We start from the raw sequence: 90,994 nt of genomic DNA on the forward strand, positions 1-90,994 counted from the left end.
GTCATCGTCAAATCCATCGCCCCTGGGCGGATTAGAACTCCAATTGCTGGAGGCGACAACTATTTTGACAGAGGGGGAGGTCCCGCCAGTTATCTTTTCCGTAGACATAGTTTCGCCGTAACTCTAAGGCATTGAGATAGTCGAGGGTGGCCGCCGCGCATTCGAGGCGACCGACTGGCGTCGCTTCGTAGTATGTCCACACGCCCGAGCGGTCAGCTTGGGCTAGCCATGTAAGCGACTCAAAAACCACGAAGATAGGTTGCGGCCATCCGAAAGTCGGATGCCCCTTATCGAAGCCGCTCCATCCCATTGCTATCCCCTGAAGGTCTACCAGCGCTGCATAGTCTTGCTGGTCAAGGAGCTGGGAAAGAAATTGTGTGCTGTATCGTGCCATCTAAAAATAACCCTGCGCATATTTGAACGCCTGCTGCTGGCCGGCTTCAGCAGCTTGGCTCGCTGGAATTCGAGTCACGCGTAGTTCCAACTATCCTTTTCCAAGAATTCTGCCCACGGGTCTTCTCCAGTGAAGCTTCCTACGTACAAAACTTTGTTATCCCGAATCACCCACTCCATCCCATGTTCGACTTCCCAGTCGCAATTCAGCTCCATGTGGATGACCGGTTTATCAAGGTCTTCGAGATTTGGAACAATCAGGACGCTTGGAGAGACAGAGTTCAATATGGTACGCGGCGATTTGAAGGTTCTTGGGCCTTCGCCCACCTCCTCGAGAAAGCCGTTGCAATAACGAATACAGGCTTCGCAGAGAGCGTCGATAAGGCTGTCTTCCATTGAGTTAAAGTATTCTGCACAACGAACAACATACTCAACTGTGGCCGTGTCCTCGACAACGAATCCGACGTATCTATCGAATAGCTCGAGATAGACCTCGCCTTCTAATGCGAACTGTTTTCCCTTAGAGACGTTTCTAATGAGTTCATGCATACTCAACGATAACCTTTTTTGAATGTCTGCAAGTGGCCGTTTTCGGCTGAGCGCTGTTAAGAGTCTACCTGTAGTAAATCATGACGGACCGCGAAATCCTGACTCAACTCCGCCAGGCTGTCGGGGTCTGCCCAAAATTGTTTGTCTAATTCATTAAGGCGCCGTTGGTGGGACTCATCTTCCATAGGGGTTAGCATGCTCCTTCGCACGCCGGTATCTTCAGGGACAGCTTGGAATCCAAAAACGACTTGCTTTGCTTTTTGCAGCAAAATTAAGCTGGCCTGTGCTCCCATTGCTTCCAATCCTTTCAGGGCGTCGTTGTAGGTGGAGCCTGAGCTATTGTGAAAATATTGCTCGAATCCACCGTTATACACCTCGCCTGACAGGCAACCAACGGCCCAGTATTGCCGCTCAACTTCAGACAAAGAGATTAGACCGTCTGGTGCCTTAAAAACCATATCAACCAGCTTGCGCCAATAGATGCGAGTGGGATCAGTAGCGTCCAATTCACGCTCCCGCTTTGCGGCAGCCTTTGATGCTTCGATTCGTGACCGCGTGCCTGATCGGCAAGGCAAACAGAGTCCACCGTTTCGGTCGGCAGTTTCCTGCAAAATGAGAACTCCGCAATCGGAGCATGGAACCTTCATCTACAAAGCCGTCCAATAATTAAATTACCTGCCGCAGCATGTGGCAGTCCGGTTTTGGCCGATGTCGGCCGCTATCACTTGAGCTTGCATATTTCCACATTTAGCAACTCAGCATCAAGCACTATCGAATCAAGCTGAGACAGTGAGTAGTATCGTTCGTCTTGGGCGGCGGGAGGATAACCCAAAACATGTACGACACTTTGTTCGTGGACAAGAAATCCCCAGCGTCCATGCGCGAATCGATTCCGGACTTCCCGCATCGAATCCGCAGCCATGTACCATGCAATTAGCTCGCAATATTGCCCGTCATGCTCACCTTGCTGAACGGTGGCAGCTTCAACGAAGCGCTCTAGCTTGTCTTGAAACTTCCCTGTACCTCCGACACGCAGGGACAAGTTGAGCTCAATGCTAGCGAACGCGACAAAAAAACGGCCCAATGAGCGATGCAAAAAGTCCTGCATTTCGTGACAATCCAATTGCATACTTAGTGACGTCAAATAACCTACCTTCAATTGAATTTTTTTAACGTAAAATCCGCTGCCGGCCGGTCGCGGCCAGTACATACATTCAACGAAAAGATTATTTTACTGCACTGGACGACAATTGCTGAACTTCAGCAGCGACATTTCCATGCGTAGACAGAACTCCCGAATTTCCACAATTGTCAATGAAGAAGTCGTCCCTATCCGGTTTCAAAAAAAGAATGTACTCTACCTTTGCACCCAACGGGAAGCGAGAAGACGTATTTTCTGAACGGACGTTCACAACATTCTTCGCTGTCCCTTTCAGGTAGCTGACCACTTTGATCGTGTAAAGGACCGTCGTCACGCCATCTGGGTCGACGTTGTCTTCAGACAGAATACGTTCCTGCTCCAAAATTCCAGTGATGACGGCGGCGCTGCTCTTGGCCTCTTCCTGTACAGAAAGAGCACGACCATCCAAACAGAGCGCATTTGCACTGCCATAAAGAAATACCAGGCCCAGAAAGTAGAAGCAGAACTTAGGACTTCGCATTTTTGCATCGTTTCGCACAGTGGCTGCTATTAGCCGAAAACAGCCTTAATTGCGGTACTAATTGATGGAAGACGCATACTTGAATTTGTAACCCGAGTGCACGCAAAAATAGAGCATTTTCTCTACAGGAACAATCACGTTGAGCCCATGGTCTCCCTTGAACTCTGGTCCCAACTTCCCCAATTCATCGACACTGTCTGAGTCAGGGAACCCTACAAGTACCGTATCCCCGTTTCGAGGATAAACAGCAGTCCAATATTTTTTATGACGCATTAACGCAATATTCGTGTAAACGCACATCATCCACCGGGAAGCTTCAGCACTTCGGGTTGCAAACCCTGGCATTTCAAGACTTGATGTTAAATCTGTGCTCGACAGTTCTTTGGCCGAATATTCTAAATTTGGAAATCCAGTTTCTTTTGGAAGAAACTGTATTTCTCCGGCAGAGGATACTGTTGAAATCGCTAACAACGCTAGAGTAAGAATAGACTTTATTTGCATACAGTATTTCGCCAAGTGAAAAATGCGGGTTTCTGATAGGGTGCACCAAGCAGTCTGAGTAGAACTTATACCTCCGCGCGAATGGCAGCTTTCGCCGTTTTCAGTCAAGTATTAACACGCCTAACGATTGCGAAGACGTTTAGCAGATATTATTTCAAATACCGCCCCGACAAGGAAGAGGACACCCGCTCCGAATTTAAGCCCAAGGTAGTACGCTACAAGTGTTGCAATAATTAATCCGGCGGTAATTAGGTGACGCATAAAAAACTCCTATTTTCAGTAAAAGCTCATCGACAAAGCGGCTAGGCCCGGCCCATTCGAGCCTGCAAGCCGAAATCAAGAACTTAATTTTCCAATAAACCGTTTCAAGTGTGGTTCAGCACGTTCGAACGGCACCTCATCGAAGCGAAACCACCGTATCGACAGAAATTCTTCTTCATCAAATTGCATCAATGCCGTCCTATCCGCACGTACCACGTACCAGAGCGAGACGTCAGTATGGCCAGCCGTAAGTCCCACCGTCGTCGTCACGGTCAGCATAAGCGGCGCGGCTATGGGATGGGTTGCCACGATCCCCAATTCCTCCTGCAACTCGCGCAATACCGTAGCGCGCGGATGCTCGCTCTCCTCCACATGCCCGCCAGGCAGTAGCCAGCGCTGGGCATTCCTGTGGTCTACGAGCAGGACATGGTCATCATCGACAACGACGAAATAAGACACCAGATGTCGAGGTGGCGTTGCCGGTTTAGCCAGGCGGCACAGTTCCACCCCGGAATCAATCCAGGCAAGGGCATCGGCAATCTGACTTCGTTCCAGCGCATCGAGCGGCACAATCGACGACAGTTCATCCCGGATAGCTTGGCGCACGTGGTTCTAAATTTACGGTATGGGCAAATGCCCGAGATATGCAGCATACCATCTTGCTAATTTGCAAAATGCGCACATTCTCACCTGGGCTGCGCCCCGGCCATGCCCGGCCGGATGGCGCTATCGAAAAGCGAACCCGGCGCCAATCCCGCCCGGCCAATGGCTAACTTCAAATTCCTTGCCGTAGGTTAAGGAATTGCCAGATAGATAGGGAGCACAATTCAGTCGCATCGTAGACAGGAGCGCCAAGAAAAATGAACAAAGTCAGCCAATTTCTCGAACACGATCATGCCCGCTGCGACAGCCTGTATGTCGACGTCGTCAACTGCGTGGCTGCGCGCGACTGGGCGCAGGCCGCGCTGCGGTTCCCTGAGTTTGCTGAAGCAATGCAATTGCACATCGACATGGAGGAATCCGTCGTCTACCCCGCCTTCGAACAGGCACTGGGCAACGACAGCGGCCCCACAAGGATCATGCGGGCCGAACATCAGCTGCTGCGCGAAATCCTCCATCGCATGATGGCCGCCATCATTCACCGCGACCTGATCGAGTTTTCCGACCATGCCGACACCTTCCGCCTGACCACCCAGCAACACAACCTGAAGGAAGAAGGCATGCTGTTCCCCTTGGTCGACAAGATGCTGCACCACCGCTACGACGAACTGGTGCAGGCGATGACCGGCCTGTGCCGCTCTGCATCCGGCCAGGCGGCCTGGACGCCGGCAGCGTCAGCCACCTGAATGGGCGGAGCAGGCGTCGCGCGCGACCTTGGCCGGGCCGCACGTCAAGCCAGCATGGCTTCCATGCGCGGCCAGTCGAGCACGGTGATGCGGCGATTGTTGACCTGGATGATGCCGTCCTTGCTGAAATCGCGGAACACGCGCGACAGCGTCTCCGGCGTCAGGCTCAGGCGCGCGGCGATCACGCCCTTGTTCGCCACCAGCGCGATTTCGGCATTGGGCACCCGTTCGCCGCCCTGGCGCAGCAGATAGTCGGCCAGCCGTTGATGGGCGTTGAGCGCGTAGCTGCCGATATCGCGCACCAGGCCGCAGAACTGGCGGCCCAGGCAGGTCATCACTTCGCGCGCAAAGGCGGGATTTTCATCGGCGATGTCAAGAATGACCTCGCGTTCGGTATGGAGCAGCATGGTGTCGGCCGTGGTCGTGACACAGGTCTGGTGCGGCTGGTTCATCACCATTTCGCCCAGGCCGAAGCATTTGTTGGCACCGAGGATGGCCAGCATCTTCACCCCGCCCTGCTTGCTGTTCACGGCAATATGCACCTGCCCATACACGATCCAATATGTGCCCAGCGCCGGATCGCCCTGCTGGATCACCGTCACGTTGGGCACCGCGCGCAGCGGACTGGTGTGCTCGGCGATGCGTTCGATCTGGCGCGGCGTCAGCATGCGATACAGCGACGAGTTGGCAATGATACGTTCTATTTTTGCAGCGTCGTCACGCATGATGCTTACCTGCTTTGTTGGAGATCAAGGCATCCATGGTAACGATGTGCTAGCGATGTTTTATTGATGTGAATCAATCCGTTGCCAAATGCACGATGATACGGCGTGGCGTTTTCGTCCGCGCACGCCTGTACCATCCGGCGCCGGTCACTCAGGCGCGCGGTTCATTGTCCAGACGACACTGACGATTTTCCATCCCCCTTCCGGCACTTTCATCATCTGCCAGGTCTCGACCCCGTAATTCTGCGCCTTGCCGTTGATCAAAAATTCGTAATCAAACATCACCCAGGCCACGCTATTGTCTTGCGTAATCTTAACGTTATAGAATTTTTCCTCGATCTCGTTCTTTGTCGTGCCGAGGAAAGTGGCGAAATCGCGATAGCCACTGGAGCGTATGCCATTGAACGTCACATCGGACGTTTCCCGCACTTTGGCGATGGCATCCGGCGGCGCCGGCGTATCAAATAGGATCGCGGAATTGAGGACGAGCGTGGACAGTAGCTTCGGATTTCTCGTCTTGATGGCCAATCTAAAGTCTTCAACCACCTTTTCAATCGCCCGGGTGTCGTCCGAAGAACTTCCATGACGACCGATATAAGACGGCATCCCGTCGGCCTGTGCCACGCCGCACAGAGAGGTCAGCAAGAGCATGCTCGCAAGTAACGCGGCACGAATGCCGGGCAGGTTGCTGACGGGTGAACTGGTCATCGCTTTTCCTTAAAAAAGGAGCAAGCATAGCAGTTCGTCACATTTTTACCAGACCGGCCATGGGACGGTGCGATCCGAATCTCAGGCGCCCATCTCCTTGAGGAACTTGGCCCGATCCTGCTCATTCGGCAACTGCTCCGCCAGCATGCGATGAAATTCCGCCACATCGCCCGTCACCTTGGCATAACGCTTGACCAGTACCTTGGCGATGGGGCCGATGTAGGGCGTCAGTTTCTGCTCCGCTGCCGCCATGACTTCGGCACTGAGCTGCAGCGCCGTCCCGCCGCTGGCGATCCTGCTCAGCTGCGACGGCGACAGACCGGCACTGCTTTGCCCCAACGCCGTCCCGCTGGCCGTATTCAGTCCCAGCTTCTGTTTGATCGCCTTGACGCTGGCCAGGAAGGCCAGGCGCCCCGGTTCGGTCGTGATATGGGTGAGCAGGCGCCGGCACAGCGCATCGAGGTCGGGCGCATCGTGCGACTCCTTCTTGAGCAGCAGCTTGGCCATCGGCCCGACCTGCATCGACAATGCCAGTTGCAGTTCCGGCGCCACCGCCACCAGCCACTGCGGCGCCGATGCCGACAGTGAGGCCGTATGTCCGACGCTGGCGCCCGCGCCACTGCCGGAGGCGGCAGAGCTGTGCTGCGGCGCCCCAGTGCCGTGCTGGGGAGCGGCCGGACGTGGCGCAGGGCGGCTGAACGCCAGCACGGTGCGCTCGTTGTCCTCCTCGCCCAGGGGCACGCCGCCCGTCTGCTGCAGATGGGCTTCGGTGAGCGCCGTGAGGAAGGCGCGCGCCGTCGGCAGACGGTCCTCCACCCGCTTGGCCAGGGCCCGCATCAGCACCGCGTCAAACGCCGGATTCAGGCCGGGTTGCAGCTCGCTGGGCGGGGTGGGCATGGTATGCAGGATCTGGTGCATTACCACCGACGGCGCGCCCGTGAACGGACGCACCCCGGTCAGCATCTGGTACAGCAGGACGCCGGCGGCGAAAATGTCGGAGCGGCCATCTACCCGCTCGCCGCGAAACTGCTCGGGCGACATGTAGCTGGGCGTGCCGATCACATCGCCCACCTGGGTCAGCGTGGACGACTCGATCTTGGCCACGCCGAAATCGGTCACCTTGATCTGGGCGGCGGCCGTGACGAGTATGTTGGCCGGCTTGATATCGCGGTGCACCACCCCGCGCGCATGCGCGTAGTCGAGCGCGCCCAGGAGCTGCGTCATGCAGGAAATGCACGCGCTTAAATCCATCGGCGCATCGGCCACCAGGAAGTCGTTGAGCGGCCGGCCCTCCACGTACTCCATGGCGATGTAGGTCACGCCATCGCTTTCGCCGTAGTCGTACACCGCCACGATATTGGGATGGACCAGCCGGCCGGACGCCTGCGCCTCGTTGCGAAAGCGCGCCACCAGCTCTTCCCCGGAGCGGCCGTCCAGCAACTCCTTGCGTATGGTCTTGAGCGCCACCACGCGGGCGATATTGTCGTCATACGCCCGATACACCACGCCCATGGCACCCTTGCCCAGCGTGCCGTCGATACGATACTTGCCTATCTTGTCAATCATCGGATACCTGGCTGCTTATTCATCGAGCATTTTCAAGGCGCTGGCCAGGCTGGTGCGCATGCGCGTGAACGACTGCGCCAGCGCGCTCAGTTCATCGCCGCCCTTCACGTCGAACTCCTCGGCCTCGAACTTGCCCAGGCTGACCTGGTCGGCCACCTGCGCCAGGTGGGTGATGCGCCGCGTGACGAGCAGATGGACCATCACGTTCAGCGCAATCAGCACCACCACGAACACGCCCAGCAGCGACAGCATGAAGGTGCGGAAGATGGCACTGGCCCGCTGCAGCGGCACGGCCATCGGGACCGAAATGACCTGGGCGCCGACGATTTCGTTGAGTTGCCACGCAAAGCCGTTGTTCGGCCCGTAGATATCGACCATGGTCTTGGGCGCGTTGGCGGCCGTGCTGTGACATTGGAGGCAAGCCTCGCCCTTGATCTGCAGCGGCCGCGCAATATACAGGTTGCGGCCGGTGGCCGTCTCGCGTTCGCCCGAGTACTCCTTCAGGTCCGGCGACTTGCGCAGCTTCTGTACGATGTCCACTTCCCAGTCGGTGGCCTTGTCGCGCAGATTGGTCGGGTTCAGCGTCGCCTCCTTGTAGGAGAAATCGGGATAGGCCTTGAGGATCACGTTCATGTTCTCCACCGCGGAATACGAGGGCACCGACTGCGGATGGAACTCGTATTTCATCTGGTTGGCCAGCAGCGGCGCGATCTGGCCGGCCGTGTAGCCGCGCACGCTCTTGGCCGCCTCAAGCAGCAAGCGGGCGTTCTGCAGCGTCTCCTCGCGCGCGCTCTGCTTGAGCAGTCCGTCGGCGATGAAACCGGCGGCCACGAAGCCGACGGCGAAGATAGTCACGAACACCAGATTGAACTTGCTTGCGATGGACAATTTCATGTGTGCTCCTGGGAGAAGGGGAATGAACGGTGTGGCGCCGGCGCTACGGTGAAGGCACGCGCTTGACCACAGGGTGCAGCACCGGTTGCCATTCGCTGCCATGGCCCAGTGCCTGATCGAGCTGGCGGCGGAACTGCGGATCCTGCAGCCGCTCGCGGAAGCGGGCGACAAAGCGCTTGCGCACGCCCAGGCCGCAGCGCAGCCACGCTTCGACGTCGGCGAAATCGACGGCACGCTGGCGCTGCGCGGCCGGCTTGACCGGCTTGGCCGGCTGCGGCACCGGGGCCAGGCGGTCGCGGAATGGGGGTGGCATATCGTGCAGGAACCGCGGATCGGCCCGGGGCAGCATGAGCAGGGGCTTGCCGGCATCGGCCTGCACATAGCTTTCGGCGGCCACCTTCTGCATGGCGCCGGCCTTGCCCTGCCCTGTCACGGCGGCGGCCAGCTGTTCGCCGGAGTCGGCAAACAGGGCGTCGCGTCCCGGCCGGCTGAACACGACGGCGGCACCGCCGCCCACGCTGGCCTGCAACGCTTCACCGGCGACGGTGGCGCGGCTGGCGGCCGTCTGCACCTTGACCCAGCCCTGCAGCAACGCCAGCTCGAAGGTGCCTTTGGATGCGGCTCCCAGCGTGGTCAGGTAAAGCTTTGTTTGCGGACCGAGTGCGACGATGGCACCGCCGTCCAGTTCGATCTGCGCCCCGCCGGCGCCTGTTTCGACGATGTCGTCCTGCTGCAGCGGGGTGCCGTTGACGGCCTGGTACACATCGGCCGCGCGGATCACGCGTACGGGCTGCTCGGCCAGCGCCAGGCTGGCGGCCGGGGCGGCCCAGGCCGCGCAGCTGCCCGTCAGCAGCCAGGCCAGCGCCGCCAAAGTAGAAAGGAAGGAAGGATGGTTCGCCATGACGGTGTTTCGGTCCGGTCCCGTGGTCTCGCCATGAGAATAACATGGGTTTTTGACATCGCCGCCGTATTTTTTGCGACGAGTGCAACGGGGGCAGCGCCAACATTCCGACACGAGCTTAGCCTTAAAGTTGTACTGCGGCAGAGCCTGTGTCGGAATGTTGGCACTCCCCACTGGCCCCATTGCCCGACGGGCGTGCTAGACTGAAATGACAATTGAGCAATATTCGAAAAAGGGGTACGTCCCCATTTCCCGTAAGGGAGGAGAAAAAGGGAGAAAAAGGGGTACGTCCCCATTTTCTCCCCATTTTCCGTCACGACTTTCGAAATTTGGCATTTTCCCCCGATATTCGTTGCCGCGGATTGCGTATTACCGCTCTCGGTTACCCGGCACCGACATGTGGCCCACTTCGTAACGCTGCTCGTGCGATTGCGGCGTGTCTTCGACGCCATTGCGCCACAGCGAGAACTGCACCAGCGACCAGCTGCCTGGTTCAAACCCGACCACCACCGCCAGCGCGCCGCGCTGGCGCAGTGCCTGGGCTGCCGCCTCTTCCTGTTCCCTTAATGCCGCCAGCACCGTATATGGCGCGATCGGCTTGACGATCCGGCGCGCGTGCCGCGCCTGCGCCACATCGTCCGCCAGCCAGCTGTGCCACACCGTCCACGTCTTGATCGATGGCCAGCCGAAGGCCTGTGCCACGCCGGCGAAACCGGGGCCGTTGACGAAGGCATGCATCGCCTCGGGCTCGCGCCACAAATAGAACGGCGCATACAGGTTCTCGGCCGTCGCGCCGCCATTGCGGTCGGCGCTGAGATAGGCCTTGAACGTCAGCCCCGGAAACTCGTCCAGCATGTGGCCCTTGCTGGCGATGCGCTGGCGGATGATTTCCATGTCGTAGTCGGCCGGCAGCACGAAGCTGTATTGCATCGCCATCATGGCTGGGCCTCCGCCATCGCGTTCTGCCATGCCGCGCCGGGCGCGTACAGCTCGCCGCCGGCGAACGACCAGTCGTCGGCCTGGGTGGTGCTGATGACCACCATGACATCCTGCGGCCGCACGCCCGGCGACTCGGCCAGCAGGCTGACCAGCCGCTGATAGAACGCCTGCTTGACGGCGCCGCTGCGGGCGCGGCCCGCCGTCACGCAGATCAGCATGTAGTCGTCCGACCGGGGACCGCCCATGTAGTGGCGATCAAAGCTCATTTCATATGGTTCGTGCTGGTGGATGACCTGGAAACGGTCGTCCGCCGGTACGCCGAACGTGTCCACCAGCGCCTGATGCAGGCTGTCCGAAACGGCCCGCAGGTATTCCGGCGATTTACCCTTCAATAGCGATATGCGGCTCATAGGCATGATGTGCTCCCTCAGTTAATTTGCTTCAGCAGGTTGATGGCCGATGCTGCCGTCGGCCAGCCGGAATAAAACGCCAGATGGGTGATCAGTTCCACCAGCTCGTCGTGCGTCACGCCATTTTCCAATGCCCGCTTCAGGTGAAACGGGATCTGTTCGATGCGGTACATGGCCACCAGCGCCGCCACCGTCACCATGCTGCGGTCGCGTGGCGACAGGCCGGGACGCTGCCAGACGTCGTCGAACAGCACCCTGTCGGTCAGTTCGGCCAGCTTGGGGGCGATGGCGCCCATGCTTTGTTTTCCTGCAGTAGACCCCGTCGTCATCTTCCTGGCTCCCATAAAATGCATTGACAGGGACAAGATACGCCACTATCTTGGTTCAGAAAATCAGGAATATTTAAACCGACAATCCCACAAATCGGGACGATCATGCGTAGAATCACCTTCGACCTCGACATATTGCGCAGCTTTGTCACCGGCGTAGACCTGGGCAGCTTTGCCAAGGCCGCCGACCGGCTGGGCCGCTCCACCTCGGCCGTCAGCGCCCAGCTCAAGAAACTGGAGGAGCAGCTGGGCACTCCCGTGCTGCGCAAGGCGGGACGCGGCATGGCGACGACGGCGGCCGGCGAATCATTGCTCGGCTATGCGCGCCGCCTGCTGGAGTTGAACGACGAGGCGGCAACGGCCGTGCGCGGGGTGGACCTGGCCGGCAGCATCCGGCTGGGCATGCAGGAGGATTTTGGCGAGCACATACTGACCGAGGTGCTGGGCCGCTTCGCCCGCGCCCACCCCAAGCTGAGGATAGAGGCGCGCGTGGCGCGCAACGCGGAGCTGGTGGACCAGGTGACGGCCGGCCGGCTCGATCTGGCGCTGGCCTGGAACGCGGGCGCGGCCCGGCCCCACGCGGAAATCGTGGGCGAGACGGCCATGCGCTGGATTGGGGCGCAAGACAGCGATCCGCTTTCGCTTATCGCAGGCCCGGAGCCGGTGCCGCTGGTGCTGTTCGATGCGCCCTGCATGATGCGCACGGCAGCCACCAATGCGCTGGACCGGGCCGGCATCGCATGGCGCGTCGCCTTCACCAGCCCCAGTCTGGGCGGCGTATGGGCGGCGGTTGCGGCTGGATTGGGCGTGACCGTACGCACGGAAGTGGGCTTGCCCAGCCGGCTGCGGACGCTGGATGAAGCCGCCCTGCCCGCCCTGCCCAAGGTGGGACTGGACCTCTTGTTCAGCGAGGCCGATCCCAGCCCCGTCATCCTCCGGCTGCGCGATGCGGTGCTGGAAGCCGTAGAACAGTACGCGCCAGCAGCCTGAATGGCCGTTGCGCTACGCGGCCTGCGCACGCGCTGACGTACGCGTGCGATACACCTGCGCGGCGTTTGCGTGCGCTACACCTGCGCAGCGTGTGCGTGCGCTACGCAGGGACTGGCTATCAGGCGGATGGCGCGCCAACGGGGCTGGATTCCACCGTCATCAGCAACTGGCGCGCCCTGACCTGCTGCCCGACCTGGCAGGCCAGCGCATTGACCACGCCGTCCGTCTGGCTGGTCACGGAAAACTCCATCTTCATCGCCTCCAGCACGGCCAGCGGCTGGCCCTTGGCCACGGCGCTTCCCGCCTCCACCAGCACGGATATGATCTTGCCATCCATCGGCGCCAACACGCGGCCATCGCTGGCGGCGTCTTTGCGGGCAGCTGGCGCCAGCGTCACGTCTTCGTACGCCAGCGTCGCGCCACGGCAGCTGAGCCATAACGTGGCGCCGGCCCTGGCCACGTCCGCAGACTGCGCCACGCCGTCGTGGACATAGCGCACCTCCGGAGCCAGGCTTTCCAGCTCCAGCATGACTGCGCCATCCGGCAACCGCACCTCGTAATGCCCTCCACCGCAGGGCCGCACGCTGCTTGCGATGACCTCGTCGCCGCACTTGAGCCGTACCGTCGCCGTTGCGGGGGCGGAACTTTGCCACTCCAACAGCTCCGTATCCAGTCCCGCGCTGTGGGCCAGCGCATCGGCATCCTGCCGGTAGAACAGCAACGCGGCCAGGGCGCGATGCATGCTGTCGCCAGCCAGCGCAGCGGCCAGCGGGCCAGCCGGGAAATGCTCGCCAATGAAACCTGTCGAGAACCGGCCGGACGCGAATGCCGGATGGGCCACCACCTGGCGCAGGAAATCGCGATTGCTCGCCACACCCAGCAGCACCGTCCCGTCCAGCATCTGCAGCAGCGTGCGGCGCGCCTGTTCCCGGTCGGAGCCGCTCGCGATCAGCTTGGCCTGCATGGAATCGTAGTTCGGCGCGATAACGCCGCCCTCGCGCAAGCCATGGTCGACGCGCATCCGCGGCCCGGACGGCGGACGCCACGCCAGCAAAGGCCCCGTCTGAGGCAGAAAGCCGCGCGCCGGATCTTCCGTGCACAAACGTACCTCGATGGCCCAACCGCTGCGCCGCGCCAGTATCATGTCCTGCGCCAGCGGCAAAGCTTCTCCCTGCGCCACACGCAGCTGCCACTCGACCAGGTCCAGGTCATAGACGATCTCGGTGACGGGATGCTCTACCTGCAGCCGCGTATTCATCTCCAGGAAATAGAACTGCCCATCCTCGGCCAGCATGAATTCCACCGTGCCCGCGCCGACGTAGCGCACCGCGCGGGCGGCGGCGATGGCGGCGGCGCCCATGCGCATGCGCAGCACGTCATCCACGGCCGGGCTGGGGCATTCCTCCACCACCTTCTGATGCCGCCGCTGTACCGAACAATCGCGCTCGCCGATGTGGACGATATTACCGTGCCGGTCGCCGAACACCTGTATCTCAACGTGGCGCGCATTGAGCACGGCCTTTTCGATCAGCAGTTGGCCATCGCCAAAGGCATTGGCCGCTTCGCTGCGTGCCGATGCGATGGCGGCGGCCAGTTGCGCCTCCTCATGCACCAGTCGCATGCCGCGTCCGCCGCCACCGGCCGCCGCCTTGACCATCACCGGCAGGCCAATCTTCAGCGCCTGGGCGGCCAGGTGCGCGTCGCCCTGATCGCTGCCCTGGTAGCCGGGCACGCACGGTACGCCCGCTTCCAGCATCAATGCCTTGGCGTTGCTCTTGTTGCCCATTGCGGAAATGGCTTCCGGATCGGGGCCGATAAACACCAGCCCCGCTTCCTGCACGGCGCGCGCGAACGCGGCGCTCTCGGACAGGAAGCCATAGCCGGGGTGGATGGCGCCGCAACCGGTATCCAACGCCGCCCGTACCAGCTTGTCGATCGCCAGATAGGACTGCGCGGCAGGCGCCGGGCCTATCGCCACCGCTTCATCGGCCTGCGCGACGTGCAAGGCATCGCGATCCGCCTCGGAATAGACGGCTACGGTCGCATAGCCAAGCTTCTTGCAGGCGCGGATCACGCGCAGGGCGATCTCGCCGCGGTTGGCAATGAGGACTTTATCGAACATGTGTTTTACCAGTCTCTTCGTTATTGTCGATGCCGGCCAATGCCCACTGGGGCAATCGCTTTTCCATGAACGCCTGCGTCCCCTCGGCCGCTTCCGGTCCGCACAAGGCTGCCGAGAACAGCGTGGCCGCCCGGTCCAGCACTTGTCCCAGCGGTTCGCCGCCGACGGCCAACATGATCTGCTTGGTGACGGCGTTCGCGCCTGGCGCACAGCGCATCACCTGCGCCAGCACTTCCGTCACGCGGGCATCAAGCGCCGCCTCGCTATCCTCGACGTAGTGCGCCAGCCCCAGACGACAAGCCTCCGCACCATCGAAGCGCCCGCCGCACACGCCCAGCCGGCGCGCCTGCGACAGGCCGATACGCTGCACGACAAACGGCGCGATCTGCGCCGGAATCACGCCCAGGCTCGTTTCCGGCATGCCGAAACTGGCGTCGTTGCGGGCGATCGTCACATCGGCCACGCAGGCCAGGCCGAAGCCACCACCCAGCACCGCACCCTCGGCGGCGACAATGACGGCCTGCGGCACGCCATTCGCCAGCTCCAGCAGCGTGCCAAAACGGCGGTTGAAGGCGGCCACCGGATCCGTTCCCGGAGGTGCTTCCTGTCGGCGGATGCGGGCGAAATCCTTCACGTCGCCGCCGGCGCAGAAATTGCCGCCGCTCCCGCGCAGCACCACGGCCCGCACCTCGCCGCAGGCGGCAACGGCCTCAAAGGCGGCAATCAGTTCTTCCAGCAATCGCGCGTTCATGGCATTACGCGCCTCCGGACGGTTGATCGTCAGGTGCAGCACAGCCCCTTCGCGGCGAACCAGCAGCACGGGCATATCTTGATTTTGCACGGATTGCTCCTAGAAACGGGCCACGCCAAAACTGCTGGCCTGCAGCGGACGCTGCTCAGCCTCGCGGCAGATGGAGAGCGTGTAGGCGAGCACCCGGCGCGTGTCGCGCGGATCGATCAAGCCATCGTCGTACAGCCGCGCCGTGCCGGCCAGGCTGTGCGACTCGGCCTCGAACTGGCGCACCACGCCCATCTCCATCTTGGCCAGCTGCGCCTCCTCGGCCTCCGATACTGCCCGCCCTTCCTTCAGCCACTTATCGCGGGTGACGATGGACAGCACCTTGGCAGCCTGCTCGCCGCCCATGACGGCCGTGCGCGCGTTGGGCCAGGCGAAAATGAAGTCGGGATCGAAGCCGCGCCCGGACATGCCGTAATTGCCCGCGCCGAACGAAGCACCTATCACCACCGTAATGCGCGGCACGCGGATATTGGCCACCGCCTGTATCATCTTCGAGCCGTGTTTGACGATGCCACCCTGCTCGCTTTCGCTGCCGACCATGAAGCCGGTCGTATTCATCAGGAACACCAGTGGCATGCCCGCCTGGTCGCACAGCTGCATGAACTGGCCAGCCTTGGCCGCGCCATGCGCCGTGATGGGACCGTTGTTGCCGATGATGCCGACCGCCATGCCATGGATGGTGGCGCGCCCGCACACGGTGTGGGTGTCGTATTCGTTCTTGAAGTCGAGGAAGTCACTGCCGTCCACCAGCCGCGCGATCACCTCGCGGCAATCGTAGGGCTTGCGGTAATCGACAGGCACCAGCCCGCACAGTTCTTCCGTATCGTACAGAGGTGGGCGCACTTCCGACGCCGGCACGACGGGCCGCCCCTTGTTCCAGTCCAGGCTGCGCACGATGTCGCGCGCGATGCGGATCGCGTCCGCGTCGTCCTCGGCCAGGAATTCGCTGGTGCCGGCCACCTGGCAGTGCATTTCGGCGCCGCCCAAATCCTCGTCCTTGGCCACTTCGCCCGTTGCGGCCAGCAGCAGCGGCGGCCCGGCCAGGAACACCTTGGCGCGCTTGCGCACCATGACCACATAGTCCGACAGGCCCGGCATGTAGGCGCCGCCAGCCGTACTGGAACCGTGCACCACCGTGATCTGCGGAATGCCGGCCGCCGACATGCGGGCCATGTTGGCGAAAATGCGCCCGCCGTCCGTGAATATCTCAGCCTGGTACATCAGGTTGGCGCCACCCGATTCGATCATCGAAACCAGCGGCAGCTTCTGCTCCAGCGCGATCTCCTGCATCCGCAGCGTCTTGCGCATGCCCCACGGCGTCACGGTGCCGCCTTTGATGGCGCTGTTCGATGCCGACAGCATCACCCGCGCCCCGCCCACATAACCGATGCCGCAGATGGTATTGCCGCCGGCAAGCGAGCCGTCCTTGTCGTCGTGCTGGCGGAAGCCCGCCAGCGAGGCGATTTCCAGGAAGGGCGAACCGCGGTCGAGCATCAGGTTGATGCGCTCGCGCGGCGTCAGCTGGCCGCGCTGGTGGAACTGCGGCTGGCGCGCCGCCTCGGTGGCGCGTACCATGTCCTCCACGGCGCGTACTTCGGCCAGCGCCGCCAGCATGTCCTCGCGCTGGCGCGCGTAGCTCTCCGACTGCGTGTCGAGCTGCGATTCGATGATGGCCATGTCAGGCTCCGCGCTTGCCCGGCAAGGTGCCCATCAGCTTGGCGATAATGCCCAGCATGACTTCGTCCGCGCCGCCGCCGATGGAGGTCAGGCGATAATCGCGGTACAGGCGCGCCGGCAGCGATTCCCACGTATAGCCCATGCCGCCCCAGTACTGCAGGCAGGCATCCGTCACTTCGCGCGACAGGCGGCCGGCCTTCAGCTTGCACATGGAAGCCAGCTTGACCACTTCCAGGCTGTCCGGGTTGGCGTGGTACAGCGTGCCGGTGCGGTAGATCAGGGCCCGCAACGCCTCGATCTCCGTTTGCAGCTCGCCCAGGCGGAAGTGGATCACCTGGTTGTCGAGCAGCGCGGCGCCGAAGGCCTTGCGCTCGCGGGTGTATTCGATGGTGGTCTGCACCAGCTTTTCCAGGCCCTTGACGCACATGGCGGCGCCGAACATGCGCTCTTCCTGGAACTGCTGCATCTGCATCTGGAAACCGGCGCCTTCCTGGCCGATCAGGTAGCGCTGCGGCACGCGCACCTCGTCGAAAAACAGCTGCGCCGTGTCGGACGACCACATGCCCAGCTTGTCGATCTTCTTGGCCCGCTGCACGCCCGGCGTGTTCATGGGCACCACGATCAGCGACTTGTTCTTGTGCGGCGCGCCGTCCGACGTATTGGCCAGCAGGCAGATCCAGTCCGACTGCATGCCATTGGTGATCCACATCTTGGTGCCGTTGATGATGTAGTCGCCGCCATCCTTGCGGGCCGTCGTCTTCACGCCCGACACGTCCGAACCGGCGCCCGGTTCGCTCACGCCGATGGACGCCACCAGCTCACCCGCGATGGACGGCGCCAGGAACTCGCGCCGCAGCTCGTCCGAGCCAAAGCGGGCCAGGGCCGGCGTGGCCATGTCGGTCTGCACGCCGATCGCCATCGGCACACCGCCGCAGTCGATGCGGCCCAGTTCCTCGGCAAAGGCGATGGCATAGCTGTAGTCCAGCCCCATGCCGCCAAATTCCACCGGCTTGGTGATGCCCAGCAGGCCCAGGGCGCCCAGCTTCCTGAACAGTTCACGGGCGGGGAATATCTTGGCCGCTTCCCACTCGCTGACGTGGGAGTTGATTTCCTGGTCGACGAACTTGGCGACGCTCTGGCGCAAGTCGGCGTGTTCTCTGCTATCAAACATGGGACGGCTCCTCGGATTTGAAAATGAGTGGAATAGTGGCGATACGGTCAGACCAGGATGCCGGCCGGCGGCGTCCAGTCCTCGGGCACGAACAGGTCGGCCTGCAGGCTGTCGCTGCCCTCCATCGCGCGGTAGGGGCGCAGGTCCGTCACGCCATGGGCGATCAGCACTTCGTCGTCCATGAAGTGCCGGCCCGTGACGCTGCGCGCCGGCTGGGTCAGGATGTGCCAGGCCGCGTCGGCCATGATCTCGGGCTTGCGGCTGCGCGCCGCGCCGGAAGGCGACAGCAGGTTGCGCACCGCCGCCGTAAAGATCATGGTGCGCGGCCACAGCGTATTGAAGGCGATGCCGTCCTCGCGGAACTCCTCGGCCATCGCCATCGCGTACATGCTCATCGCGTACTTGGCCATGGCGTAGGCGGGAAACGGGGCGAACCAGGCGGGCACCAGGTTGAGCGGGGGCGACATGTTGAGCACATGGGGATTGTCCGACTCGCGCAAAAAGGGCACGCACGCGCGGCTGACCATGTAGGTGCCGCGCGCATTGATGTCATGCATCAAATCATAGCGCTTGGGGTCAAGCGCCAGCGTACGCGCCAGGCTGATGGCCGACGCGTTATTCACACAGATATCGATACCGCCGAAGCGGTCCACCGTCTGTTCTACGGCGGTGGCTATCTGTTCTTCGTCGCGGATATCGCACGCAATGGCCAGCGCGCGTCCGCCTGCTTGTTCGATTTCCTCGGCTGCCGTGTAGATCGTACCGGGCAGCGTGGGATGGGGTTCCGTGGTCTTGGCCACCACCGCCACGTTGGCGCCATCGCGCGCGGCGCGCAGCGCCAGCGCCAGGCCGATGCCGCGCGAGGCGCCGGTGATGAACAGGGTCTTTCCTTTCAGGCTCATGACGATTCCTCGTGTAGGGACGTGGGATTAGTGGGCGGCCAGCATGGCGCGCGCTTCGGCCGGGGTGGCAATTTCGCGGCCCACGGCGCGCGCCGTGGCCACCAGCGCTTCGATCAGCTGGCCGTTGCCGCCAGCCTTGGCGCCGTCGGGCAGGTAAAACGTGTCTTCAAGGCCGGTGCGTAAATGCCCGCCCAATTCGGCGATGCGGCGGTGCAGCGGCCACACTTCCTCGCGTCCGATGACGATGCCCTGCCACTGCGCGCCGCTCGGGATGTACTTCATCAGCACTTGCAGCAGGTCGGCGTCGGCCGGCATGCCGGAAGCCACGCCCATCACCAGCGACACGTGCAGCGGATCGCGCAGCAAGCCGGCCGCGCGCAGCATGGAAATGGAGCGCAGGATGCCCACGTCGAAGCATTCGCATTCCGGCACCACGCCGTTCGCGTGCATCACGTCCAGGAAGGCGGCGATTTTTTCGACCGGGTTATCGAACAACATGGGCGGCCAGGCCCAGGCGCCGGCCGAGGTGGTTTTCAGATAATTGAGGCTGCCCGCGTTCATGGCGGCCATCTCGGGCTTGCAGCGCTCCAGGCAGGCCACGGGGCCGGCGATGTCGCGCCCCACCACGCCGGTGGAGAAATTGAGGATCACGCCGGGGCAGGCCTCGCGGATGGCCTGCGCGATGTGCTCGACCACGTCCGGGTCCCAGGTGGGCAGATGGCCCTTGCCCGGCTGCTGGTTACGGAAGTGGACATGCATGATGGAGGCGCCGGCGTTGTAGGCGTCGCGTGCGGAACGCGCCATTTCGTCGGCCGTTACGGGCACGGGGTGCTGCTTGGGATCGGTCAGCACGCCGGTCAGGCTGCAGGTCACGATAGCTTTGTTCATTGACAGGGCACTCCTCGCAAAGGCAGTTGCGGCGCCATGCGGCACCATCTGCGAACGATAGTACACACGATTAGACAGTGTGTCTAGATTTGTCGTCCACCATCAAAAGGATTGATGCGAAAACAACACGGGGCCGCGCAAAGGCGGCCCCGCAAGGGTGTCGGCAGGCCCGTGACGGGGCCGCGGATCGAGCGTTAGCGGCTGTAGAAGGTACGTCCGCTGTCGGCCATCGTCTTCAGCAGCGCCGGCGGCTGGAAGCGCTCGCCGTATTGCTGCGCCAGCGCCTCGCACTGGCCGATGAAGGTCGCGATGCCGGTACTTTGGATATGGCCGATGGTGCCGCCCCGGAACGGCGGGAAGCCCCAGCCCAGGATGGCGCCGATGTCGGCGTCGCGCGCCGTCGTCAGCACGCCCTCCTCCATGCAGCGCACCGTCTCCACCGACTGCACGGCAATCAGGCGCTGCACCAGCACGTTCACGTCAGGTTGCTGCGCGGCCGGCGGGAACAGCTCCGCCAGTCCCTGCCACAAGGCCTTCTTGCCGCCTTCCGGATAGTCGTAGAAGCCCTGGCCCGCCTTCTTGCCGATGCGGCCCAGCGCGACGATGCGCTGCGCCACCTCCAGGCCGGGACGGGGGCGGTAGGCGTCGCCCAGGTCGGACGCGGTCTGTTTTTCGATCTTGACCAGCAGTTCGGCCGACACTTCGTCCGTCAGCGCCAGCGGGCCGACGGGCATGCCCGCCTGCAGGCCGGCGTTCTCGATCAGGGCCGGGCGCACGCCCTCCTTCAGCATCTGCAGGCCTTCCATCACGTAGGTCGAGAACACGCGGCTGGTGTAGAAACCGCGCGCATCGTTGACCACAATGGGCGTCATGCCGACGGCGGCGATGTAGTCCAGCGAGCGGGCCAGCGTGGCGTCGCTCGTTTCCTTGCCGAGGATGACTTCCACCAGCGGCATCTTGTCCACCGGCGAGAAGAAATGCAGGCCGATGAAGTTGGCCGGACGGGCGCTCGCTTCGGCCAGGCCGGTGATCGGCAGGGTCGACGTGTTGGAGGCGAAGATGGCGTCCGGCGCCAGCACGGCCTCGCTCTTGCGGGTCACATCGGCCTTGATGCCGCGGTCCTCAAATACGGCTTCGATCACCATCTCGGCGCCGTCCAGCGCCGCGTAATCGGTGGTGGGCACGATGCGTTCCAGCAGCGCCGCCGCCTTTTCCGGTGTGATCTGGCCGCGCGCGGCCTGCTTCTCCAGCAGCTTGCGGCTGTAGTCCTTGCCCCGCTCCGCCGCTTCCTGCGTGGTGTCGAGCAGGATGGCGGTGATGCCCGCCTTGGCCGTCACGTAGGCGATGCCGGCGCCCATCATGCCCGCGCCCAGGATGCCCACGCGGCTGTAGCGCTGCTTGGGCACATCGGCCGGACGGGCGGCCAGCTTGTTGGCCTCGTTCATGCCGAAGAACAGACTGCGTATCATGTTCTTGGCCTGCGGGCTCAGGACGGCATGCACGAAGTAGCGCGCCTCCGTCTTCAGGCCCGTATCGAGGTCGGTGATCAAGCCTTCGTAGACGCAGGACAGGATGTGCTCCGGCGCCGGATAGTTACCGTAGGTCTTGGCGCGCAACATGGCGTTGGCGGCCATGATGAGCTGTTGCACGGCCGGGCTGCCGATGGCGCCGCCGGGGATCTTGTAGCCTTTCACGTCCCATGGCTGCTGCACGGGACCGGTCTGCGCCAGCAGCCAGTCGCGGGCCGCCTGCACTTCCGTCCCTGCCGCCACCACGGCGTTCAGGATGCCCAGCTTGAGGGCGTCGGCCGCCTTCAGCCGCTTCCCTTCCAGCAGCAGGGGCAGCGCGTTCTGCACGCCGATCAGGCGCGGCAGGCGCTGGGTGCCGCCGCCGCCCGGCAGCAGGCCCAGCGTCACTTCCGGCAGGCCGAAACGGGCCGACGGCTTGTCGGCCGCCACGCGGTAGTGGCCGCACAGGGCCACTTCCAGCCCGCCGCCCAGCGTGGTGCCGGGCAGCGCCATGGCCACCGGCTTGCCGCAGCTCTCCAGCCGGCGCAGCGCCTTGTGCAGGGCCGTGGTGCGGGCAAACAGTTCGGCGGCCGAATCGGCCGACTGCAGCCATTCCAGGTCGCCGCCGGCGATGAAATCGGCTTTGGCCGACGTCATCAGGATGGCCTTGACGGCCGGATCGCTCACCGCCCGTTCGATGGCGGCAAACAGCGCCTCGCAGCTTTCGCCGTTGATGACGTTCTGGCTGCGGCCTGGCATGTTCCAGCTCAGCGTCGCGATGCCTTGGGCGTCGAGTTCAAAATCAATCATGCCGCTCTCCTTAAATCCGTTCAATGATGGTGGCGATGCCCATGCCCGCGCCCACGCACAGGGTCGCCAGGCCGGTGTTGAGGTCGCGCCGTTCCAGCTCGTCGAGCAAGATCCCCAGGATCATGGCGCCCGTCGCGCCCAGCGGATGGCCCATGGCGATGGCGCCGCCGTTGACGTTGATGCGGTCGTGCGGCACGTTCAGCACCTGCATGAAACGCAGCACCACGGCGGCAAACGCCTCATTGAGCTCGAACAGGTCGATGTCGGAGGCCTGCATGCCGGCGCGCTTGAGCGCCTTTTCAGCCGCGTAGCTCGGGCCGGTCAGCATGATGGACGGCTCGGAGCCGATGGTGGCGAACGAGCGGATGCGGGCGCGCGGCTTGAGGCCGGAACGGGCGCCCGCTTCGGCGCTGCCGAACAGCACGGCGGCGGCGCCGTCCACGATGCCCGAGCTGTTGCCGGCGTGGTGGATGTGGTTGATGCGGTCCATTTCAGGATAGCGCTGGCGGATCACGGAGTCGAAGCCGAACTTCTCGCCCATGTCGGCGAACGAGGGCTTGAGCGCGGCCAGCGATTCGATGCTGGTCTGGGGACGGATGGTCTCGTCGCGGTCCAGCACCAGCAGGCCGTTGATGTCGCGCACGGGCGCGATGGAGCCGGCGAACCAGCCCGCGTCCACGGCGCGCTGGGCGCGGCGGTGGCTTTCCACGGCGTAGGCGTCGACATCGGTGCGGGAATAGCCCCACAGCGTGGCGATCACGTCGGCCGAAATGCCTTGCGGGACAAAGTAGCCGGGCATGGCGCAGCGCGGATCCACGGCCCAGGCGCCGCCGTCGGCGCCCATCGGCACGCGCGACATGGCCTCCACGCCGCCGCCGACCGCCATGTCGGCCTGGCCGGACATGACCAGCGCGGCCGCCATATTGCACGCCTCCAGGCCGGAGGCGCAGAAGCGGTTGACCTGCACGCCCGACACGCTCTGGTCGTAACCGGCGGCCAGCGTGGCCACGCGGCCGATGCAGGCGCCCTGCTCGCCCACCGGGGTGACGCAACCCAGGATCACGTCGTCCACCTTGGCCGTGTCGAGCTCATTGCGGTCGCGCAGCGCGCGCAGCGCCGTTGCCGCCAGTTCCACCGGCGTGGTGCCGTGCAGCGAGCCGTCCTTCTTGCCCTTGCCGCGCGGCGTGCGCACGGCGTCGTAGATGTATGCTTCCATGTCGTCGTTCCTTGCGGTTAGATGGTGCGGCTGATCAATTCTTTCATGATCTCGTTGGTGCCGCCGTAGATGCGCTGCACGCGCGCGTCGGCCCAGGCGCGGGCGATCGGGTATTCATGCATGTAGCCGTAGCCGCCGAACAGCTGCACGCAGCGGTCCATCACGCTGAACTGCAGGTCGGAGATGTTGTACTTGGCCATGGAAGCCGTTTCCGCGTCCAGTTTGCCGGCCGCCATCAGCTCCAGGCAACGGTCCACGAACACCTGGCCGACGGCGATTTCCGTCTTCATCTCGGCCAGCTTGTGGGCCACGGTCTGGAAGTCGCCGATGCTCTTGCCGAAGGCCTTGCGCTCCTTGGTGTAGGCGATGGTCCAGTCCAGCGCGGCCTGGGCGGCGGCGATGCCGGTGACGGCGATCTGCAGGCGTTCCCACGGCAGTTCCTTCATCAGGTAGTAGAAGCCGCGGCCTTCCTCGCCCAGCAGGTTGCGGGCCGGGACGCGCACGTTGTCGAAGAACAGCTCGGAGGTATCCTGCGCGCTCATGCCCATCTTGTGCAGGCGCTTGCCCTTGCTGAAGCCGGGCATGGTGGTATCGACCACGAACAGGCTGATGCCCTTGGAGCCGGCCGCCGGATCGGTCTTGGCCACCACGATCACCAGGTCGCTCAGCCAGCCGTTGGTGATGAAGGTCTTGGAGCCGTTGATGACGTAGTCGTCGCCGTCGCGCACGGCCGTGGTCTTGATGCCCTGCAGGTCGGAGCCGGCGCCCGGCTCCGTCATGGCAATCGCGCCCACCATCTCGCCGGTGGCCATCTTGGGCAGGTAGGTCGATTTCAGGTAGTCGCTGCCGTGGTGCAGGATGTAAGGCGCCACGATTTCCGAGTGCAGGAAGAAGCCCACGCCGGTGGCACCCACGCGCGCCTGCTCTTCCATGTAGACGGCGCTGTAGAGGATGTCCACGCCCGCGCCGCCGTACTGCTCGGGCATGCTGGTGCACAGCAGGCCCGATTCGCCGGCCTTGTTCCACACTTCGCGGTCCACGTGGCCCTGCTCTTCCCAGCGGGCGTGGTGCGGCACGATCTCGCCTTCGATGAAGCGGCGGGCGGCGTCGCGGAACATTTCGTGCTCTTGGTTGTACAGGGTGCGTGGGATCATGGGACAGGGGCTCCAGATTAGTTGAGTATGCAACTATTGTAGGCAAGGCATGGCCGCGCCCACATCGTCGGAAGCGACGAATTGCGCTCGCGCCCCGTAAAACGGTAAGATTGCGGCTCCCGCAACCGGCTCCGGCCCGCCCCGTCCCTATGAACCAGTCGTCCAGCGTCGCGCCCAACCGGCTCGCCGCCAAGCTCAATCCGCCCTCCGCCCCGGCCGCGCAAGTGATGCGCAAGGCCGTGCGCGACGCCGTCTGCGCGGCCCAGTCGGTGCGGCTGGTGCTGGTGCGGGCGCCGGCCGGATTCGGCAAGACTACCACCATGCTGCAGTGCCGGGCGCAATTCGAGGCCGACGGCATCGAAACCATCTGGCTCACGCTGGATCGCAGCGACAACGACCCGGCCCGCTTCCTGGCCTGCCTGGGCGCGGCCGTCGCCCAGCTGCACGGCGAACAGGCCGGCGCCGGCGACGGCGCGCTCGACATCATGGAACGGCTGGCGGCCCATCCCAGCCCGTTCGCCCTGTTCTTCGACGATTTCGAGCACGTGACCGACCCCACCGTGCTGGACCTGGTGCGCGAACTGGTCGCCAACCTGCCGCGCCGCGGCCAGCTCGTGATCGGCGCCCGCAGCCGGCCCGACCTGGGCCTGGGCCGCCTGCGCGCGCGGGGCCAGCTGCTGGAAATCGACACCACCCAGCTGCGCTTCTCGGCCGACGAAGCGACCGAATTCATCACCGGCCAGCGCCACATCGCGCTGGGCGAGGCGGAACTGGCCACGCTGTACCGCAAGACGGAAGGCTGGGCCGCCGCCCTGTGGCTGGCCTCGATGGCGCTGGAGCGGCAGGAAGGCCGGGCCGACTTCATCGCCCGCTTTTCCGGCTCCAACGACGCCGTGGCCGACTACCTGGCCGACGACGTGCTGGCCCGCCAGAGCGAGGCGGTGCGCGACTTCCTGCTGCGCACCTCCATCCTGCGCCACCTGAACGCCTCGCTGTGCGACGCCCTGCTGGGCCGGGACGACAGCGCCCAGCTGCTGGCCGCGCTGGAGCGGGCCAACCTGTTCATCCAGCCCATCGAGGGCGAGCCGGGCACCTACCGCTATCACAGCCTGTTCGCCGGCTTCCTGCGCCAGCAGCTGCGCCTGACCATGCCGGGCGAGGAGCAGCGCCTGCACCGCGCCGCGTCCGACTGGTACCAGGCCCAGGGCAGCACCGTGCCGGCCATCGACCACGCGCTCGACGGCGGCAACCTGGAACCAGCGCTGCGGCTGCTGCAGCTGCACGCCGAGGCGCTGCTGGAAGAAGGCCGCATGCATCTGCTCACGCGCTGGTTCGGCGCCATCCCCGCCGCCGCGCTGGCCCAGGCGCCCATGCTGGAAGTGGTCAAGACGTGGGCGCTGGCCCTGAGCCGCGGCCCGCGTGAAGCGATGGCCGTGCTGGAAGCGTCGGGCTGCATCGATTCGTCCGATCCCGACGTGCGGGCCCACCTGCTGGCCCTGCGCCCGTCGCTGCTGACCATGATGGACCGCATCGAGGAAGCCTGCGCGGCCGGCATGGACGCGCTGGCCCAGCTCCCGCTCAGCAAGCCGTTCGCGGAAAGTATGCTCATCAACGGCATGGCGCTGATCCTCTGCTCGCTGGGCCAGTACCAGCAGTCGCACCAGATGCTGGACGCGGCCCGCCGCAAGCAGGGCGACGGCGCCGGCATCTTCAACCGCATGTATTCGGAGTCGATCGAAGGCATCCTGGACCTGGAAGGGGGCCGTTTGCGCCAGGCCAGTGCCCGCTTCCGCCTGGCCGTCAATACCACCCACGCGCCGTCCTACACCCATACCCACGGCAACGCCTTCGCCGGCGTGCTGTACGCGGACGTGCTGTACGAGGCCAACGATCTGCAGGCGGCCGGCCACCTGTTCAACGTCTACGTGCCGCTGGCCAAGGACGTGGCCCTGGCCGACCATATGATCATCGGTTACACCCGGCTGGCGCGCATCGCCTTTACCCGCGGCGACATCGACATGATGCTGCAGTATCTGAGCGAACTGGAATACACGGGCTACCAGCGCCAGTTGCCGCGCGTGGTGGCCAGCGCCAAGCTGGAACGGGCGCGCATGCTGCTATTCCAGGGCAACCGCAACGCGGCCCGCGAGGAACTGGAACGGGCCAACGACAAGGCCGTGTGGACCCGCGTGCGGGCGCTGCGCCTGCTGGCGCACGACGTCGAACACTTCGACCTGGGGCGGCTGCGGTGGGAAGCCCACTTCGGCCCATCCGGCCCGGCACTGGAACAGATTGAGGCGGCGCTGGCGGAAGCGGAGGCCGAAGGCCGCGTGCGGCGCCAGCTCAAGCTGCAGGTCTTGCGCGCCATCGCCCTGCACCATGCGGGCCAGGCCCGCGCGGCGCAGGCGGCCATGCAGCAGGCGCTGCGCGAAGCCAGCGGCGAAGGTTTTTTGCGCCTGATCGTGGACGAAGGCCCGGTGGCGGGCCTGCTGGCGCGCCGCCTGCAGGACGCGTTGCGCAGCGACGCGGCGGCCCGGCCCGATCCCCTGTTCAGCGACTACCTGCTGCGGCTGACCCAGGCTTTCCCGCCGGCCGAAGCGGAAACGGCGCCGGAAGCGGCCGCCGGCGCGGCCCTGGCCGAACCGCTGACGCAGAAGGAAACCCGCATCCTGGCCCTGCTGGCGGACGGCTATTCGAACAGCGCGCTGGCCGAAAAACTGTTCGTGTCCGACAGCACCGTGCGCACCCACCTGCGCAACATCAACGCCAAGCTGCAGGCCCAGAGCCGCACGCAGGCCGTGGCCATCGCGCGCAAGCTGGGCATCATTCCCTGAACGGGGCCAGCTTCAAGCCACCGGCGCGCGGCTGGCGAAGATAAACGGCAGCACCTCGCCGGCCGGCAGCGGACGGGCGTAGTGATAGCCCTGCGCCTCGTCGCAGCCCAGTTTGCGCAGCAGTTCCAGCACGGCGGGGTTTTCCACGCCCTCGGCGATGGTCTTCAAACCCAGGCTGTGGGCCATCTGGACGATGGCGCGCACGATGGCCGTGTCGTCCGGCTGGGCATCGATGGCGCGCACGAAGGACTGGTCGATCTTGAGCTTGTCGACGGCGAACTGCTTGAGGTAGGCCAGGCTGGAATAGCCGGTACCGAAATCGTCCACCGACAGGCTCACGCCCAGCTTGCGCAGGCGCTGCACCACGGCCAGCACCTGCTCGGGATTGTGCAGCAGGATCGATTCCGTCAGTTCCAGTTCCAGCCAGGCGGCCGGCAGCGAGGCCTGCTCCAGCGCGTCGCGCACGGCCTGTTCCAGGTCGCCTCGCCCGAACTGCAGCGCCGACAGGTTGACGGCCACCACCAGATCCTGCGCCCCGGCCTCGCGCCACCTGGCCATCTGGCGGCACGCCGTACGCAGCACCCAGGCCCCGATCGGCACGATCAGGCCGCACTCCTCGGCCACCGGGATGAAGCGGGCCGGCGACACCAGGCCGTGACCGGGCCGCTGCCAGCGTATCAACGCTTCCAGTCCGATCATGCGGCCGCTGGCCAGGTCGAACTGGGGCTGGTAGTACAGCTGCAGCTCATCGCGTTGCAGCGCCTGCGCCAGGCCGTTGCGGATATCGAGCCGCTCGGCCGCGTCCGACAGCATCTCGGGCGCGAAACAGCACCAGGTATTGCGGCCCTGGTGCTTGGCGTGGTACATGGCCGTATCGGCTTTTTGCAGCAGCACGTCGAAGTCGGCGCCGTCGTCGGGCGACAGCGCGATCCCGGCCGAGACGGTGGTGGCCATCTCCTGCCCGGCCAGCAGCATCGGCTGCTGCAGCCGCTCCAGCAGCTGTTCCAGCACGGGCGCCAGCGCGGCGGCGTCGCGCGGACCGTCCCACACCAGCAGGAACTCGTCGCCGCCCTGGCGGCTGACGATGGCGCCAGGCGGCGCCAGCGCGCGCAGGCGCGACGCCATTTCCTGCAGCACCAGGTCGCCCTGCAGGTGGCCCAGGCTGTCGTTGATCTGCTTGAAGTTATCGAGGTCGATGAACACCAGCGCCACCCGCCCGCCCCCCTGGCGGGCCACCGCGTCGCGGAAGCTGGTGCGCGCCATGAGCCGGTTGGGCAGCTCCGTCAGCGGGTCGTGATAGGCCAGGAACTGCAGCCTGTCCTCGGCCACGCGCTGCTGGCGCAAGGCTGCCGACAGGCGCAGGAACGGTTCGCGCACGCTCGACACGAATACGGCCTGGTAGATGTAGCCATACGCGATCACCTTGTACAGGTGGCCCAGCAGGCTGTAGACGTCGTTGACGTTGGCGTACAAGGTGAAGCACAACTCGCTGAGGATGGTGATGGCCGTGGCGCGCAGCAGCGGCCCGGCCTCCGGCGCGGGCGCGCGCCAGAACAGCGCCAGCGGCACCAGCAGCAACGCCACGATGCCGTATTCGGCGGCCAGCTTGACCGCAGTCAGTCCTTGGCCGGGCACGAACATCACGGGCCACAGCTGCGGCGCGTACAGCTGCAGTCCATAGACGGCGGCCGTCAGCAGCAAGGCGCCGGCCAGCATCAGGTAACGGATCGCGTCGCCGCGCAGCCGGGTCCACGGCCGCAGCGCCACCGCCAGCAGCGTGAGCGCCGCCGCATAGCGCGCGCACAGCCAGAAAGCGATGCTTTTTTGCTGCGACGCCGGCGTGACGAAATCGGGCATGCCCTTGTACGACAGCAGGTGGCCCAGGTCGATCAGGCCCACGGCCAGGAAGCCGCAGGCCAGGATCATGATATTGCCGGGCCGCTCGCGCTGATAGGCGTTCCACGACACGGCAAAAATGAGGATCGCCACCACCACGGCGAACAGTTCGGAAATGGTATGGCTGGCGACGGAGAACAGCAATTCGCTTTGCTTGAGCGGTTCCGTCCATGGACTGAGCCAGACCAGCACCAGCAGCAGCGCCAGCCCGCCGAACAAGGTAGCACCGGCCGCTGCAAGCGGGCGCGGCGCGAGGCCCGGCGCAGAGGTCAATTCGGCTTGCTCGATTATCACGGTTCTGGGCATGCGGTCGACAAGGCTGCGCGCTTCGGCCCACATCCCGCCAGACCGCGAAGTGCTTGTTTTGTGTGAAATAACTGACTTGCATCATAGACGAAAAGCATGCCGTCCCGGACAAAAGTTCCGCCGGTCTTGCTCTATGGCAGGCTTTAACTGTGCGAATGTGACAACAATATAGCTAAAACGCAACACAAATCGTCCCGTCCGCCGCCCGGCGCCGCGACGCCCTGACGCCCCGCAAGCGCCCTGCGCGTGACTCGCCGCGCCATGCGTTTGGCTCGCCGGGACTAGGCAAAGTGACCTGCCGCGCCATCGATTCGCATTAAGATCGGAACCGGAGTCTATTGCAGTATTGATACGTTTTCTCCGGGCAAGCGCGCGGGCCGGCCACCGCCTTCCGCGCGGCGCAGCAAACTTCTCACAAAGAATGTGGAGCAAACCTCGACGGCGCGGCAAGCCGTAACAACAACTACACGGCTGCGAGCAGATCCCGGCCGTATCGATCGATGGTTGCAGACAGAGAAAGACTGAGAAGCCTATGAACAGTGTTTTGAACGCCGGCCCCGCCCTCGGAGTCGGGCCGGCGCTGGCCGGCAAGCGGGTTTTCATTACGGGTACCACCGGTTTTCTGGCCAAGGTGGTGCTGGAAAAACTGATACGCGCCGTGCCCGACGTGGCCGGCGTGATCCTGCTGATACGGGGCGGGCGCAACGGCATGACGGCGCGCACCCGCTTCGAGCGCGAGATCGCCGCCTCCTCCGTGTTCGACAAGCTGCGCGCCGAACGCCCCGAGTATCTGGCGCGCTTCCTGGCCGAGAAGGTCGAATGCGTGACGGGCGAAGTGACCGAGCCCAGCTTTGGCCTCGATCCGGGCCAGTTCTACGCCCTCACCCGCCGCGTCGACCTGGTGATCAACGCCGCCGCCAGCGTCAACTTCCGCGAAGCGCTGGACCAGGCGCTGGCCATCAACGCCCTCTCCATCGCCAACCTGGCCACGCTGGCGCGCGCCGCCAACGCCCCACTGATCCAGGTATCGACCTGCTACGTGAACGGCTACCAGCGCGGCGCCATGCAGGAAGAGATCGTGCGGCCGGCCCGCGCCAGCATCGCCCGCCACGCGGACGGCTATTACGAGCTGTCCAACCTGCTCGAGTACCTGCAGCACCGCATCGACCAGGTCAAGGGCGAAGTGGACGACCCGGACCAGCTGGCCGTGCGGCTGACGGAACTGGGCATCGCGGAGGCCAACTACCACGGCTGGAACGACACCTACACCTTCACCAAGTGGATGGGTGAACAGCTGGCCATGCGCGCCATGCAGGGCCGCGCGCTGACCATTGTGCGCCCTTCCATCATCGAGAGCACCTTGCAGGAACCGGTGCCGGGCTGGATCGAAGGGGTCAAGGTGGCCGACGCCATCATCCTGGCCTACGCGCGCGGCAAGACCAGCTTCTTCCCGGCCCGCCCGGACGAGGTGATCGACATCGTGCCGGCCGACCTGGTGGCCAACAGCATCCTGCTGGCCAGCGCCGAAGCGTTGACCGAAGCGCCGGCGCGCCGCATCTACCAGGCCTGCACCGGTTCGGGCAACCCGATCAAGCTGGGCAAGGTGATCGACCTGTTCCAGACCGAGGCCAAGCGCAACTGGCGCCAGTACGAGCGCCTGTTCTACCATGCGCCCAAAAGCGACTTCCGCGTCGTGAGCCGCCCCGTGTTCCTGCTGATGCTGCGCGCCATGCGCGCCGGTACGGGCGCGTGGAACGGCGTGCGCCGCCTGCTGGGGGCGGGCGAATCGCCGGCGCTGGAAGCGCTGCGCACCACCCAGACCCTGGCCGTGACGTTCTCGTTCTACACGGCGCCGCGCTACCGCTTCCACAACAACCGGCTGATGGCCTTGGCGCGCCGCTTCAGCGCCGAGGATGCGGCCCGCTTCCCGGTCGACCCGGCCCAGATCGACTGGCCCGACTACCTGTGCCGCGTCCACATGGGCGGCTTGAACCGCTACGCGCTGCGGCCCCGGGGCGTATCCAAGGCGGCGGCAGCGGCGGCAGCGCCGGCCCCCGCCGCGTCGGGCATGTCGATCGCGACGCCGGCCGCCACACGCCAGGAGGCCAGCGTCGGCAGCTAGCAAGGGTCGCCAGCACTGCAATGCATCGATAACAGGCCGACGCCACTACAACTACAACGGCGCGGCAAGAGGAGACAGCAGCACATGAACCACACTTCCGCATCGCGCGCGCAAGCGCCACAGGAGCCGGAGCAGGCGCAGCAGCCGAGCGCCGAACCGGCCCGTCCGGCCGGCGCGCCGCGCTCGCGCATGACCCGGCGCGACTACGCCTGGCATCGCATGGACACCAACCAGAACCTGATGGTCATCAACAGCATACTGCTGTTCGAGGGCGAGGTGGACATGGAACGGCTGGTCTCGACCATCGCCCACCGCCTGCCCAACTACCCGCGCTTCACGCAGAAGGTGGTCAGCCGCTGGGGCCGTGCGCACTGGGTGGAGGACGAGGAATTCAACATCCTCGACCACATCAAGCACGAGCGCATGGTGGAGGAAGTGAGCCGCGCCGAACTGCAAGGCCACCTGACCCGCATCGCCCACCTGCCGCTGCAGACGGACCGGCCCATGTGGCATATGACGGTGCTGGACCGCGTCAACGGCGGGCACGCCATCGTGTTCCGGGTCCACCACTGCATCACGGACGGCCTGGGGCTGGTCCATGTGCTCAACCACCTGACGGATGACAACGGCCTGCACGGCCGCACGCCCTCGCCCGTGGGCCATCCGCACCGCGCCTCGGTGGCCGGCAACGCCGTCTGCTTCAACCTGGCACGCGCCCTGTCGTGGCTCAAGATTGCCGGCCACGTCACGCGCCTGTCGATGCTATGGCCGGACGCCCGCACCCGCCTGAAGGCCCCCATGCACGGCGAAAAGCAGCTGGTCTGGCTGCCGCCGCTGGAGCTGGACCGGGTGCGCACGCTGTCCAAGCGCATGGGCGTGACCCTCAACGATGTGTGGGTGGCCGCCGTTTCGGGCGCCCTGCGCGCCTACCTGTCGTCCAACGGCGAGCAGGTGGATGGCCGTTCGCTGCGGGCCGCCGTCACCTTCAACCTGCGGGAAAAGGCCAACGCCTTCCAGCTGGGGAACGAGTTCGGGCTGGTGGCGGTGGAGCTGCCCACCAACGTGGACGACCCGTGCCAGCGGCTGCGCCAGTCCAGCGCCCGCATGACAGCCATCAAGCGCTCGCACCAGCCGCGCGCCACAATGACCTTCTTGTCGATTGCCGGCTGCCTGCCGACGGCGCTCCAGCATTTCGCGCTGAACCTGTTCACCTCCAAGGGTTCGGTGGTGCTGACCAATATCGAAGGCCCGGGCAGCCGGCGCTACCTGGCCGGCTCGCGCATGACGGACCTGATCTGCTGGGTGCCGCAGGCGGGCAAGCTGGGCGTGGGCCTGGCCTTCATCTCGTACGCGGGCCAGATCCAGCTGGCCCTGTTCGTCGACACCGACCAGGTGCCCGACCCGGACCGTCTGATGGCGCTGACGGTGGAAGCGTTCGCGGAACTGGAAACGGCGACCCGGGCGGCGATGGAAACGGCGGCCCCGGCCGAACCTGCCTCTCCCGCTGGATCGGCCAGCGGCGCACAGCTGGCCCCCGTTAATTAGCCCCAGGAGCCAAACCCGTTTCGGTTATCCTTTTTTATCAGGCATGGCCATGCTGCACGCATGCGCCATGCTCGAAGTGCTATCCTACGGCCAGCTCTCATGGCCGGAGTAAATCATGGAAAAGCCACAAACATGCGATATCCCGGACGGACTCAGCCGTTGGGACGCGGCAGACCATCTTAAGACTGAACAAGACATAGCACTGTATTTCGAGGCATGCCTGGAGGACGACCCCGGCGACGGCAGTCTGGTTCGCGCCGCGCTGAGTGACATCGCGCGCGCGCGTGGCGTGAGCCAGCTCGCACGGTCCATGGACCTGACACCAGAAGGACTGAACCAGGTGCTGTCAGCCAAGGGCAAACCCGAGTTCTCCACGGTCATGAAGGTCATCAAGGCATTGGGACTAAAACTCCAGGCGAAACCGCTTCACGCCTGATTTCTCCAGAACTGTGCCGGTTCCGCGCCCCGGGGTCCGCGTCCTGGTAGCGCGCAAACAGCTGCACCATTAAAAAAGGGGTACGTCCCCATTTTCGCCATTTTCGATAGAGGCACCACCGCCATCGCGCTCGATGCCGGCGGCACCGTCGGCGCCGGCATGAACCAGAACGGTGTCATGGCAGGACTACGCCACACATTCTGATTCCCGACCGCCGCTGGTCCAGTCAGGTGGCGCGGTACGGCCGGCTGTGCGCCGCAGCGCCGTCCCAAGCTGGGCTACTATGCGACCGCCCGCTCGTGCAGCTCGTCCTCGATATAGGCGCTGATCAGCGCCTCGATATCGCGATCCGCCTCCAGCCCCAGCGCCAGCGCGCGGGTGCTGTCCCACGCGGCCGGCCAGCTGCGTACGATCTTTTCCACCGCCGGATCGGGCGCGAAACTGACCCGTGCCGCCACTTCCGCGCCGGCCACCGTGGCCAGCGCGGCCACCATCTGGCCCACGGTGACCGCCAACCCCGGCAAATTGACGGTACGGCTGCGGCCCAGCATGGCCGCCGGCAGTTCGCAGCCGGCCAGCAGCGCCGCCACCGCCCGCCGCGGCGACAAAAGCCACAAAGGCAGATCGGGCGCCACCGGACACACGGACGGTGAACCGTTCAGCGGTTCGCGAATGATCCCGCTGGCGAACGAGGAGGCGGCACGGTTCGGCTGCCCTGGCCGCACGCTGATGGTCGGCAGCCGCAACACGCGGCCATCGACATAGCCGCGCCGGCTGTAGTCGTTGAGCAGCAGCTCGCCGATCGCCTTCTGGGCGCCGTACGACGACTGCGGATTGAGCGCCGTATCCTCCAGCACCAGCGCGGGCAGCTGGCCGCCGTACACGGCCACCGAACTGGTGAACACCACGGTCGGCACGTGGCCGCATTCCCGGCACACCTCCAGCAACAGGCGCGAGGCATCGAGATTGATGCGCATGCCCAGCTCGAAATCGGCTTCGGCCTGCCCGCTGACGATGGCCGCCAGGTGGAACACGACCTCGATATCCGGTCCCAGCACGCGCCGCATCAGGGCGCCGTCCGCAATATCGCCCGTCACCACACGCACGCGCGGGTCGCCAAAGTCGTGGGCCGGCACCACGTCCACCAGCACCAGTTGCGCGATGTCGTGCCGCGCGCCGCCCGAGGCCAGCTGACCGCGCTCAAGCAGCGCGCGCGCCAGCCGCTGTCCCAGGAAGCCGGCGCCGCCGGTAATCAGGATCTTCATGCTGGCTCTCCTTCCAGGCTGGCCTGGCGCGCCGCCCTCAGCCATCCCAGGCCATCCTCGGTGCGGCCACGCGGCCGGTATTCGCAACCGACCCACCCCGTATATCCCAGCAAGTCGAGCAGCTGGAACAGGTAGCCGAAATTGACCTCGCCCTGATCCGGCTCGTGCCGGTCCGGCACGCCGGCCACCTGCACGTGACCAATGCCGGCCAGGTGGCGGCGCAAGGTCGTGGCCAGGTCGCCCTCGACGATCTGCGCATGGTAGAAGTCCATCTGCACTTTCACGTTCGGTTCGCCCGCCGTTTCGCGCAGGGCGTGAGCCCGGGCCTGGGTCTGCAGGAAGTAGCCCGGCATGTCACGCCCGTTGATCGGTTCGATCAGCAGTTCAATTCCGTGCGGCGCCAGCGCGCGCGCCGCGTAGCGCATATTCTCCAGGTAGCACGCTTCCATGGCCCGCAGGTCGGCGCCGGCGGGGATCAAGCCGGCCATCATGTGCAGGCGCGGCGTTCCCATCGCCAGCGCGTAGTCCAGCGCGCGCTCGACGCCGGCACGGAACTCGGCCTCGCGGCCCGGCAGCGCGGCGATGCCGCGTTCGCCGGCCGCCCAGTCGCCCGGCGGCAGGTTGAACAACACGTTACGCAGCCGGCTTTCGCGCAGCCAGCCGGCCACCTGGTCCGGCGTGTAATCGTAGGGGAACAGGAATTCGACGGCGTCGAAGCCAGCCCTGGCGGCGGCGGCAAAGCGCTGCGGGAAGGCCACTTCGTTGAACATCATGGTGAGGTTGGCGGCAAAGCGCGGCATGGTACGGCTCCAGTAGTCGTTAATAATCGAGCCCGAAGGCGGATTTCAGTTCGTCGATCTGCGCCGCGTCCAGCGGCCGGGTCGGCACGCCGCGCAGCAGCAGGAACAGTTTGGCGGTTTCTTCCAGTTCTTCGGCGGCGTAGACGGCCGCTTCCAGCGAGGCGGCCGACACCACCGGGCCATGATTGGCCAGCAGCACGGCCGAATGGCGCCGTCCCAAATCGCCGATCACGGCAGCCAGGTCCGGGTCGCCCGGCCGGTGATACGGCGCCAGCGGCAGGCGGCCTATCTTCATCACGAAATACGGCGTCAGCGGCGGCAGGCAGTCGGCGTGATTCAAGCCGCACATGCACGACACGGCCGCCGCATGGGTCGAATGCAGGTGCACGATGGCGCGCGCGGCGGGCCGGGCGCGGTACATCGCCAGGTGCAGCATGGCTTCCTTGGTCGGCGCCGCGCCGCTGCGCAGATTGCCGTCGCGGTCCAGGCGCGACAGCGTGGCCGGATCGAGCCGCCCCAGGCTGGCGTTGGTGGGTGTCAGCAGCCAGCCGTCGTCCAGCCGCACGCTCAGGTTGCCGCTGCTGCCGGCCGTCAGGCCGCGCTCGAACAGCGAGCGGCCATATTCGGCCATCTGTTCGCGCTGGCGGCTCTGCTCCGTATCGGTGTGCAGGGCGGCGCTCATGCCAGCTTCCCCCACGCGTCCAGGAAGAAATCGGGGCCACCGAAATTGCCGGACTTGAGCGCCAGCGCCAGCGGTGGTGCGCCGGGCTCGCGCAGCGCCATGGTCCACGGCACGCCGGGCGCGATTTCCGGCCCGATGCGCAGGCCATGCACGTCCAGCGCCTTGACCACGGCGCCGGAAGTCTCGCCGCCGGCCACGATCATGCGGCCCACGCCCAGGTCCACCAGACCGGCCGCGATGGCGGCCAGCGCCTCTTCCACCAGCGCGCCGGCGCGGGCCACGCCCAGTTGCGCCTGGATCGTGCGCACCGTTTCCGGGGTGCTGGTAGCGTAGACCAGCAAGGGGCTGTCGCCGACATGGGCGGCGGCCCAGTCCAGCGCCTCGCGCACCAGGTCGGCGCCGGCGGCCAGCCGCAGGGGATCGATACGGAACGACGGCGCCTGCGCCCGCATGCGCTCGACCTGCAGTTGCGTGGCCACCGAGCAGCTGCCGGCGATCACCGCGCGCGCGCCGGCGCTGGCTGGCAGCGCGGCCGGCGCCGCATGCTGCGCCAGCAGGCCGTGCCGGCGGAAGTTATCCGGCAGGCCCAGCGCCAGGCCGGAACCGCCCGTCAGCAAGGGCATGCCGTCGCAGGCGGCGCCGATCTCCATCAGATCCTGGTTGCTCAGGGCGTCCACCACGGCGTAGCGGCAGCCCTGTTCGCGCAGTTCCGCAAAGCGCGCCGCGATGGCGGCGGCGCCCTGCCCCACCGCCTCCATCGACGCCAGGCCCACCTTGCCGCCGGCCTGGCGCTGCAGCACGCGTACCAGGTTGGCGTCGGTCATCGGCGTCAGCGGATGGTCGCGCATGCCCGATTCGTTCAGCAGCACATCGCCCACGAACAGGTTGCCCTTGTAGATGGTGCGGCCGTTGGCCGGGAAAGCGGGACAGGCGATGGTGAATCCCGTATCGAGCGCCTGCATCAGCGCATCCGTCACCGGGCCGATATTGCCGGCCGGGGTGGAATCGAAGGTCGAGCAGTACTTGAAATAGAACTGGCGGCAGCCGGCTTTTTCCAGCCACGCCAGCGCGGCCAGCGATTCGGCCACCGCCTCGGGCGCCGGATTGGTGCGCGACTTGAGCGCGATCACCACCGCGTCGACGTCGTCCGGCGGCGGGCCGTCCGGTACGCCGATCAGCTGCACGGTGCGCATGCCGGCCTTGACCAGCATGCCGGCCAGGTCGGTGCCGCCGGTGAAATCGTCGGCGATGCATCCTAACAGTATCGTCATGATGCGCTCCTCACGCCGCCTTGGCCGGCAGCGTAATGCCGGGGAAGATCTTGACCACGGCCGAGTCGTCCTCGCCGCCATGGCCGGCGGCCGAGGCTTGCATGAACATCTGGTGCGCGGCGGCCGACAGCGGCAGCGGGAATACGCTCTTCTTCGCATAATCGAGCACGATGCCCAGGTCCTTGACGAAGATGTTCACCGCCGACAGCGGCGTGTAGTCGCCCTTGAGGATATGCGGCACGCGGTTCTGGAACATCCAGGAGCTGCCGGCGCTGTTGGAGATCACCTCGTACAGCGCGTCCGGATTGCAGCCGGCCCGCAAGCCCAGCGCCATCGCCTCGGCGGCGGCGGCGATATGCACCCCGGCCAGCAGCTGGTTGATCATCTTGACCTTGGAACCCTGGCCCGGCTGGTCGCCCAGCCGGTACAGCCGGCCGCTGATGGCGCTGAAGATGTCGGCGCAGGGCGCGAACGCATCGTCGGCGCCGGACGCCATCACCGACATCTCGCCGGCCGCCGCCTTGGCCGCGCCGCCGGAAATGGGCGCGTCGATGCAGCGCAGGCCCATGCCGGCCAGGCGCGCTCCCAGCGCTTCGGCAAACTCGGGCGCCACCGTGGCGCAGGCGATCACCACCGAACCGGGCGCCAGCGCCGCGGCCGCGCCGCCTTCGCCGAACAGCACCTGCTCGGTCTGGGCCGCGTTGACCACCACGATCAGCAGTGCGTCGACGCGGGACGCCAGTTCGGCCGGGGTGGCCGCCCCGTGGGCGCCCGCCGCGGCCAGCCGCTGCACCGGTTCGGCCCGCACGTCGCACACATGCACTTCCAGCCCCGCGCGCAACAGCGACTGCGCGATGCCGATGCCCATTGCGCCCAGGCCGACGACCCCGACGCGCTTGATTTGTTCTGCCATGATGAATGCTCCAGATGATTGAGAAGTGCGATCGGCCGCCATCAGCGGTTGACCAGCCGCGCCGGTACGCTCAGTACCACGGCGGCGCCGGCCACCAGCACGCCGGCCAGCACGTACAGGGCGACGTCGGTGCTCTGCGTCATATCCTTGATGGCGCCGATCAGATAGGGGCTGGCGAAACCGGCCAGGTTGCCCACGGAATTGATGGCCGCGATGCCGGCCGCCGCCGCCACGCCATGCAGGAAGGCGGTCGGCAGGCTCCAGAACAGGGGTGCCGAGGCCAGCACGCCGGCCGCCGCCAGCGACAGGAAGGCGATCGCGATACCGGTATGGTCGGCGCCGGCCAGCGCGCTGCCCACCAGGCCCACGGCGCCCAGCAGCATCGGCGTCACCAGGTGCCAGCGGCGCTCGCGGCGCTGGTCCGAGCTGCGGCCCAGCAGCAGCATGGCCACCACGGCCGCCGCGTAAGGAATCGCCGTGAACAGGCCCACGTTCAGCACGCCCTTGACGCCGGCCGCCTTGATCAGGGTCGGCATCCAGAACGTCAGGCCGTACTGGCCCATCACGCAGCAGAAATAGATCAGCGCCATCAGCCACACGCGGCCATCGGCGAACACGGCCCGCAGCGACGGATGCTGTGCCTTGCCGGCCGCGTCATGCTCGATGCCCTGTTCCAGCAGGCGTTTTTCATCCTCGTTCAGCCATTTGGCGGAGCGGATGCCGTCGTCCAGGTACAGCAGCACGGCCAGCCCCAGCGCGACGGCGGGCACCGCCTCCAGGATGAACATCCACTGCCAGCCGGTCCAGCCATGCACGCCGCCGAACGATTCCATGATCCAGCCCGACAGCGGGCCGCCGATCACGCCCGACAGCGGGATCGCCGTCATGAAGGTGCTGATGATGCGCGAACGGCGGGCGGCGGGGAACCAGTAGGTCAGGTACAGGATGATGCCGGGGAAGAAGCCCGCTTCGGCCAGGCCGAGCAGGAAGCGCATCGTATAGAACGCCAGCGGCGTGCTGACGAACATGAAGCAGGCGGAAATGACGGCCCAGGTCAGCATGATGCGGGCGATCCACACCCGTGCCCCGACCTTGTGCAGGATGACGTTGCTGGGCACTTCGAACAGGAAGTAACCGATGAAGAACATGCCGGCGCCCAGCCCGAAGATGGTGTCGCTGAACTGCAGGTCGTGCAGCATCTGCAGCTTGGCGAAGCCCACGTTGACCCGGTCCAGATAGGCCACCACGTAGCACAGCATGAGGAAAGGCACGATGCGCCAGGTGACCTTGCGGTACACGGCCGCCTGCGGCCCTTCCGCGCTGGCGGCTTGCAGGCCGCCCAGCACCGGGGATTGGGTTCCGGAAATGCTCATGTTTGTCTCCTGATATTGTTGTCGAAGTATCCAGATATTCGCTTTTGTATGACGCCTGGCGTCGATAAGCTGTATAAAATCTGTATGGCTGTATGTTATGTATTTGAAGCCCGCCCTGTCAAGCTGTATATTTGTATAATCGCGAAATGGAACACGTACCCAACTTCACCCTGCCGCCGGCCGAAGTGCGCAAGCCCGGCTTTGCCGCCGGCACGCTGGCCGCGCGCGTGGCCGACCGCCTGCTGCAGCAGATCCGCCAGGATGCCCTGGCGCCCGGCACCCGCCTGCCCTCGGAACAGGCGATGGCCCAGCATTTCGGCGTCAGCCGCACCGTGCTGCGCGAAGCGATCGCGCTGCTCAAGGCCGATGGTGTGCTCAGCACCCGCAAAGGCAGCGGCGCCTTCGTCTGCCAGACCGACGGCGCGCCGCTGGCCGAGCACGACGCGCACACGGCGCAGTCGGTGCAGTCGTTGTTGAACCTGATCGAAGTGCGGCGCGGGCTGGAATCGGAGACGGCGGCCCTGGCCGCGCTGCGCCGCAGTCCCGGCCAGCTGGCCGACATCGAACACGCGCTGCGGCGCATCGACCAGGCGGTGGCGGCAGGCAGCAGCGGCGTGGAGGAAGATGTGCTCTTCCACCTCAGTATCGCGGAGGCGACCGGCAATCCGTACTGGGTCAAGTTCGTCGAGATGTTTGCGCAGCCGATACGCGCAGCCGTCAAGGTCACGCGCGCCAACGAGGCGCGGCGCCAGGACTTTTACCATCAGGTGCGCGAGGAACATGAAAAGATCGTGGCCGCCATCGCCGCCGGCGACCCCGAACGGGCCCGCCAGGCCGCCTGCGACCATATGAGCAAGGCCGCCGAACGGGTACGCCTGGCCGACCGCGAGTTCTGGCGGGGCGACGGCGGCGAACTGGCGCGCGACCTGGAGCAGGATGGACTGATAGGCCGCTAGCGGCCGGCCTGCCGCGCAGGATAGACCTGCTCAGGGTTTGCGGCCAAGCCGCCTTTCACCGCCCACGCTGCGGCGATGATCCCTACCCCTGCGCCGGCTGCGGCCCCTGCCCGTCCTCCGGCTGTGGTCCTTGTTCCAGCGCCGGCTGCGGCCCGTGCTCCGGCTGTGCTCCTTGTCCCGGTGCCGGATGCGGCCCCGGCCCGTGCTCTGGCTGCGGCTCCGGCTGCGGCGCCACGGCCACGTGCTTCCCGGCCAGGAACATATACATGGCCGGCACCACGAACAGCGTGAACAGGGTGCCGATGGCCAGCCCCGTAAAGATCACCAACCCCATGGCATGGCGCCCCGCCGCGCCGGCGCCGGACGCGATCACCAGCGGGACCACGCCAAACACCATGGCCGCCGTCGTCATCAGGATGGGGCGCAGGCGCGTGCCGGCCGCTTCCTCGATGGCGCCGCGCTTGTCCTTGCCGGCCGCGCGCAAATGGTTGGCCACTTCCACGATCAGGATGCCGTGCTTGGAAATGAGGCCCATCAGCGTCACCAGCCCCACCTCGGTGTAGATGTTGATCGAGGCGAAGCCAAGGAAGATGAAAATCATCGCCCCGAACAGCGCCAGCGGCACCGACACCAGTATCACGACCGGATCGCGGAAGCTCTCGAACTGCGCCGCCAGCGTCAGGAACACGATGATGACGGCAAAACCCATCGTCACCAGGAAGCCGCCCGACTCCTGCACGTACTGGCGCGACTGCCCTGAATAATCGACCGTATAGCCGGTCGGCGCCACCTGCTTCAGCGTGTCGCGCATGAACTGCAGGATCTCGCCCTGCGATTCGCCCGTCACACCGGCAAAGGTCACTGCATTCAGCTGCTGGAAGCGGGTGATCGATTCCGGCACCACGCTGTATTTGAGGCTGGCCACGGTACTGGCCGGGATCATGCCCCCGCCCGGCGTCTTGATCTGGAAGTCCAGCACGTTGGCCGGATTGAGCCGGTCCACCTGCCGTACCTGCGGGATCACCTTGTAGGAGCGGCCCGCGATGGAGAAGTAGTTGACGTAGCCGCCGCCCAGCGCGGCGCCCAGTGCGTTGCCGAAGTCCTGCTGGGTCAGGCCCAGCGTGGAGAGCTGGTCGCGGTCCACCACCACCGTCGCCTGGGGCGAATCGACCTTCAGGTCCACGTCGACGAAATAGAACTTGTTGGCCGCCCTGACCTTTTCCAGCATCTGCTCGGCCACCGTATTGAGGTTCTCGAACGGCTCCGTGGTGGTGACGACAAACTGCACCGGCAGGCCGGAACTGCCCGGCAGGGCGGGAAACTGGAAGGCCGCCACGCGCGCGCCCGCGATCGTGTTCCACTTCTGCTGCAACTCCTGCTGGATCTCGTGGGCCGAGCGGGTACGCCGGTCCCACGGCTTGAACAGCACGCCGCCGAAGCCGGAATTGACGGTCGGCACGCCCGTGATCTGGAACATCTGCTCGTATTCCGGGATCGATTTGCCGATGGCGAAAATCTGCGCCGCATAAGTCTGCATCTGGTCCGAGGTGGCCGTAGGCGCGCCCACCACCTGCGACAGCACGATGCCCTGGTCCTCCTCCGGCGCCAGTTCCGACTGCGACATCTTGAACATCAGCGCCAGCAGCACGCTTAATATCACGCCCATCACGATCAGCACGGCCCAGGTATCGAGCAGGCCATGCAGGATGCGCAGGTAGCGCCCATGCACCCGCTCGAACACGCGGTCGATGGCCTTGACGAAGCGCCCCTCGTCCTGGCTGGCCCGGAAGAAGCGGCCGCACATCATGGGCGACAGCGTCAGCGCCACCACGCCCGACACCGCCACGGCGCCGGCCAGCGTAAAGGCGAATTCCGTGAACAGCGCGCCCGTCAGCCCACCCTGGAAGCCGATCGGTACATAGACGGCGATCAGCACCACCGTCATGGCCACGATGGGGCTGCCCAGCTCGCGCGCCGCCACCAGGGCCGCGTCGAACGGCGCCATGCCCTGCTTCATGTGGCGGTCCACGTTCTCGACGACGATGATGGCGTCGTCCACCACCAGGCCGATGGCCAGCACGATGGCCAGCAGCGTGAGCAGGTTGATCGAGTAGCCCAGTACCAGCATGACGAAGAAGGTGCCGATCAGTGACAGCGGCATGGCGATCACCGGCACCACCACGGCTCGCAGGCTGCCCAGGAACAGGTAGATGACGATGGTGACGATGATGAGCGCCTCCACCAGCGTCTTGACCACCTCGTGGATGGAGGTGTTGATGAATTCCGTGGAGTCGTAGACGATTTCCCCCGTCAGCCCGTTGGGCAGCTGCTCGCGGATGGGCGGGAACGCCACGCGCACGCGCTGGGCCACGTCCAGGATATTGGCCTCGGGTGCCACCTTGATGCCGATGAAGACCGAGCGCACCCCGCTGAAGGCCACGTTGAAGTCATAATTTTCCGACCCCAGGGTAACGTTGGCCACATCCTCCAGGTGCACGATGGCGCCGCCGCTCTGGCGTATGGCCAGCTGCTTGAATTCCTCCACCGTGTGCAGGTCGGTGCCGGCCGTCAGCGGCACGCTCACCATCTGGCCTTTCGAGCTGCCCAACCCCGTCAGGAAGTTGTTGGACGCCAGCGCGGCGCTGACGTCGGCCGCCGTCACGCCGTGGGCCGCCATGCGGTCCGCATCGAGCCAGGCGCGCAGGGCGAACTGGCGCGCGCCCAGCAGTTCGGCCGTCTGCACCCCTTCGATGGCGTCGAGCTTGGGCTTGACCACCCGCGCCAGGAAGTCCGTCACATTATTGGTGGGCAGCGTGTTGCTGTAGAAGCCCATGTACATGGCATCCGTCGTCTGGCCCGTCTGCACCGTCAGCACGGGGCTCTGTGCCTGCGCCGGCAGCTGGTTCTTGACCGAGTTGACCTGGGTGGTGATCTCGGTCAGCGCCCGGTTGGCATCGTAATTGAGCCGCAGCGTGGCCGTGATGACCGACACCCCGCTGTTGCTCGACGAAGACAGGTAGTCGATGCCCTGGGCCTGCGCCACGGCCGATTCCAGCGGCTGGGTGATGAAGCCGGCCACGGTCTGCGCGTCCGCCCCGTAGTAGGTGGTGGAGATGGTGACGACCGCGTTCTGGGTGCGCGGATACTGGTTGATGGGCAGGCTGTACAGGGAGCGCAAGCCCAGCACCACGATCAGCAGGCTGATCACGCTGGCCAGCACGGGCCGCCGGATGAAGAGGTCAGTGAATTTCATGGCGGCGCCCTCAGTGTTCCTGCGGCGTGGGCGTGGCGCTGTTGGCCGGCTGTACCTTGTTGTCGATCACGACCGGGGTGCCGTTCTTCAGTTTCAGCTGACCGCTGGTGACGACGGTCTGGCCTTCCTTGAGGCCCGTCAGCACTGCCACCTGGTCGCCGCGCGTGGCGCCGGTGGTCACGAACACCTGCTGCGCCACCAGCAGGGGCTGGCCCTTGTCGTCCTTGGGCGCGTCCTTGCCCTGCCCCGGCGCCAGCACGAACACGGTCGAGCCATACGGATTGTAGGTGATGGCCGTCTGCGGCAAGGTCAGGCGGCGCTGCCGTTCGCCCTGCTCCAGGCTGACGTTGGCGAACATGCCCGGCAACAGCTGGCGCTTGCCGTTGGCCACGGTCGCCTCCACCAGCACGTTGCGGGTGACCGGGTCCACCTTGGGGCTGATGGCCGTCAGCCGCGCGGGGAAGGCGGCGCCGGGCCAGGCGTCGCTGCCCAGGCTCAGTTTCTGGCCCACGGCCAGGCCGGCCAGCTGCTTTTGCGGCACGTAGAAGTCCACGTAGATCGGGTCCACCGTCTGCAGGGTCACCAGCTTGTCGCCGGGGTTGACAAACTGGCCGGGGTTGACGGCCGTGATCCCCAGCTTGCCCGGGAACGGGGCCCGTATCGTCTTCTTGTCCACCAGCGCCTGCTGCTGGGCCGCCAGCGCGCGGCGGCTTTTCAGCTCGGCCCTGTCGTTGTCGAGCTGGGCCTGGCTGATGGCCTGGGCCGCGAACTGGGCCTCGTCGCGCGCCAGCACCGTCGCCGCCAGGTCGGCGGACGCCTGCAAGGCATGGAGCTGGGCCAGGTCGGCATCGGCGTTCAGGGCAAACAGCACCTGGCCGGACTTGACCTCGTCGCCGGAGCGGAAGCGCACGTCGCGCACCATGCCGGCGATCTCGCTGCTGACGTCAACGCCGCGTACGGCCACCAGCGTGCCCACGGAACTGAGCTGCGGCTGCCATTCCAGCGCCTGTACCTTGATGGCCGTTACCGTCTGCGGTCCGGGCCGGGGTGAACTGGCCATCATCTGCCGGATCTGCAGGAACTTGCCCAGTGCGAGCGCCGCGACCAATAACACGATGCCGCCGGCCATGATGAACATACGCTTGGTCATGTCACCCTCTGCTTCACGATTGATCGAAGGACTACGGCGCCGACGCCGTCACGCCGTCTGGCGGCCGGTTCCACCAGCCCCCGCCCAGCGACTGGAACAGCGCGGCCGTGTCGGCGTAGCGGGCCGCCTGCGCTTGCACCAGCGCGATGTGGGATTGCTGGTAGCTGCGCTGGGCATCGAGCAGGGCCAGGTAGCTGATGGCACCGAGCTCGAACTGGCGTTTGGCCAGCGCCAGCGTTTCCGCCGCCAGCGACTCCGCCTCGGCCTGCGCCTGCAAGGTGCTGGCGTCGGACTCCAGCGCGCGCAGGCTGTCGGCCACGTTCTGGAACGCGGCCAGCACGGTGGCGCGGTACTGGGCCGCCGCCGCGTCGTAGGCTGCTTCCGCCGCGCGGCGCCTGGCCGTCAGGGCGCCGCCGTTGAACAGGGGCTGGGCCAGCCCGGCCGCCAGGTTCCAGAACACGTTCCCGGCCTGGAACACCTCGTGCGGACTGGCGCCGGCCGCGCCGTAGCTGGCGTTGAGCGTCAATTGCGGGTACAGGTTAGCGGTGGCCACGCCCACCTGGGCGCTGGCCTGGTGCAGCAGCGCTTCGCTGGCGCGGATGTCGGGCCGCTGCCGCGCCAGCGCGGACGGCAGCGACACCGGCAACTGCTCCGGCAAGGCCAGCGCGGCCAGTTCGAATTGCGGCAACTCGGGCGTGCTGGGCAGCTGGCCGACCAGCACGGACAAGGCATGACGGCTCAGCGCCAATGCCTTTTCCAGCGGCGGCACGGTGGCCGCCGTCTGCGCCACCTGGCTGCGCTGGCTCAGCAGCACGGCGCGGGCCACGGCGCCGGCCTGCAACTGCTTATCGATCACGCCCAGCTGCTGGCGTTGCGCCGCCAGCACTTCCATCGTCGCCTGCAACTGGGCCCGCAGCGACGCTACGCGGATGGCCGCCGTCACCACGTTGGCCGTCAGCGCCAGCTGGGCCGCCTCGACCTGGAAACGCTGGTAATCGACGGCCGCCTGTGCCCCTTCCAGCGCGCGCCGCGTGGCGCCGAACACGTCCGGTACATAGCTGACGTTGACGGAGGCGTTGTACAGCGTAAAGACGCCGCTGGTGGTCTTGCCCTTGTCGGCATCGCGCTCGCGGGCGACGCCCAGCTGGGCGTTGACGGCGGGAAACGCCAGGCTGCCCCGCTCGGCGTTATAGCTTTCCTGCGCCTGGCGCAGGGCCGCGACGGCCGCCGCCAGGGTGGGGTTGTGGTCCAGCGCGCTGCGCACCAGCCGGTCCAGTTCGGGCGAATGGAAGACGGACCACCACTGGGCCGGAATGTCCTGCCCCAGCGCGATGTGCTGCGACGCCCCGCCCGGCACGGGGGCGGACGCTGTCTGGGCCGGCAAGGCGGTGGGGGTGTAGCTGTCGTCGCGCAGGCCGGCAGGCGGGGCCGGGGACTTGAAGTCGGGGCCGACGGCGCAGCCAGCCGCCGCCAGGCCCAGAACAGCGGCCACGGCCAGACGCCGCATATCCAGTGGAAACTGCTTGAAGTGGCGATTCTTCACTGACAGACTCCCGCGATCCCGGCCAGGCGTCCATCCGCCTGCCATAGCTGAATGCGAGGTCAATTATATGGAAAAACCTGAGGATATTGACAAGTTATTTCTACGGTGCGGGCTGGGCTATCGCACTGCAAGGAAGCGCCGTAGCTCAGCCTTTGCGCGCAGCCAGATATTCCACCAGGTCGTCCAGCGTGCGCAGGCGGCCGTAATCCGATTCCGGGATGTCCACTTGCAGGGCGGCATGCAGGCCGATCAGGAAATTGAGCCAGTCCATCGAGTCCAGGTCCACCTGGCTGCGCAGCGGTTCGCCCGGCACCAGCTCGGCCGCGCTCACTTCGGGCGCGATGGTTTGCAGCGTCGCGATCACGGCGGCCATCAATTGCTCTCGTTCCATCACCCACCTCCCCGTTCAATTAAAGGTCGGCCGGCCGCTGCAGCAGATCGCGGATCGCGGCCAGGAACAGCGCCCCCCGGTGGCCGTCCGACACCCGATGGTCGGCCGCCAGGCTGGCCGTCACGGCCGGCATCACGCACAGGCCGCCATCACGCACCCAAGGCCTCTCCGTCAGCCGGCCGAAACCGACCAGCGCCACCTGCGGCGGGTAGATCACGCCGGACACCATTTCCACGCCCTGCTCGCCCAGATTGGTGACGGTGATGGTGGCGTCGCCCATTTCGGAGCTGCGCAGCGAACCGGCGCGGGCGCGCCGCACCAGGTCGGCCAGTTCGCCCATCAGCTGTTCCAGCGGCTTGCCGCCCGCGTCGAGCAAGGCCGGCGCCACCAGTCCGCCCTGGCGCAGTGCGATGGCCACGCCCACGTGGGCCGCGGCCGCAGCCTGGAATGCACCGTCGCGATAGTAGCCATTCATGTCGGGGAACTTGCGCAGCGCCAGCGCCACCGCCTTCAATTGCAGCACGGCGAGCAGCAAGCGTTCGGTGACGGGCCGCCCGGCGTTGGCCGCGGCCAGCCACTCCAGCGCGGCGCGCATGGGCACCGGTTCGCTCAGATAGTAGTGCGGAATCTCGCGCTTGGAGCGCCCCATGGCGGCGGCGATCGCCTTGCGCATCTCGGCCTGCCGGTCCGGCGGCGCGGCCTTCGCTGCCTGGCTGGCCGCTTCCACGTCCTGCAAGGTGACGGCGCCGTCCGGGCCCGTGCCTGCAAGCGCATCGACGTCGATGCCGCATTCGCCGGCCCGCTTGCGGGCGGCGGGCGAAATGCGGCGGCGGCCCGATGCCGGCATGGCCGGCCCGGCGCCGGCCGCAGGACGGCTGGCATGCGCGAGCGTGCCGGCGGCTTGTGCCGGCGCCGCGCCTGCCGGCGCCGCCCGCCCGGCGGTGCTGGTGCCCGGCCCGGCGGCGCTGGCGGCCGGCGGTGCGCCGGTGGCCGCCGCAGCGGCGCTTTCCCCCTCCTCCAGCAGCGTGGCCAGCACCGTCCCCACCGGCACGGTCTCACCGGGCTGCACCAGCAATTGCGCCACGGTGCCGTCCTGCCAGATTTCCACGTCGACGGCGGCCTTGGACGTATCGACCACCGCCACCACCTGCCCCCGCTTGACGGTGTCGCCCGGCTGGACGTGCCAGGCCAGCAGCTTGCCCTCATCCATGTCAGAGCCTAGCGACGGCAGCTTGAACTCGATCATGGCGCCCCCAGCATCCGCCGCGCGGCCGCCGCGATGGTGGCCGCCTGCGGCAAGGCCGCCTGCTCCATATGGGCCGCGTAGGGAATGGGCACCTCCGCGCTGCACACGCGTGCCGGCGGCGCATCGAGCTCGTAAAACGCTTCCTCCACGATGCGTGCCACGATTTCGCCGGCCAGGCTGCCGCTCTTCCAACCCTCGTCCACCACCAGCGCCCGGTGCGTCTTGCGCACCGAGGCCATGATGGTGGCCCCGTCGAGCGGGCGTAGCACGCGCAGGTCCAGCACTTCCGCATCGATCCCTTCGTCGGCCAGGATGGCGGCCGCCTGCATGGCCTTGGGCAGGCAGCCGCCGTAGGCGATCAGCGTCAGCTGCGTGCCGGGCCGGCGCACGGCCGCCTGGCGCAGGTCGCACGCGGGCGGCCAGGCGGCGACGTCCACGTCCTCCTCCATGTTGTACAACTGCGCATGTTCGAAGATGATGACCGGGTCCGGATCGGCCAGCGCCGGCGCCAGCATGGCGCGCGCGTCGGCCACCGTGGCCGGCGCCAGCACGGTCAGTCCCGGCACATGGGCATACCAGCCCTCCAGGCTGTGCGAATGCTGGGCCGCCAGCTGGCGGCCCGCGCCGCTGGCCATGCGTATCACCAGCGGCACGTTGAACTGGCCGCCGGACATGTGGCGCATGGCCGCCGCCGTATTGACAATCTGGTCCAGCGCCAGCAGGCTGAAATTGACGGTCATGATCTCCACGATGGGCCGCATGCCGCCCAGCGCCGCACCGATGCCGGCGCCCACGAAACCGAGCTCGGACAGGGGCGTGTCGCGGATGCGCTCCGGCCCGAATTGCTCCAGCAAGCCCTTGGAGACGGCGTACGAACCGCCGTAGCGCCCCACGTCCTCGCCCATCAGGAACACGCGCGGGTCGGCCAGCATGGCGTCGCGGATCGCCTCGCGCATCGCTTCGCGGTAGCTGATCTTCATGGCCGGTCCTCCGGCGCGCACACGCCATCGAGCAGCGTATCGGTGCTTTCCCACGGCGCAGCCTCGGCAAAGGCGATGGCGGCCTGCACTTCGCGCTGCGCCTGCGCGTCGAGCGCCAGGAAGGCGTCCTCCGTCAACGTGCCCTGCTCCTTGAGCCGGGCCGTATAGCCGTGCAGTGGACCGCGCTGCTTCCAGCGCTCCACTTCGGCCTTGTCGCGGTACAGCTCCGGGTCGAACATGGAATGGGCGCGGAAGCGGTAAGTGCGGCATTCCAGGAAAAACGGCCCCTTCCCCTCCCGCACGTGGCGCGCGGCGGCCAGGGCGGCGCCATGCACGGCCTCCACGTCCATGCCGTCCACGCTGGCCGTTGGCACGGCGTAGCTGGCCGCCTTGGCGCACAGGTCCACCTGCGATTCCGAACGTTCCAGCGCCGTCCCCATCGCGTACAGGTTGTTCTCGCAGATGAACAGCACGGGCAGCTTCCACAGCGCCGCAAGGTTAAGCGACTCGTGGAACGCGCCTTCCGCCATCGCGCCCTCGCCGAAGAAGCAGGCGTTGACGCGCGCTTGCTGCCGCATCCGGTCCGCCAGGCCCAATCCCACCGCCAGCGTCAGCCCGCCGCCGACGATGGCATTGCCGCCATAGAAGCCGTGCGTCCGGTCGAACAGGTGCATGGAACCGCCGCGGCCGTGCGAACAGCCGGTGGCCTTGCCGTACATCTCGGCCATGATGGCCTCCATCGGCACCCCGCGCACCAGCGCGTGGGCGTGCTCGCGGTAGGTGGCCACCACCCGGTCGCCGCCGTCCAGCGCATGCGACACGCCCACGGCCACCGCCTCCTCGCCCACATACAGGTGCAGGAAGCCCCGTATCTTGCCCTCGCCGTAGAGCTGGGCCGACGCCTCCTCCATGCGCCGGATGCGCAGCATGTCGGCCAGCAGGGCCAGGCGTGGCACCGTGTCGTCGCTGGCCTTCATGCGCCGGCCTCCAGGGTGGATGTGTCGCCTTCCGGCAGGCCCAGTTCGCGTGCCTTGAGCAGGCGGCGCAGGATCTTGCCGCTGCGGGTGCGCGGCAAAGCGGGCAGGAAGTCGATCTCCTTGGGGGCTACCGCCGCCCCCAGCCGCTTGCGCGCGTGGCCCAGCAGTTCCAGGCGCAGCGCCGGCGTGCCTTCGTAGCCGGGCTTGAGGGAAACAAACGCCTTGATGATCTCGCCCACGGTGGGATCGGGCTTGCCGATCACGCCCGCTTCGGCCACGGCCGGATGCTCGAGCAGCGCACTCTCCACCTCGAACGGCCCGACCAGGTGGCCGGAAGACTTGATCACGTCGTCCGAGCGGCCCACGAACCAGTAGTAGCCATCCGCATCGCGGCGGGCCAGGTCGCCCGTCAGGTAAAGTTCGCCGTCGAAGCATTTGCGGTAGCGCGCCTCCTCGTTCAGGTAGCCGCGCCACATCGAGGGCCAGCCGCGCTTCAACGCCAATTCGCCCACCACGTCGGGCGCCGTGGCGACCTGCACGGCGCCTTGCGCGTCGCGCGTGACGATGCAGGCGTCGATGCCCGGCAGCGGGCGTCCCATGGACCCGGGCTTGACGTCGAAACCGGGCGTGTTGGCGATCATGATACCGCCCGTTTCGGTCTGCCACCAGTTGTCATGGATCACGCGGCCCAGCACTTGCTCGCCCCACCAGACGGCTTCCGGATTGAGCGGCTCGCCCACGCTGGCCACCATGCGCAGGGCCGGAAAGGCATATTTTCCGGCCAGTTCCGGGCCGGCCCGCATCAGCATGCGGATCGCCGTGGGCGCCGTGTACCAGACCGTAACGGCTTGCTCCTGCAGGATGCGATACCAGCGTTCGGCGTCGAACTCCGCCTCGTCGATGATGGACGTGATCCCATGCAGCAGCGGCGCGATGATGCCGTACGAGGTGCCCGTCACCCAGCCCGGATCGGCCGTGCACCAGTAAATGTCGCCCGGATGCAGGTCCAGCGCGTATTTGCCCGTCATCCAGTGGGTGAGCGCGGCGCCGTGCACATGCAGCGCGCCCTTGGGCGTACCCGTGGTGCCGCTGGTGAAGTGCAGCAGCGCGTAGTCGTCGGCGCTGGTGGGGCCGATGTCGAACAGTTCGGAGGCACCCTGCATGGCCTGCTCCCAGTCGAGCGTGTCCGGGAGATCCTGCCGCGCCTCGCCGGGCGCGCGCACCAGCAGCACATGGCGCAGTCCGGGCAGCCGGTCGCGGATGGCCGCCACCTTGTGCCGGTACAGGGCCGGCGTTGTGACCAGCACCCGCGCATCGCCCAGCGCCATGCGGGTGGCGATAGGCTCGGGGCCGAAGGCGGAAAACAGGGGGCAGACCACGGCGCCGCGCTTCATGCTGCCCAGTACCGCGATATACAGTTCCGGTATGCGCCCGGCCAGCACGAACAGCCGCTCGCCCCGCCCCACGCCCAGCCCGGCCAGCACGTTGGCGAAGCGGTTGGTCTGGTACGACAGCTGGGCGTAACTAAGGTCGCGCTGGCCGTGCTCGGAGAGGAAGCGGAACGCCAGCCGGTCGCCATGCTCGCCGCGGGCGTGGCGCTCCACGGCTTCATGGGCGATATTGAGGCCGCCGCAGGGCAGATAATCGAGCGCGGCGCGCACGCTGTCCCAGCTGAAGGCGTCCCGCCCGGCCCTGTAGTCGGTCCAGTTCGGTGCCGGCCGCAGGCTTGCCGCGCGGTGCTTGATGATGCCAGGTCTATCCACAGCAGCCCCCATCGGGATCGTCACGCCACATCGGCAGGCCCGCTGGAGGCGGCCGGGATACCGGCGTTACCGCTTCAATGTAGGGGGCTTCCTGCCGGCTGTCATCGGGCCGATTTGATCTACATCAATTGACGGCGGAATACGCCCCATCCTACGCTGCGCCATCAAATGGCCATCGGGGGCAATATCGGAGGTATTCTATGGACAGGTTGACCTGGATCAGCCCCATTGTCTGACGCGGCGCAAAATCCGGACTACATTGACGATATAGGCCAGCGGCAAGCGGGAGACGGACATGAACCAAGCAAGCAAATTCAAGGACCGTACGCACGCCGGCAAATTGCTGGCCCATGCGCTGGAAGCCTACGCGGGGCGGGCCGACGTGGTGGTGCTGGCCCTGCCGCGCGGCGGCGTGCCGGTGGGCTACGCCGTGGCCCGCGAACTGGACGTGGACCTGGACGTGCTGGTGGTGCGCAAGCTGGGCGCGCCCTGCCAGGAGGAGCTGGCCATCGGCGCCGTGGCCAGCGGCGGCATCCGGGTCATCCATCACGACATGGTGGCTGAACTGGGCGTCTCCAACGACTATGTGGAAGCGCTGGCCGCCCGCAAGATGGCCGAAGTGGCGCAGCGCGACCAACTGTTCCACGCCCACCGTCCGCCCCTGCCGCTGGCGGGCCGGGTCGCCATCGTGGTCGACGACGGCATCGCCACCGGCGCCACCATGGAAGCGGCCGTCAAGGCCCTGCATGCGGCCGGCATGGCGCGGGTGGTGGTGGCCGTGCCGGTCGCCTCGGCGGAGGCCACGCACACATTGCGCCCTCTGGTGGACCAGCTGGTCTGCCTGACGGTGCCCGAGCCGTTCTTTGCCATCGGCCTCTGGTACCACGATTTCGAGCAGACCAGCGATGCGGAGGTCATCGACCTGCTGCAGCGGGCCGACGCCGCCCGCGGCATCGACGCCGGCCAACGCCAGGGAGACGGCCATGCCCACGGCGCGGCGTGAACTGGTGCAGATTCCGGCCGGCCCCGTCCACATGGAGGGGATGCTGGACTGGCCCGCCCAACCGTTGGCCGTGATCCTGTTCGCCCACGGCAGCGGCAGCAGCCGCTTCAGCCCCCGCAACGGCTACGTGGCGACCCAGTTGCACGAGGCCGGCATGGCCACCCTGCTGATCGACCTGCTCAGCCCCGAGGAAGACCAGGACAGCAATGCCCGCTTCGACATCGCCCTGCTGACGGACCGGCTGGCCACGGCCGCCGCCTGGCTGCGCCGCCAGCCGGCCAGCGCCGCCCTGCCGCTGGGGCTGTTTGGCGCCAGCACGGGCGCGGCGGCGGCCCTGCGGGTGGCGGCCGGGGCCCGCAATGGGGCCGTGGGCGCCGTCGTCTCGCGGGGCGGGCGGCCCGACATGGCCGGGCCGGACGCCCTGCAGCGCGTGGCCTCGCCCACCCTGCTCATCGTGGGCGGCAACGACGATGTCGTGCTGGAGCTGAACCGCGAGGCGTTCGCCCAGCTGCACTGCCAGAAGGAACTGTCCATCGTGCCCCTGGCCACCCACCTGTTCGAGGAAGCGGGCACGCTGGAGGAAGTAGCCCGGCTCGCCACGGCGTGGTTCACGCGCCATCTGGCGCCGGCGTGACGAATGACGACAGGGAGTTATCAACCTGACAAAATTAACACAAGTGATTGACACTCTGGCGTAACTCGCGCTAAGGTCGGCGGCGTTTTGATTCCTTCCCCCAACAATCAAAAGGACGCCATGCTCCCCATTCAATTCACCCGCCGCGACATGCTGCGCACGGCCCTGTCGGCCGCCGCCGTGTCCGCCCTGCCCTCGCTGGCGCAGGCCGCCTCCCCAGCCCAAGGCCAGACGGCCGCCGATGCCAGCCTGACTGCCCTGCTGTCGGACTTTGCGGAAGAAATCCTGCGCCTGTCGCCCACCTCGGCCACCTCGCTGGGGCTCGATACGGGCGCCCGCGCCGCCCTGCGCGCGCAACTGGAAGACCAGTCGCCGGCCGGCGACGCGCTTTGGGCCAGCCAGGTCAAATCCATGCTGACCCGGCTCGATGCCATCGACCGCGCCCAGCTGGGCGAGGACGCCCAGATCCGCTACGACAGCGTGCGCTACGCGGCCGGCGAAGGCGTGGCCGGCTTGCGCTTCCCGTTCGGCGGCGCGGCCAGCGGCTTTTATGGCGGCACGGCCCCCTTCCCCGTCACCCAGCAGGACGGCGCCCTGACCCACCTGCCCGAATTCCTCGACTCCCAGCACCGCATCGCCGACGCGGCCGACGCCGAGGCCTACCTGGCCCGCGTGGCCGGCATGGCGCGCCGGCTGGACCAGGAAACGGCCCGCATCAAGGAGCAGGCCGCCAAGGGCATCATGCCGCCCGACTTCATCGCCCGCACGGCGCTGGGCCAGCTGCGCGCCTACCGCAACACGGCCATCGCCACGCAGAAACTGGTGACCTCGATCGCCGGGCGCACCAAGGCCCTGGGCCTGGCCGGCGACTGGGAAGGGCGCGCCGCAAAACTGGTGCAGGACCAGGTCTACCCGGCGCTGGACCGCCAGATCGCCGCCTTCGGCAAGGCCACGGCCCATGCCACCAGCGTGGCCGGCGTGCACCGCCTGCCGGACGGCGAAGCCTATTACGCCTGGGCCCTCAAGCTGGGCACGACCACCACCAGCAGCGCGGCCGAGATCCACGCCATCGGCCTGGAACAGAACCGCATGCTGCAGGCGCGCATCGACGCCATCCTCAAGGCCCAGGGCATCAGCCAGGGCACGGTGGGCCAGCGCATGCAGGCCCTGGCCAAGGACCCGTCGCGCTTTTACGCGGACGACGCCGCCGGCCGCGAACAGCTGATCGCCTTCTGCAACGAGAAGGTCAAGGCGGCCCGCGCCCTGATGCCGCAGGTGTCCCACCTGGACCTGAAGGTGCCGCTGGTGATCAAGCGCGTGCCGTCCGACATCGAAGCGGGCGCGCCGCTGGGCTACATGAACTTCGCGGCGCTGGACGGCTCGCGCCCGGCCATCTACTACATCAACCTGAAGTCCACCCACCTGTGGCCGAAGTCGGAACTGACCACGCTCACGGCCCATGAAGGCATCCCCGGCCACGCGTGGCAAGGCGCCTTCCTGGCCGAACACCATGCCGAGCTGCCCCTGATCTCGTCGCTGATGGGCTTTAACGCCTTCGTCGAAGGCTGGGCCCTGTACGCGGAACAGCTGATGGACGAATTCGGCCTGTACGCCAACGACCCGTTCAGCCAGATCGGCTATCTGCAGGCGCAGCAGTTCCGGGCCTGCCGGCTGGTGGTCGATACGGGCCTGCACGCCAAGCGCTGGACGCGCCAGCAGGCGATCCGCTTCCTGGTCGATAACACGGGCCGCGGCCTGGCCGCCATGACCAGCGAGATCGACCGCTACACGGTATCGCCGGGCCAGGCCTGCGGCTACAAGATGGGCCACAACGAAATCCTGCGCCAGCGCGAACGGGCGCGCCAGGCGCTGGGCGAGCGCTTCGACCTGGCCGGTTTCAACGACGCCATCGTCGGCAGCGCCGGCGTGCCGCTGACCGTGCTGCCGACCGTGATCGACCGCTACATCGCCCACGCCCGGGCCTGACGGGGCCCGCCGCCAGCCACGCCTCACCAGCTGCGCCTCGCCGGCGGCGCCCCCCGCCCGCGCTTCTCTTGCTTTGCAGCATGCACCTTTGCGGTTCGGTCCGTAAGGGGGCATACTCTCGCCTGTGGCCCTAATGCCGTTAAGTTAAAGGACCTCTAAGCCGGCTTCGGTGACAAAAATGGGGACGTACCCCTTTTTTTTTTTAACGGCATTAGCCTGTGGCCCGGATTTCGGGCAAGCAAGACTAGATGACATGAGGATGGAAGTTTGATGGCAATGCGTTGGAAACGGTGGGCCGCAGGCGGTGCGGGGATGATGGCCGTGTATGCGGGGGCGGGCTTTTGGCTGCTGCCGCAGATCATCAAGAGCCAGGTGCCCAAGATCGGGCAAACCGTGCTGGAACGGCAAATGTCGGTGGGCGACGTGCGCTTCAACCCGTACACGCTGCGGCTGGAAGTGCAGGACTTCCGCCTGGCCGAAGCGAACGGCGCGCCGCTGTTCTCGGCCGGCCAGCTGACGGTGGACCTGGAATGGCGCTCGCTGTTCCGCCGCGCGTGGACGCTGGCCGAAGTGCGCCTCACGGCGCCGCAGGCGCTGCTGGCCATCGCGCCGGACGGCACCTTCAACATCGCCCAGCTGATGGACACGCTCAACCGCCGTCCGCACGAGGAAAGCAGCGGCATGCCGCGCCTGTCCATCGCCAGCTTCGTGCTGGAACAGGGCAAGCTGTCGCTGCACGACCAACGTGCCGGCTACGCCGACGAATATACGCCCATCGATTTCAAGCTGGCCAACCTGAGTACCCTGCCCGACGAAAGCGGCAACTACACTTTCAGCGCCGACGCCACGGATGGCGGCACGCTGCGCTGGCGCGGCGACGCCAGCCTGAACCCGATCGCCGGCAAGGGCGAACTGGTGCTCGACAAGGTGGCCCTGCGGGGACTGGCCGCCTACCTCAAGCCCTACACGCGCGCGAGCGTGACGGCCGGCCTGCTGTCGGCCAAGCTGCCTTACCACTTTGCCTACAAGGACGGCAAGTTTGACGCCGGCCTCGATGGCGCCGCGCTCGGCCTGCACGACCTGGCCGTGGCCCAAGGTACCCCGGCCGCCACCTTCGCGGCATTGAAGACGTTTGAATTGACGGACGTGCAGGCCGACCTGGCCACCCGCTCGGCCACCGTGGAGCACCTACGCGCGGCAGACGGCAAGTTCTCCTTGCGCCGCAACGCCAGGGGCGAACTGGACCTGGCCCAGCTGGGCGCCCCGGCGGGCAGCGGCAACGCAGCAGCTGCGGCAGTGACAACGGCTGCGGCCTCCGCAACCGCTGCGGCACCCGCGCCAGCGGCGCCGTCCAAGGAAGCGAGCGCCACGGCGGCCACCGCCTCCGGTGCCGCAACGGCTGCAGCCGCACAGGCCAAGGCCAAGCCATCCGCACCGCCGCCACCCTGGAAACTTCAACTCAAACAGCTGGACTTCGACCAGCTGGCGTTCGACGCCACCGACGAAACGGCCAGCCCGCCGCTCAAGGTCAGCCTCGACAAGGCCCAGCTGCACCTGCAATTGCACGCGGAGCAGGCCCCGGCCGGCGTCAAGCTCAATATCGATGGCGCCGCCTTCTCGCTGGCCGACCTGACCATCGCCAGCGGCGCGCAAACGCCGTTCAAGCTGGGCGAGCTGGGTTTCACGGACGGCAGCATCGACGTGGCCGGCCATCGCGCCACGTTTGGCCGCCTGTATGCGGACGGCGGCGAACTGCAACTGGCGCTGGACGCCAAGGGCCAGCCGGCTATCCTCGCCCACCTGCCGCGCAGCGGCAACGGCGCACCTGCCACGACGGCACAGAAAACGGCATCCGAAGGTGCAGCCGCGCCCGAGGCGGCCGGCACGCCATGGCAGGCCAGCGCCAAGAGCGTGGAACTGAACAAGTTCTCGGCCGCGTTTTCCGACCAGGGTACGGGCATCAAGGCCAACCTGCAGGACTTCAACCTCAAGCTCGATGACGTCAGCAACGACCTGAAACAGGCCATCAAATTCCAGGCCGGCCTGGCCGTGCGCCAAGGCGGCAAGCTGACGGCACAGGGCACGGTGGTCCCGGCCACGGCGACGGTCGATACGGCACTGGAGATCAAGCAACTGGCGCTGGCGCCCGTCCAGCCGCTGCTGGCCAAGTACGTGAAACTGAAGCTGGCTGGCGGCACCGTGTCCGCCCGCGGGCAGTTGAATACCAAGCCGGGCCCCGCCAACCGCACCAGCGTGCGCTATGTGGGCGCGTTCGACGTGTCCGGCCTCGCGCTGAACGAAGACGACGGCGACCGCTTCGCCAGCTGGAAGACGGTGCGTACCGACAAGCTCACCCTGAGCCTGGCACCGGACCTGCTCGACATCCCCGAACTGCGCATCGTCGAGCCCAATGCCAAGCTGATTATCGAAAACGACCGCAGCCTCAACGCGGCCCGCCTGCTGGTCAAGCCGGCCGACGGCGGCGCATCTGCAGCGCCCGCAAAGGCTGCGGCGCCGGCCGGGCAACCGTTCCCAGTCCACGTCCAGCGCGTGCGGCTGCAGAACGCCAAGCTCGATTTCACGGACCTGAGCCTGCGTCCGCAGTTCAGCGCCAAGATTTATGAACTGGGCGGCGTCATCACCGGCCTGTCGTCGAAGCGCGATGCGCGCAGCCAGGTGGAACTCGATGGCCGCGTGGACGACTTCGGCATGGCCCGCGTGCGCGGCCAGCTCAATCCCTTCGCCGCCAGCGAGAACACGGACCTCAACGTCATCTTCAAGAATGTGGACATGGTGTCGGCCTCGCCCTACACGATGAAGTTCGCCGGCTACAAAATCGCGCAGGGCAAGATCTCACTGGACCTGGAATACAAGGTGCGCCAGAACCAGCTGGAGGGCAACAACCACATCGTGTTCGACCAGCTCACCCTGGGCGAGCGCATCGACAGCCCGGACGCCCTCAAGCTGCCGCTGGAACTGGCGCTGGCCATCCTCAAGGACAGCGACGGCCGCATCGACCTGGGCCTGCCCGTGGCCGGCGACATGAACGACCCTCAGTTCAGCTATGGCGCCGTGGTGTGGAAGGCCGTGGGCAACGTGCTGACCAAGATCGTCACGGCACCGTTCCGCGCGCTGGGCAACCTGTTCGGTATCAGCGGCGACAAGCTGGAAGCGATCAGCTTCGATCCGGGCAGCGACGCCCTGCTGCCGCCGGAACGGGCCAAGCTGGCCCAGGTGGCGCAGATCCTGGCCAAGCGCAGCCAGCTGACGCTGTCCGTGCCGGGCCAGTACAGCGAGCAGTCCGACGGCGCCGCCCTGCGCGCGCGGGCCGTGCGGCGCGAGATCGCCAAGCGGGCCGGCATCAAGCTGGAAGCGGGCGAGGAACCGGGGCCGCTCGACATCCACAGCAGCCCGGTACGCAGCGCCCTGCGCGGCCTGTACAGCGAGCGCTTCGGCTCCGGTGAGCTGGACAAAGAGAAGAAGGCCGCCGAGGCCGCCGCCGGTGCGCCCGCCCCTGCCGCTGGTTCTGCCGCCGATAAGGCCGCCAGTTCAGTTGCCAGCTCCGGCTCCGCGACTGGCGCCGCAACGACCAACGCCGCCGCACCTGCCGCATCGTCCGCAGCTGCGACCGGCGCCGCGACTGCCGCCACGGCCCCGTCCAGCACCGGCCAGAAGAAATTGGCCATCTGGCAGAAACTGGGCAAGCTGATCCAGGGCGAGCCGCAAGTGGCCGACGCCAGCGCGTTTTACCGCACGCTGCAAGCGAAGCTGGAACTGCGCCAGGCCCTGCCGGCCGACGCCCTCAGCCGCCTCGGCACGCAGCGCGCCAGCGCCATCGTGGCCGCGCTGACCGAAGGCGGCGTCAACCCGGCCAGCGCCCGCACGGGCGCGCCGGAAGCGGTGCAGGCCGACGCCGGCCAGCCCGTCAACCTCAAACTGGGACTGTCGGCCAAGTAAGCGCCAGCCATCATCCCGCCCGACCCCGCGCATTGCTGGTTGACTTTGTTGTCATAAACCATTACATTCGCGGGGTTTTCATTTTATGGAGCCCCGTCATGGGCAGTTGTTCAGGTGATTGTAGTGGTCAGCTTCGCGCTGACACCGCCAGAGCAAGATAACGCAGGATAATCTTCTGCCGTCATCTCGCTCCTTGCGGATGACGGTATCTCCAGGCCGGCCCCCGGCCCGCCTTCCGATGTACCATTCTCCTTGCCCCACCGCGTAGACGCACGCCGTCATCGCGTGGTCATGCGGCCCGGGCAGAATGCACCGTCAGTCACACTACGCCACAAGTTTATATCGTCGTGCCGTCCGTTCCCGGCGGCGCCGTATCACGACCGGATGCGCCGTGCGCGCTCCCTTGTAGCGAGATTTTTATGAAGAACCAAAGCACCAGCAACACCGGCGCCCCGCTGCCGTCCCCATCGTCCACGCCGCGCCTGCGCAGCTGGCTGAAAAAACTCGGCCCCGGCCTGATCACGGGCGCCGCCGACGACGATCCCAGCGGCATCGCCACCTATTCCCAGGCCGGCGCCCAGTTCGGTCCCAACCTGCTGTGGACCATGTTCTTCACCTATCCGCTGATGGTGGGTATCCAGGTGGTGAGCGCGCGCATCGGCCGTGTCACCGGCATGGGCCTGGCCGGCAATATCCGCACCCATTTCCCCCGCTGGATGCTGTACCTGATCGTCAGCCTGCTGCTGGTGGCCAACACCATCAACATCGCGGCCGACGTGTCGGCCATGGGCGAGGCGCTGGGCCTGCTGGCCGGCGGTTCCTCGCGCCTGTACGCGGCCTGCTTCGGCATCGTGTCGCTGGTGCTGCAGATTATCGTGCCCTACTCGCGCTATGTGCGCGTGCTCAAGTGGCTTACGCTGGCCCTGCTGGCCTACGTGGGCGTGGTGTTCGCCGTCCATATTTCGTGGCCCGAGGTGGCGCTGGCGCTGGTCGCGCCCAAGCTCGAGTGGAGCGCCGCCACCATCACCACCATCGTGGCCGTGTTCGGCACCACCATCAGCCCCTACCTGTTCTTCTGGCAGGCGTCGCAGGAAGTGGAGGAAATGGAAGCCGACCCCATCCGCCGTCCCCTGCTCGAGGCGCCGGAACAGGCCCGCCCCAGCTTCCGCCGCATCAAGATCGACACCTACCTGGGCATGGGCTTTTCCAACCTGGTCGCCTTCTTCATCATCCTGACCACGGCTGTCACGCTGCACCTGCAGGGCATCACGACCATCCAGACCTCGGCCGAGGCGGCCACGGCACTGCGCCCCATCGCCGGCGAGTTCGCCTTCCTGCTGTTCGCGGCCGGCATCATCGGCACCGGCCTGCTGGCCGTGCCCGTGCTGGCCGGTTCGGCCGCCTACGCCATCGCCGGCGCCTTCGAGTGGAAAAAGGGACTGGAACACAAGCTGTTCGACGCCAAGGGTTTCTACGGCATCATCGCCGTCTCCACCCTGGTGGGCGTGGCGCTGGGCTTCACCCCCATCGACCCGATCAAGGCACTGTACTGGAGCGCCGTCATCAATGGCGTGATCTCGGTGCCCATCATGGCCGTGATGATGGTGATGGCGGCCAACAGCAAGGTCATGGGCCGCTTCATCGTCACCCGCAAGCTCAAGTGGCTGGGCTGGCTGGCCACGGGCGCCATGGCCGTGGCCGTGGTGGCCATGTTCCTCACCCTGGACCTTTCCTGATCTCCCGACACCAGGCACTATCGCATGAAGAAAAACACTGCCCGCCACCTGCTGGCCGCCCCGCTCTGCCTGCTCCCGCTGGCCAATGCCCACGCCCAGAGCGCCGCCGACACGGCCGCCGCGCCGGAAACGTGGGCCGTCCACGGCCAGTTCACCAACGTCACCCAGAAGCACAACCGGTTCGACTCGCCCTACCAGGGCCAGAACAGCCTGGACGCGGCCGGCCGCATGGAAGAGACCAGCGACATCACCGTCTATGCGGGCGTGCGCCTGCCCACGGGCACGGAGCTATGGCTCAATCCCGAGATCGACCAGGGCTTCGGCCTGAGCAACACGGTCGGCATGGCCGGCTTCCCCAGCGGCGAAGCGTACAAGGTGGGCGCCAACACGCCCTACCTGCGCCTGCCGCGCGCCTTCCTGCGCCACAGCTTCGCGCTGGGCGGCCCGCAGAAAGCGGTGGAAGCGGGCCCCAACCAGCTGGCCGGTACCAGCGCCCAGGACAATGTGACGCTCACGGCCGGTAAATTTTCCGTCACCGATATCTTCGACACCAACAGCTACGCCCACGATCCACGGGGTGACTTCCTGAACTGGTCGCTGATCGACGCCGGCGCCTTCGACTACGCGGCCGACGCCTGGGGCTTCACCTACGGCGCGGCGCTGGAATGGAACCAGGGCAGCCGCACGGCGCGCGCCGGCGTGTTCCAGCTATCGGCCGAGCCGAACGGCAAGATCATCCGCCCCAGGTTCAACCAGTACATGCTGGTGGCCGAACTGGAGCAACGCTACCAGTGGGACGGCCATGGCGGCAAGGTCAAGCTGCTGGGCTTTGCCAACCACGCCAGCATGGCCCGCTACGACGACGCCGTGCGCCAGGCCGGCGGCGCCGTGCCGGACGTGGCCGGCGTGCGCCGCATGGCGTGGCGCACCGGCCTGGCCGTCAACCTGGAACAGGAACTGACGGCCGACGTGGGCCTGTTCGCCCGCGCCAGCGCCAACGACGGCGCCAAGGAAGCGTATGAGTTCACGGAGATCAACCGTTCGCTGTCGGCCGGCGTGGCCGTCAAGGGCACGGCCTGGGGCCGGCCGGACGACACGGTGGGACTGGCGGGCGTGGCCAACGGCCTGTCCGGCGACGCCCGCGCCTACTTCGCGCAAGGCGGCATCGGCATCCTGATCGGCGACGGTGGCCTGCAGTACGGGGCGGAAAAGATCGTCGAGGCTTACTATGCGGCGCGGCTGGGCAAGCAGCTCAGCATCGCGTTCGACCTGCAGCAGGCCAGCAACCCGGCCTACAACCGCAGCCGCGGCCCCGTCCACCTGTACGCCGTGCGCCTGCACGCGGAGTTCTGACGGGCGCTATCCCATGTCCTGCCCGGCCGGCGCATGGCCGGTTGCGGGGGGGCAATCAAAGACATGCCGATAGCGAAGCAGGGTCACATGCCTCGATACCGGTTGCAGCTCATCCCTGTGAATGAACTGAAAACGAAACCCCGCGCGCTCCAGGACACGCCGCGACGCGAGGTTTTCTCTGACCACATCCGCAATTAACATCGGCATTTTTAGTTCTTCCTGAGCATAATCCTGCAGGCTACCGACGGCCTCCGCCATATAGCGGCGACCGCGAAATTGCGCTCCCAGCCAATAACTGAGCGTCGAATCGCCCATCGCCAGCCGGACTTCCCCCATCAAGCGCCCGTCATCGAGGCGCTCGACCGCAAAAACATGGTCGCGACCAAGCGCGACATCATGCATCGCCGACAGAATATAGCGTCGGACCTGCTCCGGCGCGCACGGCCCTGCGGTCGCCGTGACGCATTGCGCGACCTGGGTATCGCGACAAAGTTCTGTGAGGCAGCCCACATCTTCCAATGTGAATTGGCGCAGCCGCAACCGGACAGGCATAGGGCGCAAGCTCGTCAGCGGCCGGGACTGGAGCTGGAACTGGAACTGGAACTGGAACTGGAGCTGGCCGTTGCCGCGACGGGGGCGGCCGCATCGAGATCGACGCGGACGGTACTGGAAAGGTGACTGAAATCCCGGTCTCCGGCATTGTTCACGCTCACCACCGGCAAGTTCTCCGCAACCACTTCACAGCTAAGGCCCCTGCTTTCGAGTACAGACAACAAGTTGGCACGCGTGAATTTGGGGTTTTTCGCGTTACTCGTTATCTCCAGACTGGAAAATAATTCAGGATTGAAACACTTTCTGACTTCCGTCAGCGAATCGATCACTGCGCCATGCAGTTGCATATTTTCCTGCGGATCATCCGATTCGTGATTCAGATTCTTGACGCAGGCAATATCACCCAGTTGTTCCGGTGTCACACCCAGTATCAGCGCACCAAACTTGACGGTCTGATATACCACTTCAGGCTTCGTCGCATCGACTCCCGCCGCCCACAGGGTTGCGCCGACCCAGAAAAACGTGATATTCGGATGGGAAGGTATGGACTCCTGGGCCAGACGTATACTCGACCGATAATTGTCATTCTTCTTCATGAATATACTGAACGGGTCGTAAGCGGTCCGTATCAGCGCTTTGCCAAGCGGAACCGGCGTCACGCTCTCGGCAAGCACCCGGCCTTCCGCAATCGTTGTAACAGGACGGCGCGCCAACGCGGTCGTACTGCGCAAATCGACTGATCCCGCCATGGGAGACATCATTACCGGTCTCAGCAGCGTGGAGGGGCTGGCAAGCTTATTCACTAGTCGCATGATAGAAGACCTTCCAAGGAATGATTCTTTTTGGGGAGAGGGATTCCGAGATTATCTTTATTGCAATAGTCTGCCTTTTTATCAAGGTGGTCAACAATATGGTGTGCCAATTAACAACAACGTGGCACGGCCGCGGCCAGCCTGCTGGCACGCCACAGTTGCTCGTAAACGACAGCCCAGGCCATACCCGCATGCGGCCTGCGGGCCGGCGCGCACTTCTTGCTTTGCGGGCAATGGCTGGCTGTGCGAGAATCGACGCGTTTTGCGGCCCGGCCGGCAACCCGCCAGCCCCCGGCCCCGGAACGACACCAGGAGATAAGATGTCAGGTGAGAACAACGAACTGAGACGCGGATTGAAAAGCCGCCACATCCAGCTGATCGCGCTGGGCGGGGCGATAGGAACCGGGCTGTTCCTCGGCATTGCGCAAACCATCCAGATGGCCGGCCCGTCCGTGCTGCTGGGCTACGGCGTGGCCGGCTTCATCGCCTTCCTCATCATGCGCCAGCTGGGCGAAATGGTGGTGGACGAACCCGTGGCCGGTTCCTTCAGCTATTTCGCCGATAAATACTGCGGCCACCAGGCCGGCTTCATGTCGGGCTGGAACTACTGGGTGCTGTATGTGCTCGTGAGCATGGCCGAACTGTCGGCCGTGGGGATTTATGTGCAGTACTGGTGGCCGGGCATCCCGACGTGGATGTCGGCGCTGGCCTTCTTCCTCATCATCAATTCCATCAGCCTGAGCAACGTGAAGGCGTTCGGCGAGATGGAATTCTGGTTCGCCATCATCAAGGTGGCCGCCATCGTCGGCATGATAGGCTACGGCGGCTGGCTGCTGCTGTCGGGCGGCGCCGGTCCCGAGGCCAGCGTGGCCAACCTGTGGCAGCACGGCGGCTTCTTCCCCAACGGCGTGAGCGGCCTGGTGATGGCCATGGCCGTCATCATGTTCTCGTTCGGCGGACTGGAGCTGGTGGGCATTACGGCCGCCGAGGCGGACAACCCGTCCGTCACCATCCCCAAGGCCACCAACCAGGCCATCTACCGCATCCTGATCTTCTACATCGGCGCGCTGGGCATCCTGCTGTCGCTCTACCCGTGGCAGAAAGTGGTCAGCGGCGGCAGCCCGTTCGTGCTGATCTTCCACGCGTTGAACAGCAACCTGGTGGCCAACGCCCTCAACGCCGTGGTGCTGACGGCCGCGCTGTCGGTCTACAACAGCGGCGTGTACTGCAACACCCGCATGCTGTACGGCCTGGCCAAGCAGGGGAATGCGCCGCGCGCGCTGCTCAAGGTGAATGCCCGCGGCGTGCCGCTGGCCGCGCTGGGCGTATCGGCCGTGGCCACGGGCGTGTGCGTGCTGGTCAACTACTTCATGCCGGGCAAGGCGTTCGAAGTGCTGATGGGGCTTGTGGTGTCGGCCCTTATCATCAACTGGGGCATGATCAGCTGGATCCACCTGCGCTTCCGCGCGCAGAAACGCCAGACGGGCCAGAGCACGGCCTTCCGTAGCCTGGGCTACCCGCTCACCAATTACCTGTGCCTGGCCTTCCTGGCCGGCATCCTGGTGGTCATGTTCCTGACGCCCGACCTGCGGCTGTCCGTCTACCTGATCCCCGTGTGGCTGGTCGCGCTGGCCATCGGTTACCGCCTGCGGCCAAAAGGCTCGTCCAACGGCGGCGCGGCACTGGCGCAAGCACCCCGCTGACGCCTGCCGGGGCGCCGTTCGTGCTGAACGGCGCCCCGCACCACGCCTGCCCGGGTCAGGCGGTCTTCGCTTCCTGCAGGCCCAGCTCCTGCTTCATCAGGTCGCGGATCTTGAACTTCTGGATCTTGCCCGTGATCGTCATCGGGAATTCCTCGACGAAGCGGATGTGGCGCGGCACCTTGTGGTAGGCGATCTGGCCTTCGCAGAACTTGCGCACGCCCTCTTCCGTCAGGCTCTGGCCGGGCTTGACGACGATCCAGGCGCACAGCTCCTCGCCGTATTTGGCATCCGGCACGCCCACCACCTGCACGTCCTGCACGGCCGGATGGCGGTACAGGAATTCCTCGATCTCGCGCGGGTAGATGTTCTCGCCGCCCCGTATCACCATGTCCTTGATGCGGCCCACGATGTTGACGTAGCCTTCCTCGTTCATGGTGGCCAGGTCGCCCGTGTGCATCCAGCCGTCCGCGTCGATGGCCTCACGGGTCTGCACCTCGTCGCCCCAGTAGCCCTGCATCACCGAGTAGCCGCGCGTGCACAGTTCGCCCGGCTGGTTGCGCGCCGTGACGGCGCCCGTCTCCGGATCGACGATCTGCACTTCCAGGTGGTCGCGCACCGTGCCCACCGTGGACACGCGCATCGCCAGCGGCGTATCGGTGCCGCTCTGGCAGCTCACTGGGCTGGTCTCCGTCATGCCGTAGGCGATCGTCACCTCCGACATGTGCATGTCGCCCACCACGCGCTTCATCACCTCCACCGGGCACGGCGAGCCAGCCATGATGCCGGTGCGCAGCGTGGACAGGTCGAATTCGCCGAAGCGCGGATGGTCCAGCTCCGCGATGAACATGGTGGGCACGCCGTGCAGCACCGTGCAGCGCTCGTCCTGCACGGCCTGCAGCACGGCCAGCGGTTCGAAGCCGCTGCTGGGGTAGACGATGCAGGCGCCATGGGTCAGGCTGGCCAGGTTACCGAGCACCATGCCGAAGCAGTGGTACAGCGGCACGGGAATGCACAGGCGGTCGCGGTCGGTCAGCTTCATGGCCTCGCCGACGAAGAAGCCGTTGTTGAGGATATTGCGGTGCGTGAGCGTGGCGCCCTTGGGGAAGCCCGTCGTGCCGCTGGTGAACTGGATGTTGATGGCCTGCTCCGGCCGCACGCCGGCCGCCGCTTCGCGCACGCGCGCATCGTCGGCCAGTCCGCGCGCCAGCAGCGCCGAGAAACGCAGCATGCCCGCCTCTTCCGCGCCGGCGCCCTGCTCGTCTATCCACACCACCGTGCGCAAACCCGGCAGGCGCGCGCAGTGGAGCGCACCCGGCGCCGCCGTCGCCAGCTCCGGCGCCAGTTCTCGTATCATGGCCAGGTAGTCGCTGGTCTTGAAGCGGGCCATGCTGACCAGGGCCTTGCAGCCCACCTTGTTGAGCGCGTACTCCAGCTCCGCCACGCGGTAGGCCGGATTGATGTTCACCAGGATCAGTCCCAGGCGGGCCGTGGCCAGCTGCATCAGCACCCATTCCGCGTTGTTGTGCGACCAGATGGCGACCCGGTCGCCCGTCGCCAGCCCCGCCCCCAGCAGCGCGCTGGCCAGGCGGTTCACCTCGGCCTGCAACTGGCGGTAAGTGTAGCGCCGGCCCTGGTGCAGGCTGACCAGCGCCTCGGCGTCCGGATGGCGCGCCACGATGGCGTCGAAATAATCGCCTATGGTCTGTTCGATCAGCGGCTTGTCGGTCTGGCCGCGGGAATAGCTTTGCTCTGCCTGGTACTGCGTCATCTGGGTCTCCTGTGTCGTCATATAGTTCAAACTTGAACCAATGCATGCATCTTGTGTGCCCACAAAGATACCGCATCCCACAGCCCATCCGGCGCACTTTTTGCTGCAATCATGACTTAAAGACGAGAACAACGGGGGGCAGTGCCAACATTCGTGCACGAACTGAACAGAAATTCGGGGTCAGTTCCGGCAACTGGACACGGGCCTGGCCGTCGCGACTTCTACGGAAGAGTTCGTGTCCGAATGCCAGACCTGACCCCTTGCGCCCTCACCCCCAGCTCGTGCATCGGCACCTTGTACGTCTCGCGCGCCGTGGCGACCGAAATGGCGGAGACGATGCCGGTCGCCGTCACGAACGCGGCCACCGGCATCCAGCCTCCAGCACCCGGTTGCAAGATGGCGGCGCTGATGGTCGGGGCGAAGCCGCCCAGCGCAAAACCGATCTGGGTGCCGATCGCCATGCCGGACAAGCGCACGCGGGTATTGAACATCTCGCCATACAACGAAGGCCAGACACCGTTGGCCGCGCTGTACACCAGTCCTGACAGCAGCAGGCCGAAGACGAAGATCAGCGGCACGTTGGCGGTGCCGATGCTCCACATGTAGGGCCAGATCAGCGTGGCCGAACCGAGCGCGCCGAACATGAACACCGGCTTGCGGCCGATACGGTCCGCCAGCGCCGCGAACATCGGGATCGCGCCCAGCGCCACCACGTTCGCCAGCACCAGTACCGTCAGCATGGTGGAACGGGGAATGTGCATGGTATTGACCGCATACGACAGCGTGAACACGCTGAAGATGGTGCTGACCACCGACACTAGCGCGGCAAAGATCACGCGCACCAGGTTAGCCTTGTGGTCCTTGAACAGCAGGGCCACCGGCATGCGGTCCGACTTGTGGCTCGCCTCCTCGGCGAAGGCCGGCGTTTCGGGCAGCGTGCGGCGTACCCACATGCCGACCGCCACCACCACCGCGCTCAGGAAGAAGGGAATGCGCCAGCCCCAGGCCAGCAGCTGGTCTTCCGGCAGCGCGGAGATGGGCAGGAACACCAGCGTGGCCAGGATCAGGCCAGCCTGCGTGCCGCTCAAAGTGAAGCTGGTGAAAAAGGCGCGGCGGTGAGCCGGCGCGTGCTCGAGCGTCATCGAATTGGCGCCCGCCTGTTCGCCGGCGGCCGACAGTCCCTGCAGCATGCGCAGCACCACCAGCAGGATGGGCGCGGCGATGCCGATCTGGCCATAGGTCGGCAGCACGCCTACCATGAAGGTCGAAATCCCCATCAGCAGCAGCGTGAAAGTGAGCACCTTCTTGCGGCCGTACTTGTCGCCCACGTGGCCCAGCAGGACGGCGCCGATCGGACGGGTGACGTAGCCCACGCCGAAGGTGGCGAAGGCGGCGATGGTGGCCGTGGCCGGATCGAAGGCCGGGAAGAAGATCTTACCGAACACCAGCGCTGCCGCCGTGCCATAGATGAAGAAGTCGTAATACTCGACGGCGCTGCCGATCCAGCTGGCAAAGGCCGCCTTGCGCGGCGAACGTTGTGGCTTGGGCTCGCCGGCGGCGCCGGCGGCCCCCTGGCTGCGGACCGTGGTTGCAGTTGCAATTGACATGTGTTCCTCCAAGAACTTGAATGTACCCCGTTTGCGTGCGCCCCGGAACCGGGTCCCGGAACGCGCATCCTGGGCTGTTGTTAAAACTTGTGTAAGATGCCGGCCTGCAGGCCGGTCAGGCGCTTGCCGTTGATGTCGGCGCCGGCCAGGTTGGCCGACGGTCCGGCCGAACTGCTGAAGCGGAAGCCGGCGTTGGTCTCGTTCTGCATCACGCTGGCAAAGCCGTACAACACGGTGCGCTTGGACAGGTCGTAGTAGGCGCCCACGTTGCCCCCGCGCGCGCCCGCGTCGCCGCCCGACATGTCATGGATCACGCCATACAGCGCGCCCACCCGCAACTGGGGTGCGATGCGGTAGTCGGCCGACACCTGGTAGATGTTGTAGTAGCGTTCCGCGTTGACGTCCGTGCCCGGGAAGAAGTTGTTCGGACTGCTGACGTTGTTCAGGATGGTGCCGGCGTTGCGGCCGTTGGCGCTGCCCGTCGAGTTGTTGCTGCGGGCGGCGGCCAGGTAGATGGTGCCGGCGCTGTACTTGTAGTTGGCGTAGACGTTGTGATAGACCACCTTGTCATGCACGGTGGCGGTGACGGCGTTCGGCGTGGCCTGGAGGCCCGCGTAACCGGCGCGGTAAGGGCCGTTCTGGTAATCCAGCGACAGCTGCACGATGGCGCTGTTGCCACGGGTGGACGCGCCGTTTTCCGGCAGCGCGTAGTGCACGCCCAGCTGCACCCCGGCCAGGCGCGGCGAGCGGTACGACAGGTCGTTGTCGTAGCGCGAAGGGACGCCGAAGGTGTTGACGATGGAGCCGAAGGTGGTGCGGCTCGTGTAGTCGATGGCGCCGCCGATCAGGAACAGCTCCGTATTCTGGCGGCCGATGCGGTATTCGCCGTGGGGCGCGGCGATGCCGACCCAGGCCTGGCGATCGAACAGGCGGGAGGTGTCGGCACCCGTTCCGGTGTCGGCATTGAGACCCTGTTCCAGGTTGAAGCGCACCTGGTAGCCGCCGCCGATATCCTCGACGCCGAGGAAGCCGAGCCGGCTGCGCAGGATGGCGCCGTCGTTCAGGCCCGTGATGTGGGCGCCGGTGCTGCTGCGGATGTAGCCCAGGTATTCGTCGAAGTTACCGTAGATGGTGACGTTCGATTCAGCCTGCGCCACGCCTGCGGCCGACCACGCCGCCATGCAGGCCAGCGCCAGTATTTGCTTGTTCATGCTATCTCCAGATCGTTATCGTTATATCGCGGCGCCGCCGGGATGCCGGTGCGCCGCGGGTGTCCCCCCAGGACTGCCGCGAAGTGAGGGGGCTTCGTTTGCTTAAACTGCTTCTTCCGCCAGGGCGCTGATGGCCAGCGCGTAGCCGCGTACGCCGAACCCGGCCAACACCCCCGCCGCCACCGGCGACAGCCAGGAGTGGTGGCGGAACGGTTCGCGGGCATGGACGTTCGAGATGTGCAGCTCGATCACCCGCACCGCCGCGCCCTTGATGGCATCGTGCAACGCGACTGACGTATGGGTGTAGGCGCCCGCGTTGAACACCACGCCGGCCAGCTCTCCCCGTGCCTGGGCGGCGCCCGCCTCGTGTAGCGCGTCGATCAGCACACCCTCGTGGTTGGACTGGCGAAAGTCCAGCATCAACCCATGCCGTTCGCAGGCCTGGGCGCACAAGCGGGATACGTCTTCCAGCGTGGCCGCGCCATACACGGCCGGCTCGCGCTGACCCAGCAGATTCAGATTCGGGCCGTTCAGCACCAGCACCTTCTTGCGTCGCTGTTCCATGGTCACTTCCCTTCAGGCCATGACGGCATGGGCGGCCGTGGGCCGGCGCACGTCCAGGCTACGCCGCAGCACCTGATCCGTCACCCACTTTGCGGCCCGGTGGGCACGCTGCGCCACAATCTCCGGCGCCAGCTGCAGGTAGTCGTCGTTGAACACCTCGAAGCTGTAATCGCCCCGGTAGCCGCCCCGGTCCAGCCGGCGCAGCAGGTCGGTCAGCTCGCCCGAGTGGGCCCCTTCGCCGGGGAACACGCGCAGGTGCCGCGCCGTCTCCAGCCGTTCCTCGGCGCTGCGGATGTCGCGCCACATGAAGTCCGACAGCTGCACCATCGCGATCTTGGCGCTGGGGATGTCTTCCAGCCCGTCCAGATTGGCCTGGTTGGCCAGCATGTGGAAGGAGTCGATCACCACCCCCAGGTTGGCATGGTCCGCCATCTCCACCGCTTCCCACGACTGCTCGTACTGGTTCACATGGCGGCCCCAGGACAGCGCCTCGTAACCCACCCGCACCCCCAGCGGCACGGCCAGCGTGGCCAGCTTGGCCAGGTGGCGGGCGATCAGCGGCATGGCACCGCTAGCGTGGCTGGAGGTGCTGGAACATACCATCAGCAGCGGCGCGCCAACGGCCTGGCACACCAGCAGCATCTGGCGGGCGATATCGAGCTTGTACTCGTGCAGCGCGCCGTCCAGCCCCTCGTAGTCGCGCATCACCTGGATGCCCGTCACGCGCACGCCGCTGGCGCGCACCAGACGCACCGCCTCATCGAGCCCGCCCGGATGGCCGGCCAGGTCCCTGGCCCACAACATGATCTGGCTGAAGCCGGCCGCCCGCGAGGCGCGCAGTTTGGCTTCCAGCGGACCGGCCAGCGTGATGCTGTCCATGCCGAAGTTGGAGAGATTCATAAGGCCTCCAGCGCGCGGAAGGCGTCCGACGACACGCCGGGCCAGCCAAACAGTTCCAGGTACAGGGGCGCCTGCTCGATCAGCATTTCCTTGCCTTTCTGGATGCGGCAGCCGATCTCCTGCGCCTGGCGCAGCAGGCGGCTCATTTCGATCTTCATGCCGCAGTCGGCCACGATGCAGTCGGGCGACACGCCATTGAGGTCGATCGGCAGCGGATCGTCCGCCTGCATGCCCAGCGGCGTGGAATTGACCACCACGTCGAAACCGGCGGCAGCCGGCGGCGCGATCACGATCTCCGTGCCAGGAAAAGCCTGCTGCAGGCGGGCCTGCAGGGCCGTCGCATGCTCGGCACGGGTGTCGTAGATGGCCACCTGGCCGATGCCGCGTTCAGCCAGCGCATAAGCGATGGCGCAGCCGACGCCGCCGCTGCCGACCACCAGCGCGCGCGCCTTGGGCCAGTCCAGCGGACGCTCGCCGCAGGTACGGTCGAAGGCGCGGATGAAGCCTTCACCGTCGATCAGGTCGCCCAGCACCTTGCCATCCACATCCTTGTAGATGGCGTTGCAGGCGCCGGCCAGCACGGCGCGGGCGCTGGGCTGCTCGACGGCGCTCACGCTCATCGGCTTGTGCGGGATGGAGACGAAGATGCCGCCCACATTGGGGAAGGACATCAGCATGCGCACGGCCGCCGTGTACGACTCGGGCGGCACCTTGAGCGGCACGACGCGCGCGTCGACGCCATGGCGCTGGAAGTAGGCGTTGAACAGCGCGGGCGCCTTGACCTGCTCGACCGGCCAGCCGATCACGGGAAAAATGCGGGTGGTGCCGGAAATCTCAATCATGGTGGTTCTCCAGGTGGCTCACGACCAGCTCGAAGCTGACGCCGCCTTTGTACAGTTGGGTTAATGCGCCCCGTTCGCTGGACTGGGCCGGCGCACGGTCGATGAAGACGATGCCGCGCTGCTGCAAGGCGCGGGTGGCCGCCAGCACGTCCGGCACGCCGAAGCCGACGCGGATCAGCTGCTCGCCCCACTGCAGGCCGCCCGCCCCTTCCGGCGGCTCGACCAGTTGCAGGTAGAAGCGGTGGCAGGGGCTTTCCAGCAGCGTCCCTTTCGGCACGACGCCGAAATAGCGGCCTTCCGGCAGCACGCGAAAGTCCATCAGCTGCTGGTAGAAGTCGATCCACTCCGGCGCGCGGCCGGCGCCTATGGCCTGCACCACACCGAAGAAGTGCATGCCGGCCAGCGCGGGCGGATTGGCCGGCGCGTTCGGGATCGGCTTGAAATCGACGTCGTAGATGGAAAAGTCGCGGAAGCGGTCGACGAAGTAGAGGATGGAATCGCCCGCGCCATGCACGCCGGGGATGTTCAGCTCCATCACGCCGGCCCGGGTCTGGATCGCCCAGGCGCCCATGTCGATGGCGTGGCGGTAAGCCACGTCGGCGTCGCGCACCCGCAGGGCGATGGCGCTGATCACGGTGGACTGGGGATCGGTACCGGACTGCGGCAAGGCGCGCGGATCGGCGTTGACGATCACGTTCATCGAACCCTGGCGGTACAGGGTCACTTCCCGCGAGCGGTGGCGTGCCGTGGCCACGAATCCCAGCTGCTCGAGCAGCGCGCCGAAGGCCAGTGGCTGGGCGCTGGCATATTCGACGAATTCGATGCCGTCTATGCCCAGTGGATTGTGCGGTTCCGGATTGTGTTCTTGCGCCGTCATGATGGTCCTCGCTCGGTTGAATGAGGCCAGTGTAGAAATCTCTGGCGGCAAAAAATAGCGGTCAAAACGGCGCTTTTTGCGCTGAACGCGCGCACTGCGCGATTAGCGCGCAAAACGCATTTAATCCTATGCTCCGGCTCAAGTTCATGCAAAGGAAAAGGAGGTGTGCGGCGTTTTTGCAACAGAGGGCACCCGGTGGCGGCCAACCGGCGCAGAGGCGTTACGCCAACAAAGGAGATTGCGCGCTGATCGCGCACAGGGCGTCCGTCAGCCGCAAGGCTTCATGCCTGAAGCGCTTCTGCGCGCCGGTATGCGCGCTCCATGCCCAGGAAAGCCAGCAGGCCCAACGCGGTGCTGATGCAGCTCATGGCCAGCACCAGCGTGGCCGAAGCGCCCAACTGGCTGTGCGACACCAATTGGCCAACCACGAAGGCGATGGCCGTGATGATGCAGCCCGACGCCGCCGCGGCGCGTCCGGCCTGGTTGGCGAACGGCTCCACCGCCCCGCCCTGCCCGCAAGGCTGATGGAAGCCATGCCCCAGCATGAACACACACTGCGGCGCCAGCAGCGCCCATGGCGTATGCACGCCCGCCTGCGCCAGCAGGAACTGGCCGGCGCCGCCGGCCACCGACAACAGCGCGCCGATACGCACCACGCGCGGCACCGGATGACGGCGCAGGCAGCGGCGGCACATCACCGTGCCGACCAGGAAAGCGAGCGTACAGGCGGCCGGCACGGCGCCGTAGGCCACGCGCGACATACCGAAGTCGCGGATGAAAACGAACGGCGACAACAGCAGGAAACACATCGCGCCGCTGAAACTGATCCCCGCCAGCAGCGACGAGGCCAGGAACTGCGGATGGCGCAAGATGGCCCGGTAGCCCGCCGCATCGGCATCGGCAGCGTGGACGCGTGTCTCCTCCAGGCCCCGGTAGACGGCCAGCCAGGCCAGCGCGCCGAATCCGGCCACCAGCCCGATGGTCCAGTGCCAGCCCAGCCACTGTGTCACCAGGCCGCCGGCCAGCGGACTCAAAACGCCGACCAGGCCCATGCCCGTCATGGTGCGCGCCATGATGCCCATGCCCGCCGGCCCGGCGTAGCGGTCGCGGATCACGGCGCGCGCAGCGATCACACAAGCGGCGGCCGCCATGCCCAGGATGACGCGGCTGGCGACCAGCATCTCCAGTCCGTTGGCCAGCGCGCCCATCGTGGCCGCAGCCACATACAGCCCCAGTCCGCCCAGCAGCAAAGGGCGGCGGCCGATATGGTCGGCGCGCCAGCCTATCGCCAGTTGCGCCAGGCCGAAGGCGAGGATGAAGGCCGTCAGCGTCCACTGGACGGGGCCCGCGCGGCCGCCGAACTGGCTGGCAATCTGGGGCAAGGCCGGCAGGTAGACATCGGTCGCCACCAGCTGGCAAGCCAGCAGCAGCACCAGCACGGTGGCCAGCGAAGGCCGCAGGCGGCCGCCCGCGCTCATGCCGGCACCGCCGTTCCGTCGTTGGAAATGGCGGCTGGCGGCGCAGCATGGAAAGCGGGTGTCATGGGAAATCCTCGGAATCCGGCGTGGGCTGCCGTGGCGCGCCCGGGATGCCGGACGCCGCCCGATTGTAGAAACCGGGAGCGCGACATGAAAGAGGCAAAACGCGCCATTCGTGCGACAATCGCGCCAACTGCGCGCCTATCGCGCAAATAGCCAAAAAATGGGGACGTACCCCATTTCGAGGATGTGAAAATTAAGGAAAAATGGGGACGAAAAAAATGGGGACGTACCCCATTTCCAAAAATGGGGTACGTCCCCATTTTGTTGACCTCGGGGATGCAGCATGAAAAAACCGGCTTTGCTGGACGTGGTCGTCAACAAGCGCGACCAGATCGAGGGCCTGATCAAGGGCGTCGAGGTGATACGGGCCTTCGACCATGAGTCGGTGCGGCTCACGCCGACGGAACTGGGCGAGCGGGTCAACCTGAGCCGCACGGCGGCGCGGCGCTACCTGCTCACGCTGGTCCACATCGGCCTGGCGGCCACGGATGGGCGCACGTTCTGGCTGCGGCCCAGTGTTCTCAGCCTGGGCCACGCCTACGTGGACTCGGCCCGCCTGCCGCGCGCCGTCGTACCCTACCTGCAGCGCCTGACCAACCAGCTGCAGGAATCGACCAACTATTCCGTGCTCGACGGCGACGACGTGGTCTACGTCAGCCGCGTGAACGCGCCGCGCATCCTGCTGGCCGGCTTCGATCCCGGCATGCGGCTGCCGGCCTACACCTCCACCGCCGGGCGCGTGCTGCTGTCGTCCCTGACCGACGAGGCGCTGCTGGCCTACCTGGCCCGCATCACACCCATCGCCTACACGCACCTGACGGTGACGGACAAGGACCAGCTGTTCCGCGAGATCGTCGCCATCCGGGAAGACGGCTTCGGCTCCACGGAGAACCAGTACGAAATGGGCTTGCGCGGCATCTCCGTGCCCGTCAAGAACCGGGCCGGCACCGTGGTGGGCGCCCTGTCGACCTCCATGGCCACCTCCAACGGCAGCCGCAAGGAAGCCATCGCCCGCTGCGTGCCTGCCATGCAGGCCACGGCCAATACGCTCATGCTGTGGGTCTGATCTTGCCCCCCGACCGCACGATCAGCGCCGCCAGCGCGGGGATCATGACGATGGCGCCCACCATATTCCACAGGAACATGAACGTCAGCAGCAGCCCCATATCGGCCTGGAACTTGATGTCGGACCAGACCCAGGTCAGCACGCCCAGTGCCAGCGTCACCCCGGTCAGCGCCACTGCGGCGCCGGTGCCCTTGAGCGTCTCGAAATAGGCCGCCTTCAGGTCCAGCCCCCGGTCGAGGAAATGCTGCAAGCGGTTGTAGATGTAGATGCCGTAATCCACGCCGATGCCGATGCCCAGCGCGATCACGGGCAGCGTGGCCACTTTTACGCCCAGTCCCAGCCGCGCCATGATGGCCTCGCACAGGGCGGACGTGATATACAGCGGCAGCATGATGCAGATCGCCACCCGCCAGGAACGGAACTCCCACCAGACCAGCAGCGCGACGATGGCGTACACCAGGATCAGCATCTCCGTCTGCGCCTGCGCGATGACGATGTTGGTGGCCGCATCGATGCCGGCATTACCGCCGGCCAGCGTGAACCGGGCCGTCTGGTCATCGTTGGCGGCTGCGAACTGCTGGGCCGCCTGCACCACGCGCGCCAGCGTTTCGGCCTTGTGGTCGGCCAGGAACACCATCACCGGCACCATCGAGCAATCGTTGGAATACAGTTCGGACGGCAGCACCCGCTGCGCCGCATTCGAGACGAAACGGTTGCGCGACAACGCATGCCAGCGCAGGTCGCCGCCGTTGGAACCGGCGATGATCTTCTTCATGCCGCTGAACAGCGAGGTGGTGGACTCCACGCCCTGCAAGTTCTCCATCTCCCACTGGAAGCGGTCCACCTTGTCGGCCACGGGATAGGAGCCGCATTCGCCGGGTGCCGTCTTCACCATCACCACGAACACGTCGGCGCTGGTGGCATAGTGGCCGCTGATGTAGGCGCTGTCGCGGTTGTAGCGCGACTCGGCGCGCAGTTCCGGCGCGCCGGGATCGAGGTCGCCGATCTTGAGGTCGCGGCTCATGGTCCAGGCCACGCCCAGCACCAGCAACGCGAACGCGACGGCCATGCGGGCAAAGCGCGGCTCGGCGAAGCGGGCCAGCGCATGGGCCAGGCGGTGCCTGCTGGCCTGCTTGCGGGCCTGGTGGCGCAGGCAGGCGTCTGACACGCCCACATAGGACATCAGTATCGGCAGCAGGAACATCTTGGTCAGGATGATGACGCCCACGCCGATGGATGCCGAGATGGCCAGTTCGCGGATCACGCCGATGTCGATCACGAGCAGGGTCGAAAACCCCACCGCATCGCACAGCAGGGCTACGCTGCCGGGAATGAACAGCTGGCGGAAGGTGAGCTTGGCCGTCTCCATGTTGGAGGCGCCGGACAGGCGGGCGGTGGCCATGGTGTTGATGTTCTGGACCGCGTGCGACACGCCGATGGCGAACGTGAGGAACGGCACCAGGATCGAATACGGATCGAGCCCGAAACCGATCAGGTGCACGATGCCCAGCTGCCACAGCACGGCCAGGCTGCAGCAGAACACCGTGGCCAGGGTGCTGCGCCAGCAGCGCGAATACCACAGCAGCAGCGCCACCGTCAGCCCGAAAGTGATGGCGAAGAACAGCCCGATGGCGCGGGCGCCGGCGATCAGGTCGCCCACCACCTTGGCAAAGCCCGTGATATGCACGCGCACGCCGTTCTTGCCGTACTTGTCGCGCACCAGCGTTTCCAGCCGTTGCGACAGCTGGCCGTAATCGAGCCTGGCGCCCGTGTCGGGGTCCTTCTCCAGCAACGGCACCAGCACGATGGCCGAGCGCTGGTCGGCCGCCACCAGGCTGCCGATGCGGCCGGAACGGGCCACGTTGGCGCGCACCTCGTCGATCTTGGCCGGCGAGCCGTCAAAGCCCTGGGGGATGATCTGGCCGCCCACCATGCCGGCCTCCGTCACTTCCATCCACAGCACGTTGGGCGTCCACAGCGACTTCAGGTTGCCCCGGTCCACGCCGGGAATGTAGAACACTTCGTCCGTGATGCGGCGCAGCGTCTCCAGGTACGCGCGGCTGTAGATGTCCTTGCCCTCCGTCTCCACGGCGATGCGCACCACATTGCCCAGCGGGCGCAGCTCCGCTTCGTACTTCAGGTAGTTGGCGATGAAGGGATGCGAAGCCGGCACCATCTTCTGGAAACTGGCGTCCGGTTTCAGCTGCGCCGCCTGCCAGCCGAACAGCAGCGTGGCCAGCAGGAACAGGATCAGGATGGGCAGGCGCCATGCGAACAGGCGCGGTTCCAGCGTCCGTTCCAGCATGCCGAACTTTTCGTGGCCGCAGGCTGCATCGTCGGCCGCCGGGTGTGTCATGTCGTTCAGGTTCATGGTATTCACTTCGGGTTGGTGTAGACGGACAGGTGGACCCCGCCCATGCCGGCCAGCGCCAGCGTACGGCCCTGCAGCGTCATGGCAGCGAGCTCCATGCCGCGTGCCGGCGCCTGCGCGGCAAAGCTGCGGCCCTGGTCCGCGCTGCGGTACATGGTGCCGTCGCGCGCGGCCAGCAACAGCGCGCCGCCGGCATCGTGGACCGCGCCGATCAGGCTCTTGTCGCCCAGTCGCGGCAGTTCCTGCCAGCTGGCGCCCGCGTCCTCGCTGCGCAGCACGTGGCCGCCAAAGCCGTAGGCCAGCAGCGCGCCGGGTGCCGTTTCGGTCACGCCATACAGCTGGCCCTTGTAGCCGCTGTCGGCGCTGCGCCAGCTGTCGCCGTCGTCGCCGGAGCGGTAGACTTTGCCGCCTTCGCCTGCCAGATACAGCGCGCCGTCGGCGCCATGGCCGATGGCGTTGTAATGCAGCCCTTCCGGATTGGGGAGGCGCCCGGCGATCGACTCCCAGTGGGCGCCGCCGTCGCGCGTGCGCAATGCCTGGCCGTAGGAGCCCACGGCCCAGCCCAGGCTGCGGTTCCTGAACCACACGGCCAGCAACGGACGCGATGGGCCCGACTTGACGGCATCCTGCATGTCGTGCAGCGCGTTGTCGGCCTGCTCGACGGCCTGCCGGGCGGCCTTGGCGTCGCGCGCGCCCGCGAGTGCGGCGTGCGCACGCACGGCGCCCTGCTCGGCCTCGGCCAGCATCATTTCGTTGATCTGGTTGCCGTCCAGGCGCTTGTCCCAGCTCAGGCCACCGTCGCGCGTGGCCAGCAGCACGCCGTCATGACCGACGGCTACGCCATGGCTGGCGTCGGCAAAGTGCATGGCGGTGAGCGTGACGCCCACCGGCACCCTGGCCTGGCGCCAGGTGGTGCCGCCGTCGTCCGAAACGATGACGATGCCGCGTTCGCCGGCCGCCACCAGCCGCGTGCCGGCCGGCGCCAGCGCCAGCATCAGCGCACGGGACGCGAGCGCGGAGCCGCGGGCCGGCGTGGCCAGCGGATCGGCCAGCGCCGGCGCGGCCAGCATGGGCAGGCCGGCGGCGCCCAGGCACGCAGCCAGCGGCGCGGCGCGCCAGATATTACGCAGGTAGTGCTTCATGATTCAGTCCTTCTGTGTTGCGGTTCCGCGGCGCCGGGCAAAAAAACGCCCGGATCCCACTGGCGCGGGAGCGGGCGTAAGGAGACTCGCCTGGCGTGTCGTTTGCGCGGTGGCGCTTGCTGTTAGTTGCTGTTAGTTGCTGTTAGTTGCTGCTAGTTGCTGCTGCGGCGCAGGGTATCGGGCGTGAAATTACCCGCGTTCATCCTGCCGCCGAACCGGGCCGGCTTTTCCTGGTTGCCCAAGCCCGTCACCAGGTAACGGCGCGCCTGCAGGTCGTAGAACACTTCGGCGCTGAACCATGGCGTGGGCGCGTCGTAGAACTGGATCGCGTCGATCTCGTGCACGCGCCACAGTTCGCCGCGGCCATCGTAGGCGTCGGCATGGGCGATCTGCCAGCTGTCCTCGTCGATGTAGAACACGCGCTTGGCGTACACGTGGCGCTTGCCCGGCTTGAGCGTCGCTTCCACCACCCACACGCGGTGCGGCTCGTAGCGCACCACGTCCTGGTTCAGGTGACCGGGACGCACAATGTCGGTGTACTTCAGGCTCTTGCTGGTCAGCTTGAAGTTGTTGTAGGAGACGATCATCTCCTTCTTGCCGATCAGCTTCCAGTCGTAGCGGTCGGGCGAGCCGTTAAAGCCGTCGTAATCATCCGTCGTGCGCAGACCGTCGGAGCCGGAACCGGGCGTGTCGTAGGCCACGTCGGGCGCGCGCAGCACGCGGCGCTGGCCGGGGTTGTACATCCACGCGAGGCGCGATTCCTTTACCTGGTCGACGGGATCGACCACCAGCAACGCCTCGCCGGCCACGCTGGTGGGGCCGGTGATGGTGCCCATGTAGTACAGCAGGCGGTTCGGCTCCGGCTTGTCGATGGCGTTGGCGAAGGCCAGCGTCTCGGTCCGGGTCACGGGCGTGAAGGCGCCGCTGGCCTGCACCGGAAACTCGGCGCTGTAGCGCTGCACGCTGCCACCCCGGTAGCGCATGATGTGGTTCCACACCACTTCCACCCCGCTTTTTGGCTGCGGGAACGGCACCGTGGAACGGGCCACGTTGACCACGCCGTTGCCGCCGGATGCCAGTTCGGCCTTGCCCGCTTCGGCCTTGATGCTGTCGTACACGGCCTGCGGATAGCCGGCCGTGCGGTGGCTGGGATAGACATTGAGCTTGTAGCTGGGGAAGCGCTTGAGCATCTCCAGCTGGCCCGGTGCCAGCTTGTCCTTGTACTGGGCCATGTTGGCGGCCGTGATCGTGTACAGCGGCTTCTCGCCGGCGTACGGATCGAGGTAGCCGGCCTTGGCGTCGAAGCCGGCCGGCGGCTTCACCAGGCCGCCGTCCCAGGCAGGAATGACGCCGTCCTTGCTGCCCGCCTTCTCCGAACCCATGGGAGTCAGGTCCTTGCCCAGCCGCTCCACGTCCGCCGCGGACATGCCGGCCCAGGCGTTCGTTGCCAGCGCGACGGCGCTGGCCAGTACCAGTTTGCTGATGACTTTCATGCTGTCTCCATCCCCTGCTTAGAAGTTGATGCCGACGACGAAGGAAAAGTTATCCCGGTCGTGCAGCACGTCATATTTGGCGTTCTTGTTGTAGCGCGTGTAGCTGAGCTCCGCGTAGTAGCGGTTGTTGTAGTCGGCGCGCAGCGTGCTGCCCAGTGCCTGGCGGTCCTGGACGAAGGTGCCGTCGCCCGAATAGCCCTTCACATCGTGCGACCAGAACAGCTTGGGCTTGAGGTTGATGCCCGCATACACGTCGCTGAAGGTCAACTCGCCCTGCAGGCGGTAGCCCCAGGCGCTGGTGGTGACGTAGCCCTGGTTCTCGCAGTACGGCGCGTAGCCGTTCAGGCCCGCGCAGGTGCCGCCCAGCGCCGCCGTGGGGCCAAAGCCGTACAGGAAGCCGCGGCCATAACGGGTGGAAGTGGCCGGATCGCCGATGCCGCTCCAGTGCTGGAAGCCCACTTCACCGAGCAAACTGGCACTGCTGGCGCCCAGCGTGGGGCCGAACAGCTTCAAGGCCGACACCTGGATCTGGTCCTTGTTCTTCAAGTCATAGCCGTGGGTGATGGAACCTTGCGCGATGGACGGATCGCGCACCCAGCGCGCCAGCGCGCCCTGTGGCCCGATGCCCAACACGCTGCCCACCACCAGGTCGGGCGCATTGATCTGCACCGGCACGCCGTGGGTGTGGCTAGCCTCGCCGAACACGGAGACGCCGCCCAGCTCCGTCGCCGCCGACACGGCCAGTGACTGGATGTTGGTGGCGCTGTAGTCCCACGCCAGCTCCACGCCGGGGAAGGCGCCCAGCGTGCCGATCTGCCTGGCCGCTGCCGCCTGGCCCAGGCCGGCCAACACCTTGGACAAGGCCGTCAACGGCGCGGCATACTGGCCCGAATACAGCGATGGCGCCGGAGACGGCGTGTGGGCGGCCGACAAGGTGGGCGTGCGCGCATGGTAGTTGGCGAAGTAGAAGCCGAAGTCCGTGCCGAGCGCATCGGCGAATACATGGGACGACAGGCCGAACTGCCCGCTGTTCTTCGGTGTCGGGTCCGGCGCCCGGCCCAGGCGGAAGTTGAACGGCACCTTGGCCAGTGCGGCGGCACCAGCGGCGTTGAGCAGGGCCGGCGGCATGGCGCCCAGCGCCGGCACGCCGTTGTACTGTTTCTGGTCGTTGCCGATCGCGTCGCCGAACACCACGGCGCCGCCGGGACAGTTGAGCGAATCGACCAGCGACCAGTAGGTGCCGCAGCCGTCGAACAGGGTATGTTCCCATTTGAGCTGGTAGAACGCCTCAATCGAGACGCCGTCTCCCAGCCCGAGGTTGGCCGTCAGCTGGGGCAGCGGCCGCAGGATTTCCTTGACCTGGGCGCCCGGACGGTGGGCCGCGGTCAGGTCGAATGCGCCCATGGCGTTGATGCCGGGGATGAAGGCGCTCTCGCCCCAGTTCACCACCTGGTTGCCCAGCTTGACGTTGAGCGGCTTGCCGGCCAGGTCGAATTCGCCGAACACATAAGCGTCAGCCAGCGCCGCGCCGGAAAAGCCCGTATTGGCATAGAAGCCCTGGTCGCTCAACTTCGCGCCGGGCACGTAGCCGTTGTTGAAACTGCCGTGCGCCACGCCCTTCTCGCTCAGCGTGTAGTCGTACCAGGCAGTGGCCCGCACAAACACACCCAGGTTCTCGCGCTTGAGCTGCAACTCGCCCGTGGCCTTGGGCCCGCTGGAATAGGCCGTGCCCTTGTTGAAGTTCAGGTTGCCGTCGTCATGGCCGTTGCCCACGCCGGGCGTGCCGCCGTTGGCGCCCGAGACGAGATTGGGATCGCGGTCCGTGGCGCGCCAGCTGGCGCCCATGCTGGCGTTGAGCGACCAACGGCCCTCCACGCCGTTATCGAGCGTAAAGCTGTCCGCCTGCGCCGCATGGGCCGCGGCCAGCGCCATGGTGGCCAGCGCCATGCGGCACGCCAGTGCCAGCGCCGTGGGGCGCGCCTGGCATGGCCGGTTCTGTTCTTGCTTGTGCATCCTGTCTCCCTTGCTGTTTTTGTATAGTTTTGACTGCGCTACTGCTTACAACGCCCGTCAGCGCGTGACGACGGGGAACTGCGGATCGAACTGGTCGAAATTGCCGAACAGCGCGGCCAGCGCCTTTGGATCGCCGTCCAGCTTGACTTCGCCCGCCTGGACCAGCTGCGCCAGCGGCACCTTGGCCACCAGCATCTTGAACAGGGCCGCGCGGCTCAGGGTCAGCGCGGCGTCGGGCCGGGCCAGCACGCGGCCCCGGGTGTTGTTCAACACGGAGTTCGACAGCTCCAGCGCGTAGTTCTCATGGCTGTCGGTGAAGGCGATGTTCACGCCCAGGTGCAGGCCGTCGGCCTTCTCGTGGTTCAGGCGCACGGCCAGGAAGTCGAAGATCATTTCGACCGACATGGCGCGCGTCAGGTCCGGACCCTGGGTGGACATGTGCAGCGCCGTGATGCCGTCGCGCAGTTCGTGGGCGCCGGTCAGGTATTCGTTGCGCCAGATGGCCGATTCGGCCTGGTAGCCCAGCTGTTCCAGCGTGTCGGCCTGCAGCAGGCGGGCCGCCTTGTTGGCCGGATCGGCCTGCACCAGGTGGTTGAGCATCTCGGCCACCCAGCGGTAGTCGCCCGCCGCGTAGCCGGCCCTGGCCTGCTTGAGCACCGCTTTGGCGCCGCCCATCGCCGCCACATAACGCTGCGCGCGCTCCTTGCCCGGCAAGCGGTTCAGCGTGGCCGGGTTGCTGTCGTACCAGCCCAGGTAGTAATCGACCACGGCCCGCAGGTTGTGGCTCAGCGTGCCGTAATAGCCATGGGTGGAAAAATCGGCCTTGAGCGCCTTGGGGAAGAAAGTGGCATTGCCCACATCGTCGATAGGCACGCCGCGGTTGGCCAGGTTCAGGGCCTGGTCGTGGATGAAGCGGTACATGTCGCGCTGGTTGGCCAGCTGCTGGCGCAGGCGGTCCTGGCCCCACACGGGCCAGTGGTGGCTGCGGAAGCCCACCTGCGCGTCCGGGAACAGGTCCAGCATTTCGTTGATGTATTTGCTCCAGCCCAGCGCGTCGCGCATGCGGGCGCCGCGCAGGGTGTAGATGTTGTGCATATTGGCCGTGGCCACTTCGGCCAGGCACAGTGCGTGGCGTTCGGGGATGTAGAACGTCATCTCGGACGGCGCTTCCGAGCCGTTCGCCAGCTGGAATACGAAGCGCAGGCCGTCGATATCCATCGCCTGCCCGGTCTTGCCGACCGAGTCCGTGGGCGCGATCAGGCCGATGGTGCCGGTCGAGACTTTCTTGCCCAGGCCTGTGCCGACGATGCCTTGCGGGCCCGCTGCCAGCGGCATACCGAACTGGTATTGGGCGCGGCGCGCCATGGCGTTGCCGGCCAGGACGTTCTCGGCCACGGAAGTCTCCATGAAGCCTTCCGGCGCGATGATGCGCACCTTGCCCGACTGCAGATCCTCCTCGCTGGTCACGCCGCGCACGCCGCCGAAGTGGTCCGCGTGGCCGTGGGTGTAGATCACGGCCGCCACCGGGCGGCGGCCCAGGTGCTGCTGGGCGAATTCCAGCCCGGCGCGCGCCATCTCGGCGCTCACCAGCGGGTCGACCACGATCCAGCCCGTCCGGCCCTCGATCAGGGTCATGTTGGAGATGTCGAAGCCACGCAGCTGGTAGATGCCGTCGCTGACCTTGTACAGGCCGTGCGCGTTGTTCAGCGCTTCCTGGCGCCACAGGCTGGGGTTGACGCTGGCCGGCGCAGCGCCCTGGATGAAGTCGAACAGGTGCGGCTGCCAGATCACGTTGCCGGCGGCATCCTTGTACGGCGCGTCTGGCATGGCTGCCACCAGGCCGCGCGTGGCGTCGTCGAAGTCCTGGCGGTCGGCCAGCGGCAATGCGGCGCCGAAGGCCTGGTTGGCGACGGCCGTGTAGCGGCTGGCCGGTTGCGATGGGGTGGCTGCGCCGGCCTGCAGGGTGCAGAAGGCCAACGCCAGCGCCGTGAGGCGGGCGGTCAAAGGCATGGTTACGGTTCCTTGGGTTGAAGTAGTGTCAGGCTGCCTGGCTGGCGCGGGCATCGGCCAGGATCATCCGGGCCGCCTTTTCGGCGATCATGATGGTGGGCGCATTGGTGTTGCCGCCGATGACGGTGGGCATGATGGAGGCGTCGACCACGCGCAGGCCGGCCATGCCGCGCACGCGCAGGCGCTCGTCCACCACGGCCAGCGCGTCCTCGCGCGGCCCCATCTTGCAGGTGCCCACGGGGTGGTACTGGGTGTCGGCGCGGGAGCGGATGTCGTCGATCAGGGCGGCCGTGTCGCCGGCGGCGACCGGGTACAGCATCCGGCCGCGCACGGCGTCGAACGGCGCCGCTTCCATGATGCGCTGCTGGACCTGGGCGCCCTTGACCAGCAGCTCCAGGTCGCGCGGGTCGGACAGGAAGCGCGGGTCGATCACGGGCGCCAGGCGCGGATCGCTGCCCTGCAACGTCACCGTGCCGCGGCTGTGGGGACGCAGCACGTCCACGTGGCAGGACATGCCGTGGCCCAGGTGGGCCTTGCGCGCGTGGTCGTCCACCATGGCCAGCACGAACACCAGTTGCAGGTCCGGCGCCGGCAATCCGGGGCCGGAGCGGAAGAAGGCGCCCGCCTCCGCGATCTGGCTGGCCACCATGCCGGTGCGGTGGCGCTTCCACTCCAGCATGGCGGCGGCCAGCTTGGCCGTGCCGCGCAGCGACACGCCATAGCTTTCCGTCTTGCTGGGCAGGCGCCAGCTCTGCACGTAATCGATATGGTCCTGCAGGTTGCGGCCCACGCCCGCCAGGTCCAGCACCGGGGCGATGCCGTGGGATGCGCAATGGGCGCCCGGCCCTATGCCCGACAACATCAGCAGCTGGGGCGAGCCGAAGGCGCCGGCCGACACGATCACTTCGCGCTGCGCATGCACCTCATGCATCACATTGTCGCGGATATAGGCCACGCCCTTGGCTGCGCGTCCTTCGCATACGATGCGCGACGACACGGCGTGGGTAATCACCTTCAGGTTGGGACGCGACAGCTTGGGCGTCAGGTAGCCCTTGGCGGCGCTGCAGCGCTCGCCGTTGCGGTGCGTGACCTGGTACATGAAGGCGCCATCCTGCCCGGCGCCGTTGTAGTCGGCCGTATAAGCGATGCCCTGGGTGGCGGCGGCGTCGATGAACATCTGGTTGAGCGGGCTGGCGTGGCGCGGATAGCAGACGTTGAGCGGGCCGCCGCGGCCGTGCCAGCCGTCGTAACCGTCGCCCAGTTCATGGTTCTCGGCCTGCTTGAAGTACGGCAGCACGTCGTTGTAGGACCAGCCGGCGTTGCCCAGCGCGCCCCAGTGGTCATAGTCCCAGCGGTGGCCGCGCACGTACAGCATGGCGTTGATGGAACTGCTGCCGCCCAGCGTCTTGCCGCGCGGCTGGTAGCCGCGGCGGCCGTTCAGGCCGGGCTGGGGCACGGTCTGGTAGGCGTAGTTGTTGATCCTGGTCGGCACCATGGCTACCAGGCCGGCCGGCGCGTGGATCAGCACGCTGCTGTCGGGGCCGCCCGCCTCCAGCAGGCACACCGTCACGTCGGGGTCTTCCGTCAGGCGGGCCGCCAGCACGCAACCGGCCGAACCGGCGCCGACGATGACGTAGTCGAAATATTGCTTGTCCATGCATGTCTCCAGTTACGCGCCGCTTGGTTTTTTGATGCGCGGCGTCAAGGTGGAGCCCAGTGTAGGGTGGACGATTTTTGCTGTCCAATGCATCATTTTGATCGTTATAATGCATTACCTGCATGAATCGGACGACACCATGGACTTGAAACGGCTGCGCTACGCCATCGCCCTGGCGGATGAACTGAACTTCGCCCGGGCCGCCGACCGCCTGCACCTGTCGCAGCCGGCCCTGAGCCGCAGCATCCAGACGCTGGAGGAGGAACTGGGCCTGCTGTTGTTCGACCGCGACAACCGCAACGTCAAGCTGACCACGGTGGGCGCCGTGTTCCTGGAACAGGCCAGGAAGCTGATCTTCCAGATGCGCAACCTGGAACGCGACATGGGCTTGATACGCGATGCGGAAATGGGCCAGGTGGCCTTTGGCGTGGGACCGCTGCCCACCGCCTCCATGCTGCCGCCGCTGGTGCGCTATCTGCGCCGCGAGCGCCCCGGCCTGTCGCTGCAAGTGTCGAGCAACAACTGGCGCAACCTGCTGGTGCACCTGAAGGCCGAGCAGATCGAATTCTTCATCGCCGACACGCGCGACATCGCGCCCGAGCCCGACCTGGCCGTCACGCCCATCTGCCGCCAGCACGGCCGCTTCATGTGCCGCCCCGGCCATCCGCTGCTGGGCGCATCCGGACGCAGCCCGGCCGACCTGCTGCCCTACGGCTTCGCCTCGCTGCTGCTGCCGCGCGAGATGAAAGCGGTGTTCCGCAAGGTGCTGGGCATGCCGGCCCATGCGCCGCTGCCCGTGATCTTCGAGTGCGACAACATGCACATCCTGAAGGAGATGGCGCAGGACGACGACATCATCCTGCTGGCGACGGAAGCGGCCGTGGCCGGCGAAATCGCGGCCGGTACGCTGGAACCACTCGACTTTCCCGGCCTGCCGCCCATGTACGCGGAGATCGGCGCCGTGCAGCTGGCCGGCCGCACGCTGTCGCCGGCCGCCCGGCTGGTGCTGGAGCGGCTGCACGGCATCGCTGCCGCGGCGCCGGGCACCACTGTGTTCCGCGACGGCAGTTATCAGCCCGCGTCCTGAAGCGTGGCCGCGCTGGCCGCGCGCAAGCGCGCGATCACGGCCTGCGCGGCCGGCGAGAGGCTGCGCTCGCGCAGCGTGGCCACGCTCATCGCCACGCCCAGGCCGTCCACGCCGGGCATGGACAATGCCACCAGGTCACCGTGCGCCAGCTCCTGACGCACCACGGCGCGGGTGGAGAGCAGCAGCAGGTCGCTGTGCAGCACCACCCGCTTGAGGATGTCCAGATTGTCGCAGGCGAGCATCTGCGCGCCCCAGCCGCCCGGGGCCTCCAGCGTGGCGGCCAGTTGCGGCGGCAGGAACGCGGCGTCCGGCAGATGGACCGAGGCAAAGCCATAGCGCGCCAGCGCATCGATGCCCGTTGCCGGCGCCCGCGTCAACGGGTGACCGGCACGGCAGGCGATGAGGCCATCCTGGTCGCCGAACGGCGCAATCGTCACTTCCCTGTCTTCGGCCAGCGTGCGCGCATCGGCCACGAAAAATTCTATCCGTTCCGACTTCAGGTGCTCCACCAGGATGGGCGCGTTGTTGATCTCCACCGCTACCCGCAGCCGCGGACACTCGACGGCCACCCGCTCCAGCGCCGCGCCCAGGAAGGCGGCGGCCGGAAACGGCCCGATGCCGAAACTGAGGCGGCCCGATGCGCCATCGCCCAGCGCCCGCATATCGTGCTGCAGGTCGCCCAGCACCTTGGCCGCATGCCGCGCGCGCGCGACGAACTGGCGTCCGGCCGCCGTCGCCACCACGCCGTCGCGGGTGCGGTCGAACAGCACCACGCCCAGGTCGGCCTCCAGCGCCTGCACGCTGCGCGAGAGCGCGGACTGGCTCAGGTGCACACGCTCGGCGGCCTTGATGAAACTGCCCTCTTCATGCAGGGCGACGATGTAGCGCAGCTTGCGGATATCCATGGTGTATGCGGAGAATGCATTGCAAAGGATGAATATTACGCGATTGCCTCATACGGCGGCCACCCCAATAATCGGTGCAGACCATCACGAGGAGAGATTCATGACAGATACCAACTTCCGCCGGCGTCGCCAGTTGGTGGCCGGCCTGGGCGCGCTCGGCGCAGCCACCGTGGCCGGCGAACTGGCCGGCGGCGGCCAGCGGCCGTACACCGCCCCCAGGCTGGCCGGCGCGGTGGCGGCCCAGACCCGGCGCGAGCGCCGCCCCAACATCCTGCTCATCGTCAGCGACCAGGAGCGCAGCGGCGCCGACCTCCCCGCCGGCCTGGAACTGCACGCCCACGAATGGCTGCAGGAACGCGGCACCAGCTTTACCGAGTACCACGCCAACACCACGCCCTGCTCGCCGTCGCGCTCGAACATGTATTTCGGCCAGCATACCCAGCACACGCGCATGACGGCCAATATCGAAGCACCGCCCACCTTTCCACAACTGCCCGACGGCCTGCCCAGCGTCGGCCACCTGCTGCGGGCGCAAGGTTATTACACGGCCTACAAGGGCAAATGGCACTTATCCCCCGTGCGCCACGACCCTGGCCTGACCTACGGCCCCTATCCCAGCGTGGCCGATGCGCTGGAACCGTACGGCTTTTCCGACTTCAACACCGACGGCGATCCCCACGGCGCCACCTGGACCGGCTTTCGCACCGACCGCCAGACGGCCAGCAACGCCATCGAATGGCTGGGCACCAAGGGCCGCGCCATGCAGGGCAAACAGCCCTGGTTCCTGGCCGTCAATTTCGTCAATCCGCACGACGTCATGTATTTCAACACCGGACCGCAGCAGGAACAGTCGCGCATCCGCCACGACGTGCTGGCGCCGCTGGCCGGCGCCCCGCACGCCAGTCCGTATCACCGCTACTGGGACCTGCCGCTACCGCACAGCTTCTATGCCGACACGCTGGCCGAAAAACCCAGCGCCCAGCGTCAGTTCGCCGACCTGTGCAGCGCCCTCTATGGTCACATCGGGGCGCGTGACGAAGTGGCCTGGCGCGCCTATCAAAGCTATTACTTCAACTGCATCCGCGACGTGGACCGGCAGGCCTTGTCGGTCCTGCGGGCGCTCGAGGAATTCGGGCTGGACGACGACACCATCGTGATCTACACGGCCGACCATGGCGAAATGGCGGGCGCCCACGGCCTGCGCCAGAAAGGGCCGCACATCTACAAGGAGAACGTGCGCTTGCCGTTCCTGGTGCGCCATCCCGACGCGGCCCGCGGCAGCAGCACGCCGGCCCTGGCCTCCTGCCTCGACCTCACGCCTACGCTGCTGGGCTTTGCCGGGGTCGAGCCGCGCGCCTGCGCCGAAGCCTATCCTTACCTGAAAGGTGTGGATGTGTCGCCGGCCGTGGCCTCACCGACGGCGCGCACGGAGCGCGACCGGCGCGGCATCCTGTTCAATTACGGCGTGCCGCTCTATATCGACGGCGACTACACGCAAAGCTCGATCCGCACCGACCACGTGATCGACAGGCTGACGCCGCTGCGCGTGCTGCTGCACGGCGAGCGTCCCCTGCCCAGCCTGGAGCATCACGCGCTGTTCCGCGGCATCCACGATGGCCGTTACAAGTTCGCCCGCTATTTCAAGCCGTCCGAACACCACAAGCCGCGCGACTGGGCGACGCTGCTGGCGCACAACGAGCTGGAACTGTACGACACGCGCCGCGACCCCGATGAGTTGGACAACCTCGCGGCGCGCCCGGAGCAGCACAAGGAGTTGCTGCTGTCACTGGCGGCCCGCACCAACGCGCTGCTGGACCTGGAAGTGGGCGCCGACGATGGTGCCGAATTCCCCGGCCCCCGATTGCTGTACAACTTGTAGCAAGACTGGGGGCGCACCATGCGGCCCCCAGTCGCAGTACGTCAAGTGGCACTGCCGCTGTTTGGCGCCGTGCCGGGCACCGCGCCGCCCGGTCCTGACCGCGCTGCCCGGCGGTCTGCAGGACTTGCCCGCACCAGGCCACGTCTCGCGGTCGACGCTGCGCGACAGGCCTTCGCCCCTCCCTGACAGGCCGGCCGCCATGC

The 90,994-nt window shown here is 66.3% G+C and carries 72 protein-coding genes; 17 read left to right on the plus strand and 55 right to left on the minus strand.

The window, feature by feature from the left end; all coding sequences use genetic code 11:
• Nucleotides 1-468: 468 nt before the first annotated feature.
• The 6 genes from AC3WOS_RS16925 to AC3WOS_RS16950 all read right to left on the minus strand — a co-directional run bounded on the left by AC3WOS_RS16925 (nucleotide 469) and on the right by AC3WOS_RS16950 (nucleotide 3,971).
• On the minus strand, nucleotides 469-942 hold the full coding sequence (locus tag AC3WOS_RS16925) for a DUF6985 domain-containing protein (RefSeq protein ID WP_492717189.1): 474 nt from the start codon (nucleotides 940-942) through the stop codon (nucleotides 469-471).
• A gap of 56 nt (nucleotides 943-998) precedes the next feature.
• The gene (locus AC3WOS_RS16930; protein ID WP_492717190.1) at nucleotides 999-1,448 is read right to left on the minus strand and encodes a DMP19 family protein; all 450 of its coding nucleotides are present in this window, start codon (nucleotides 1,446-1,448) and stop codon (nucleotides 999-1,001) included.
• A 215-nt stretch (nucleotides 1,449-1,663) separates the two neighbouring features.
• Nucleotides 1,664-2,101, minus strand: coding sequence for a hypothetical protein (locus AC3WOS_RS16935; RefSeq protein WP_492717191.1), 438 nt, complete (start codon nucleotides 2,099-2,101; stop codon nucleotides 1,664-1,666).
• 67 nt (nucleotides 2,102-2,168) lie between these two features.
• The gene (locus tag AC3WOS_RS16940; protein ID WP_492717192.1) at nucleotides 2,169-2,603 is read right to left on the minus strand and encodes a hypothetical protein; all 435 of its coding nucleotides are present in this window, start codon (nucleotides 2,601-2,603) and stop codon (nucleotides 2,169-2,171) included.
• A gap of 57 nt (nucleotides 2,604-2,660) precedes the next feature.
• Nucleotides 2,661-3,104 carry a hypothetical protein gene (locus AC3WOS_RS16945; protein WP_492717193.1) on the minus strand — a complete coding sequence of 148 codons (444 nt, stop codon included), beginning with the start codon at nucleotides 3,102-3,104 and terminating at the stop codon, nucleotides 2,661-2,663.
• 336 nt (nucleotides 3,105-3,440) lie between these two features.
• Entirely contained in the window at nucleotides 3,441-3,971 is a 531-nt protein-coding gene (locus AC3WOS_RS16950; RefSeq protein ID WP_492717194.1) for an NUDIX hydrolase, read from the minus strand.
• 254 nt (nucleotides 3,972-4,225) lie between these two features.
• Between AC3WOS_RS16950 and AC3WOS_RS16955 the strand changes: the two genes are divergently transcribed.
• Nucleotides 4,226-4,711 carry a hemerythrin domain-containing protein gene (locus AC3WOS_RS16955; RefSeq protein ID WP_492717195.1) on the plus strand — a complete coding sequence of 162 codons (486 nt, stop codon included), beginning with the start codon at nucleotides 4,226-4,228 and terminating at the stop codon, nucleotides 4,709-4,711.
• Nucleotides 4,712-4,755: 44 nt separating this feature from the next.
• Here the strand turns inward: AC3WOS_RS16955 and AC3WOS_RS16960 are convergent, their stop codons facing one another.
• The 8 genes from AC3WOS_RS16960 to AC3WOS_RS16995 form a co-directional block, all read right to left on the minus strand.
• Nucleotides 4,756-5,436, minus strand: coding sequence for a Crp/Fnr family transcriptional regulator (locus AC3WOS_RS16960; protein ID WP_492717196.1), 681 nt, complete (start codon nucleotides 5,434-5,436; stop codon nucleotides 4,756-4,758).
• 147 nt (nucleotides 5,437-5,583) lie between these two features.
• Nucleotides 5,584-6,144 (minus strand): YybH family protein, encoded by a 561-nt coding sequence (locus AC3WOS_RS16965; protein WP_492717197.1) that lies wholly within the window; start codon nucleotides 6,142-6,144, stop codon nucleotides 5,584-5,586.
• An 81-nt stretch (nucleotides 6,145-6,225) separates the two neighbouring features.
• Nucleotides 6,226-7,710, minus strand: coding sequence for a serine/threonine-protein kinase (locus tag AC3WOS_RS16970; RefSeq protein ID WP_492717198.1), 1,485 nt, complete (start codon nucleotides 7,708-7,710; stop codon nucleotides 6,226-6,228).
• Between the two features lie 15 nt (nucleotides 7,711-7,725).
• The gene (locus AC3WOS_RS16975) at nucleotides 7,726-8,604 is read right to left on the minus strand and encodes a c-type heme family protein (protein ID WP_492717199.1); all 879 of its coding nucleotides are present in this window, start codon (nucleotides 8,602-8,604) and stop codon (nucleotides 7,726-7,728) included.
• Nucleotides 8,605-8,647: 43 nt separating this feature from the next.
• Complete coding sequence (locus AC3WOS_RS16980; protein ID WP_492717200.1) at nucleotides 8,648-9,505, minus strand: FecR family protein; 858 nt, start codon at nucleotides 9,503-9,505, stop codon at nucleotides 8,648-8,650.
• A 369-nt stretch (nucleotides 9,506-9,874) separates the two neighbouring features.
• Nucleotides 9,875-10,444: a DUF4865 family protein gene (locus AC3WOS_RS16985; protein ID WP_492717201.1), complete on the minus strand. Its 570-nt coding sequence runs from the start codon at nucleotides 10,442-10,444 to the stop codon at nucleotides 9,875-9,877.
• Nucleotides 10,441-10,854 carry a tautomerase family protein gene (locus AC3WOS_RS16990; RefSeq protein WP_492717202.1) on the minus strand — a complete coding sequence of 138 codons (414 nt, stop codon included), beginning with the start codon at nucleotides 10,852-10,854 and terminating at the stop codon, nucleotides 10,441-10,443. The genes AC3WOS_RS16985 and AC3WOS_RS16990 overlap by 4 nt, the downstream gene beginning before the upstream one ends.
• A 17-nt stretch (nucleotides 10,855-10,871) precedes the next feature.
• Complete coding sequence (locus tag AC3WOS_RS16995; protein WP_492717203.1) at nucleotides 10,872-11,183, minus strand: carboxymuconolactone decarboxylase family protein; 312 nt, start codon at nucleotides 11,181-11,183, stop codon at nucleotides 10,872-10,874.
• Between the two features lie 105 nt (nucleotides 11,184-11,288).
• Between AC3WOS_RS16995 and AC3WOS_RS17000 the strand changes: the two genes are divergently transcribed.
• On the plus strand, nucleotides 11,289-12,173 hold the full coding sequence (locus tag AC3WOS_RS17000; RefSeq protein WP_492717204.1) for a LysR substrate-binding domain-containing protein: 885 nt from the start codon (nucleotides 11,289-11,291) through the stop codon (nucleotides 12,171-12,173).
• A gap of 118 nt (nucleotides 12,174-12,291) precedes the next feature.
• On the opposite strand, the gene AC3WOS_RS17005 is transcribed toward AC3WOS_RS17000, so the two are convergent.
• The 9 genes from AC3WOS_RS17005 to AC3WOS_RS17045 form a co-directional block, all read right to left on the minus strand.
• Complete coding sequence (locus AC3WOS_RS17005) at nucleotides 12,292-14,295, minus strand: ATP-binding protein (protein ID WP_492717205.1); 2,004 nt, start codon at nucleotides 14,293-14,295, stop codon at nucleotides 12,292-12,294.
• On the minus strand, nucleotides 14,285-15,121 hold the full coding sequence (locus AC3WOS_RS17010) for an enoyl-CoA hydratase/isomerase family protein (protein ID WP_492717206.1): 837 nt from the start codon (nucleotides 15,119-15,121) through the stop codon (nucleotides 14,285-14,287). The genes AC3WOS_RS17005 and AC3WOS_RS17010 overlap by 11 nt, the downstream gene beginning before the upstream one ends.
• 24 nt (nucleotides 15,122-15,145) lie before the next feature.
• Nucleotides 15,146-16,771 (minus strand): acyl-CoA carboxylase subunit beta, encoded by a 1,626-nt coding sequence (locus AC3WOS_RS17015; RefSeq protein WP_492717207.1) that lies wholly within the window; start codon nucleotides 16,769-16,771, stop codon nucleotides 15,146-15,148.
• 1 nt (nucleotide 16,772) lies between these two features.
• Nucleotides 16,773-17,942: an acyl-CoA dehydrogenase family protein gene (locus AC3WOS_RS17020; RefSeq protein ID WP_492717208.1), complete on the minus strand. Its 1,170-nt coding sequence runs from the start codon at nucleotides 17,940-17,942 to the stop codon at nucleotides 16,773-16,775.
• Nucleotides 17,943-17,989: 47 nt separating this feature from the next.
• Nucleotides 17,990-18,844 carry an SDR family oxidoreductase gene (locus AC3WOS_RS17025; protein WP_492717209.1) on the minus strand — a complete coding sequence of 285 codons (855 nt, stop codon included), beginning with the start codon at nucleotides 18,842-18,844 and terminating at the stop codon, nucleotides 17,990-17,992.
• A 27-nt stretch (nucleotides 18,845-18,871) separates the two neighbouring features.
• Nucleotides 18,872-19,732 (minus strand): beta-keto acid cleavage family enzyme, encoded by an 861-nt coding sequence (locus AC3WOS_RS17030; RefSeq protein WP_492717210.1) that lies wholly within the window; start codon nucleotides 19,730-19,732, stop codon nucleotides 18,872-18,874.
• A gap of 194 nt (nucleotides 19,733-19,926) precedes the next feature.
• Entirely contained in the window at nucleotides 19,927-22,050 is a 2,124-nt protein-coding gene (locus AC3WOS_RS17035) for a 3-hydroxyacyl-CoA dehydrogenase NAD-binding domain-containing protein (RefSeq protein ID WP_492717211.1), read from the minus strand.
• 10 nt (nucleotides 22,051-22,060) lie between these two features.
• Nucleotides 22,061-23,266, minus strand: coding sequence for an acetyl-CoA C-acetyltransferase (locus tag AC3WOS_RS17040; RefSeq protein WP_492717212.1), 1,206 nt, complete (start codon nucleotides 23,264-23,266; stop codon nucleotides 22,061-22,063).
• A gap of 17 nt (nucleotides 23,267-23,283) precedes the next feature.
• Nucleotides 23,284-24,420, minus strand: coding sequence for an acyl-CoA dehydrogenase family protein (locus tag AC3WOS_RS17045; protein WP_492717213.1), 1,137 nt, complete (start codon nucleotides 24,418-24,420; stop codon nucleotides 23,284-23,286).
• A gap of 149 nt (nucleotides 24,421-24,569) precedes the next feature.
• Here AC3WOS_RS17045 and AC3WOS_RS17050 point away from each other — a divergent pair, with 149 nt between their 5' ends.
• Nucleotides 24,570-27,254, plus strand: coding sequence for a winged helix-turn-helix domain-containing protein (locus AC3WOS_RS17050; protein WP_492717214.1), 2,685 nt, complete (start codon nucleotides 24,570-24,572; stop codon nucleotides 27,252-27,254).
• Between the two features lie 12 nt (nucleotides 27,255-27,266).
• Here the strand turns inward: AC3WOS_RS17050 and AC3WOS_RS17055 are convergent, their stop codons facing one another.
• Entirely contained in the window at nucleotides 27,267-29,423 is a 2,157-nt protein-coding gene (locus AC3WOS_RS17055; RefSeq protein WP_492717215.1) for a bifunctional diguanylate cyclase/phosphodiesterase, read from the minus strand.
• 565 nt (nucleotides 29,424-29,988) lie between these two features.
• Between AC3WOS_RS17055 and AC3WOS_RS17060 the strand changes: the two genes are divergently transcribed.
• From AC3WOS_RS17060 to AC3WOS_RS17070, 3 genes are all read left to right on the plus strand, one after another.
• Nucleotides 29,989-31,578, plus strand: a complete 1,590-nt coding sequence (locus AC3WOS_RS17060; protein WP_492717216.1) for a fatty acyl-CoA reductase — start codon at nucleotides 29,989-29,991, stop codon at nucleotides 31,576-31,578.
• Nucleotides 31,579-31,662: 84 nt separating this feature from the next.
• Nucleotides 31,663-33,123, plus strand: coding sequence for a wax ester/triacylglycerol synthase family O-acyltransferase (locus tag AC3WOS_RS17065; protein WP_492717217.1), 1,461 nt, complete (start codon nucleotides 31,663-31,665; stop codon nucleotides 33,121-33,123).
• Between the two features lie 115 nt (nucleotides 33,124-33,238).
• On the plus strand, nucleotides 33,239-33,559 hold the full coding sequence (locus AC3WOS_RS17070; protein WP_492717218.1) for an addiction module antidote protein: 321 nt from the start codon (nucleotides 33,239-33,241) through the stop codon (nucleotides 33,557-33,559).
• Nucleotides 33,560-33,840: 281 nt separating this feature from the next.
• On the opposite strand, the gene denD is transcribed toward AC3WOS_RS17070, so the two are convergent.
• From denD to AC3WOS_RS17100, 6 genes are read right to left on the minus strand one after another with little or no spacing between them, the layout of a single operon-like run.
• Nucleotides 33,841-34,824, minus strand: coding sequence for a D-erythronate dehydrogenase (gene denD, locus AC3WOS_RS17075; protein WP_492717219.1), 984 nt, complete (start codon nucleotides 34,822-34,824; stop codon nucleotides 33,841-33,843).
• Nucleotides 34,821-35,624, minus strand: coding sequence for a 2-oxo-tetronate isomerase (otnI, locus tag AC3WOS_RS17080; RefSeq protein WP_492717220.1), 804 nt, complete (start codon nucleotides 35,622-35,624; stop codon nucleotides 34,821-34,823). Before otnI ends, denD begins: the two co-directional genes overlap by 4 nt.
• Nucleotides 35,625-35,643: 19 nt before the next feature.
• Nucleotides 35,644-36,306: a 3-oxo-tetronate 4-phosphate decarboxylase gene (gene otnC, locus AC3WOS_RS17085; RefSeq protein WP_492717221.1), complete on the minus strand. Its 663-nt coding sequence runs from the start codon at nucleotides 36,304-36,306 to the stop codon at nucleotides 35,644-35,646.
• Nucleotides 36,303-37,577, minus strand: coding sequence for a 3-oxo-tetronate kinase (otnK, locus tag AC3WOS_RS17090; RefSeq protein ID WP_492717222.1), 1,275 nt, complete (start codon nucleotides 37,575-37,577; stop codon nucleotides 36,303-36,305). The genes otnC and otnK overlap by 4 nt, the downstream gene beginning before the upstream one ends.
• A gap of 10 nt (nucleotides 37,578-37,587) precedes the next feature.
• The gene (gene ltnD / locus AC3WOS_RS17095) at nucleotides 37,588-38,490 is read right to left on the minus strand and encodes an L-threonate dehydrogenase (protein ID WP_492717223.1); all 903 of its coding nucleotides are present in this window, start codon (nucleotides 38,488-38,490) and stop codon (nucleotides 37,588-37,590) included.
• A 41-nt stretch (nucleotides 38,491-38,531) separates the two neighbouring features.
• Complete coding sequence (locus tag AC3WOS_RS17100; protein WP_492717224.1) at nucleotides 38,532-39,863, minus strand: MFS transporter; 1,332 nt, start codon at nucleotides 39,861-39,863, stop codon at nucleotides 38,532-38,534.
• Nucleotides 39,864-40,009: 146 nt separating this feature from the next.
• Between AC3WOS_RS17100 and AC3WOS_RS17105 the strand changes: the two genes are divergently transcribed.
• Nucleotides 40,010-40,819: a FadR/GntR family transcriptional regulator gene (locus AC3WOS_RS17105; RefSeq protein ID WP_492717225.1), complete on the plus strand. Its 810-nt coding sequence runs from the start codon at nucleotides 40,010-40,012 to the stop codon at nucleotides 40,817-40,819.
• An 82-nt stretch (nucleotides 40,820-40,901) separates the two neighbouring features.
• Here the strand turns inward: AC3WOS_RS17105 and AC3WOS_RS17110 are convergent, their stop codons facing one another.
• The 8 genes from AC3WOS_RS17110 to acsA form a co-directional block, all read right to left on the minus strand.
• Entirely contained in the window at nucleotides 40,902-44,072 is a 3,171-nt protein-coding gene (locus AC3WOS_RS17110; protein ID WP_492717226.1) for an efflux RND transporter permease subunit, read from the minus strand.
• A gap of 10 nt (nucleotides 44,073-44,082) precedes the next feature.
• Complete coding sequence (locus tag AC3WOS_RS17115; RefSeq protein ID WP_492717227.1) at nucleotides 44,083-45,222, minus strand: efflux RND transporter periplasmic adaptor subunit; 1,140 nt, start codon at nucleotides 45,220-45,222, stop codon at nucleotides 44,083-44,085.
• 31 nt (nucleotides 45,223-45,253) lie between these two features.
• Complete coding sequence (locus tag AC3WOS_RS17120) at nucleotides 45,254-46,765, minus strand: efflux transporter outer membrane subunit (RefSeq protein WP_492717228.1); 1,512 nt, start codon at nucleotides 46,763-46,765, stop codon at nucleotides 45,254-45,256.
• A gap of 145 nt (nucleotides 46,766-46,910) precedes the next feature.
• A complete protein-coding gene (locus AC3WOS_RS17125; protein WP_492717229.1) occupies nucleotides 46,911-47,156 on the minus strand; it encodes an acyl carrier protein in 246 nt (81 codons plus the stop codon).
• Nucleotides 47,157-47,175: 19 nt separating this feature from the next.
• Nucleotides 47,176-48,402, minus strand: a complete 1,227-nt coding sequence (locus AC3WOS_RS17130) for a dihydrolipoamide acetyltransferase family protein (protein WP_492717230.1) — start codon at nucleotides 48,400-48,402, stop codon at nucleotides 47,176-47,178.
• Entirely contained in the window at nucleotides 48,399-49,382 is a 984-nt protein-coding gene (locus AC3WOS_RS17135; RefSeq protein WP_492717231.1) for an alpha-ketoacid dehydrogenase subunit beta, read from the minus strand. The genes AC3WOS_RS17130 and AC3WOS_RS17135 overlap by 4 nt, the downstream gene beginning before the upstream one ends.
• Nucleotides 49,379-50,359 carry a pyruvate dehydrogenase (acetyl-transferring) E1 component subunit alpha gene (pdhA, locus tag AC3WOS_RS17140; protein ID WP_492717232.1) on the minus strand — a complete coding sequence of 327 codons (981 nt, stop codon included), beginning with the start codon at nucleotides 50,357-50,359 and terminating at the stop codon, nucleotides 49,379-49,381. The genes AC3WOS_RS17135 and pdhA overlap by 4 nt, the downstream gene beginning before the upstream one ends.
• Nucleotides 50,356-52,122: an acetate--CoA ligase gene (gene acsA / locus AC3WOS_RS17145; RefSeq protein WP_492717233.1), complete on the minus strand. Its 1,767-nt coding sequence runs from the start codon at nucleotides 52,120-52,122 to the stop codon at nucleotides 50,356-50,358. Before acsA ends, pdhA begins: the two co-directional genes overlap by 4 nt.
• 295 nt (nucleotides 52,123-52,417) lie before the next feature.
• Between acsA and AC3WOS_RS17150 the strand changes: the two genes are divergently transcribed.
• The 6 genes from AC3WOS_RS17150 (at nucleotide 52,418) to AC3WOS_RS17175 (ending at nucleotide 62,791) form a co-directional block, all read left to right on the plus strand.
• The gene (locus AC3WOS_RS17150) at nucleotides 52,418-53,125 is read left to right on the plus strand and encodes a phosphoribosyltransferase (protein ID WP_492717234.1); all 708 of its coding nucleotides are present in this window, start codon (nucleotides 52,418-52,420) and stop codon (nucleotides 53,123-53,125) included.
• Nucleotides 53,106-53,759, plus strand: coding sequence for a dienelactone hydrolase family protein (locus AC3WOS_RS17155; protein ID WP_492717235.1), 654 nt, complete (start codon nucleotides 53,106-53,108; stop codon nucleotides 53,757-53,759). Before AC3WOS_RS17150 ends, AC3WOS_RS17155 begins: the two co-directional genes overlap by 20 nt.
• Nucleotides 53,760-53,879: 120 nt before the next feature.
• Nucleotides 53,880-55,745: a DUF885 domain-containing protein gene (locus AC3WOS_RS17160; RefSeq protein WP_492717236.1), complete on the plus strand. Its 1,866-nt coding sequence runs from the start codon at nucleotides 53,880-53,882 to the stop codon at nucleotides 55,743-55,745.
• A gap of 270 nt (nucleotides 55,746-56,015) precedes the next feature.
• Nucleotides 56,016-59,702, plus strand: coding sequence for a DUF748 domain-containing protein (locus AC3WOS_RS17165; RefSeq protein ID WP_492717237.1), 3,687 nt, complete (start codon nucleotides 56,016-56,018; stop codon nucleotides 59,700-59,702).
• 419 nt (nucleotides 59,703-60,121) lie between these two features.
• Nucleotides 60,122-61,438, plus strand: a complete 1,317-nt coding sequence (locus AC3WOS_RS17170) for an NRAMP family divalent metal transporter (protein ID WP_492717238.1) — start codon at nucleotides 60,122-60,124, stop codon at nucleotides 61,436-61,438.
• A gap of 24 nt (nucleotides 61,439-61,462) precedes the next feature.
• Nucleotides 61,463-62,791, plus strand: a complete 1,329-nt coding sequence (locus AC3WOS_RS17175) for a carbohydrate porin (protein WP_492717239.1) — start codon at nucleotides 61,463-61,465, stop codon at nucleotides 62,789-62,791.
• A 6-nt stretch (nucleotides 62,792-62,797) separates the two neighbouring features.
• Here AC3WOS_RS17175 and AC3WOS_RS17180 read toward each other — a convergent pair whose 3' ends face one another.
• Both AC3WOS_RS17180 and AC3WOS_RS17185 read right to left on the minus strand, forming a co-directional pair.
• Nucleotides 62,798-63,343: a GNAT family N-acetyltransferase gene (locus tag AC3WOS_RS17180; protein WP_492717240.1), complete on the minus strand. Its 546-nt coding sequence runs from the start codon at nucleotides 63,341-63,343 to the stop codon at nucleotides 62,798-62,800.
• 14 nt (nucleotides 63,344-63,357) lie between these two features.
• Nucleotides 63,358-64,104, minus strand: a complete 747-nt coding sequence (locus AC3WOS_RS17185; protein ID WP_492717241.1) for a hypothetical protein — start codon at nucleotides 64,102-64,104, stop codon at nucleotides 63,358-63,360.
• 371 nt (nucleotides 64,105-64,475) lie between these two features.
• On the opposite strand from AC3WOS_RS17185, the gene AC3WOS_RS17190 reads away from it, so the two are divergent.
• Nucleotides 64,476-65,858 carry an amino acid permease gene (locus AC3WOS_RS17190; RefSeq protein WP_492717242.1) on the plus strand — a complete coding sequence of 461 codons (1,383 nt, stop codon included), beginning with the start codon at nucleotides 64,476-64,478 and terminating at the stop codon, nucleotides 65,856-65,858.
• A gap of 55 nt (nucleotides 65,859-65,913) precedes the next feature.
• Here AC3WOS_RS17190 and AC3WOS_RS17195 read toward each other — a convergent pair whose 3' ends face one another.
• The 8 genes from AC3WOS_RS17195 to AC3WOS_RS17230 form a co-directional block, all read right to left on the minus strand.
• The gene (locus AC3WOS_RS17195) at nucleotides 65,914-67,626 is read right to left on the minus strand and encodes an AMP-binding protein (RefSeq protein WP_492717243.1); all 1,713 of its coding nucleotides are present in this window, start codon (nucleotides 67,624-67,626) and stop codon (nucleotides 65,914-65,916) included.
• Between the two features lie 221 nt (nucleotides 67,627-67,847).
• A complete protein-coding gene (locus AC3WOS_RS17200) occupies nucleotides 67,848-69,233 on the minus strand; it encodes an MFS transporter (protein WP_492717244.1) in 1,386 nt (461 codons plus the stop codon).
• A gap of 80 nt (nucleotides 69,234-69,313) precedes the next feature.
• Nucleotides 69,314-70,444: a porin gene (locus AC3WOS_RS17205; RefSeq protein ID WP_492717245.1), complete on the minus strand. Its 1,131-nt coding sequence runs from the start codon at nucleotides 70,442-70,444 to the stop codon at nucleotides 69,314-69,316.
• Between the two features lie 102 nt (nucleotides 70,445-70,546).
• The gene (gene aroQ, locus AC3WOS_RS17210; protein ID WP_492717246.1) at nucleotides 70,547-71,008 is read right to left on the minus strand and encodes a type II 3-dehydroquinate dehydratase; all 462 of its coding nucleotides are present in this window, start codon (nucleotides 71,006-71,008) and stop codon (nucleotides 70,547-70,549) included.
• A 12-nt stretch (nucleotides 71,009-71,020) separates the two neighbouring features.
• Entirely contained in the window at nucleotides 71,021-71,908 is an 888-nt protein-coding gene (locus AC3WOS_RS17215) for a sugar phosphate isomerase/epimerase family protein (protein ID WP_492717247.1), read from the minus strand.
• Nucleotides 71,905-72,750 (minus strand): shikimate dehydrogenase family protein, encoded by an 846-nt coding sequence (locus AC3WOS_RS17220; protein WP_492717248.1) that lies wholly within the window; start codon nucleotides 72,748-72,750, stop codon nucleotides 71,905-71,907. The genes AC3WOS_RS17215 and AC3WOS_RS17220 overlap by 4 nt, the downstream gene beginning before the upstream one ends.
• Nucleotides 72,743-73,627, minus strand: coding sequence for a 4-hydroxyphenylpyruvate dioxygenase (locus AC3WOS_RS17225; RefSeq protein WP_492717249.1), 885 nt, complete (start codon nucleotides 73,625-73,627; stop codon nucleotides 72,743-72,745). The genes AC3WOS_RS17220 and AC3WOS_RS17225 overlap by 8 nt, the downstream gene beginning before the upstream one ends.
• A gap of 281 nt (nucleotides 73,628-73,908) precedes the next feature.
• Nucleotides 73,909-75,105, minus strand: coding sequence for a Bcr/CflA family efflux MFS transporter (locus AC3WOS_RS17230; protein ID WP_492717250.1), 1,197 nt, complete (start codon nucleotides 75,103-75,105; stop codon nucleotides 73,909-73,911).
• A gap of 346 nt (nucleotides 75,106-75,451) precedes the next feature.
• Here AC3WOS_RS17230 and AC3WOS_RS17235 point away from each other — a divergent pair, with 346 nt between their 5' ends.
• A complete protein-coding gene (locus tag AC3WOS_RS17235) occupies nucleotides 75,452-76,234 on the plus strand; it encodes an IclR family transcriptional regulator domain-containing protein (protein WP_492717251.1) in 783 nt (260 codons plus the stop codon).
• Here the strand turns inward: AC3WOS_RS17235 and AC3WOS_RS17240 are convergent.
• From AC3WOS_RS17240 to AC3WOS_RS17265, 6 genes are all read right to left on the minus strand, one after another.
• The gene (locus AC3WOS_RS17240) at nucleotides 76,218-78,605 is read right to left on the minus strand and encodes an efflux RND transporter permease subunit (protein WP_492717252.1); all 2,388 of its coding nucleotides are present in this window, start codon (nucleotides 78,603-78,605) and stop codon (nucleotides 76,218-76,220) included. The two genes, AC3WOS_RS17235 and AC3WOS_RS17240, sit on opposite strands and share 17 nt — an antisense overlap.
• A 5-nt stretch (nucleotides 78,606-78,610) precedes the next feature.
• A complete protein-coding gene (locus tag AC3WOS_RS17245; RefSeq protein WP_492717253.1) occupies nucleotides 78,611-79,747 on the minus strand; it encodes a WD40/YVTN/BNR-like repeat-containing protein in 1,137 nt (378 codons plus the stop codon).
• Nucleotides 79,748-79,899: 152 nt separating this feature from the next.
• Entirely contained in the window at nucleotides 79,900-81,240 is a 1,341-nt protein-coding gene (locus tag AC3WOS_RS17250) for a DUF1329 domain-containing protein (RefSeq protein WP_492717254.1), read from the minus strand.
• 18 nt (nucleotides 81,241-81,258) lie between these two features.
• Nucleotides 81,259-83,253: a DUF1302 domain-containing protein gene (locus tag AC3WOS_RS17255; protein ID WP_492717255.1), complete on the minus strand. Its 1,995-nt coding sequence runs from the start codon at nucleotides 83,251-83,253 to the stop codon at nucleotides 81,259-81,261.
• Between the two features lie 57 nt (nucleotides 83,254-83,310).
• Nucleotides 83,311-85,263, minus strand: a complete 1,953-nt coding sequence (locus AC3WOS_RS17260; RefSeq protein ID WP_492717256.1) for an alkyl/aryl-sulfatase — start codon at nucleotides 85,261-85,263, stop codon at nucleotides 83,311-83,313.
• A 28-nt stretch (nucleotides 85,264-85,291) separates the two neighbouring features.
• Complete coding sequence (locus AC3WOS_RS17265; protein ID WP_492717257.1) at nucleotides 85,292-86,920, minus strand: GMC family oxidoreductase; 1,629 nt, start codon at nucleotides 86,918-86,920, stop codon at nucleotides 85,292-85,294.
• A 109-nt stretch (nucleotides 86,921-87,029) separates the two neighbouring features.
• On the opposite strand from AC3WOS_RS17265, the gene AC3WOS_RS17270 reads away from it, so the two are divergent.
• On the plus strand, nucleotides 87,030-88,007 hold the full coding sequence (locus AC3WOS_RS17270; RefSeq protein WP_492717258.1) for a LysR family transcriptional regulator: 978 nt from the start codon (nucleotides 87,030-87,032) through the stop codon (nucleotides 88,005-88,007).
• Here the strand turns inward: AC3WOS_RS17270 and AC3WOS_RS17275 are convergent.
• Nucleotides 87,992-88,912: a LysR family transcriptional regulator gene (locus AC3WOS_RS17275; protein ID WP_492717259.1), complete on the minus strand. Its 921-nt coding sequence runs from the start codon at nucleotides 88,910-88,912 to the stop codon at nucleotides 87,992-87,994. The genes AC3WOS_RS17270 and AC3WOS_RS17275 overlap by 16 nt on opposite strands.
• A gap of 100 nt (nucleotides 88,913-89,012) precedes the next feature.
• Between AC3WOS_RS17275 and AC3WOS_RS17280 the strand changes: the two genes are divergently transcribed.
• The gene (locus AC3WOS_RS17280) at nucleotides 89,013-90,791 is read left to right on the plus strand and encodes a sulfatase family protein (protein WP_492717260.1); all 1,779 of its coding nucleotides are present in this window, start codon (nucleotides 89,013-89,015) and stop codon (nucleotides 90,789-90,791) included.
• The last annotated feature ends 203 nt before the right edge of the window (nucleotides 90,792-90,994 follow it).

The organism is Rugamonas sp. FW305-51, from assembly GCF_058786935.1.

Bases quoted from the DNA above. Each gene is read 5' to 3' on its own strand.
- AC3WOS_RS16925 (WP_492717189.1), bottom strand. From the start codon at position 942: ATGCATGAACTCATTAGAAACGTCTCTAAGGGAAAACAGTTCGCATTA.
- AC3WOS_RS16940 (WP_492717192.1), bottom strand. From the start codon at position 2,603: ATGCGAAGTCCTAAGTTCTGCTTCTACTTTCTGGGCCTGGTATTTCTT.
- AC3WOS_RS16945 (WP_492717193.1), bottom strand. From the start codon at position 3,104: ATGCAAATAAAGTCTATTCTTACTCTAGCGTTGTTAGCGATTTCAACA.
- AC3WOS_RS16955 (WP_492717195.1), top strand. From the start codon at position 4,226: ATGAACAAAGTCAGCCAATTTCTCGAACACGATCATGCCCGCTGCGAC.
- AC3WOS_RS16960 (WP_492717196.1), bottom strand. From the start codon at position 5,436: ATGCGTGACGACGCTGCAAAAATAGAACGTATCATTGCCAACTCGTCG.
- AC3WOS_RS16965 (WP_492717197.1), bottom strand. From the start codon at position 6,144: ATGACCAGTTCACCCGTCAGCAACCTGCCCGGCATTCGTGCCGCGTTA.
- AC3WOS_RS16970 (WP_492717198.1), bottom strand. From the start codon at position 7,710: ATGATTGACAAGATAGGCAAGTATCGTATCGACGGCACGCTGGGCAAG.
- AC3WOS_RS16975 (WP_492717199.1), bottom strand. From the start codon at position 8,604: ATGAAATTGTCCATCGCAAGCAAGTTCAATCTGGTGTTCGTGACTATC.
- AC3WOS_RS16980 (WP_492717200.1), bottom strand. From the start codon at position 9,505: ATGGCGAACCATCCTTCCTTCCTTTCTACTTTGGCGGCGCTGGCCTGG.
- AC3WOS_RS16985 (WP_492717201.1), bottom strand. From the start codon at position 10,444: ATGATGGCGATGCAATACAGCTTCGTGCTGCCGGCCGACTACGACATG.
- AC3WOS_RS16990 (WP_492717202.1), bottom strand. From the start codon at position 10,854: ATGAGCCGCATATCGCTATTGAAGGGTAAATCGCCGGAATACCTGCGG.
- AC3WOS_RS16995 (WP_492717203.1), bottom strand. From the start codon at position 11,183: ATGACGACGGGGTCTACTGCAGGAAAACAAAGCATGGGCGCCATCGCC.
- AC3WOS_RS17000 (WP_492717204.1), top strand. From the start codon at position 11,289: ATGCGTAGAATCACCTTCGACCTCGACATATTGCGCAGCTTTGTCACC.
- AC3WOS_RS17005 (WP_492717205.1), bottom strand. From the start codon at position 14,295: ATGTTCGATAAAGTCCTCATTGCCAACCGCGGCGAGATCGCCCTGCGC.
- AC3WOS_RS17010 (WP_492717206.1), bottom strand. From the start codon at position 15,121: ATGCCCGTGCTGCTGGTTCGCCGCGAAGGGGCTGTGCTGCACCTGACG.
- AC3WOS_RS17015 (WP_492717207.1), bottom strand. From the start codon at position 16,771: ATGGCCATCATCGAATCGCAGCTCGACACGCAGTCGGAGAGCTACGCG.
- AC3WOS_RS17020 (WP_492717208.1), bottom strand. From the start codon at position 17,942: ATGTTTGATAGCAGAGAACACGCCGACTTGCGCCAGAGCGTCGCCAAG.
- AC3WOS_RS17025 (WP_492717209.1), bottom strand. From the start codon at position 18,844: ATGAGCCTGAAAGGAAAGACCCTGTTCATCACCGGCGCCTCGCGCGGC.
- AC3WOS_RS17030 (WP_492717210.1), bottom strand. From the start codon at position 19,732: ATGAACAAAGCTATCGTGACCTGCAGCCTGACCGGCGTGCTGACCGAT.
- AC3WOS_RS17035 (WP_492717211.1), bottom strand. From the start codon at position 22,050: ATGATTGATTTTGAACTCGACGCCCAAGGCATCGCGACGCTGAGCTGG.
- AC3WOS_RS17040 (WP_492717212.1), bottom strand. From the start codon at position 23,266: ATGGAAGCATACATCTACGACGCCGTGCGCACGCCGCGCGGCAAGGGC.
- AC3WOS_RS17045 (WP_492717213.1), bottom strand. From the start codon at position 24,420: ATGATCCCACGCACCCTGTACAACCAAGAGCACGAAATGTTCCGCGAC.
- AC3WOS_RS17050 (WP_492717214.1), top strand. From the start codon at position 24,570: ATGAACCAGTCGTCCAGCGTCGCGCCCAACCGGCTCGCCGCCAAGCTC.
- AC3WOS_RS17060 (WP_492717216.1), top strand. From the start codon at position 29,989: ATGAACAGTGTTTTGAACGCCGGCCCCGCCCTCGGAGTCGGGCCGGCG.
- AC3WOS_RS17065 (WP_492717217.1), top strand. From the start codon at position 31,663: ATGAACCACACTTCCGCATCGCGCGCGCAAGCGCCACAGGAGCCGGAG.
- AC3WOS_RS17070 (WP_492717218.1), top strand. From the start codon at position 33,239: ATGGAAAAGCCACAAACATGCGATATCCCGGACGGACTCAGCCGTTGG.
- denD (WP_492717219.1), bottom strand. From the start codon at position 34,824: ATGAAGATCCTGATTACCGGCGGCGCCGGCTTCCTGGGACAGCGGCTG.
- otnI (WP_492717220.1), bottom strand. From the start codon at position 35,624: ATGCCGCGCTTTGCCGCCAACCTCACCATGATGTTCAACGAAGTGGCC.
- otnC (WP_492717221.1), bottom strand. From the start codon at position 36,306: ATGAGCGCCGCCCTGCACACCGATACGGAGCAGAGCCGCCAGCGCGAA.
- otnK (WP_492717222.1), bottom strand. From the start codon at position 37,577: ATGACGATACTGTTAGGATGCATCGCCGACGATTTCACCGGCGGCACC.
- ltnD (WP_492717223.1), bottom strand. From the start codon at position 38,490: ATGGCAGAACAAATCAAGCGCGTCGGGGTCGTCGGCCTGGGCGCAATG.
- AC3WOS_RS17100 (WP_492717224.1), bottom strand. From the start codon at position 39,863: ATGAGCATTTCCGGAACCCAATCCCCGGTGCTGGGCGGCCTGCAAGCC.
- AC3WOS_RS17105 (WP_492717225.1), top strand. From the start codon at position 40,010: ATGGAACACGTACCCAACTTCACCCTGCCGCCGGCCGAAGTGCGCAAG.
- AC3WOS_RS17110 (WP_492717226.1), bottom strand. From the start codon at position 44,072: ATGAAATTCACTGACCTCTTCATCCGGCGGCCCGTGCTGGCCAGCGTG.
- AC3WOS_RS17115 (WP_492717227.1), bottom strand. From the start codon at position 45,222: ATGACCAAGCGTATGTTCATCATGGCCGGCGGCATCGTGTTATTGGTC.
- AC3WOS_RS17125 (WP_492717229.1), bottom strand. From the start codon at position 47,156: ATGGAACGAGAGCAATTGATGGCCGCCGTGATCGCGACGCTGCAAACC.
- AC3WOS_RS17130 (WP_492717230.1), bottom strand. From the start codon at position 48,402: ATGATCGAGTTCAAGCTGCCGTCGCTAGGCTCTGACATGGATGAGGGC.
- AC3WOS_RS17135 (WP_492717231.1), bottom strand. From the start codon at position 49,382: ATGAAGATCAGCTACCGCGAAGCGATGCGCGAGGCGATCCGCGACGCC.
- pdhA (WP_492717232.1), bottom strand. From the start codon at position 50,359: ATGAAGGCCAGCGACGACACGGTGCCACGCCTGGCCCTGCTGGCCGAC.
- AC3WOS_RS17150 (WP_492717234.1), top strand. From the start codon at position 52,418: ATGAACCAAGCAAGCAAATTCAAGGACCGTACGCACGCCGGCAAATTG.
- AC3WOS_RS17155 (WP_492717235.1), top strand. From the start codon at position 53,106: ATGCCCACGGCGCGGCGTGAACTGGTGCAGATTCCGGCCGGCCCCGTC.
- AC3WOS_RS17160 (WP_492717236.1), top strand. From the start codon at position 53,880: ATGCTCCCCATTCAATTCACCCGCCGCGACATGCTGCGCACGGCCCTG.
- AC3WOS_RS17165 (WP_492717237.1), top strand. From the start codon at position 56,016: ATGGCAATGCGTTGGAAACGGTGGGCCGCAGGCGGTGCGGGGATGATG.
- AC3WOS_RS17170 (WP_492717238.1), top strand. From the start codon at position 60,122: ATGAAGAACCAAAGCACCAGCAACACCGGCGCCCCGCTGCCGTCCCCA.
- AC3WOS_RS17175 (WP_492717239.1), top strand. From the start codon at position 61,463: ATGAAGAAAAACACTGCCCGCCACCTGCTGGCCGCCCCGCTCTGCCTG.
- AC3WOS_RS17180 (WP_492717240.1), bottom strand. From the start codon at position 63,343: ATGCCTGTCCGGTTGCGGCTGCGCCAATTCACATTGGAAGATGTGGGC.
- AC3WOS_RS17185 (WP_492717241.1), bottom strand. From the start codon at position 64,104: ATGATGTCTCCCATGGCGGGATCAGTCGATTTGCGCAGTACGACCGCG.
- AC3WOS_RS17190 (WP_492717242.1), top strand. From the start codon at position 64,476: ATGTCAGGTGAGAACAACGAACTGAGACGCGGATTGAAAAGCCGCCAC.
- AC3WOS_RS17195 (WP_492717243.1), bottom strand. From the start codon at position 67,626: ATGACGCAGTACCAGGCAGAGCAAAGCTATTCCCGCGGCCAGACCGAC.
- AC3WOS_RS17200 (WP_492717244.1), bottom strand. From the start codon at position 69,233: ATGTCAATTGCAACTGCAACCACGGTCCGCAGCCAGGGGGCCGCCGGC.
- AC3WOS_RS17205 (WP_492717245.1), bottom strand. From the start codon at position 70,444: ATGAACAAGCAAATACTGGCGCTGGCCTGCATGGCGGCGTGGTCGGCC.
- aroQ (WP_492717246.1), bottom strand. From the start codon at position 71,008: ATGGAACAGCGACGCAAGAAGGTGCTGGTGCTGAACGGCCCGAATCTG.
- AC3WOS_RS17215 (WP_492717247.1), bottom strand. From the start codon at position 71,908: ATGAATCTCTCCAACTTCGGCATGGACAGCATCACGCTGGCCGGTCCG.
- AC3WOS_RS17220 (WP_492717248.1), bottom strand. From the start codon at position 72,750: ATGATTGAGATTTCCGGCACCACCCGCATTTTTCCCGTGATCGGCTGG.
- AC3WOS_RS17225 (WP_492717249.1), bottom strand. From the start codon at position 73,627: ATGACGGCGCAAGAACACAATCCGGAACCGCACAATCCACTGGGCATA.
- AC3WOS_RS17230 (WP_492717250.1), bottom strand. From the start codon at position 75,105: ATGAGCGCGGGCGGCCGCCTGCGGCCTTCGCTGGCCACCGTGCTGGTG.
- AC3WOS_RS17235 (WP_492717251.1), top strand. From the start codon at position 75,452: ATGAAAAAACCGGCTTTGCTGGACGTGGTCGTCAACAAGCGCGACCAG.
- AC3WOS_RS17240 (WP_492717252.1), bottom strand. From the start codon at position 78,605: ATGAACCTGAACGACATGACACACCCGGCGGCCGACGATGCAGCCTGC.
- AC3WOS_RS17245 (WP_492717253.1), bottom strand. From the start codon at position 79,747: ATGAAGCACTACCTGCGTAATATCTGGCGCGCCGCGCCGCTGGCTGCG.
- AC3WOS_RS17250 (WP_492717254.1), bottom strand. From the start codon at position 81,240: ATGAAAGTCATCAGCAAACTGGTACTGGCCAGCGCCGTCGCGCTGGCA.
- AC3WOS_RS17255 (WP_492717255.1), bottom strand. From the start codon at position 83,253: ATGCACAAGCAAGAACAGAACCGGCCATGCCAGGCGCGCCCCACGGCG.
- AC3WOS_RS17260 (WP_492717256.1), bottom strand. From the start codon at position 85,263: ATGCCTTTGACCGCCCGCCTCACGGCGCTGGCGTTGGCCTTCTGCACC.
- AC3WOS_RS17265 (WP_492717257.1), bottom strand. From the start codon at position 86,920: ATGGACAAGCAATATTTCGACTACGTCATCGTCGGCGCCGGTTCGGCC.
- AC3WOS_RS17270 (WP_492717258.1), top strand. From the start codon at position 87,030: ATGCATTACCTGCATGAATCGGACGACACCATGGACTTGAAACGGCTG.
- AC3WOS_RS17275 (WP_492717259.1), bottom strand. From the start codon at position 88,912: ATGGATATCCGCAAGCTGCGCTACATCGTCGCCCTGCATGAAGAGGGC.
- AC3WOS_RS17280 (WP_492717260.1), top strand. From the start codon at position 89,013: ATGACAGATACCAACTTCCGCCGGCGTCGCCAGTTGGTGGCCGGCCTG.